The sequence below is a fragment of the Kitasatospora sp. NPDC057015 genome (genome assembly GCF_042673745.1).
Taxonomy (GTDB): Bacteria; Actinomycetota; Actinomycetes; order Streptomycetales; family Streptomycetaceae; genus Kitasatospora.
The window spans coordinates 1-113,467 of the sequence record NZ_JBHUSG010000021.1 but is presented as its reverse complement, the minus strand read 5'-3'; the positions used below and the strand labels follow the sequence as shown (position 1 = coordinate 113,467).

The 113,467-nt window shown below is 74.6% G+C and carries 97 protein-coding genes and 1 pseudogene (1 of these 98 cut by a window edge); 64 read left to right on the top strand and 34 right to left on the bottom strand.

The genetic code is table 11. From position 1 onward, the window contains the following. Positions 1 to 740: the 3' portion of a M20 family metallopeptidase gene (locus tag ACFTWP_RS21100; protein ID WP_380266156.1), read on the top strand. It extends 520 nt beyond the left edge of the window; 740 of the gene's 1,260 nt are visible here — the last part of the coding sequence; its start codon lies off the left edge, out of view; its stop codon occupies positions 738 to 740. Positions 741 to 864: 124 nt separating this feature from the next. Here ACFTWP_RS21100 and ACFTWP_RS21095 read toward each other — a convergent pair whose 3' ends face one another. Continuing rightward, positions 865 to 1,857 (bottom strand): aldo/keto reductase, encoded by a 993-nt coding sequence (locus tag ACFTWP_RS21095; protein WP_380266155.1) that lies wholly within the window; start codon positions 1,855 to 1,857, stop codon positions 865 to 867. Between the two features lie 149 nt (positions 1,858 to 2,006). On the opposite strand from ACFTWP_RS21095, the gene ACFTWP_RS21090 reads away from it, so the two are divergent. The 8 genes from ACFTWP_RS21090 (at position 2,007) to ACFTWP_RS21055 (ending at position 13,750) form a co-directional block, all read left to right on the top strand. Beyond that, positions 2,007 to 2,537 (top strand): group III truncated hemoglobin, encoded by a 531-nt coding sequence (locus tag ACFTWP_RS21090; protein ID WP_380266154.1) that lies wholly within the window; start codon positions 2,007 to 2,009, stop codon positions 2,535 to 2,537. 415 nt (positions 2,538 to 2,952) lie between these two features. Then, positions 2,953 to 3,990 carry an LLM class flavin-dependent oxidoreductase gene (locus ACFTWP_RS21085; RefSeq protein ID WP_380266153.1) on the top strand — a complete coding sequence of 346 codons (1,038 nt, stop codon included), beginning with the start codon at positions 2,953 to 2,955 and terminating at the stop codon, positions 3,988 to 3,990. Positions 3,991 to 4,557: 567 nt separating this feature from the next. Next, positions 4,558 to 8,361 carry a BTAD domain-containing putative transcriptional regulator gene (locus ACFTWP_RS21080; RefSeq protein ID WP_380266152.1) on the top strand — a complete coding sequence of 1,268 codons (3,804 nt, stop codon included), beginning with the start codon at positions 4,558 to 4,560 and terminating at the stop codon, positions 8,359 to 8,361. A gap of 357 nt (positions 8,362 to 8,718) precedes the next feature. After that, a complete protein-coding gene (locus ACFTWP_RS21075) occupies positions 8,719 to 10,860 on the top strand; it encodes an MMPL family transporter (RefSeq protein WP_380266151.1) in 2,142 nt (713 codons plus the stop codon). Between the two features lie 190 nt (positions 10,861 to 11,050). Next, positions 11,051 to 11,632: a TetR/AcrR family transcriptional regulator gene (locus ACFTWP_RS21070; RefSeq protein WP_380266150.1), complete on the top strand. Its 582-nt coding sequence runs from the start codon at positions 11,051 to 11,053 to the stop codon at positions 11,630 to 11,632. A 179-nt stretch (positions 11,633 to 11,811) separates the two neighbouring features. Beyond that, complete coding sequence (locus ACFTWP_RS21065) at positions 11,812 to 12,390, top strand: DUF4865 family protein (protein ID WP_380266148.1); 579 nt, start codon at positions 11,812 to 11,814, stop codon at positions 12,388 to 12,390. Between the two features lie 14 nt (positions 12,391 to 12,404). Next, a complete protein-coding gene (locus ACFTWP_RS21060; RefSeq protein WP_380266146.1) occupies positions 12,405 to 12,824 on the top strand; it encodes a carboxymuconolactone decarboxylase family protein in 420 nt (139 codons plus the stop codon). Further along, positions 12,821 to 13,750: a phosphotriesterase gene (locus ACFTWP_RS21055; protein WP_380266145.1), complete on the top strand. Its 930-nt coding sequence runs from the start codon at positions 12,821 to 12,823 to the stop codon at positions 13,748 to 13,750. The genes ACFTWP_RS21060 and ACFTWP_RS21055 overlap by 4 nt, the downstream gene beginning before the upstream one ends. A 46-nt stretch (positions 13,751 to 13,796) precedes the next feature. Here ACFTWP_RS21055 and ACFTWP_RS21050 read toward each other — a convergent pair whose 3' ends face one another. Then, positions 13,797 to 14,612 carry a nucleotidyltransferase domain-containing protein gene (locus ACFTWP_RS21050; protein WP_380266144.1) on the bottom strand — a complete coding sequence of 272 codons (816 nt, stop codon included), beginning with the start codon at positions 14,610 to 14,612 and terminating at the stop codon, positions 13,797 to 13,799. Positions 14,613 to 14,714: 102 nt separating this feature from the next. Next, positions 14,715 to 15,389 carry a TetR/AcrR family transcriptional regulator gene (locus ACFTWP_RS21045; RefSeq protein ID WP_380266143.1) on the bottom strand — a complete coding sequence of 225 codons (675 nt, stop codon included), beginning with the start codon at positions 15,387 to 15,389 and terminating at the stop codon, positions 14,715 to 14,717. Positions 15,390 to 15,562: 173 nt separating this feature from the next. Here ACFTWP_RS21045 and ACFTWP_RS21040 point away from each other — a divergent pair, with 173 nt between their 5' ends. Next, a complete protein-coding gene (locus ACFTWP_RS21040; RefSeq protein ID WP_380266142.1) occupies positions 15,563 to 16,150 on the top strand; it encodes an NADPH-dependent FMN reductase in 588 nt (195 codons plus the stop codon). A gap of 269 nt (positions 16,151 to 16,419) precedes the next feature. Here the strand turns inward: ACFTWP_RS21040 and ACFTWP_RS21035 are convergent, their stop codons facing one another. From ACFTWP_RS21035 to ACFTWP_RS21025, 3 genes are all read right to left on the bottom strand, one after another. Continuing rightward, a complete protein-coding gene (locus ACFTWP_RS21035) occupies positions 16,420 to 16,752 on the bottom strand; it encodes a hypothetical protein (protein ID WP_380266141.1) in 333 nt (110 codons plus the stop codon). Between the two features lie 94 nt (positions 16,753 to 16,846). Next, on the bottom strand, positions 16,847 to 20,233 hold the full coding sequence (locus ACFTWP_RS21030; protein ID WP_380266140.1) for a carbohydrate binding domain-containing protein: 3,387 nt from the start codon (positions 20,231 to 20,233) through the stop codon (positions 16,847 to 16,849). A gap of 347 nt (positions 20,234 to 20,580) precedes the next feature. Next, positions 20,581 to 20,976 carry a ribonuclease domain-containing protein gene (locus ACFTWP_RS21025; protein WP_380266139.1) on the bottom strand — a complete coding sequence of 132 codons (396 nt, stop codon included), beginning with the start codon at positions 20,974 to 20,976 and terminating at the stop codon, positions 20,581 to 20,583. Between the two features lie 339 nt (positions 20,977 to 21,315). Here ACFTWP_RS21025 and ACFTWP_RS21020 point away from each other — a divergent pair, with 339 nt between their 5' ends. Together ACFTWP_RS21020 and ACFTWP_RS21015 are read left to right on the top strand one after the other, a co-directional pair. Beyond that, entirely contained in the window at positions 21,316 to 22,005 is a 690-nt protein-coding gene (locus ACFTWP_RS21020; RefSeq protein ID WP_380266138.1) for an HAD family hydrolase, read from the top strand. A 19-nt stretch (positions 22,006 to 22,024) separates the two neighbouring features. Then, positions 22,025 to 22,492 carry an NUDIX hydrolase gene (locus ACFTWP_RS21015; protein WP_380266137.1) on the top strand — a complete coding sequence of 156 codons (468 nt, stop codon included), beginning with the start codon at positions 22,025 to 22,027 and terminating at the stop codon, positions 22,490 to 22,492. Positions 22,493 to 22,564: 72 nt separating this feature from the next. On the opposite strand, the gene ACFTWP_RS21010 is transcribed toward ACFTWP_RS21015, so the two are convergent. Then, the gene (locus ACFTWP_RS21010) at positions 22,565 to 23,191 is read right to left on the bottom strand and encodes a hypothetical protein (RefSeq protein WP_380266136.1); all 627 of its coding nucleotides are present in this window, start codon (positions 23,189 to 23,191) and stop codon (positions 22,565 to 22,567) included. 255 nt (positions 23,192 to 23,446) lie between these two features. Beyond that, on the bottom strand, positions 23,447 to 24,244 hold the full coding sequence (locus tag ACFTWP_RS21005) for an IclR family transcriptional regulator (RefSeq protein WP_380266135.1): 798 nt from the start codon (positions 24,242 to 24,244) through the stop codon (positions 23,447 to 23,449). A gap of 190 nt (positions 24,245 to 24,434) precedes the next feature. Here ACFTWP_RS21005 and aceB point away from each other — a divergent pair, with 190 nt between their 5' ends. Both aceB and ACFTWP_RS20995 read left to right on the top strand, forming a co-directional pair. Continuing rightward, complete coding sequence (aceB, locus tag ACFTWP_RS21000) at positions 24,435 to 26,114, top strand: malate synthase A (RefSeq protein ID WP_380266134.1); 1,680 nt, start codon at positions 24,435 to 24,437, stop codon at positions 26,112 to 26,114. A 294-nt stretch (positions 26,115 to 26,408) separates the two neighbouring features. Then, the gene (locus ACFTWP_RS20995) at positions 26,409 to 26,795 is read left to right on the top strand and encodes a gamma-glutamylcyclotransferase (RefSeq protein WP_380266133.1); all 387 of its coding nucleotides are present in this window, start codon (positions 26,409 to 26,411) and stop codon (positions 26,793 to 26,795) included. Positions 26,796 to 26,834: 39 nt separating this feature from the next. On the opposite strand, the gene ACFTWP_RS20990 is transcribed toward ACFTWP_RS20995, so the two are convergent. The 8 genes from ACFTWP_RS20990 to ACFTWP_RS20955 all read right to left on the bottom strand — a co-directional run bounded on the left by ACFTWP_RS20990 (position 26,835) and on the right by ACFTWP_RS20955 (position 34,726). After that, entirely contained in the window at positions 26,835 to 28,367 is a 1,533-nt protein-coding gene (locus ACFTWP_RS20990; protein WP_380266132.1) for a HEAT repeat domain-containing protein, read from the bottom strand. Positions 28,368 to 28,707: 340 nt separating this feature from the next. Then, positions 28,708 to 30,090 (bottom strand): 8-oxoguanine deaminase, encoded by a 1,383-nt coding sequence (locus ACFTWP_RS20985; RefSeq protein WP_380266131.1) that lies wholly within the window; start codon positions 30,088 to 30,090, stop codon positions 28,708 to 28,710. Between the two features lie 112 nt (positions 30,091 to 30,202). After that, entirely contained in the window at positions 30,203 to 31,666 is a 1,464-nt protein-coding gene (locus ACFTWP_RS20980) for a nucleobase:cation symporter-2 family protein (RefSeq protein ID WP_380266129.1), read from the bottom strand. 333 nt (positions 31,667 to 31,999) lie between these two features. Beyond that, positions 32,000 to 32,914: a factor-independent urate hydroxylase gene (pucL, locus tag ACFTWP_RS20975; RefSeq protein ID WP_380266127.1), complete on the bottom strand. Its 915-nt coding sequence runs from the start codon at positions 32,912 to 32,914 to the stop codon at positions 32,000 to 32,002. A 27-nt stretch (positions 32,915 to 32,941) separates the two neighbouring features. Beyond that, positions 32,942 to 33,277 carry a hydroxyisourate hydrolase gene (gene uraH, locus ACFTWP_RS20970; RefSeq protein ID WP_380266126.1) on the bottom strand — a complete coding sequence of 112 codons (336 nt, stop codon included), beginning with the start codon at positions 33,275 to 33,277 and terminating at the stop codon, positions 32,942 to 32,944. Between the two features lie 39 nt (positions 33,278 to 33,316). Then, positions 33,317 to 33,862 (bottom strand): 2-oxo-4-hydroxy-4-carboxy-5-ureidoimidazoline decarboxylase, encoded by a 546-nt coding sequence (gene uraD, locus ACFTWP_RS20965; protein ID WP_380266125.1) that lies wholly within the window; start codon positions 33,860 to 33,862, stop codon positions 33,317 to 33,319. A 226-nt stretch (positions 33,863 to 34,088) separates the two neighbouring features. Continuing rightward, positions 34,089 to 34,469, bottom strand: coding sequence for a helix-turn-helix domain-containing protein (locus ACFTWP_RS20960; RefSeq protein ID WP_380266124.1), 381 nt, complete (start codon positions 34,467 to 34,469; stop codon positions 34,089 to 34,091). Further along, positions 34,466 to 34,726: a thiamine-binding protein gene (locus tag ACFTWP_RS20955; RefSeq protein WP_380266178.1), complete on the bottom strand. Its 261-nt coding sequence runs from the start codon at positions 34,724 to 34,726 to the stop codon at positions 34,466 to 34,468. The genes ACFTWP_RS20960 and ACFTWP_RS20955 overlap by 4 nt, the downstream gene beginning before the upstream one ends. Before the next feature lie 239 nt (positions 34,727 to 34,965). Here ACFTWP_RS20955 and ACFTWP_RS20950 point away from each other — a divergent pair, with 239 nt between their 5' ends. The 16 genes from ACFTWP_RS20950 to ACFTWP_RS20875 all read left to right on the top strand — a co-directional run bounded on the left by ACFTWP_RS20950 (position 34,966) and on the right by ACFTWP_RS20875 (position 52,911). Then, on the top strand, positions 34,966 to 35,826 hold the full coding sequence (locus ACFTWP_RS20950; RefSeq protein ID WP_380266123.1) for a TIM barrel protein: 861 nt from the start codon (positions 34,966 to 34,968) through the stop codon (positions 35,824 to 35,826). 43 nt (positions 35,827 to 35,869) lie between these two features. Beyond that, positions 35,870 to 36,766: a 2-hydroxy-3-oxopropionate reductase gene (locus ACFTWP_RS20945; protein ID WP_380266122.1), complete on the top strand. Its 897-nt coding sequence runs from the start codon at positions 35,870 to 35,872 to the stop codon at positions 36,764 to 36,766. A 449-nt stretch (positions 36,767 to 37,215) separates the two neighbouring features. Continuing rightward, on the top strand, positions 37,216 to 38,358 hold the full coding sequence (locus tag ACFTWP_RS20940; protein ID WP_380266121.1) for a glycerate kinase: 1,143 nt from the start codon (positions 37,216 to 37,218) through the stop codon (positions 38,356 to 38,358). 198 nt (positions 38,359 to 38,556) lie between these two features. Beyond that, a complete protein-coding gene (allB, locus tag ACFTWP_RS20935; protein ID WP_380266120.1) occupies positions 38,557 to 39,927 on the top strand; it encodes an allantoinase AllB in 1,371 nt (456 codons plus the stop codon). Positions 39,928 to 39,945: 18 nt separating this feature from the next. Next, entirely contained in the window at positions 39,946 to 41,211 is a 1,266-nt protein-coding gene (gene alc, locus ACFTWP_RS20930) for an allantoicase (protein WP_380266119.1), read from the top strand. Positions 41,212 to 41,288: 77 nt separating this feature from the next. Next, positions 41,289 to 42,749: a catalase gene (locus tag ACFTWP_RS20925; protein ID WP_380266118.1), complete on the top strand. Its 1,461-nt coding sequence runs from the start codon at positions 41,289 to 41,291 to the stop codon at positions 42,747 to 42,749. Between the two features lie 172 nt (positions 42,750 to 42,921). Continuing rightward, complete coding sequence (locus ACFTWP_RS20920) at positions 42,922 to 43,971, top strand: S66 peptidase family protein (RefSeq protein WP_380266117.1); 1,050 nt, start codon at positions 42,922 to 42,924, stop codon at positions 43,969 to 43,971. 183 nt (positions 43,972 to 44,154) lie between these two features. Next, positions 44,155 to 44,934, top strand: a complete 780-nt coding sequence (locus tag ACFTWP_RS20915) for an IclR family transcriptional regulator (RefSeq protein ID WP_380266116.1) — start codon at positions 44,155 to 44,157, stop codon at positions 44,932 to 44,934. 400 nt (positions 44,935 to 45,334) lie between these two features. Continuing rightward, entirely contained in the window at positions 45,335 to 46,075 is a 741-nt protein-coding gene (locus tag ACFTWP_RS20910; protein ID WP_380266115.1) for a M12 family metallopeptidase, read from the top strand. A gap of 197 nt (positions 46,076 to 46,272) precedes the next feature. After that, complete coding sequence (locus ACFTWP_RS20905) at positions 46,273 to 47,217, top strand: threonine/serine dehydratase (RefSeq protein WP_380266114.1); 945 nt, start codon at positions 46,273 to 46,275, stop codon at positions 47,215 to 47,217. Between the two features lie 250 nt (positions 47,218 to 47,467). Further along, entirely contained in the window at positions 47,468 to 48,388 is a 921-nt protein-coding gene (locus ACFTWP_RS20900; protein ID WP_380266113.1) for a metal-dependent hydrolase, read from the top strand. Positions 48,389 to 48,420: 32 nt separating this feature from the next. Continuing rightward, positions 48,421 to 49,506: a PDR/VanB family oxidoreductase gene (locus ACFTWP_RS20895; RefSeq protein ID WP_380266112.1), complete on the top strand. Its 1,086-nt coding sequence runs from the start codon at positions 48,421 to 48,423 to the stop codon at positions 49,504 to 49,506. 97 nt (positions 49,507 to 49,603) lie between these two features. After that, complete coding sequence (locus ACFTWP_RS20890; protein ID WP_380266111.1) at positions 49,604 to 50,458, top strand: M24 family metallopeptidase; 855 nt, start codon at positions 49,604 to 49,606, stop codon at positions 50,456 to 50,458. Next, positions 50,455 to 52,176 carry an SDR family oxidoreductase gene (locus ACFTWP_RS20885; protein ID WP_380266110.1) on the top strand — a complete coding sequence of 574 codons (1,722 nt, stop codon included), beginning with the start codon at positions 50,455 to 50,457 and terminating at the stop codon, positions 52,174 to 52,176. The genes ACFTWP_RS20890 and ACFTWP_RS20885 overlap by 4 nt, the downstream gene beginning before the upstream one ends. A gap of 289 nt (positions 52,177 to 52,465) precedes the next feature. Continuing rightward, on the top strand, positions 52,466 to 52,696 hold the full coding sequence (locus tag ACFTWP_RS20880; RefSeq protein ID WP_380266109.1) for a cold-shock protein: 231 nt from the start codon (positions 52,466 to 52,468) through the stop codon (positions 52,694 to 52,696). Positions 52,697 to 52,788: 92 nt separating this feature from the next. After that, positions 52,789 to 52,911: a hypothetical protein gene (locus ACFTWP_RS20875; protein ID WP_380266108.1), complete on the top strand. Its 123-nt coding sequence runs from the start codon at positions 52,789 to 52,791 to the stop codon at positions 52,909 to 52,911. Positions 52,912 to 52,996: 85 nt separating this feature from the next. Here ACFTWP_RS20875 and ACFTWP_RS20870 read toward each other — a convergent pair whose 3' ends face one another. From ACFTWP_RS20870 to ACFTWP_RS20850, 5 genes are all read right to left on the bottom strand, one after another. Beyond that, positions 52,997 to 54,172: an XdhC family protein gene (locus ACFTWP_RS20870; RefSeq protein ID WP_380266107.1), complete on the bottom strand. Its 1,176-nt coding sequence runs from the start codon at positions 54,170 to 54,172 to the stop codon at positions 52,997 to 52,999. Between the two features lie 85 nt (positions 54,173 to 54,257). Continuing rightward, positions 54,258 to 55,748: an NCS2 family permease gene (locus ACFTWP_RS20865; protein ID WP_380266106.1), complete on the bottom strand. Its 1,491-nt coding sequence runs from the start codon at positions 55,746 to 55,748 to the stop codon at positions 54,258 to 54,260. A 327-nt stretch (positions 55,749 to 56,075) separates the two neighbouring features. Beyond that, complete coding sequence (gene pucD, locus ACFTWP_RS20860; RefSeq protein WP_380266105.1) at positions 56,076 to 58,436, bottom strand: xanthine dehydrogenase subunit D; 2,361 nt, start codon at positions 58,434 to 58,436, stop codon at positions 56,076 to 56,078. After that, positions 58,433 to 58,918, bottom strand: coding sequence for a (2Fe-2S)-binding protein (locus ACFTWP_RS20855; protein WP_380266104.1), 486 nt, complete (start codon positions 58,916 to 58,918; stop codon positions 58,433 to 58,435). Before ACFTWP_RS20855 ends, pucD begins: the two co-directional genes overlap by 4 nt. Further along, positions 58,915 to 59,805, bottom strand: coding sequence for an FAD binding domain-containing protein (locus ACFTWP_RS20850; protein ID WP_380266103.1), 891 nt, complete (start codon positions 59,803 to 59,805; stop codon positions 58,915 to 58,917). The genes ACFTWP_RS20855 and ACFTWP_RS20850 overlap by 4 nt, the downstream gene beginning before the upstream one ends. 487 nt (positions 59,806 to 60,292) lie before the next feature. On the opposite strand from ACFTWP_RS20850, the gene ACFTWP_RS20845 reads away from it, so the two are divergent. Further along, positions 60,293 to 61,885, top strand: coding sequence for a PucR family transcriptional regulator (locus tag ACFTWP_RS20845; protein ID WP_380266102.1), 1,593 nt, complete (start codon positions 60,293 to 60,295; stop codon positions 61,883 to 61,885). Between the two features lie 81 nt (positions 61,886 to 61,966). On the opposite strand, the gene ACFTWP_RS20840 is transcribed toward ACFTWP_RS20845, so the two are convergent. Continuing rightward, positions 61,967 to 63,106 carry an alpha/beta hydrolase gene (locus ACFTWP_RS20840; protein WP_380266101.1) on the bottom strand — a complete coding sequence of 380 codons (1,140 nt, stop codon included), beginning with the start codon at positions 63,104 to 63,106 and terminating at the stop codon, positions 61,967 to 61,969. A gap of 347 nt (positions 63,107 to 63,453) precedes the next feature. On the opposite strand from ACFTWP_RS20840, the gene ACFTWP_RS20835 reads away from it, so the two are divergent. The 7 genes from ACFTWP_RS20835 (at position 63,454) to ACFTWP_RS20805 (ending at position 71,477) form a co-directional block, all read left to right on the top strand. Then, on the top strand, positions 63,454 to 64,452 hold the full coding sequence (locus tag ACFTWP_RS20835; RefSeq protein WP_380266100.1) for a substrate-binding domain-containing protein: 999 nt from the start codon (positions 63,454 to 63,456) through the stop codon (positions 64,450 to 64,452). Then, positions 64,449 to 65,498 carry an ABC transporter permease gene (locus ACFTWP_RS20830; protein WP_380266099.1) on the top strand — a complete coding sequence of 350 codons (1,050 nt, stop codon included), beginning with the start codon at positions 64,449 to 64,451 and terminating at the stop codon, positions 65,496 to 65,498. The genes ACFTWP_RS20835 and ACFTWP_RS20830 overlap by 4 nt, the downstream gene beginning before the upstream one ends. Continuing rightward, positions 65,495 to 66,295 (top strand): ATP-binding cassette domain-containing protein, encoded by an 801-nt coding sequence (locus ACFTWP_RS20825; protein WP_380266098.1) that lies wholly within the window; start codon positions 65,495 to 65,497, stop codon positions 66,293 to 66,295. Before ACFTWP_RS20830 ends, ACFTWP_RS20825 begins: the two co-directional genes overlap by 4 nt. Next, positions 66,292 to 67,401 (top strand): ROK family glucokinase, encoded by a 1,110-nt coding sequence (locus ACFTWP_RS20820; RefSeq protein ID WP_380266097.1) that lies wholly within the window; start codon positions 66,292 to 66,294, stop codon positions 67,399 to 67,401. Before ACFTWP_RS20825 ends, ACFTWP_RS20820 begins: the two co-directional genes overlap by 4 nt. Positions 67,402 to 67,967: 566 nt before the next feature. Next, positions 67,968 to 69,737, top strand: a complete 1,770-nt coding sequence (gene ggt, locus ACFTWP_RS20815) for a gamma-glutamyltransferase (RefSeq protein ID WP_380266177.1) — start codon at positions 67,968 to 67,970, stop codon at positions 69,735 to 69,737. A gap of 195 nt (positions 69,738 to 69,932) precedes the next feature. After that, a complete protein-coding gene (locus ACFTWP_RS20810; protein ID WP_380266096.1) occupies positions 69,933 to 70,736 on the top strand; it encodes an exodeoxyribonuclease III in 804 nt (267 codons plus the stop codon). Between the two features lie 162 nt (positions 70,737 to 70,898). Then, positions 70,899 to 71,477 (top strand): hypothetical protein, encoded by a 579-nt coding sequence (locus ACFTWP_RS20805; protein ID WP_380266095.1) that lies wholly within the window; start codon positions 70,899 to 70,901, stop codon positions 71,475 to 71,477. Between the two features lie 86 nt (positions 71,478 to 71,563). Here the strand turns inward: ACFTWP_RS20805 and ACFTWP_RS20800 are convergent, their stop codons facing one another. Further along, positions 71,564 to 72,334 carry a lysoplasmalogenase gene (locus ACFTWP_RS20800; RefSeq protein ID WP_380266094.1) on the bottom strand — a complete coding sequence of 257 codons (771 nt, stop codon included), beginning with the start codon at positions 72,332 to 72,334 and terminating at the stop codon, positions 71,564 to 71,566. Then, on the bottom strand, positions 72,331 to 73,191 hold the full coding sequence (locus ACFTWP_RS20795) for a sterol desaturase family protein (protein WP_380266093.1): 861 nt from the start codon (positions 73,189 to 73,191) through the stop codon (positions 72,331 to 72,333). The genes ACFTWP_RS20800 and ACFTWP_RS20795 overlap by 4 nt, the downstream gene beginning before the upstream one ends. A 145-nt stretch (positions 73,192 to 73,336) precedes the next feature. Between ACFTWP_RS20795 and ACFTWP_RS20790 the strand changes: the two genes are divergently transcribed. Further along, positions 73,337 to 75,337, top strand: coding sequence for a DUF2398 family protein (locus ACFTWP_RS20790; protein WP_380266092.1), 2,001 nt, complete (start codon positions 73,337 to 73,339; stop codon positions 75,335 to 75,337). Positions 75,338 to 75,364: 27 nt separating this feature from the next. Here ACFTWP_RS20790 and ACFTWP_RS20785 read toward each other — a convergent pair whose 3' ends face one another. Continuing rightward, positions 75,365 to 75,544 carry a hypothetical protein gene (locus ACFTWP_RS20785; RefSeq protein ID WP_380266091.1) on the bottom strand — a complete coding sequence of 60 codons (180 nt, stop codon included), beginning with the start codon at positions 75,542 to 75,544 and terminating at the stop codon, positions 75,365 to 75,367. A gap of 442 nt (positions 75,545 to 75,986) precedes the next feature. On the opposite strand from ACFTWP_RS20785, the gene ACFTWP_RS20780 reads away from it, so the two are divergent. Continuing rightward, the gene (locus tag ACFTWP_RS20780) at positions 75,987 to 76,793 is read left to right on the top strand and encodes a putative protein N(5)-glutamine methyltransferase (RefSeq protein WP_380266090.1); all 807 of its coding nucleotides are present in this window, start codon (positions 75,987 to 75,989) and stop codon (positions 76,791 to 76,793) included. A gap of 110 nt (positions 76,794 to 76,903) precedes the next feature. On the opposite strand, the gene ACFTWP_RS20775 is transcribed toward ACFTWP_RS20780, so the two are convergent. Next, on the bottom strand, positions 76,904 to 77,971 hold the full coding sequence (locus tag ACFTWP_RS20775) for a DUF2690 domain-containing protein (protein ID WP_380266089.1): 1,068 nt from the start codon (positions 77,969 to 77,971) through the stop codon (positions 76,904 to 76,906). A 337-nt stretch (positions 77,972 to 78,308) separates the two neighbouring features. Here ACFTWP_RS20775 and ACFTWP_RS20770 point away from each other — a divergent pair, with 337 nt between their 5' ends. From ACFTWP_RS20770 to ACFTWP_RS20760, 3 genes are all read left to right on the top strand, one after another. Continuing rightward, entirely contained in the window at positions 78,309 to 78,725 is a 417-nt protein-coding gene (locus ACFTWP_RS20770) for a hypothetical protein (RefSeq protein WP_380266088.1), read from the top strand. Between the two features lie 174 nt (positions 78,726 to 78,899). After that, a complete protein-coding gene (locus tag ACFTWP_RS20765) occupies positions 78,900 to 79,859 on the top strand; it encodes a hypothetical protein (RefSeq protein ID WP_380266087.1) in 960 nt (319 codons plus the stop codon). Between the two features lie 244 nt (positions 79,860 to 80,103). Continuing rightward, on the top strand, positions 80,104 to 81,399 hold the full coding sequence (locus ACFTWP_RS20760; RefSeq protein ID WP_380266086.1) for a peptidoglycan-binding protein: 1,296 nt from the start codon (positions 80,104 to 80,106) through the stop codon (positions 81,397 to 81,399). Between the two features lie 164 nt (positions 81,400 to 81,563). On the opposite strand, the gene ACFTWP_RS20755 is transcribed toward ACFTWP_RS20760, so the two are convergent. Together ACFTWP_RS20755 and ACFTWP_RS20750 are read right to left on the bottom strand one after the other, a co-directional pair. After that, positions 81,564 to 82,181, bottom strand: a complete 618-nt coding sequence (locus tag ACFTWP_RS20755; RefSeq protein ID WP_380266085.1) for a TetR/AcrR family transcriptional regulator — start codon at positions 82,179 to 82,181, stop codon at positions 81,564 to 81,566. 57 nt (positions 82,182 to 82,238) lie between these two features. Further along, a complete protein-coding gene (locus ACFTWP_RS20750) occupies positions 82,239 to 83,147 on the bottom strand; it encodes an acyl-CoA thioesterase (protein WP_380266084.1) in 909 nt (302 codons plus the stop codon). A gap of 125 nt (positions 83,148 to 83,272) precedes the next feature. Here ACFTWP_RS20750 and ACFTWP_RS20745 point away from each other — a divergent pair, with 125 nt between their 5' ends. Then, complete coding sequence (locus ACFTWP_RS20745) at positions 83,273 to 84,652, top strand: SWIM zinc finger family protein (protein WP_380266082.1); 1,380 nt, start codon at positions 83,273 to 83,275, stop codon at positions 84,650 to 84,652. After that, positions 84,649 to 87,375, top strand: coding sequence for a DUF6493 family protein (locus ACFTWP_RS20740; RefSeq protein WP_380266081.1), 2,727 nt, complete (start codon positions 84,649 to 84,651; stop codon positions 87,373 to 87,375). The genes ACFTWP_RS20745 and ACFTWP_RS20740 overlap by 4 nt, the downstream gene beginning before the upstream one ends. Positions 87,376 to 87,500: 125 nt before the next feature. Here the strand turns inward: ACFTWP_RS20740 and ACFTWP_RS20735 are convergent, their stop codons facing one another. Next, positions 87,501 to 88,025 carry a hypothetical protein gene (locus ACFTWP_RS20735; RefSeq protein ID WP_380266080.1) on the bottom strand — a complete coding sequence of 175 codons (525 nt, stop codon included), beginning with the start codon at positions 88,023 to 88,025 and terminating at the stop codon, positions 87,501 to 87,503. 255 nt (positions 88,026 to 88,280) lie between these two features. On the opposite strand from ACFTWP_RS20735, the gene ACFTWP_RS20730 reads away from it, so the two are divergent. Together ACFTWP_RS20730 and ACFTWP_RS20725 are read left to right on the top strand one after the other, a co-directional pair. Then, the gene (locus ACFTWP_RS20730) at positions 88,281 to 88,847 is read left to right on the top strand and encodes a TetR/AcrR family transcriptional regulator (protein WP_380266079.1); all 567 of its coding nucleotides are present in this window, start codon (positions 88,281 to 88,283) and stop codon (positions 88,845 to 88,847) included. 100 nt (positions 88,848 to 88,947) lie between these two features. Further along, positions 88,948 to 89,304 (top strand): hypothetical protein, encoded by a 357-nt coding sequence (locus ACFTWP_RS20725; protein WP_380266078.1) that lies wholly within the window; start codon positions 88,948 to 88,950, stop codon positions 89,302 to 89,304. A 114-nt stretch (positions 89,305 to 89,418) separates the two neighbouring features. On the opposite strand, the gene ACFTWP_RS20720 is transcribed toward ACFTWP_RS20725, so the two are convergent. The 3 genes from ACFTWP_RS20720 to ACFTWP_RS20710 form a co-directional block, all read right to left on the bottom strand. Next, positions 89,419 to 90,642 (bottom strand): MBL fold metallo-hydrolase, encoded by a 1,224-nt coding sequence (locus ACFTWP_RS20720; RefSeq protein WP_380266176.1) that lies wholly within the window; start codon positions 90,640 to 90,642, stop codon positions 89,419 to 89,421. Between the two features lie 391 nt (positions 90,643 to 91,033). Next, on the bottom strand, positions 91,034 to 91,489 hold the full coding sequence (locus tag ACFTWP_RS20715) for a MaoC family dehydratase (RefSeq protein ID WP_380266175.1): 456 nt from the start codon (positions 91,487 to 91,489) through the stop codon (positions 91,034 to 91,036). A gap of 139 nt (positions 91,490 to 91,628) precedes the next feature. Next, positions 91,629 to 92,060, bottom strand: a complete 432-nt coding sequence (locus ACFTWP_RS20710) for a pyridoxamine 5'-phosphate oxidase family protein (RefSeq protein WP_380266077.1) — start codon at positions 92,058 to 92,060, stop codon at positions 91,629 to 91,631. 271 nt (positions 92,061 to 92,331) lie between these two features. Between ACFTWP_RS20710 and ACFTWP_RS20705 the strand changes: the two genes are divergently transcribed. The 13 genes from ACFTWP_RS20705 (at position 92,332) to ACFTWP_RS20645 (ending at position 106,500) form a co-directional block, all read left to right on the top strand. Further along, the gene (locus ACFTWP_RS20705) at positions 92,332 to 93,180 is read left to right on the top strand and encodes a hypothetical protein (protein WP_380266076.1); all 849 of its coding nucleotides are present in this window, start codon (positions 92,332 to 92,334) and stop codon (positions 93,178 to 93,180) included. 326 nt (positions 93,181 to 93,506) lie between these two features. Next, positions 93,507 to 93,944: a hypothetical protein gene (locus ACFTWP_RS20700; RefSeq protein WP_380266075.1), complete on the top strand. Its 438-nt coding sequence runs from the start codon at positions 93,507 to 93,509 to the stop codon at positions 93,942 to 93,944. 14 nt (positions 93,945 to 93,958) lie between these two features. Then, a complete protein-coding gene (locus ACFTWP_RS20695) occupies positions 93,959 to 94,873 on the top strand; it encodes a hypothetical protein (RefSeq protein ID WP_380266074.1) in 915 nt (304 codons plus the stop codon). A 111-nt stretch (positions 94,874 to 94,984) separates the two neighbouring features. Then, positions 94,985 to 95,764, top strand: a complete 780-nt coding sequence (locus tag ACFTWP_RS20690; RefSeq protein WP_380266073.1) for an SAF domain-containing protein — start codon at positions 94,985 to 94,987, stop codon at positions 95,762 to 95,764. Further along, on the top strand, positions 95,764 to 97,203 hold the full coding sequence (locus ACFTWP_RS20685; RefSeq protein WP_380266072.1) for a hypothetical protein: 1,440 nt from the start codon (positions 95,764 to 95,766) through the stop codon (positions 97,201 to 97,203). Before ACFTWP_RS20690 ends, ACFTWP_RS20685 begins: the two co-directional genes overlap by 1 nt. Next, positions 97,193 to 98,839, top strand: a complete 1,647-nt coding sequence (locus tag ACFTWP_RS20680; protein WP_380266071.1) for a CpaF family protein — start codon at positions 97,193 to 97,195, stop codon at positions 98,837 to 98,839. The genes ACFTWP_RS20685 and ACFTWP_RS20680 overlap by 11 nt, the downstream gene beginning before the upstream one ends. After that, a complete protein-coding gene (locus ACFTWP_RS20675) occupies positions 98,836 to 99,798 on the top strand; it encodes a type II secretion system F family protein (RefSeq protein WP_380266070.1) in 963 nt (320 codons plus the stop codon). Before ACFTWP_RS20680 ends, ACFTWP_RS20675 begins: the two co-directional genes overlap by 4 nt. Next, positions 99,795 to 100,682, top strand: a complete 888-nt coding sequence (locus ACFTWP_RS20670; RefSeq protein WP_380266069.1) for a hypothetical protein — start codon at positions 99,795 to 99,797, stop codon at positions 100,680 to 100,682. Before ACFTWP_RS20675 ends, ACFTWP_RS20670 begins: the two co-directional genes overlap by 4 nt. A gap of 73 nt (positions 100,683 to 100,755) precedes the next feature. Beyond that, positions 100,756 to 101,016: a hypothetical protein gene (locus ACFTWP_RS20665; protein WP_380266068.1), complete on the top strand. Its 261-nt coding sequence runs from the start codon at positions 100,756 to 100,758 to the stop codon at positions 101,014 to 101,016. A 53-nt stretch (positions 101,017 to 101,069) separates the two neighbouring features. Next, on the top strand, positions 101,070 to 101,450 hold the full coding sequence (locus tag ACFTWP_RS20660; RefSeq protein ID WP_380266067.1) for a TadE/TadG family type IV pilus assembly protein: 381 nt from the start codon (positions 101,070 to 101,072) through the stop codon (positions 101,448 to 101,450). An 80-nt stretch (positions 101,451 to 101,530) separates the two neighbouring features. Further along, complete coding sequence (locus ACFTWP_RS20655) at positions 101,531 to 101,926, top strand: TadE/TadG family type IV pilus assembly protein (RefSeq protein ID WP_380266066.1); 396 nt, start codon at positions 101,531 to 101,533, stop codon at positions 101,924 to 101,926. Between the two features lie 222 nt (positions 101,927 to 102,148). Then, a complete protein-coding gene (locus ACFTWP_RS20650) occupies positions 102,149 to 102,493 on the top strand; it encodes a hypothetical protein (protein ID WP_380266065.1) in 345 nt (114 codons plus the stop codon). After that, on the top strand, positions 102,493 to 106,500 hold the full coding sequence (locus ACFTWP_RS20645) for a LysM peptidoglycan-binding domain-containing protein (RefSeq protein WP_380266064.1): 4,008 nt from the start codon (positions 102,493 to 102,495) through the stop codon (positions 106,498 to 106,500). The genes ACFTWP_RS20650 and ACFTWP_RS20645 overlap by 1 nt, the downstream gene beginning before the upstream one ends. A 127-nt stretch (positions 106,501 to 106,627) precedes the next feature. Here ACFTWP_RS20645 and ACFTWP_RS20640 read toward each other — a convergent pair whose 3' ends face one another. Beyond that, positions 106,628 to 107,563 carry an SDR family oxidoreductase gene (locus tag ACFTWP_RS20640; RefSeq protein WP_380266063.1) on the bottom strand — a complete coding sequence of 312 codons (936 nt, stop codon included), beginning with the start codon at positions 107,561 to 107,563 and terminating at the stop codon, positions 106,628 to 106,630. A gap of 146 nt (positions 107,564 to 107,709) precedes the next feature. Between ACFTWP_RS20640 and ACFTWP_RS20635 the strand changes: the two genes are divergently transcribed. The 4 genes from ACFTWP_RS20635 (at position 107,710) to ACFTWP_RS20620 (ending at position 112,909) form a co-directional block, all read left to right on the top strand. Continuing rightward, complete coding sequence (locus ACFTWP_RS20635) at positions 107,710 to 108,276, top strand: TetR family transcriptional regulator (protein WP_380266062.1); 567 nt, start codon at positions 107,710 to 107,712, stop codon at positions 108,274 to 108,276. Between the two features lie 56 nt (positions 108,277 to 108,332). Further along, positions 108,333 to 108,911, top strand: a complete 579-nt coding sequence (locus ACFTWP_RS20630) for a hypothetical protein (RefSeq protein WP_380266061.1) — start codon at positions 108,333 to 108,335, stop codon at positions 108,909 to 108,911. A gap of 250 nt (positions 108,912 to 109,161) precedes the next feature. Next, positions 109,162 to 109,740: a dihydrofolate reductase family protein gene (locus ACFTWP_RS20625; RefSeq protein ID WP_380266060.1), complete on the top strand. Its 579-nt coding sequence runs from the start codon at positions 109,162 to 109,164 to the stop codon at positions 109,738 to 109,740. A gap of 247 nt (positions 109,741 to 109,987) precedes the next feature. Next, complete coding sequence (locus ACFTWP_RS20620) at positions 109,988 to 112,909, top strand: hypothetical protein (protein WP_380266059.1); 2,922 nt, start codon at positions 109,988 to 109,990, stop codon at positions 112,907 to 112,909. A 159-nt stretch (positions 112,910 to 113,068) separates the two neighbouring features. On the opposite strand, the pseudogene ACFTWP_RS20615 reads toward ACFTWP_RS20620, so the two are convergent. After that, positions 113,069 to 113,467: pseudogene (locus ACFTWP_RS20615) on the bottom strand (protease); the annotation flags it as partial.

Sequence of the window (113,467 nt, the reverse complement as noted above, 5' to 3'; positions counted from 1 at the left end):
CGGGCCGGCGGCCGGTCGCCGCCTACGCCCTGCACGTCACGACCGGCTCCCCGCTCGGCACCTTCGCCAACCTGGCCGGGCCGGCCCTGGCGGGTTCGGGCGAGCTGACCGTCACGGTGCGCGGCGCCGGCGGCCACAGCGCCTGGCCGCAGGAGGCCCGCGACCCCGTGCCCGCGCTGTGCGAGATGGTGACGGCCCTGCAGAGCGCCGTCACCCGGGGCTTCGACCCCCTCGAACCGGTGGTGCTGGGCGTCGGTGTCCTGCGGGCCGGCACCCGGGCGAACATCATCCCGGCCACCGCCGTCTTCGAGGCCACCCTGCGCGCCCTCACCGACGAGGGCCTGGCCCGGCTGCGCGAGCTGGCCGTCCGCACCTGCCGTGGCGTGGCCGCCGCGCACGGGGTGGAGGTCGACGTCGAGTACACGGAGGGCTACCCCGCCACCCGCAACGACCCGGCCGAGGCGCGGTTCGTCGCGGACACCGTGGCCGGGCTGTACGGCGGGCACCGGTTCGTCGGCGGCGAGCGACCGGCGATGGTCTCCGACGACATCGGCCGGATCCTCGCCGAGGTGCCCGGCGTGATGACCTCGCTCGGCGCCCGCCCGCCGGGCACCGCCGACCGGACCGCGGCGCCCAACCACTCCCCGCACGCCGTGTTCGACGACGCGGTGATCCCGGACGGCGCCGCCCTGTTCGCGGAGCTCGCGATACGGCGGCTCGACGCCGAGCGGGCGTCCTGAGACGCCGGCGGGGCCGAGACGGCGCCGGCGGGCCCGGCGGCACGCTCCCGACACGGGCGGAGCCCGGCGCGGCCTCGGCCCCGCCGGGCTCCGGCCGGGGGGATCCCGACCCTCTCCCGCAGGCTCAGCGACCGCTGAGCCGGTCGATCTCCGCCAGCTCCTCGACGGTCAGCGGCCCGCCGGCCAGGGCGTCGATGTTCTGGTCGAGCTGCCGGACGCTGCTCGCGCCGATGATCACCGAGACCACCCGCGGGTCGCGCAGCACCCAGGACAGCGCCAGCTGCGCCAGGCTCTGCCCGCGGCCCTCGGCGACCTTGTTCAGGGCCCGCAGCTGCTCCAGCTTCGAGCCGGTGAGCGCCTCCTCCTTCAGGAAGTGGCCGACCGACATCCGGGATCCGGCCGGCACCTCGCCACCGAGGTAACGGTCCGTCAGCAGGCCCTGGGCGAGCGGGGAGTAGGCGATCAGACTGGTCTGCGTCTCGCCGACGGCGTCCAGCACGCCGTCCTCCGGGCCGCGGTTCAGGATCGAGTAGCTCGCCTGGTTGAGCAGCACGGGCGTACCCAGCCCGCGCAGGATCGCCACCGCCTCCCGGTGCTGCTGCGCCGGGTAGTTGGAGATGCCCGCGTACAGCGCCCTGCCGGAGCGTACGGCGGTGTCCAGCGCGCCCATCGTCTCCTCGAGCGGGGTCTGCGGGTCGAAGCGGTGCGAGTAGAAGACGTCGACGTAGTCCAGGCCCATCCGGCCGAGCGACTGGTCGAGGCTGGCCAGCAGGTACTTGCGCGAGCCGCCGTCGCCGTACGGGCCCGGCCACATGTCGTAGCCCGCCTTGGAGGCGATGAACAGCTCGTCGCGGTACGGGCGGAAGTCCTGGGCGAACAGGTAGCCGAAGTTGCGCTCGGCGCTGCCGTACGGCGGGCCGTAGTTGTTGGCCAGGTCGAAGTGCGTGATCCCCCGGTCGAAGGCGCGGCGGAGCACCGCGCGCTGCACGTCGAGCGGCTGGGTGTCACCGAAGTTGTGCCACAGCCCCAGCGAGACGGCGGGCAGCTGCACGCCGCTGTGCCCGGCACGGCGGTAGGTCATCGAGGCGTAGCGGTCTTCCGCGGCGAGGTAGGTCATGACGCCATCCTGCCAGTTCGCGGGCCTGGAGTGGACGCACCCCCGGCGCCGTCCCGCAGGCCGGACGCCCCGGGGCGGGGGACCATCGGCCCTGCCGCCCTCGCCGCCGGGCCCGTACGGTGGTGGACAGTCCGCCGACAGGAGCCGCCATGACGCCGCAGCGACCCGCCGACCGTCCCGGTGCCCCCGCCGACCGTCCCGGCGCGGCCGGCCGCGCCCTCGGTGAGCGGCCCCCGCGGCCGCTTCCCGACATCGCCACCCGCGCGGACCTCGAAACCCTGCTGCGCCGCTTCTACCGGGCCGCCTTCGCGGATCCGCTGATCGGCCCGCACTTCACCGAGGTCGCCCGGCTGGACCTGGAGGAGCACCTCCCGCACATCGCCGACTTCTGGGAGAGCGCGCTGCTGCGCACCGCCTCCTACCGTCGCAACGCCTTCGCCCCGCACGCCGCGCTGCACGAGCGCCGCCCGATGACCGCCGAGCACTTCGGCCGCTGGGTGCAGCTCTGGACCGCCGCGGTGGACGGCCTGCACGCGGGCCCGGTCGCCGAGCGCGCGAAGGCCCAGGGGGAGCGGATCGCCGTCAACCTGCTGCGCCGCACCTCGGGGGGCGGCACCGACGCGCCCGACGGCGGCGCCGGCGGGTTCGTCCCGCTCTCGGCCGTCCTGCTGCGCAGCTGAGCCCCGCCGCGGCGGCGGTGTCACCGCCCCGGCCCGGCGGTGCCGGGCGCTGAAGGTCGGGTGCCCCCGGGGTGACGGCCGGCCGACGGGCCCGGCCACCGGGCGGGCGGCGAGGGGCCGACCCTTGCCCCGCCCCTGAGCGGCTGCATATGCTCCGCAGGGATCGTGTGTGTGCGGTCCGGCCACTCGCGCAAGGGCGGCGGCCGGCCGCGTCGAGGGGAGCCGTCATGGTCGAGTGCACCGCGCTCCTGTGCTGTTGTCGCCCCCGCAGCACCACGCGCTGACGCGGCCCGAACGACCGCCCGTCGCACGATCCCTCCCAGGTGCTGCTCCCGCGCGAGCGCAGCCGTGCCCCGGGCGCTCGGGCGCGGTGGCGGCCTTCCGCGCCCGTTCGACCGCCCCGAAGGAGACCGCCATGCGGTTCACCGTCTCGTCCCTCGTCTCCAACGGCCCCGACCCCGTCAGCGGCGTGCAGCGCACCCCGCACGAGAAGCTCCACAACGTGATCGACCAGGCCGTCACGGCCGAGCAGCTGGGCTACGAGGGCTACGGGGTGGGGGAGCGGCACGGCGCACCGTTCCTGTCGCCGGCCCCGCCGGTGCTGCTCGGCGCCATCGCCGCGCGGACCTCGACGATCCGGTTGTTCACCACCGTCACCGTGCTGAGCATCCTCGACCCCGTCCGGGTCGCCGAGGACTACGCGATGCTCGACCAGCTGTCCGGAGGCCGGCTGGAGCTGATCATCGGCAAGGGCAACGACCCCCGCCACTTCGGCCTGTTCGGGCTCCCCGAGGAACGCCAGTGGGACGCCCTCGCCGAGAACTACGGTCTGCTGCGCCGGCTCTGGCGGGAGGAGAAGGTCAGCTGGGAGGGCAGCACTCGGCCGGCCCTGACCGAGGTCACCACCGCGCCCAGGCCGCTGCAGTCCCCGATCCCGGTCTGGCACGGCAGCGCCACCAGCGAGCAGTCCACCGACCTGGCCGCCCGCCACGGCGATCCGCTGTTCTCGGCCAACTCCTTCCACCCGATGGCCAAGTACAAGGCGCTGGTCGACCACTACCGCGAGCGCTGGGTGCACTACGGCCGCGACCCGAAGGACGCCAGGGTGGGGACGGGATTCGGCGGGATGTTCGTCGCCAGGCGGTCCCAGGACGCGGTCGACGGCTACCGCCCGTACTGGGAGGCGATGTACAACTCGGCGGCGGGCCGGCACAACAACTCGCCGTTCGCGACCCTGGAGGACGCCCTGGAGCACGGGTCCGCGCTGGTCGGCAGCCCGCAGCAGGTGATCGAGAAGATCCACCGCTACCACCAGGCCTTCGGCAACGAGGTGGTCGGCATCGGGGTCGACGCGCTCACCGAGGACGTCCAGCACGAGCAGCTGGAACTCTTCGCCGCCGAGGTCGCCCCGGTGATCCGCAAGGAGATCCCGGACCCGCCGGCGGCCGGGTGAGCGGCCCGACGGTCCGCACGGCCCCGGCCGGGTGGGCCGCCCGACGCCCCGGGTGACCGGGGCCGCCGGCGGATCCCGGCGCTCCGCACCTCGGGCTGACGGCACGCCAGGGCGTGACGTACACCTCCTTCGAACGTGACGTACGCCTCACCCGGAGCCCGCCGGGGCGGGAGTGGCGGGGGGTGTGCGTGGGCAATCGACCTCCGGAGGGCCGAACCGCCGCCGCCGCGCGGACGGCCCCGGGCCGTGGCCGCCGGGGGGCGGCGCACGGCCCTTCGGGAGCTCGCCCGCCCGGGCCCGGCGTCCGTCCGTACACCCGGCGATCCGAGCCCCTGCCGGCGGTCGCCACGGCGGGCCGCCCGGTACGGGAGCCCGCCGCCCGGGGAGGGGGCCACGGCATCCGGCGGGCCGGGCCGAGCGTGCTCGCGGTCCACCGGGAGCGGCGGTCGCCCCGTCGCATAGGCTGCCTCCCACGATGGTGCGGCTCAGGGGGCTGTCCGGCAGGATCCGCGGGACGGACCCCGGGCCGACCGGCAGCCGGTGGGCGGACGAAGGAGCGCTGCGGGGGTGCGTGCATCGCAGGGCGAGGCGGGGGAACCCCCGGCCGCGGGGCGGGGGCGGAGCAGCGGCGGAGCCGCGGCGTCGGACGACGGCGGGCGGCTCCCGGCCGACGGCTCGGGGAGTGCGGCGCCCGGGCGGCGCGACGCCTCCGACCAGGTGCCGGTCGGTCTCCGGGTACTGGGCTCCCTGACGGCCGAGGTCGGCGGCGACCGGGTCGTGCTCGGCGGTCCGCGCCAGCGCGGGGTGCTCGCCCGACTGCTCGCCGCCCGCGGCGGGGTCGTCCCCGTCGACCGGATCATCGACGACCTCTGGCAGGGCCGCCCGCCCGCCAAGGCGGCCGCGTCCGTGCAGGCCTACGTCTCCAATCTGCGCCGGCTGCTCGAACCCCGTCGCGGCCCGCGTGAGCCCGCACGGCTGCTGGTCAGCGAGACGCCCGGGTACGCCCTCCGGCTGCCGGCCGAGGCCGTGGACGCCTGGCGGTTCGGGCTGCTGCTGGAGCAGGCCCGCGAACAGCGCCCGCCCGAGGCCGCGATCGCCCTGCTGGACGAGGCGCTGGGGCTCTGGCGGGGCGCCGCCTACGCCGAGTTCGCCGACGAACCGTGGGCGGTGGCCGAGACCGCCCGGCTGACCGGGCTGCGGCTGGCCGCCCGTGAGCAGCGGGCCGCCCTGGCCGTCCGGCTGGGCCGGCCGGACGAGGCCGCCGTCGAGGCCCGGGCCCTCACCGACGAGCACCCCCTGCGCGAGGAGGGCTGGCGCCTGCTGGCCCTCGCCCTCTGGAACACCGGCCGCCAGGCGGAGGCCCTGGACGAGCTGCGCCGGGCCAGGGCCCTGCTCGCCGAGGAGCTCGGCCTCGACCCGGGCCCGGCGCTGGCCGGGCTGGAGGCCGCGATCCTGCAGCAGCGCACCGAGCTGCTCGCCCCACCCGCCCCGCTCGCTCCAGTGCCGGTACCGGTGGCGGAGGCGTTCGGCTCCGGGCCGACGCCGGCGAGCCGGGCCGCCACGGCGATGCTCGGCGGGCCGCCCACCGTGCCCGGCGAGCGGCTCACGGCCGAGCGCCTGCCCGCCCGGCCGCCGGGCGGCCCGGTGTTCGTCGGCCGGGAGTCGGAGCTGCGGACGTTGCGCCGGGCCGCCGCCGAGGCGGCCGGCGGCCGGTCCGCGGTGGCGATCGTCACGGGTGAGGCCGGGGCCGGCAAGTCCACCCTGCTGGCCCGCCTGCACACCGAACTGACCGCCGCCGGCTGGCGGATCGCGACCGGGCGGTGCCCGGAGAGCGAGGGCGCCCCGCCGGCCTGGGCCTGGACCGAGGCCCTGCGCGAACTCGCCCGCCAGGCACCGCCGGACGGCGATCTGGCCGCCGCCCTGGCTCCGGTGCTGGACGAGGACCGGGACCGCGCGGTGGGCGGCCCGTACGCGGCCGGCCCGGCCGCGCTCGCCACGACCGTCTCCACGGCCGGCAGGGCCGCCCCCGGCCCGACCGTCGGCTCCGTCGGCCTCCCCGCCGGCCTCCTCGCCGGTCGCGTTGACGGCCCGCGGAAGCCCGGCGCCGCCGTCTTCCGCCCGCCCGCCGGCCTGCTCGCCGTCCGCACACCCGACGGCGCCCGGGCCCCCGGCGCCGCCGCCCGTACGTCCGACCGCCGGTCCGACGCGCTCGTCGGACGGTTCCGGCTGCACCGCGCCGTCGGCGACTGGCTGCGCCGGGCCGCCGCCGACCGCCCGGTGGCCATCGTGCTGGACGACCTGCACACGGCCGACCGGGAGACCCGCGACCTGCTCACCGACCTGGCCGGCGGCCCGCCCACCCCCGGACTGCTGCTGGTGCTGGCCCACCGGCCCGGTGAGGGCGAACTCACCGACGCGCTCGCGGTGCTGGCCCGCCGCTCGCCCCACCGGGTACAGCTGACCGGACTCGGCGAGGAGGACGCGGGCCGGCTGATCGAGTCCGTCTGCGCGACCGCCGTCGACCGCGAGACCGTGCACGCGCTGGCCGACCGCACCGGCGGGAATCCCTTCTACCTGCTGGAGAGCGCCCAACTGCTGGCCGGGGAAGGCGCCCTGGTCGCCGTCCAGGAGGTGCCGCAGGGCGTCAGGGACGTGCTGCGCCGCCGCTTCGACCGGCTGCCGGCGACCGCCGTCACGGCCCTGCGGCTGGCCGCCGTGGTCGGCCGGGAGGCGGACGCCGAGGTCCTGCTGCGGGCCTCGGACGCCGACGAGGACGAGCTGCTCGACGCGCTGGAGGCCGCCGTCGAGGGCGGCCTGCTGACCGAACCCCGGCCCGGCAGCGTCCGGTTCACCCACGCGCTGGTCCGGGACACCCTGTACGCCGACCTCAGCGGGCTGCGCCGGGCCCGGCTGCACGGCCGGGTCGCGGACGCCCTGCGCGAGCTGCGCCCCGACCACATCCAGGCCCTCGCCCACCACTACACCCGGGCCGCGACCGGTGCCACGGCCGGCCTCGCCGTCGACTACTGCGTCCGCGCGGCCGAGGCCGCGGAGCGCCGCTACGCGCACGAGACCTGCGCCGCCCTGCTGCGGCAGGCCCTGGACAGCTTCGACCGGCTTCCGCCGGACGGCGGGGACCGCGAGGCCCGGCGCATCGCCCTGCTCGGCGCCCTGCTGCGGGCCCAGGTGCGGATGGGCGCGGTGGCCGCCGCGATGGACACCAAGGCGACCGCGCTGCGGCTCGCCCGCGAGGCCGGCCGCTACGACCTGCTGATCGAGGCCTGGACGGCCTGGACCGAGCCCACCCCGTGGGTCACCCACCCGTACGGCAGCTTCGACCAGGCGGCCGTCGACTCGCTCACCGCCCTGCTGGACCGCTCCGGCATGCCGGCCACCACCCGCCTGCGCCTGCTCGACGCGCTCACCTACGAACTGGACTGCTCCGGCCGGCCGGAGGGCTGGGAGGCAGCCGCCGAGGCGCTGGCGATCGCGCGGGCCGAGGGCGACCCGCGCCTGCTCGCGATGGCACTGGCCGCCCAGGCCCGGGTGCACGACCACGAACTGGCCTCCGAACTGCGCGCGGCGACGGCCGCCGAACTCGCCGTCGTCGCCGCCGAGCACGACCTGCCGGCCTACCGCTGGCACGCCGAGCAGCTCGCGTCCTCGGTGGCGGCGGTCGCCGGCGACCTGCCCGCCCTGCGGACCCACATCCGGGCCGCCCGGGAGATCGCCGAGACCTACGGACTCCCCGAGCTCCTCGACGTCGGCACCGGCCAGCTCGGCATGCTCGCCCTCGCCGCCGGCCGGACGGACGAGGCGCGCCGGCTCTACGCCCTGACCACGGGCGGGCTGCGGGCCCGCGGTTCCGTGCACGCCGAGGGGTTCACCGCACTGGTGGCCGTGCTGATCGCCCTGCAGGAGGGGCGGCTGGCCGAGCAGCTCCCGCTGATCGAGCACATGCGCACCGCCTACGGGCCGCTCGCCGCCGACATGCACGCGCTGGCCCTGCTCGCCCTCGGCCGACCGGTCGAGGCCCGTGCCGCCCGCGCGGACCGGCACGTCCTCCCGCCGGACTACTTCCGCTCGCTCTTCCTCACCGTCCGGGCGATGGCGGTGATCGAGCTGGAGGAGCGGGCGGAGGCGGCCGACCTCGTCGAGGAACTGCTGCCGCTGCGTGACCTGGTGGCGGGCGCCGCCAGTACCTCCCTCGCGCTGCGGCCGGTGGCCCAGGTACTCGGTGAGCTGTGCCGACTGCTGGGCAGGGAGGCGGAGGCGGTCGGGCACTTCCGGCACGCCGCCGTGGTCGCCCGCCGCTGGGAGTCCGCGGCCTGGGCGGCGGAGGCCGAACGGGCCCTCGCCGGGTCGGCCTGACCGTCCGGCTGCCCGCGCCCTGTCCTTCGCCCGCCTCGCGCTCGCCCTTCGCCCGCCCTGCGGATCGGGCGCCGGCCCGGTGCTCCGGCCCGGTGCTTCGGCTTGGTGCTTCGGCTTGGAACGCGGCTTGGACCCCGGCTTGGAGCGCCGGCTCGCAGTGCCCACACCGGCTTGGAACCGGACCCAAGTCGACTCCAAGCCACCGGTGCCAGGATCACCCGGAGGTCACCGCCGGCACGCACCGCCGGCACCAACCGTCGCCGCGCGGCACCTCCGCGCAGTTCCGCCCCGCGGTCCTGCCCGGCGGCTCCGCTCCGCAGCACCGTTCCGAAGCCCGTACCTGCCGAAAGGCCCCTGATGTCCTCGTTCCTCGGCCGCCTCGGCGGCGCCGCGGCGGCCAGACCGTGGCGCACGCTCGTCGCCTGGCTGCTGCTGCTCACCGCCGCCTTCGCCCTCGTGTTCACCGTGGGCGGCAGCCCGCGCGACTCGTACCGGGTGCCCGGCACCCGCTCGCAGGCCGGCAGCGACCTGCTGGCCGAGCGCTTCCCCGAGATGTCCGGCGCCGGCGCCCGGGTCGTGGTGCACGACCGGAGCGGCGCCCGGGTCCCGGACACCGTGCTGGAGGAGCTGCGCGGCCGCCTCGCGGTGCTGCGCGGCACCCCGACCGTGGCCCCGCCGGTGTTCTCGCCGAGCGGCGACACCGCGCTGATCGCCCTGACCTACCGGATACCCGTCACCGACTTCAAGGGCTCCGAGGGCCTGGACGCGCTGCGCGAGGCCGCCGGGCCGGTCGAACGCGGGGGCCTGCAGGTGGAGTTCGGCGGCCAGCTGCCGGAGAACTTCTCCGCCCCCTCGGGCACGGCCGAGGCGATCGGCATCGTCGCCGCCCTGCTCATCCTGGTGCTCGCCCTCGGCACGGTGGTCTCGGCCGGCCTGCCGCTGATCGTCGCGCTCGCCGGCCTGGGCCTGGGCAGTGCGGTGATCTACCTGCTCGCCGCCGTCACCGACATCAGTGCCACCGCCCCGACGGTCGCCAGCATGGTCGGCCTCGGGGTCGGCATCGACTACGCGTTGTTGCTGGTCAGCCGCCATGTCGAGGGCCTGCGCCGGGGGCTGACCCCGCAGCGGGCCGCCGCCGAGGCGACCGCCACGGCCGGCTCCTCGGTGGTGGTGGCCGGCTCCACCGTGCTGGTGTCCCTGTTCGGTCTGAAGCTCGCCGGACTCGCCACCTACGCCTCCTTCGGCTACGCCACCTTCGCGGTGGTGGGCGCGGTGATGCTGGCCTCGTTGACCCTCGTCCCGGCGCTCTGCTCGCTGGCCGGCCCGCGCCTGCTGCGCCGGGCGGAGCGGCGCGGCGACGGCGCCCCGGCGCCCCGGCCGGCCGGTCCGACCCGTACCGAGCGGTGGGCCCGGTTGATCGGCCGCCGCCCGGTGGCCGCCGCCCTGGCCTCGCTGGTCGTGCTGCTGGCCCTGGCCGCGCCGATGCTCGCGATGCGCACCTGGCCGCAGGACGCAGGCATCCAGACGGAGTCCAACACCACCCGCAGGGCGTACGACCTGGTGTCCGCCGCCTACGGGCCGGGCGCCAACGGCCCGCTGCTGGTCACGGTCGACCTGCACAAGGTGCCTGCCGCCGAACTCCCCTCCATCGCGGACCGGTTGAAGAGTGACCCCGGGGTCGCCGGGGTGGCCCCGGCGGTGCTGAACGGATCGGCCGACGCGGCCGTGGTCTCCGTCCAGCCGCGGACCGGGCCGCAGGACACCGACACCCGGGAGCTGCTCGGCCGGATGCGCTCCGGACTCCTGCCGGACGGCGCCGAGGTGACCGGGGTGGTCGCGGTCTTCTCCGACATCTCCGACCGGCTGGCGTCCAGGCTCTGGGTGGTCGTCCCGTTCGTGGTGGCGCTGTCGCTGATCCTGCTGACGCTGCTCTTCCGGGCGCCCGTGATCGCGGTCAAGGCGGCGGCGATGAACCTGCTCTCGGTGGCCGCCGCGTACGGGGTGATGACGGCGGTCTTCCAGACCGACCAGGGAGCGCGGCTGCTGGGACTGCCGCACTCGGTGCCGGTCTCCTCCTGGGTGCCGATCCTGATGTTCACCGTGCTGTTCGGTCTGTCGATGGACTACGAGGTCTTCCTGCTCTCCCGGGTCCGCGAGGACTGGCTGGCCACCGGTGACGCACGGGGCAGCGTGGTGCGCGGGCTCTCCGCGACCGGCCGGGTGATCAGCAGCGCGGCCGCCATCATGGTGGCGGTCTTCATCGGCTTCGCGATCGACCCGGACGTCACCGTCAAGATGATGGGCGTCGGGATGGCGGCGGCCGTGCTGGTCGACGCCACGGTCGTCCGGCTGGTGCTCGTCCCGGCGACCATGACCCTGCTCGGCCGCGCCAACTGGTGGCTGCCCGGCTGGCTGGACCGCCTGCTGCCCGAGCTGCGGATCGAGCACGGCGACGGCCCGGTGCCCGCCGCCGCGGACCGCCAGCCGGTCGGCGTCTGACCCCGCGGGCCCTGCCGGGCGGCTACGGCTCCCCGGCGCGTACGACCGTCCCTCCCCGGGGCCGCCGGCATCGTCCGGCGGCCCCGCCGTCGTGTCGGTGGGCGTGTCGGCGGCGGTCTCCGCCTCGGGGTTCGCCGTCGTGTCCGCCGCCCTGTCGGGGCAAGGCGGGTGGCGTTCTGTACCTACTGGTATGTACAGTGGAGCCATGGCAACCCAGGACCGGCTGATCGAGAGCACCCAGGAACTCCTCTGGGAGCGCGGCTACGTCGGCACCAGCCCCAAGGCGATCCAGCAGCGGGCCGGCGTCGGCCAGGGCAGCATGTACCACCACTTCGCCGGCAAGCCCGACCTCGCGGCAGCCGCGCTGCGCCGCAGCGCCGAGCAGATGCGGGCGCTCGCCGAGGAGCGGCTGGCCGGCCCCGGCACCGCCTACCAGCGGATCGAGGCGTACCTGCTGCGCGAGCGCGAGGTGCTCCGCGGCTGCCGGATCGGGCGGATGGCGCAGGACCCGGAGGTGATCGCCGACCCGCAGCTCCGGGCGCCGGTCGAGGAGACCTTCGACTGGCTGCGCGGACGCATCGCCGAGGTGCTCGAAGAGGGCCTGGCGGCCGGCGAGTTCGCCCCGGGCGTCGATCCGGCCGACACCGCGGCCGCGGTGGTGGCCGTGGTCCAGGGCGGCTACGTGCTGGCCCGCGCCGCCGACAGCGTCGAGCCGTTCGGGCAGGCCGTCCGCGGCGCCCTCGGGCTGCTCGCGGCCCGGCGGCAGACCTGACCGCCGGGCCGACGCGCCCCCGACTCCTCGCGCGCCGACGCGCCCCCGACTCCTCGCGCGCCGACGCGCCCCCGACTCCTCGCGCGCCGACGCGCCGCACCCCGGTACATCCCGCACCCTCCCCCGCACGCACACCCGCACGCCCCGTGCGGCGAGAGCTCCGATCGGAGAGGCCCACCGTGTACGCGATGCAGTACGAGATCACCCTGCCCGCCGACTACGACATGGAGATCATCCGCAGGCGGGTCGCCACCAGGGGCCACCTGATGGACGACTTCCCCGGGCTCGGCCTCAAGGCCTACCTGGTCCGCGAGCGCGGCGACGAGGGCGGCTCGCCGGTGAACCAGTACGCGCCCTTCTACCTCTGGCGCACCGCCGAGGGCATGAACGCCTTCCTCTGGGGCTCCGGATTCCGGGGCATCGTCGAGGACTTCGGCCGCCCGGTGGTCCGGCACTGGGTGGGCGCCGGGTTCCGCTCCGGGCCGGCCGCCGACTCCACCCCGCTCACCGCCACCCGCCGAGCCGAGCCGCTCCCCGTAGGCGTCGACCCGGCCGAGGCGATCGAGCGGGCGCTCGCCGAACTCCCCGAGGACGAGACCCTGCACAGCGCGGCCGTCGCGGTCGACCCGGACCGCTGGGAGCTGCTGCGCACCGCCCTGTGGCGGGGGAGGGCCCCGGAGCAGCACGGCACCCGGTACCGGGTGCTGCACCTGTCCCGCCCGGGACTCCACGAACTGCCGGCCGGCCGGCACTGGTGAAAGGACCGACCCCGATGTCACCCGACGACCTCACCCCGGCCCCGCTGGAGCGCGAAGCGGGCTACCGCCTGCTGAACGAGCTGGCCGGCCCGCAGACGCAGGACCGGACCCTGCGCGGTCTGGACGAGCTCGCCCCCGGATTCCCCGACTGGATCGTCACCAGCCTCTTCGGCGGCACCTACCAGCGCCCCGGCCTGGAACTGCGGGACCGCCAGCTGCTCAACCTCGCCGCGCTGGCCGCCCTCGGCGGGGTGGAGCCCCAGCTCGCCGACCACGTGCGCAACAGCCTGCGGATCGGGCTGACGAGGGAGCAGATCATCGAGTCGATGGTCCACCTGGCGCCCTACATCGGCGTCCCGAAGGCCCTGGCCGGCCTGCGGGTGGTCGCCGCCACCCTCGCGGAGGGGGCTCCGGGCGGCGGGGCCGGGTCGTGACCGCCGTCCGCACCGTACGGGGGGACGTCGACCCGGCGGCGCTGGGTGTCTGCGACTCCCACGACCACCTCTTCCTCGCCTCCCCGCTCCTGCCGGGGCAGGAACTCGACGACCCGGCGGCGGCCGAGGCGGAGCTGCGCGCCTTCGCGGCGGCCGGCGGCCGGGCCGTGGTGCAGTGGACGCCGTACGGGATGGGCCGGGGCGCGGCGGACCTCGCCGGGCTCTCCCGGGACACCGGGGTGCACCTGGTGGCGGCCACCGGACTGCACCAGGCCCGGCACTACGAGCCCGACGTGCTGGCGGCGCTGTCCGACGTGGACGCGCTGGCCCGGCTGTTCGTCGAGGAGCTGACCAGCGGTCTGCGCGAGGCCGGCCCCCGGGGCGGGGCGCCGGTCGCGGTGCGGGCCGGGATGATCAAGGTCGCGGGCGGCTACCACGACCTGGACGAGCACGCCCGCCGGGTGATGACGGCCGCCGCCGCGGCCCACCACGCGACCGGCGCACCGATCGGTGTGCACCACGAACTCGGCACCGGGGCGCCCGAGGTGCTGGCCCTGCTCTGCGGCGAGCTCGGCGTCCCGCCCGCGCGGGTGATCCTCGGTCACCTCAACCGGTTCCCCGACCTGCGGATGCACCGGCAGCTGGCCGAGTCCGGCGCCTTCCTCGCGCTGGACGGCCCGTCCCGGGCCAACCACGCCACCGACCACCGCCTCCTCGACGTCCTGGCCGCCCTGGTCGACGCCGGTCACGCCGGCCAACTGCTGCTCGGCGGCGACACCACCACCCGGGCGGCCCGGGGCGCGCCCGGCCTGCCCCACCTGGTCGGCGGCCTCGCCGCCCGGATCACCCGGGAGTTCGGAGCCGGGCTGACCGAGCGGCTGCTGGTCACCAACCCGGCCCGCGCCTTCGCGGCCGACTGGGCCTGACGGGTCGGGCGGCCGCTTCCCCGGTCGGGGCCCGGTCGGGCGTCGGTCAGGGCCCGGCGGGCCGCGGGGCCTTCACCCCGTGGACGGCCGTGTACTCGGCGGCCAGCCAGGGCCCCAGGTCGTCGATCAGTACGGTGAGCGCGGCCCGGTCGGCGCCGGGCCGGCGGGCGAGGTCGGCGGCCAGCCGCAGCTGGCCGGCGCGCTCGGGGTAGTAGCGGCCGAACACCTCGGCGGACAGGCCGAGATCGCTGGTCCAGCCGCCCCAGCGCGGCATCACCAGCGTGAGGCCGGTCCGGACCGTGCGGCGGCCCACCGCCCGGCCGAGCGCCCTGGTCTCGGCCTCGGTAGCGGCGGCGGCCAGCCGCTCGCGCCAGCGGGGGAGGAGGCTGCCGAGATCGCCGTTGGTCTCGCGGGCGAGCAGCGAGGTAGGGCGGTAGCGCGGCAGCCGGGCGGCGAGGTCCTCGCCCAGCAGCGGGGTGCACAGGCAGGCGACGAACCAGCCGAGGTCGTGCCGTTCGAGGTCGCTCAGCAGGGTGGCGGTGTCGGAGAGCACGATCCCGGCGCCGTCGATCACGGGGTGGGCGGCGTCCAGCCCGGCCTCCAGCACCGCGGCGTCGGCCCGGTCGGCGGCGGTGGGCGGCCGGCGCAGCGCGAGCAGCAGGTCGAGGTCCGAGACGCCGGGGGTGGCGGTGCCGCGCGGGACGCTGCCGTAGAGGTAGGCGCTGTGCAGCCGCTCCGGCCCGAACAGCGCCGTGATGCGGGCCCGGGCGTCGGCGACCACCCCGGCGAAGGCGGGCGGCACCCGGTCGAGGGCGCCCTCGCGGGCGATGCAGCCGTCCTGGTCGAGTCCTGGAGCAGTCATGCCCTCACCCTGCCGGGCGCCGGCGACCGGGCGCCAACGGGTTTCCGGTGCCCCGGTACGCCCGCCGGGCGGCCCGCCGGTCGGGGGCCGGTGAGGCGCGGGTCAGCCCTTGACCGCGTAGCGGGCCAGCACCAGGTCCACGCCCGAGCTGATGATCCGGGTGAGCTCGGCCTCGTCCGTCTCGGTGTCGGTGCGGAAGGTCTGGATCAGCTGCGGCACGCCGACGGTGGCGGCGACGAACTGCTGGACGGCCAGCGCCGGGTCGGGCGTGTCGAGCTCGCCGCGTTCGTCGAGTGCGGTGAAGGCGGTGATCAGCGGCCGGTTGTACATGTCGAAGGTGACCCGGTACCAGAGCTGTCCGAGCTGCGGGAACCGGTCGATCTCGCCGATCACCAGGCGGCGCAGCGACATGATGTCGGGCCGCAGCAGGATGTGGGCCCAGTCCGTGGCGAGGTCGACCAGTGCGGTGCGCAGGTCGGGTGCGTCGGCGACGCCCGCGGCGCCGCACTCCAGGGTGGCGTACGTCTGCGGCAGTATCCCGCCGACCACGGCGAGGAAGAGCCGCTCCTTGTTGCCGAAGTGCTTGTAGACGGTGGCCTTGGAGACCCCGGAGCGGCTGGTGATCGCGTCCATCGAGGCGGCGGAGTAGCCGGCCCGCAGGAACTCCACCAGGGCGGCGTCGATGATCGCCTGTCGCTTGCGCTGCGACACCTCGACGGGGGCCGGGATGACGGGGATTCCGTACTCGTCCAGCGGGCCCGCGGGCTCGACTCCCATGGTGGTACTTCCTCTGTTCCGCGGGTGGGGGAGGGACAGACTACACGAATCGCCCCTCCGACCACACTGAACCGTACGGTTGACTGAACTGAACCGATTCGTTTAGTTTTCTCTCTGTCGAGGCCGGTTCGCTCAAGGACCAGCCGCACGCCGGTTTCTGAAGGAGCATCACCATGACCGTCTCCAAGGTCTTCGCCATCTCCGGTTCGCTCCGCGCGGGCTCGCACAACACCCTGCTGCTGCACGCGGCCCGGAAGTTCACCCCCGGCGACATGGAGATCGAGATCTTCGACGGCCTGCGCGAGATCCCGCCCTACGACCGGGACCTCGACAACCCGGAGGACCGCCCGGCCGTCGTCAACGACCTGCGCCGGCGGGTGCTGGAGGCCGACGGCCTGCTGATCGCCACCCCGGAGTACAACCACTCGGTGCCCGGCGTGCTCAAGAACGCCATCGACTGGCTCAGCACGGACTGGAGCGGCACCGAGGGCCGTCCGCTGCACCGCAAGCCCACCGCCGTCGTCGGCGCCGCTCCCGCCAACCTCGGTTCGGTGCGCGCCCAGCTGGCGCTGCGTCAGGTGTTCGCCGGCACCGAGACCGACGTCGTGGTCAAGCCGGAGGTGCTGGTCTTCCGCTCGCACGAGCGCTTCGACGCGGAGGGCAACCTCACCGACGAGACCGCGGTCGGCCTGCTGCAGGGCATCCTGACGGCCCTCCAGGACAAGATCGACGCCGACCGGGCGCGCCGCCAGGCGGCCTGACCCGTTCGGTGGTGGCGGACCCGTCCGACGGCGTGTCGCCGGCCCGGCGCACCTTCCCCGGCGCCCCGGCCACCCGTCCGGTCGGGTCCCCGCCGCCCCCCGCGCCGCCCGCTCGACGTCGTCGGCCGGGCGGCGCGGTGCGTCACCTCCGGGTGCCACCGCCGATCCGGATCCCGGTGCCGGTGCCGGTGGCGAACGCGTCCCGTCCCGGGTCGAGCACGGCGATCACGCGCCGGTGACGGCTCCGGCCCGCCCAGGCGTCGACGCCGCTACGGCGCGACCGGCGCCAGGGTGCCGGTGTGCAGCTCGCCGACCCGGCCGCCCTCGCCCTCGTACGTCCAGAAGGCCCGCACGGTCAGCGTGGCGAGGTCCATCACATGGCTGACGGTGATGCCGCTCTGCTCCGTCCAGCTGACGAAGTACTGCTCGGGGCCGACCTGCGCGACGTGCAGGGCGACGTCCTCCCACTGCCCGGCCGACTCGCCGAGCCCCTCCCAGCGCAGGCGCTTCCCGTCGGCCGAGTAGGCGTTGCGGAACTCGGCGCCGTTGTCGACCTGGAAGAGGTAGGTACGGCCGGCGAAGGCGGGCAGTGGCGCGGTCATGGCGGGGCTTGTCCTCGTCGTCTCGTGTCGGTGGGACGTGACCGGTCACCCGGGCACGCCCCACCAACCTATCCGACGGCGCCTGCCTTTCGCCCTACTTCAGGTAGGGGCCGTCCGCGCCGACCTTGCCCGGTGCGGCGTTGGCCCCGCCCAGGTCCAGCACGTACACGCGCAGGTTGCCCTTGCCGGGCGCCGCCACGCTCAGGGTGCCGTTGGTGACCGTCCGGACGTCGCCGGAGACGGCGTCCTTGTAGGTGCCGTTCGGGATCCCGGTGTACGTCGCCGCGTTGGTCACCGCGACCAGCGCGAACGAGTCGGTGCCGCTCGCCGCGTCGGTGTAGCGGCGCTTGAAGGCCATGTCACCCGACACGCCGGTGGTCGAGTACTGCCCCATCTGCAGGGCCGGCACCGCCCGGCGGATCTGGTTCAGCCGCTGGACCTGCTTGACCAGCGGCTGCGAGAGCGTGCTTGCGACCGCACCGGAGGCACCGGAGACCACCGAGAAGTCGGAGGCGGTCACGTCACCCGCGATCTTGTCGCCGTAGTAGGCGCGCCCGGTGGTGGCCAGCGGGCAGGTCGGGCCGCAGTCGATCTGCTTCCCGGCCTGGAACTCGATCTCGGAGCCGTAGTACAGCGTCGGGATCCCGCGGAAGGTCCACATCAGGGCCATGTTCTCGGCCCAGGCGTCGGTGCCGCCGGCGTACCGGGTGCTCGACTTGTTGGGGCCGAAGTCGTGGCTGTCCACGTAGACCACGTTGTACGTGGCGTCGTTGGTGGAGTCGTCCGAGTCCTTGCCGTTGTTGAAGGCGTTGGACGCGTCACCGAAGTTCATGTGCATGCGCATGTCGATGATGTTCATGCCGCTGAACTGGCTCTTGTCCGGCGTGTGGTAGCTGTTCCCGTTCAGGAACGCGTTGCTGGACGTGGGCTGGTTGGCGGTGCCCATGGTGTTCTCGTAGTTGAACTGGTCGAGCGCCGCCTGCACGTCGTCGGAGGTGTACTCCTTGCGCTCCTTCCAGGTGAAGAACTGCGCCGAGTGGTTCACCGAGCCGCGGTTCCACTTGTCGTTGACGAACGCGCCGACCTCACCGAAGACGAAGAAGTTCGCCGCCTTCGCCGCCCCGAACTTCTGGGTGACCTCGCTGTAGATGGCCGGCAGGAAGCGGCGGTTCCAGGTCACCCGGGGGATGTGCACGGCGGTGTCGATCCGGAACCCGTCCACGCCCATGTCGATGTACTTGTTGTAGGCGCCGATCAGGTACTGCTGGACGACCGGGTTCTCGGTGTTGAAGTCGGCCAGGTCCTCGTGCAACCAGCAGGAGCGCGAGTCCTCGCCCTCCCAGTTGCCGATCCAGCACTGGTGGTACAGCGCCTTCGGGAACATCCCCGACGTGGGGTTGGGCCACTGGCAGTTGTAGACCGTGTAGCCCTCGGCGCTGCGGCCCCCGGTCGGCACGCCCCAGTTGACGCAGGTGTTGCCGGCCGGCGCGGTGGTCGACCACATGTCGCCGTTGTAGTACGACTTGCCCGACACCGGGTCGACCGTCAGGCCGTCGTACTCGAAGCCCGCGTTCGGGGCGTCGTAGTACCAGCTCCACTGGGCGTCGCGGACGCCGTAGACGGTGGGCGTGAACAGGCCCTTGGCACCCCAGCGGGAGCTGTGGTTGTAGACCACGTCCTGGTAGATCTTGATGCCCTTGGCGTGCGCGGCGTTGATCAGGTCCTGGTACGAGGCGCCGGCCGACTCCAGCCGCGGGTCGACCTTGTAGAAGTCGTAGCCGTGGTACCCGTGGTAGTCGTAGTCGGAGCGGTTCAGCACCACCGGCGTGATCCACATGGCGGAGAAGCCGAGCGCCTTGATGTAGTCCAGCTTCTGGACGACGCCCTTGAAGTCGCCGCGGAACATCGGGTCGTTGTTGGCCGCGTTGCCCGACTTGACGTCCTGGCTGCCGCCCCGGTCGTTGCCGGTGTCACCGTCGTAGAAGCGGGCGGTGAGCAGGAAGTAGATCGGGTCCTTGCGCGGGTCCCCGCCGAGCGGGGTGCCGCCGGCGGCGGGCGGCGGCGCGGTGCCGGTGGTGGCGCAGCCGGGCGCGCTCGCGGCGGACAGGTTGCCCGCGGCGTCCAGCGCCTTCACGGTGTAGCAGTAGTAGGTGGTCGCCTCCAGGTTGGCCTCGGAGTACACCGTGGAGCCGGTGTTGACCACCGAGGTGCCCTTGGTCCCGCCGGTGCGGGTGATCTGGTAGCCGGTGACGGCCACGTTGTCCTTCGAGGCGTTCCAGGTCAGCACGACGGACGTGGCGGTGGCGCTCGCGGTGACCGCGGCCGGCACCTCCGGGGCGGTGGTGTCCGGCACGACGGCGGCGCACGGGTCGGTGGCGGAGCCGGTCACCGTGCGGTCCTTGACGATGCTGTTCCCGCTGCCGAGCTGGTAGTTGACGCCGTTGTTGTTGTCCCAGACGCCGTTCCCGTTGTTGAAGGTCGCCTGCCAGGTGGTGGCGGTGCCCAGGCTGACGGTCTTCCTGACCCAGCCGGTGCAGGCGGCGTCCATCCCGATGCCGGGCGCGGTGGTCCAGGTGCCGCCGGTGGGCGCCCAGTGCAGGTTGACCGTGCTCCAGCCGACGCTGGTGGTGGAGTACCAGACGGTGGCCGCGGTGCCGGTGGGGGGCGTGGTGGTGGTCGCGGTCGGGCTGGCCGTCGCCGAGGCGGACGCGCTCGCGGAGGCGCTGGCGGAGGCCGAGGCGGACGGTGAGGGGGTGGGATCGGTCGTGCCGCACGGGTCGCTGTGGGCGACCGCGCCGGCCTTGACCGTCACCGAGCCGGTGCCCAGCTGGTAGTTGGCGCCGCCGTTGCTGTCCCAGGTGCCGGAGCCGTTGTTGAAGGTCGCCTGCCAGCTGGTGGCGGTGCCCAGGGCGACGGTCAGCTTCACCCAGCCGGTGCAGGCCGCGGTCATCCGGGTGCCGGGGGCGGTCGTCCAACTGCCGCCCGCGGGCGCCCAGTGCAGGTAGTAGGCCGACCAGTTGGTGGTCGTGGTGGAGTAGAAGACGGTGGCCGAGGTGGGGGTGGCGGTGGCGCAGGGGTCGGTGGTGCTCACCGCGCCGCCGGTCACCGCGCTGATTCCGCTGCCCAGCGCGTAGTTGGCGCCGTTGTGGTTGTCCCAGCTGCCGGCGCCGTTGTTGAAGGTGGCGGCGAGAGCGGTGGCGGTGCCCAGGTCGACGGTCTTCTTGAACCAGCCGTCGCAGGCGGCGTCCATCGGGACGCCGGGCGCGGTGGTCCAGCTGCCGCCGGTGGGGGCGTAGTGCAGGTCGACGGTGGACCAGGCGGCGGTGGGCTTGTAGTAGACCGTGGCGGTGGTGGCCGCGTGCGCGCTGAGGGCGGGGATGAGAGTGGCGAGCAGGCCGGCGAGCACGGCCACGACGGCGGCCAGTGGCCGGCGGTGTCGATGGCGTCCGCTGCGTCGGGGCGCATGGCGAATGAGGTCCACGGCGGGACTCCTCGGGGCGGGCCGCCGGATGGGGCGGCCGGTCGGGTGGGGGAGGAGCGCGCGGCCGAGGGCAGCGTGAAGCGGCTGCAAGATCTTGCAGGCGCTGCGCCGTCCGGGCTCTGCACCGTGGGCCCTGGGGGTGGGGAGGGCATGGGGTGCCGCGATCCTGTCTTGCGCAAAGCTCTGCAAGATGTTTCAGGAGCGTACTCGTCTGTAAATCGGACGTAAAGAGGTCCGGAGCTTCCTGCTCCGGCGGCCACGACAGAGCCGCCCGCACCCGGGGAGCGGGTGCGGGCGGCTCTGTGGCGGAGCTGTCGGCGGTGCGGGCGGATCCGGCTGGAGGTGGGTCAGCAGCCGAAGTTGACCTTGCGGAAGGTCACGTAGTGATCGGCCGTGTAGTAGTCCTCGTGGTAGACCTTGCCGGTGACGATCCGCCGCGCGCCTCTGGTCGAGGAGCCCGGCGTGATCACGGTGTACTCGTGGTAGTAGCCGGTGGTCTGCGAGGGCAGCACGCCCTCCCGGTTCTGGAACACGATGCCGTCCTGCGAGTACGGGAACGGCCCGCCCTTGGCGATCAGGTTCAGGGTGTCCTTGGCCTGGCTCGGCAGGGCCGTGAGGCAGACGCTGCCGCTGACGGTGGCGTGGGCCTCGGCGGCGAACACGGCGGTGGGGGCCAGCGTGAGCAGGCCGACGGCGGCGACGGAGGCGGCGCGGGTCTTCAACGCGCGTAGAGTGTTTCGCATGGCAGCAGTGTGAAGCCCGCCGCGGCGTCCGCGGAAGGTGCTGCGGGCCCCTGTGACGACTCTTCATGTACGCGTAACTGGCAGGGAACCCGAGCGACTTGCGCAGTCAGCCGCCCTGTCGGACGTACACCCGCCGCACACCCGGGGCACACCCGGAGCACACCCCGGGCGGGCACGCCCCTCGGCCGGATGGAGGCGGGGAGCCGACGGGAGGGCGGCTGCCCGGGGGTCGGCGGGGCGCCTGCCGGGGGTCGGCGGGCCGCCGGATAACCACCTGCGGTCCGCGCGGCCCGCGGGTTAGCGTGGCGGCACCCCGTACAGGAATCCCGGAGGCCGGAGTTGAGGCGCAACCAGGTGCTCGTGTTCGACGCCGACGACACGTTGTGGGAGAACAACGTGGTCTTCGAGCGGGTGATCGCCGACTTCCTCGACTGGCTCGACCATCCGGTGCTCGGACCCGCCGAACTGCGGGCCGTGCTCGACGAGATCCAGACGGCCAACGCCGTCACCCACGGTTACGGAAGCCGGATGCTGGTCCGCAGTCTGCGGGACTGCGTCGAGCGGCTGCGCGGCCGACCCGCCACCGCGGCCGAGAACGCCGGAATCGACTCCCTGGCGGCCGTGCTGATTGACTTTCAGGTGGAGCCCGTCCCCGGCGCGGTCGAGACCCTGGAGCGGCTCGCCGGTCGCCACAGGCTGCTGCTGCTCACCAAGGGTCAGGTCGAGGAGCAGCAGCGGAAGATCGACTCCTCGGGGCTCGCGCCGTACTTCCGCGCGCTGGAGATCGTCCCCGAGAAGGACGAGGCCACCTACCGGCGGTTCGTCGCCTCGCACGGCATCGACCCGGCCGACGGCTGGATGATCGGCAACTCCCCGAAGTCGGACATCCTGCCCGCCCGCCGGGCCGGACTGAACGCCGTCTTCATCCCCAACGACCACACCTGGGTGCTGGAGCACACCGAGCTGGACCCGTCCGACGCCGGCGTGCTCCGGCTGCGCGCCCTCCCCGAGCTCCTCGACCACTTCTGAGCCCCGAAGGAGCGACCGAATGACCGACCCCTCGTCCACCCGCCCCGCCGCGGCGCCCGGGCCCGCGCCCGCCGTCTCCTGCGTCTTCGTCTGCCACGACGGCGCGGGCCGGATCCTGCTGGCCAGGCGGGGTGCCGGGGCCCGGGACGAACCCGGCACCTGGGACACCGGCGCCGGTGCGCTGGAGTACGGCGAGTCCTTCGAGTCGGCGGTGGCACGCGAAGTCCGGGAGGAGTACAGCGCGCCGGCGCTCTCGATCGAGACGATCGGCGTGCGCAACATCCTGCGCGGCGATCCGGTCTCGCACTGGGTCGCGGTGGTCTTCGCCGTCGAGGTCGACCCGGCGCGGGTGGCGATCGGCGAGCCGCACAAGTTCGACGAACTCGGCTGGTTCACAGCGGACGCGCCGCCCTCTCCGCAGCACTCCCAGCTCGCGCCGACCCTCGCGCTGTACCGCGACCGCCGGGACCGTCCGGGCTCCGACTGATCCGGCTCCGACCGTCCCGGCCGTGACCGCCCCGGCCGCGACAGTCCCGGCCGCGACAGTCCCGCCCGTGCGTCACTCGGGGAGGACCGTGACCTCGAACGGCTGACGGTTGTCCGAGGGGTCGGGGTCGTCCGGACCGACCACCACCACCCGGCCCCCGGTCAGGGTGCCGGGTGCCGGGGCGTCCGGCGAGACCCGGACGGGCACCACGGCCGTGGCGCTGCGCAGCGAGGAGAGCCCGGACGGGAAGACGCAGCGCACCCGGCGGCCGTCCTCGGAGACCTGGCAGGACTCGGGGAAGAACGGGCCCTCGGCCCGGGCGCCGGCCGGCAGGACGACCAGCACGGTGAAGCCGGAGGCCGTCCGGTCCGGCCCGCCGTTGGTCACGAAGGCGTGCACCGTCGTGCTGCCGCCCGGGTGGACGGCCTCCGGGTCGGCCCGTACGACGTGGAGGTCGGACACCGCCCGGCCGGCCCCCGCCGTTGCCGCGGTACCGCCGTTCGGCGCAGGCTCCGTGGCGGCTTCGTCCGAGGCGGCATCGTCCGGCACGGTCCGGTTCGTCGTGGCCCCGACGGTCGTGGCCCGGTTGCTCGCCGGGGTGCCGGCGCCGGCGGCGGCGAGACCCGTGGCCGACGGTGCGCCGGTGCCCGCGCCGAGCGCCAGCGCCGCGCAGCCCGCCACCAGGAGTCTGCCTACCAAGCCTCGGGACAACGCCCTCACCCGCCTTGCCTCACCGGCCCGTCACCGCGCGCGCCGCCTCGGCACAAGAGTGAACCGCCGGGCCGCGGCGGAGCGGGAAACACTCCGGTGCTGCTCGAACGAGTGAACGCCGACGCGCTGGGGCGGGGGAGGCCGACGGTCGACCCCCGTCGGGTGCCGGTCCTCGTGCCGACGGGTCGACCCACCGACCGATCGACGAACCGGCGGTTGACGGGTCGACGGATCGACGGATCGTCAGGGCGCCAGGACCTGGCCGAGTCTGGTCGCGATGTGTCGCATCACCGGTACCAGGGAGGCGCTGCCGGCCTGCTCCTCCAGTGCCCGGATGCGCGCCTCGGGGCCGGACACCGACAGCGCGGTGGGCGTCGGGGCGCCGGGCACGGCCACCGCGATGCAGCGGACGCCGATCTCCTGCTCCTGGTCGTCCACCACGTAGCCGCGCTCGCGCGCCTCGGCCAGGTGGTCCAGCAGCAGCTGGGGGTCGGTGAGCGTGTACGAGGTGTGTGCGGGAAGGGGGTTGGGACCGAGGATGGCCCGGGCCTCGTCCTCCGGCAGCTGGGCGAGCAGGGCCTTGCCGACGCCGGTGCAGTGCGGCTGGACCCGGCGGCCGACCTCGGTGAACATCCGCATCGAGCGCCGCGACTGGACCTGCCCGACGTAGACCACCTCCCCGCCCTCCAGGACGGCGAGGTTGGCGGTCTCGCCGGTGGCCTCCATCAGCTCGGCCAGGTACGGGCGGGCCCAGCTGCCGAGCAGGCGGCCCGCCGTCTCGCCCAGCCGGATCAGCCGCGGACCGAGGGTGTACCGGCGGGCGGTGTCCTGGCGGACATATCCCTGCTGGACGAGGGTACGTACCAGGCGGTGGATGGTCGGCATGGGCAGGCCCGAGGAGGCGGAGAGCTCGCTGAGCGTCGCGACTCCGCCCGCGTCCGCCAGTGCCTCCAGCAGCTGGAAGGCGCGCTCGACGGACTGCACGCCGCCGCTCGCGCGGTCGCTGCCTGTCGTCGATGCTGTGTCGGGGGTCGCGACCACCGGCGTTCCCTTCGCTGTCGGGGGAGGAGTAGAGTCCCAGCGATCACCTCAACAAACCGTTGAAATTCTGTATCGCGGAAACTAGTCTCCACCTTACAGAATCAAACCCGCTACCACGCGGGTTCGGATCAAGGAAGTTCCCACCGGAGCTCCCTTTGCCAGGCTCAACCGTCCAAGGAGTGTCCTGCCCATGGCTACAGATCAGGGACCCTCCCCCAGCCTTCGGCTGGGGGTGCCCCCTGGCGCTCTCTCCGCCGCTCCGGTCGTCACCGTCGCCGGTCCGCGCGTCCCCCGCGCCGAGGAGGTGCTCACCCCGGAGGCGGTCGCCTTCGTGGTCGGCCTCCACCGCGCCTTCGAAGGTCGCCGCCAGGAACTCCTGACCCGACGGAAGAGCCGCCGGGCCGAGATCGCCGAGGCCGGCACCCTCGACTTCCTCCCCGGGACCGCGGAGGTCCGCGCCGGCGACTGGAAGGTCGCCGAGGCGCCCCGCGCCCTGCAGGACCGCCGGGTCGAGATCACCGGCCCCACCGACCGCAAGATGGTCATCAACGCCCTCAACTCCGGCGCCCGGGTCTGGCTCGCCGACTTCGAGGACGCCACCTCGCCGACCTGGGAGAACGTGGTCAGCGGGCAGGTCAACCTGATCGACGCCTTCGAGGGCCGGATCGACTTCAGCACCGAGGCCGGCAAGTCGTACACCCTGAAGCCCGCCGCCGAGCTCGCCACCGTCGTGGTCCGCCCCCGCGGCTGGCACCTCGACGAGAACCACCTGCTGGTCGACGGCACCCCGGTGGCCGGCGCCTTCCTCGACTTCGGCCTGTACTTCTTCCACAACGCGGCGCGGCTGATCGCCCGCGGCGCCGAGGACCCGAACTCCGGCCCGTACTTCTACCTGCCGAAGACCGAGAGCCACCTGGAGGCCCGCCTCTGGAACGACGTGTTCACCCACGCCCAGGCGGCCCTCGGCATCCCGCACGGCACCGTCCGCGCCACCGTGCTGATCGAGACGATCACCGCCGCGTTCGAGATGGACGAGATCCTCTACGAGCTGCGCGACCACGCGGCCGGTCTCAACGCGGGCCGCTGGGACTACCTGTTCTCGATCGTCAAGAACTTCCGCGACGCCGGTGAGCACTACATCCTGCCGGACCGCAACAGCGTCGGGATGACCTCGCCCTTCATGGCCGCCTACGCCCGCCTGCTGGTGCAGACCTGCCACCGGCGCGGCGCGCACGCCATCGGCGGCATGGCCGCCTTCATCCCGTCCCGCCGCGACCCGGCGGTCAACGCCGCCGCGCTGGAGAAGGTCAAGGCCGACAAGGACCGCGAGGCCGGCAACGGGTTCGACGGCTCGTGGGTCGCCCACCCGGACCTCGTCCCGGTCGCCCGCGCCTCCTTCGACGCGGTGCTCGGCGAGCGTCCGCACCAGAAGGACAACCCCGGGTCGCCCGAGGCCGTCACCCCGGCCGAGCTGCTCGACATCGCCGGCGCCGGCGGCACCTGCACCCGTGCCGGCCTGCACAACGCCGTCCAGGTCGGGGTCCGCTACATCGAGGCGTGGCTGCGCGGCCTCGGCGCCGTCGCCATCTTCAACATGATGGAGGACGCCGCCACCGCCGAGATCTCCCGCTCGCAGATCTGGCAGTGGATCAACAACGGCGTGGTGCTCTCCGACACCGGCGAGAAGGCCACCGCCGAGCTGGTCCGCCGGCTCGTGGCCGAGGAGCTCGCCGCGCTCCGCGCCGAGCTGGGCGACGAGGCCTACGCCGGCGGGCGCTGGAAGGAGGCGGCCAGGCTCTTCGAGCAGGTCTCCCTCGCCGAGGAGTTCGCGGACTTCCTCACGCTGCCCGCGCTTCCCCTGCTGGGCTGAGTCCGGCCCGCCCCGGTCCGCCCGGGCCCGTACGGGGTGTCCCGTCCCGCGGGCCCCGTCCGACCGGGGTGAGCCCAATCTAGCCAGCCGCCGGACGGCTGCCGCCTGCCAGGTTGTAGCACTGGCGGCGGGCTTTGCTCCGTTCCGTACGGCGCGCCGGCGCACCGCGCCGGCGCGTCCCGTTCCGCCCAACCGAGACCGGCGGCCCGGCCGGGGGACCTGGGGAGGTCCACCCCGGCCGGGCCGCCCGGCATGTCCGGCCGCGCCGCCCGGCGCGGCCAGGAGGAGGCCACGATGGCCCGCATCTTCTTCAACGGCCAGGCGATGGTCGGGGGTCCGTTCCACGCCTCGGTGGCGGACGCCCTGATCGGTCCGGTCCGCACCGCGCCCGGCTACCGCTTCTTCTCCATCGGCGACGTCTGCCCCGGGCTGCTGCCGGCCCCCGGCGCCGTCACCGCCGTCGAGGGCGAGCTGTACGACGTCCCGCTCGAACACCTCAGGGACGTCATCCTCCCCGGCGAGCCCGCCGAGCTGGAGCTCGGCGTCATCGAACTGGCCGACGGCAGCGCCTGCCTGTCCATGCTGCTGGCCCGCGGCGAACTGGAGAAGGGCGTCCACCGGGAGATCACCGAGTACGGCGGGTGGCGCGCCTACCTCGCCACGCTGGGCCGCACCGCCTGATCCCCGGTACCGGGCCCGCCCCGCCCGGGCCACGGGCGGTCAGTCGCCGCTCGCGGCTCCGGCCAGCCGGGCCCGCAGCCGGCCCAGTACGTCCCCCGGCAGGGCCCCGGGTGACCGCTCCAGCAGGACGAGCAGCCCGGCGAGGTCCCCGGGCGCCACCTCCGGCGGCGGCGTCCCACCGGTCCGCCACGGCTCGGGTGCCACCCGGCGGGCCAGCGTCAGAGCGTCGGCCCTGCCCCGGTGGGCCAGCCGCGGATGGTCGTCGCCGGCCGCCTCCAGGGCGGCGCGCAGGGCCGTGGCCGGGGCACGCCTCCTCAGCATCCCGTAGGCGGCCAGTCGGACGTCCGGGCGTCCGGGGTCGGCGAACAACTCCCCGAGCAGGCCCTCCGGCAGTGTGCCGGCGCTCGGCAGCAGGGCGGCGGCAGCCTCCCGGACGACCGCCGTCGAGCCGTCCCGCAGCAGCGGCACCAGTTCGGCCACCGGTACGGAGCCCAGCAGGCGCAGCGCCCGGACCGCGCGGGCCCTGACCTGTGGCGCGGGGTGCCCGAGCAGGGCGGTGAGGGCGGCCGCGTCCGCCGGGCCGCCGATCTCGGCGAGCCCGTCGACGGCGGCGGGCGGGGGCGATCCGGAGGCCACCGCCGCGCGGTAGTGGGCCCGCGCGTCACCGCCGGTACGGCGGACGGCCTCCCGGGCCAGCGCCCGTACCAGTGGTGACGGGTCGTCCAGGTGCTCCGCGCCCTGGAGGGGCAGCCCCGCCCGCATCAGCCCGGTGAGCGCGGCTGCCCTGACCTCCCCGTACGGGCTCTGTGCCAGGCGGTGCAGGATCTCGTGCTGTTCGGTCCAGACCGCCTCCCGTGCGACCGCCTCCGCGGCACGGGCCCGTAGGTCCCGGTCGTGATCGAGTTCGACGAGCCGGAGCAGGTCACGGGTGCGCAGCCGGTGGCCGACGGCCTCCAGGGCGAAGCGCCGCACCTCGGGGTGGTGGTGCCGGGCCAGCAACCGCTCCGCTCCTTCGCCGAGCTCGTCCGCGGCCAGGGCGGCCCGCACCTGGGCGAGTGCGAAGGAACCGCGACGGCGTCCCGCGGCCAGGAGGGCCGTTCGAACGGTCTGCGGCGTGACGCAGGACGGTCGGTCGTGCAGCAGCAGGGCCAGGCCGGCCCGGGCCCGGTCGCGGACCTGGGGCACCCAGTCGCCGGTGCGCAGCACCAGGAACGGCATGAGCCCGGGCAGCGGCTGCGCGAGCACCTGTCGGACGGCCGCCTCACGGACCCGCCCGTCCGGGTGCGAGCCGAGCAGTGCCAGGGTGACCGGTTCGGCTTCGGCGACGGGTGGGTGGTCGTGCCCGGTCCAGTGCTCCTGCCGGAGGTAGGAGTCCAGCCGGAGCACCACGGCAGGGCGCTCGGTGAGCAGTTCCAGCGCCGTGCCGGCCCCTTCGGCTCTCGCCGCGGCCTCCAGTGCCCCGATCAGCTCCGCGAAGGAGCGGGTGCCGGGCCGGCTCGCGCGTTCGAGGCTCTCCCGCAGCCGGAACCGGGCGCTGGTGGTCGGTCGCTTTCGGCGGAGCTTCCATCTCATCCGGTCATCCTGTCGCTGCCGTCCTCCGTGCGACCAGTGGTTTTCCCCGCACCGAGGTCGCCGTCGCCACCGGGCGCACCGGTCCGACCGGTGAGCCGTGGGAGGAGGACCTCGCGGCCCTGCTGCCGGATCCGTCGGCCGCTTCGACCGACCGGCCGCCCGGCAGCGCCGCCCGCTCCCGGGCACGCCGCAGCCCCGGACCCTCGCCGTGGGTCCGGGGCTGCGTTCCGTGCGCCCGCTGGGGGCTCACGGAGTCCGGGTCACGCACCGTCCCTGGGCGGACCCGGAATCTGCGGGGTGCGGCCGCCGGGCGGGGCGGCCACACCGGGGGAGGGGCCGGTCAGCCCCGGGCGGCGAGCTCCTTGGCCGCGCGGGCGCAGGCCTGGGCGATCCGGTCCTCGTTGACGGTGGTCAGGAGGCCCTTCTCGACCACGGCGTTGCCGTTGACGAGCAGCAGGGCGAGCGGCGGGAGGGCGCCCAGGGTCAGGGCGGCGACCGGGTCGGCGATCGAGGAGTGCATGATGCCGTCGATCTTCCACAGCGCCAGGTCGGCGAGCTTGCCGACCTCGATCGAGCCGATCTCGGCCTGCCGGCCGAGCACCCGGGCGCCGCCCATCGTGCCCAGCCGCAGCGAGCTGCGGGCGGTCAGCGCGTCCGGGCGGCCGTGCAGACGGTTGATCAGCAGCGCGTTGCGCAGCTCGGTGCCGAGCTCGCCGGACTCGTTGGAGGCGGTGCCGTCCACGCCGAGGCCGACCGGGACGCCGGCCTTCAGCATGTCCGGGACGCGGGCGATGCCGGCCGCCAGGCGGGCGTTGGAGGACGGGCAGTGGGCGACGCCGGTGCCGGTCTCGGCGAACTTGGCGATGTCCGAGTCGTTCATGTGGACGCAGTGCGCCATCCAGACGTCCTCGCCCAGCCAGCCGGTCGACTCGAAGTAGTCGGTCGGGCCCATGCCGAACAGCTCCTTGCAGAACTGCTCCTCCTCGGCCGTCTCCGAGCCGTGGGTGTGCAGGCGCACGCCCTTGCGGCGGGCCAGCAGGGCCGCCTCGCGCATCAGTTCGGTGGAGACCGAGAACGGCGAACAGGGCGCGATGGCGATCTGCAGCATCGAGTCGAAGGAGGCGTCGTGGTAGGTGTCCACGGCGGCCTCGGAGGCGATCAGGATGTCCTCGGTCTTCTCGACCGCGTGGTCCGGCGGCAGGCCGCCGTCCTTCTTGCTGCGGTCCATCGAGCCGCGCAGCGCGGTGAAGCGCATGCCGAGCTCCTGGACGGCCTCGATCTCGGCGCCGAGGATGTCGCCGCCGTCCTTCGGGAACACGTAGTGGTGGTCCGAGGCGGTGGTGCAGCCGGACTTGAGCAGCGCGGCGGCCGAGCCCTGGGCGGCGGCGTGCACCAGCTTGTCGTCGATCCGGGCCCAGGTCGGGTAGAGCGCGACCAGCCAGTCGAACAGGATGTTGTCCTGGGCCAGGCCGCGGGTGATCCACTGGTAGAAGTGGTGGTGGGTGTTGACCAGGCCCGGCGTGATCAGGTGGCCCTCGCCGTTGACCCGGCGCACCACGTTGTCCAGCCACTGCGGGGCGGGGCCGTCACCGACCGACTCGATCCTGTTGCCGAGGACGACCACGTGGCCGCGGGCGTACTCGGTGTCGTTGGCGTCGACCGTGGCGATGGCGACGTTCTCGATGACGATCCGCTGGTCGGCGGGCGGGGGCTGGACTGCCATGGTGGACTCCAATGGGGGGAGGGTCTGAGGTGTCGCCCGCCGGTGCCCCGGAGGGGCGGCGGGCGACGGGCGGGCGGTACGCGCCGTGGCGGTTGTACCGCCCGTCCGCCGGTCAGGACGGTGTCGCCGTCGGCACCGTCGCGCCGGGCGTGTCGCCGGCGGTCGACCGGCGGTCCGTTCCGACGTGGTGGAAGAGCAGGTTGAGCAGGACGGCCATCACGCAGCCGGCCGAGATCCCCGAGTGCATCAGGGTGCGGACGGCCTCCGGGAAGGCGTCGTAGAACGTGGGGGCTGCGATCGGGATGATGCCGACCCCGAGTGAGACCGACACCAGGATGGTGTTCGCGCCGGACTCCATCCCGGCCTCCGCGAGGGTGCGGATGCCGCTCGCCGCGACGGTGCCGAAGAGCACGATCCCGGCGCCGCCGAGGACGGGTTGCGGGACGAGGGAGACCAGTGATCCGAGCACCGGGAAGAGACCCAGCAGGATCAGGATCCCGCCGCCGGCCGCGACCACGAAGCGACTGCGGATCTTGGTCAGCGCCACCAGCCCGATGTTCTGGGCGAAGGCACTGGCGGCGAAGCCGTTGAAGACCGGGCTGATGGCGGTGGCCAGGCCGTCCGCCCGCAGGCCCGCGGCCAGGGTCTGCTCGTCGGCCTCGCGGTCGACGATCTTCCCGAGGGCGAGCATGTCCGCGGTGGACTCGGTCATCGAGACGACCATCACGATGCAGAGCGAGATGATCGCCGCCGCGTCGAACACGGGGGCGCCGAAGTGGAACGGGGAGGGCAGCGCGAAGACCTTCGCGTCGCCGACCGCGTCGAAGTCGGCCAGGCCCAGCGGGAAGGCGAGCAGGGTGCCGATCGCCAGTCCGATGAGCAGGGAGAGCTGCTGCCAGAAGCCGCGCAGCAGCCGGTTGCAGAGCACCACCGCGACGAGGGTGAACGCGGCGAGGCCGATGGCCCGCATCGAGCCGAAGCCGGGGGCCCCCGGTGCGCCGCCGCGGGCCCAGTTGACCGCCACCGGGAGCAGTGAGACCCCGATGAGGGTGATCACGGTGCCCTGCACCACCGGTGGGAAGAACCTGATCAGTTTGCAGAAGTACGGCGCCGCGAGGAAGCACAGGAGCCCCGCGACGATCACCGCGCCGAAGATCACCGGGAGGGCGTCCTTCGGGCCGTGTTCCTTGGCTATCGCGATCATGGGTGCGACGCCGGCGAACGAGACGCCGTTCACGAACGGCATCCGGGCGCCGATCTTCCAGAACCCCAGGGTCTGGAGCAGGGTGGCCAGGCCCGCGGTGAACAGGCTGGCCGAGATCAGCAGGGCGAGCTCGGCGGGGGACAGCCCCACGCCGGCGCCGACGATGAGCGGGGGCGCGACCACGCCCGCGTACATCGCGGCGACGTGCTGGAGTCCGGTGGAGAGGAGTCTCACCGGGGGCAGCAGCTCGTCCACGGGGTGGACCGCCGGGCCGGTCGGCGTGCCGGACCGGGTGTGCGGCACGCCGTCCGGACCGGTGGGTCCGTCCGGGGTGGAACCGCCGTCTTTGGTGCTGTGGTCAGGGAATGCCATGTCGAGCCCCTCTTGTGCCCATGGCTCCCGGCGCGCCCGTGGCGCTGGAGACTGGCTGAACTCGCCTGGGCCGAGGGTGGGGACGGCGGTGCAGGAGTCCCTCGGCCGGTCTCTCCAGATCCCCGGGCCGGCCGCCGCGAGGCGAGCACGATCTCCGGTTGGTGGGGGTGGAGAAACAGCTGGTGCGGTTGAGCGGGGTGCTGCGGTGACATGCGGTGCCGCGGTGGCGGCCGGTGCCGTGCTCGGCCGTCCGGCGCCGCCCGGCCGGGCGGGCCGGAGGGTGCAGCGGTGCTGGACGGGGTTCACGGCGCCGGTCACCTGGTGCGGGGAGGGTCAGGCGACCGGGATGACCGGGACGACGCCCTCGCGGTGCACGGTGCCCTCGATCAGGCCGTACATGCGGTCCGCGGCGTAGTACACCTCGTTGTCGTTCTTGAGGCCGAAGGGCTCCAGGTCGACGAGGAAGTGGTGCTTGTTGGGGAGCTCCAGGCGTACTTCGTCCACCTCCGAGCGGTTGTTGAGGACCCGGGTGCCCATCGAGTGCAGGGTCTGCTGCAGCGAGTAGGAGTAGGTCTCCGCGAAGGCCTCCAGCAGGTGGCGCCGCACGTGGGTGTACGAGCGGTTCCAGTTCGGCTGGGCCTCGTCGTCCCTGCCGGTGAAGCCGTACTTCCAGCGGGCCGTCACCTGGGTGGCGAGGATCCGGTCGTACGCCTCCTGCAGGGTGGTGTACTTGTCCTTGATGTAGCCCCAGAACTCCGAGTTGGTGGAGTTCATGACCACCAGGTCCTTGAGGCCCGAGATCACCTGGACGGACTCGCCGTCGTAGACGATCTCGGAGGTGCGGGTCTCACCGCCGTTGCGGACGAAGGAGTGGCCTACCTCCTCCGAGCCGATGAAGCGGGCCGAGTTGTCCGGGGTCTTGATCCGGTCCCAGGTGTACTCCTCGATCCGGATCCGGGCGCGGTGGATCGGCTCGTTGTTGTCCACGAAGTGCTTCGCCAGCGTGATGCCGAACTGCTCCGCCGACTCGATCCCGTACTCCTTCGCGAACGCGAAGACGGTGTTCTTGGTGGTGTCGGTGGGCAGGCAGTTGGCGTTGGAGCCGGTGAGGTGGACGTCGTCGAGGTCGCCGGAGAGGGCGACCGAGACGTTGAGGTCCTTGATCTCGTGACGGGTGCTGTCACGGTAGACGCGGACGATGCGGTTCTCCGCCTTGCCGTACTGGTTCTGACCGAGCACGTGGGCCATGACGTGGCTCCCAATCAATCAAGCGGTCTAGCTTCCGCGGTAGACCGAGTATCCGAACGGGTTGAGCAGCAGCGGCACGTGGTAGTGGTGCTGCGCGGGCGCGACCGTGAAGACGATCGAGACCTCGGGGAAGAACGGCGCCTCGTCCGACGTCGCCGCGTAGTAGGCGGCGGTGTCGAAGAGGAGCCGGACGACCGAGCCCGCCTCCACGGCCGGCAGGTCCTTGGCCCGGCCGTCGGAGTCCGTGGCGGAGGTGCCGAGCACCTTCCAGCCACCCTCGGTGTGCAGTGCGAGCTCGACCGGGACACCCTCGGCCGGGCGGCCGAGGCTGGTGTCGAGCACGTGCGTGGAGATGCCAGTCATGGGTGAAGTGACCTTACTGATGGCAGGGTTGACATGCGGTCAGACGGCAGGGTCGTCCAACAGTCGGTTGATGCGGATGTCGTTGATCTTGCGCAGCTCGCCCCGGACGATCTCCGCCTCGGTGGCGGCGTCGTTGGGGAAGCGCTCGCGGAGGGAGGCGAGCATGGTGGCCGCGGTGCGGCCGGTCGCGCAGATCAGGAAGACGTGGCCGAACTTCGCCTCGTAGGCGGCGTTGGCCTCGTGCAGGTCGTCCAGGAGAGCGGTGTCCACGCCCTGGATGCCGGCCTGCTCGCGCTCGGAGGTGGCGTCGCCCGCCTTGGGCTTGCCGATCCGGGCGTGCCCGGCCATCGCGTCGGCGAGGTCCGGGGCCGTCAGCTCGGCCATCGCCGCCGCGTTGGCGGCGAGCAGGGCCTCGACGTCGGACCAGGGCCTCGCCGCCGCGACGGCGGCGGCCCATCGGGGGCTGGAGCAGATCTCCAGCAGGGTCTTCTCCAGCTCGGCGGCCGGGGCCGTCGCGAGCGCCAGGAGGGCGCCGGCGGCGTCGGTCGACGCGGGAGAGTGGGACGCTGGGGGGTGGTTGGCCACGGGTGGACCTCCTCAGGAGTGGTGCCACCCGCAAAAACTAGGTCCACCACCCCCGGGCGTCAACACTTTGTTGAACGGTTGGTGGTTACGTTTTGAACCTCGCCCGGTTACCGGCCCGTTTCGTGTGCGATTCGCCAAATGCGCCGGGAGTGCCCCGGGGGACAAACTGGGCCAACCGGCGGGACTCGACTGGTCAGCCGGGGTCCGACCCGGCTCGGAGGTTCGCTCAGCCGGACTTCGAGCCGTCCTGGCGGTTGAGGTAGTTGTACACCGTGAAGCGGCTCACGCCGAGCGCGGCGGCAACCGTCTCCACCCCGTGTCGGACGGTGAAGGCGCCGCGTTCCTCCAGCAGGGCGACGACCCGCTGCTTCTCCCAGCGGTCCAGCTCGTCCAGCGGGCGGCCGTCGAACTGGCGGGTCATCTCGGCCAGCAGGCGGTCCAGCGCGCTGCTCAGGTGGGGCAGTCGCACGGCGATCGCCGGCACGCCCTCCCACTCCAGGAGGACGTCGTCGGACTTGGCCTCGTCGACCGGGACCGGCGTCGCGCCGACCGCGTCGAGCAGCGGCTTTATCGCTGCGGCGAGCGGGTGTTCCGGAGCGTTGCTCACTGCGTACCCACTCCTTCCGGGGTCTTGTCGTCGTCGAGGACGCTCACCTGGACCGAGATCCGGGTGGCGCCGGCATCCAGGGTCTCCTGGAGCAGCTTGGTGACCGCGGCGAGCACCTGTCCGGCCTCACCCTCGGCGCCGGTGCCGAAGGGGCCGACGGCGACGGCCAGGCCGGCCTCGTCGACCACCCTGCGGGCCGCCACGGCGTGCTCGGGGAACGTGTCCAGCTCGAACGGTTCTGTCGTGAACTCCACCATCAATCGCACCTGCTCACTGTAGCGAGCGGTGCGGCGAAGGGGAGTGGCTGGTCGATCGAACAGTCGCGGGCCCGCCGGGCGGGGCGCTCCGGTCCACTTCAACAAATTGTTGCGGCGGCCTTGACACTCGCTCGCCGCGACGGACATGCTTCCACCAAGCAAAATCCCTCTTCCGGATCGTGGAAGAAGGGGTCCGCTCCCGGTCGAAGGCCGGGGGAGGATTCGGAAGAGAGTGAAAGGTGAATGACGTGACTGCCGCCTCCGAGCACGCGTTCCTGAACGGACGCGCCACGGTCAACCTGTCGATCCTGTTCGGCGAGCTTCCGCTGCTGGAGCGCCCGGCCGCCGCCGCTGCCGCCGGCTTCACCGCCGCCGAGCTGTGGTGGCCCTTCGGCGAGGAGCACACCCCCGCCGAGGCCGAGCTGGACGCGCTCCGCAAGGCCTTCACCGACGCGGGCGTGCAGCTCACCGGCCTCAACTTCCTGGACGACCTCACCAAGGGCGCCCGCGGCACCGTCTCCGTCCCGGCCGAGAAGGAGCGCTTCCGCGAGAACATCGCGGTCGCCGTCTCGCTCGCCGAGTCGCTCGGCACCAAGGCGCTGAACGCCCTCTACGGCAACCGGGTCGAGGGCGTCGACCCGGCCGAGCAGGACGAGCTCGCGCTGGAGAACCTGGTGCTCGCGGCCCGGGCCGCCCACGGCATCGGCGCGATCCTGCTGATCGAGGCCCTCAACAAGCCCGAGTCGCCGGACTACCCGCTGGTCACCGCGGCCGCCGCGGTCGAGATCGTCGACAAGGTGAACGCCGCCACCGGCCTCGGCAACGCCAGGTTCCTCGCGGACTTCTACCACCTGGCCAAGAACGGCGAGGACTTCGCCGCCGTCATCGACGCGTACGCCGACCGCTTCGGCCACGTGCAGATCGCCGACAACCCGGGCCGCAACGAGCCCGGCACCGGCGACCTCGACTTCGAGGACCTCTTCGCCCGCCTCGCCGCCGCCGGCTACACCGGCCGCGTCGGCCTGGAGTACCGCCCCTCGACCGGCGTCAGCGCCGAGAGCTTCGAGTGGCTGCCCCGCGAGCTGCGCGCCGCGAACTAAGCCCTCCTCCTCCCACCCTCCCACGTACGAAGGAACGCGACGCATGAGCGCCTCCCGCAAGATCGCCTTCATCGGCCTCGGCATCATGGGCAGCCCGATGGCCGCCAACCTGGTCAAGGCCGGCCACACCGTCACCGGCTACAACCTCCAGCAGCCCGCGATCGACGCCCTGGTGGCGGCCGGCGGCAAGGGCGCGGGCTCGATCGCCGAGGCCGTGGCCGACGCCGAGGTCGTCATCACGATGGTCCCCGCCGACCCGCACGTCCTGCAGGTCATCCTCGGTGAGGGCGGTGTGCTGGAGAACGTCAAGGCCGGCACCCTGGTGATCGACATGTCCAGCATCACGCCGCAGACCTCCATCAAGGTCGCGGCCGCCGCCAAGGAGAAGGGCGTCCGGACGCTGGACGCCCCGGTCTCCGGCGGCGAGGCCGGCGCCGTCGAGGCGGTGCTCTCGATCATGGTCGGTGGCGACGACGCCGCGGACTTCGCCGAGGCCAAGCCGATCTTCGACGCGCTCGGCACCACCGTCGTCCACGTCGGCCCGGCCGGCGCCGGCCAGACCGTGAAGGCCGCCAACCAGCTCATCGTGGCGGTCAACATCCAGGTCCTGGCCGAGGCCGTGGTCTTCCTGGAGAACGCCGGCGTCGACCTCGCCGCGGCGCTCGACGTCCTCGGCGGCGGGCTGGCCGGCTCGACCGTGCTGAACCGCAAGAAGGCCAACATGCTGAACCGCGAGTTCGCCCCGGGCTTCCGCATCGACCTGCACCACAAGGACATGGGCATCGTCACCGACGCCGCCCGCGCCGTCGGCGCCTCCCTGCCGGTCGGCGCGGTCGTCGCCCAGCTGGTCGCCTCCGCCCGCGCCAACGGCGACGGCTCGCTCGACCACTCCGCGCTGCTGCGCGGCGTCGAGCGCCTCTCCGGCCGCACGGTGGCCTGAACCGCGGCGATCCGCGGCTGAGCCCCGCGCTCGGCAGCAGTACCCCGGCCCGGGGGTGCGAACCCCCGGGCCCCACAGACTCCTCCTGGTGGCGTGTACCTATCCGGTCGTGCCCGCGCCACCAGGAGGCCAGGCCCGATCGGCAGGTGGGCCGGGGCTCATCCGCCCCCTGCCGATCGTTCCAAGCCGGTGGCGCGCCTCCCAGTCGGGGGCACTTCGGTCGTGCCGTGCGCGCCGCCCGGCCCCCTCCCCCGCCGAGGGGAGCCCCACTCGTACGTCGGAAGCGGGACGAGCGGGAGATCGGCGGGGAGGGGGTCGCACCCCGGCCGTGCCCGACACGGCCATGGCCCCGGAAACACGCAAGGCACCGAACCACCAGACGGGCGCAGACTCGGATCATCCGGTCCGCCCGCGGATCAGCAGCCCGACCCGGAAGTGAGGCCCACGCCATGCCCGCCACCCCCACCCAGGGCCATGTCGTCGTCGCCCCCGACAAGTTCAAGGGCACGCTGGAGGGCGCCGAGGTCGCCGCCCGCATCGCGGCCGGCATCCGGCGCGGCGCCCCCGGCGTCGAGGTCCGCGAGCTGCCCGTCGCCGACGGCGGCGAGGGCACCCTGGCCGCCGCGCTGGCGGCCGGCTTCACCCGGGTCCCCGCCAAGGTGGCCGGCCCGACCGGCCTGCCGGTGGACGCCGCCATCGCCGTCAAGGGCGACACCGCCGTGGTCGAGCTGGCCCAGTCCTCCGGGCTGGCCCGGCTCCCCGGCGGCCGGACGGCGCCGCTCGCCGCCGGCTCCTACGGGGTCGGCCAGCTGATCGGGCGGGCCGTCTCGCTCGGTGCCAGGCGGATCGTGCTGGGCCTCGGCGGCAGCGCCTGCACCGACGGCGGCGCCGGCATGGTCCAGGCGCTCGGTGTGGGCCTGTACGACATCGGGGGCGGTGAGCTGCCGCCCGGCGGCGCCGCCCTGCGCAGGCTGGCCCGGCTGGATCTCGGCCCGCTCGCGGACTGCCTGGCGGGCGTGGAGGTCGTGGTCGCCTGCGACGTCGACAACCCGCTGCTGGGAGCCCGCGGCGCGACCGCCGTCTACGGCCCGCAGAAGGGTGCCGACGGCGACGACCTGCGGATCCTGGAGGAGGGTCTGACCCGCTTCGCCGACGTCGTCGGCGAGGCGACCGGACGGGACTTCCGCGACGCCCCCGGCGCCGGGGCCGCAGGCGGGGTCGGTTTCGCCGCCCTCGCCCTGCTCGGCGCCACCATGCGGCCCGGCATCGAGCTGATGCTCGAACTGCTGGGCTTCGACGAGGCCGTGCGTGGGGCACGCCTCGTCGTGACGGGTGAGGGATGCCTGGACGCGCAGACGCTCCATGGCAAGGCCCCCGCCGGCGTTGCCGCGGCGGCCACTCGGGCGGGGGTTCGGGTGGCCGCTGTGGCAGGGCGTCTGGAGCTGGCGGAGAACGAGTGGCGGGCGGCGGGTTTCGTCGCGGCGTACGCGCTCACCGATCTGGCCGAGCAGCCCGGCGACAGCATGACCAGGGCGGCGGAGCTGTCCGAGGTCGCGGGCGAGCGGCTGGCCGGTGCGTTGCTGGCCGGTTGATTCCCGGTTTCCTCGTGGTTTCCTACATTGACGTTTTGTTGAAGGCGGGCCTAGGCTCCGAGCAATCGCCGCCAGCGGTGTGATGAGCAGACTTCAACTGCCGCCCCCACGGCCCCGGCCCGCCCTCAGCGACCCCTTCACCCCCTCGTTCACCACAGCTCCCGCTTCGCCCAGAAGACGGCCCACCCGGAGGTCCCGATGCCCCTCAGCGAGACGCCGTACTCCGCCGCCGCCGTGGTGATCCGCTCCCGCCGTGCCGTCCTGCCGGACGGCGAACGTCCCGCCGACGTCCTGGTCCGGGACGGCCGGATCGAGCAGATCGCCGCCCACGGCTCCCTGCTGGTCGGCGACCAGCACCTCACCGACCTCGGCGACACCGCCCTGCTCCCCGGCCTGGTCGACACCCACGTCCACGTCAACGAGCCCGGCCGCACCGAGTGGGAGGGCTTCGCCACCGCCACCCGGGCCGCCGCCGCCGGCGGGGTCACCACCGTCATCGACATGCCGCTCAACTCGATCCCGCCGACCACCACGGTCGACGGCCTGGACGCCAAGCGGAAGACCGCCGAGGGCCAGGCCTGGGTCGACCTCGGGTTCTGGGGCGGCGCGATCCCCGGCAACACCGCCGACCTGGAGCCGCTGCACCGCGCCGGCGTCTTCGGCTTCAAGAGCTTCCTGGCCCCCTCCGGCGTGGACGAGTTCCCGCACGTCGAGCAGGCCGACCTGGAGAGCGCGCTCACCGAGCAGGCCAGGATCGGCGCACTGGCGATCATCCACGCCGAGGACCCGGCCGTCCTGGCGGCCGCCCCGCAGCAGCCCGGCGTGCACTACCGCGACTTCCTCGCCTCGCGCCCCGACGACGCGGAGACCACCGCCGTCGCCCGCCTGCTCGACACCGCCCGCCGCACCGGCGCCCGGGTCCACATCCTGCACGTCTCCTCCGCCGCCGTCCTGCCGCTGCTGCGCCAGGCCCGCGCGGACGGCGTCCGGGTGACCGCCGAGACCTGCCCGCACTACCTCACCCTCGCGGCCGAGCAGGTACCGGACGGCGACACCGCCTTCAAGTGCTGTCCGCCGATCCGCGACGAGTCCAACCGGGACGCGCTCTGGGCGGCCCTGGCGGCCGGCGAGTTCATCGCCGTCGTCTCGGACCACTCGCCGTCCACCCCGGACCTCAAGCTGCTCGCGGAGTACGGCGGCAGCGGCGACTTCGCCGCCGCCTGGGGCGGCATCGCCTCCCTCCAGCTCGGCCTGCCGGCCGTCTGGACCGAAGCCCGCCGGCGCGGCCACAGCCTCTCGGACGTGGTCCGCTGGATGGCCTCCGGCCCGGCCTCGCTGGTCGGCCTCACCGGCACCAAGGGCGCCATCGCCGTCGGGAACGACGCCGACCTGGTCGCCTTCGACCCGGACGGCGAGTTCGCCGTGCAGGCCGCCGCCCTGCACCACCGCAACCCCGTGACCCCGTACGCGGGCCGGACGCTGACCGGCGCCGTCCGCACCACCTGGCTCCGCGGCCGGGTGGTGGACGTGGCCGCCGCTCCGTTCGGCCGTCAGATCACCCGTTCCTGAACCCTGGAGACTCAACCGATGAGCATCGACCGGACCCCGAGCGCTCCGTTCACCGAGCTGGTCAACCTGGCCTCCCGGCTGCTCGGCGCCGGCGTGGTCGCCACCAACGAGGACACCTTCGCCGACGCGGAGAACCTGCTGGTCGCCAAGCCCGCCGAGTTCCGCGCGCACACCTTCGGCCACAAGGGCCAGATCATGGACGGCTGGGAGAGCAAGCGCCGGCGCGGCGTCAGCGCCGAGCAGCCGCACCCCACCGACGAGGACCACGACTGGGCGGTCGTGCGGCTCGGCGCCGGCGGCGTGATCCGCGGCGTCGTCGTGGACACCGCGCACTTCACCGGCAACTACCCCGAGACCGCCTCCGTCCAGGCCGCGTCGATCCCGGGCCACCCGTCGGTCGAGGAGCTCGACGGCGCCGAGTGGACCGACCTCGTCCCGCGGACCGCGCTCCGGGGCGACACCGCCCACGAGTTCGAGGTCTCGGACGGCACCCGCTACACCCACGTACGCCTCAACATCTGGCCCGACGGCGGCGTGGCCCGCCTGCGGGTGCACGGCGAGGTGCTCGCCGACCCGCGCGAGCTGGACGGCCTCACCTTCGACCTCGCCGCCCAGGAGCACGGCGGCGTCGCCGAGGCCGCCTCGGACCGCTACTTCTCCTCCCCGCACAACCTGAACGCTCCCGGTCGCGCCTCCGTCATGGGCGAGGGCTGGGAGACCCGGCGTCGGCGCGACAAGGCCAACGACTGGGTGCAGATCGCCCTGGCCGGGGGCGGCGAGGTCCTGGCAGCCGAGGTGGACACCACCCACTTCGTCGCCAACGCCCCCGGCTGGGCCGACCTGGTGGGCTACGACGCCTCGAACGGCGGCGACCCGTCCACCGACGCCGGAGGCTGGTTCGAGATCCTGCCGCGGACCCGGCTGCAGCCCGACACCCGGCACCGGTTCCGGCCGGCCGCGGGCCGCCCCGTCACGCACGTACGGATCAACGTCTACCCGGACGGCGGCCTGGCCCGGCTGCGCCTGACCGGGAGGCTCACCGAGGCCGGCCGCGCCGCCCTCGCGCTGCGCTGGTTCAACGCACTTCCGGCCGGCGAGGCCCGTACGGCCCTCGTCGAGGCCGGTTTCGAGGCGGAGGAGGCCGCCGCGCTGGCCGCCGCCCGCCCGCTCGCGGACGCCGCCGCGACCACCGCCGCCGTGTCCGCGCTGCGGCCGGCCGACGGCCCCGACGGCGAGCAGTCCTCGCGCCGCCGTTCGGCGATCTGGCGGCTGCTCGGCGTCTGACCCGCGCCGGCCCACCGCCCGACCGACCGTCTCCTCCTTCTCCACGCAACGCCTTTAACGACCTGAAGGACCCTCTCATGTCCAAGATCCTGACCACGGAGTCCGGCGCCCCGGTCGCCGACAACCAGAACTCGGCCTCGGCCGGCGAGTACGGCCCGCTGCTCATCCAGGACCAGCAGCTCCTGGAGAAGCTCGCCCGGTTCAACCGCGAGCGCATCCCGGAGCGCGTCGTGCACGCCCGCGGCTCCGGCGCGTACGGCTACTTCGAGGTCACCGACGAGGTCTCGCGGTTCACCCGCGCCGACTTCCTCGCCGAGATCGGCAAGCGCACCGAGGTGTTCCTGCGCTTCTCGACCGTGGCCGGCAACCTGGGCTCCTCCGACGCGGTGCGCGACCCGCGCGGCTTCGCGCTGAAGTTCTACACCGCCGAGGGCAACTACGACCTGGTCGGCAACAACACCCCGGTGTTCTTCATCAAGGACCCGATCAAGTTCCCCGACTTCATCCACTCGCAGAAGCGCGACCCGTTCACCGGCGTGCAGGAGGCGGACAACGTCTGGGACTTCTGGGCCCACTCGCCGGCCTCGACCCACCAGATCACCTGGCTCTTCGGCGACCGCGGCATCCCCGCCTCGTACCGCCACATGAACGGCTACGGCTCGCACACCTACCAGTGGGTCAACGAGTCCGGCGAGGCCTTCTGGGTGAAGTACCACTTCAAGACCAACCAGGGCATCCGCTCGCTGGACGGCGACCAGTCCGCCGAGGTGCTCGGCTCGGACGCCGACAGCCACCAGCGCGACCTGCACCAGGCCATCGAGCGCGGCGTGTTCCCGTCCTGGACGCTGTACGTCCAGCTGATGCCGGTGGCCGAGGCGGCCGACTACCGCTTCAACCCCTTCGACCTCACCAAGGTGTGGCCGCACGCGGACTACCCGCTGCAGAAGGTCGGCCGCCTGGTTCTCAACCGGAACCCGGAGAACGTCTTCGCCGACGTCGAGCAGTCCGCCTTCTCACCGAACAACTTCGTCCCCGGCATCGGTCCCTCCCCGGACAAGATGCTCCAGGGCCGCCTGTTCGCCTACGCCGACGCCCAGCGCTACCGTCTCGGCGTCAACCACACCCTGCTCGCCGTGAACGCCCCCAAGGCGACCGAGGCGAACAACTACGGCCGGGACGGCCTCGCGGCCGTCAACGCGTCGGGCCGCGGGAAGAACTACGAGCCCAACTCGTACGACGGCCCGGCCCAGACCGACGACGCGCTGGCCGCACCGGTCGCGCTGAACGGCCACACCGGCACCTACACCACGCCGGCCCACACCAAGGACGACGACTTCTTCCAGGCCGGCGAGCTCTACCGGCTGATGTCGGCCGGCGAGAAGACCCGCCTGATCGACAACATCGCGGGCTTCCTGGCACAGGTCACCCGCGACGACGTCGTCGAGAAGAACCTCGCCCACTTCCACGCGGCCGACGAGGAGTACGGCGCCCGCCTGGAGGCCGCCGTCGCCAAGCTCCGCGCCGGCGACGAGGGCTGACCCCGGCCCCACCGACCAACCCTCCCAGGCCACCCGGGCCCACACCCGGGTGACCGGGGAAAGGCCTCTCCTCCCCGGGCAGTGGAGGAGAGGCCTTTGCCCTGCCCGCAGGCGCCCGGGAGCCGGCGAAAACCGATCGAACGCCGCTCACCTGCACGGATATCCTCGACCGATGACGACGACAGCACCCGGCTACCCCGCCAAACCCCGGCCCGGTGACCGGGTCGCGGTGATCTCGCCCTCCTCCGGCCTGCCCGGGATCCTGCCGCTGCCCCACGAGTTGGGCCTGCGCCGGCTGCGCGAGGAGTTCGGACTCGTCCCCGTGGAGTACCCGGCCACCCGGAAGATGGGCGCCACCGCGCGGGAGCGGGCCGCCGACATCCACGCGGCCTTCGCCGACCCGGACATCAGGGCGGTGATCGCCAGCATCGGCGGCGACGACCAGATCACCGTGCTCCCGCACCTCGACGACGAGTTGATCCGGGCGAACCCCAAGCCGTTCTTCGGGTACAGCGACAACACCAACCTGCTGAGCCACCTCTGGAACCTCGGCATCGTCGGCTACCACGGCGGCTGCGTGATGGTCGAGTTCGGCCGGCCCGGCGCGATGGCCGGCCCGACCGCCGACTCGCTGCGGGCCGCGCTGTTCACCTCCGGGCCGTACGAGCTGCGCCCGGCCGGGACGTGGACCGACCGGGGCGGCCGCTGGGAGGACCCGCGCACCTTCGACGCGGAGCCCGAAGCGACCCCCGGCGAGGGCTGGTTCTGGCACCGGGCGGACAAGGTGGTGGAGGGCGTCAGCTGGGGCGGCAACCTGGAGGTCCTCGGCTGGCTGCTGATGGCCGACCGCGGCATCCGGGCACCCGAGGCCTACGCGGGCTGCGTGCTCTTCCTGGAGACCTCGGAGGAGCAGCCGAACGCCGAGGAGGTGTACCGGATCCTGCGCAACACGGGGGAGCGGGGCCTGCTGCGGCAGTTCCCGGCGCTGCTGATGGGCCGGGCGAAGGCCTGGTCCCACCGGCAGCCGCTGGACGAGGCGGCGGGGGCGGCCTACCGCGACGCGCAGCGGCGGGCGGTGCTCAGGGCGCTGGCCGAGTACGCGCCGGACACCATGGCCGTGTTCGACGTCGATCTCGGGCACACCGACCCGCAGTTGGTGATCCCGTACGGCGGGACGGTCCGGGTCGACGGCCCGGCGGGGCGGATCACCGTGACCTACTGATCCGGTGGCCCGGGGTCCGCTCGTGGCCCCGGTGGGGTGCCTGCGCCGTCATGTGGCATATGCCACACAAGTTGTCCGTATCACCTGCGCGAATATCTGCCGACCGGCGGATACCTGCGCTCCCCGGTGGATAGGCTGGAGGGGTCGCGGCCGGTCCGCGCGGGGACATCGGAAGGGGACGTCATGCCGACACCAGCCCGGGGTCGTCAGGCCACGCTGGACCAGGGTGGCCCTGGCCCGTTCGGATCCCTGCAACACGCCCTCAGACTGCTGGAGGCGGTCGACCGGCACCCCGGTGGCGTCACCACCACCGGGCTCGCCCGCGAGACCTCGCTGCCGCCGGCGGAGGTCCGCCGGCTGACGGAGTTCCTGGAGACCGAGGGCTACCTGCAGTACCAGGAGGAGGCGTGGGTGCTCGGCGGCACCTTCGCGCTGCTCGGCCAGTACAACCGCGAGCAGCTGGTGCGGGTCCGCCTGAACCACAAACTCGCCGAACTGCGGGACGAGTTGGGCGCGGCCGTCTACTTCAGCCGCTACCACGACGGAGAGCTGTCGGTCGAGGCGGTCTCCGCCGCCGACCACGCCCCCGCGGTCCAGGAGTGGGTGGACTTCCGGGCCACCGCGCACGCCAGCGCGATCGGCAAGTGCCTGCTCAGCCAGCTGGACCACGACTCCCGCCGCGACCACCTGGCGCGCCACCCGGTGGCCCGCCTGACCTCGCGGACCGTCGTCGACGCCGACCAGCTGATGCACCGGCTGGAGCGCCAGCCGGCCACCGTGCCCGTCCTGGACATCCAGGAGTACGCGCTCGGCACGGTCTGCGCGGCCGTCCCGATCACCGCGGGGAGCACGGTCGGCTGCCTGGCGACCTCGATGCCGGTCGACAACGTCCACCGCCTCAAGGCCGCCGCCGAACTGCTCGCCCACCGCGCCGCTCCGCTGATGCTGGCGATGGCCGTCTGAGCGTCACCCGGCCGTCCGGGCCCCTCCGGTAGGGCCGGCCGGACCGGCCCGGGCCGGGGCCCGGGCCGGACACGTCGTCCGCCCGGGCCCCGGCGCTTCCGCCGGCCCCGCGCGCTGTCCAGCGGCCCACCCGCTGCCGGTCCGCTCCCGCGCGCTGTCCAGCGGCCCACCCGCTGCCGGTCCGCTCCCGCGCGCTCCGCTCGTGCGCCGGTTCGCGCCCGCTCGCGCCCCGGGGCCACGCGCCGACCGTCGTCCTCCGCTCGGGCCCAGGCCGCCCGGCGGCCGTCACTCCGGCGTGTGAAGTCCCGTGCGTTCGCCGCGCGGGCGGCCGCCGGGTGGCTAGGGTCGCGCTGACACGTCATCACCGACGGTCGGGGGAGGGCGGAGTGGAGGAGCAGCCATGAGAGCGACCAGCCCGGCCGGCCGCGCGGCGATCCTCGCGCTGCTCGTCGGGTTCAGCGCCGCCTGGTCGGTGGCGGCGCCGCTGGCACCCGGGGCGGCCGCGGTGGCCAAGGGCTGCGCGGTGGGGCCGACCGGTGGCGGCGCCCGGTCCGCGGGGGCCCGGCCGGAGGTGAGCGCCGGCCTGTGGCCGGGCGGCGTCGTCCCGTACCGGATCGACCCGGCGGCGAAGTCGCTCGGCAAGGTGCTGCACCGGGCGATGCACGAGATCGAGAGCAACTCCTGCGTCCGCTTCGTCCGGGCCGAGCAGCAGCGGGACTGGATCCACTTCGTCCGGGGCGAGGGCTGCTACTCCTACGTGGGGGTGATCGGCGGCCGGCAGAACTTCTCCCTCGGCGAGGGCTGCGACTGGCACGGGACGGTCCTGCACGAGCTGATGCACGCCCTCGGGTTCTTCCACGAGCACATGCGCGGCGACCGGGACCGCTACCTGGTGCTCCACCTGGAGAACGTCGAGCCCTCGCTGGTCGCGCAGTTCGGCAAGGTGGCGACGGAGAACGAGGCCACCCTGGGCCCCTTCGACTACGACTCGATCATGATCTACGGCTCCAAGTCCTTCAGCAGCCACGGCCGGCCGACCATGTCCCGGCCGGACGGTGGGCCGCTCGTCGACCCCTATGCGAGGGCCGGGCTGAGCAGGGGGGACATCGGCAAGCTCCACCGGCGCTACCCGCCGGCCTGACCTGGGCCGCCGCCGCGCGGCCGGGCCGCCGCCCGTCACGGGCCGCCGCCGCGCGGGGGCGGCGGCCGGCCCGCCGCGCCGGCGGCCGAGAATGGTGTCCGGGTGGGCCGAGCAGTCGACGGCCCGACCCGACCGGCCCGTCGGCCCGATCGGCGGGCCGGGTGCCCGACCGTCCGGCCCGACCCCTGGAGCATCCCTTGTCCCATCCCACGTACGCGGACGTCGAGGCGGCCGCCGGGCGGATCGCGGGCATCACCCGCACCGCCCCGGTGGTGTCCGCCGGCCCGGCCAGCCCCGGTGGCGGCGAGGTGTTCCTCGCCCTCGACTTCGTGCAGCACAGCGGCAGCTTCAAGGACCGCGGCGCCGCGAACTTCGTCGCCGCCCACCGTGCGGACGGCAGCCTGCCCGCGGCCGGGGTGGTGATCGCCTCGGGCGGCAACGCCGGGCTGGCCTGCGCCTGGGCGGCCAGGGCCCAGGGCGTGCGGGCCACGGTGTTCCTGCCCGCGACGGCGCCGGCCGTCAAGATCCGCAAGCTGCGGGCGCTGGAGGCGGACGTCCGGCTGGTGGGCAGCGAGTACGCGGAGGCGCTGGAGGCCTCCCGCCGGTTCGCCGCCGAGACGGGCGCACTGGCCTCGCACGCCTACGACGACCCGTACATCGCGGCGGGGGCTGGCACCCTGCTGCCCGAGATCCTGGCCGCGGTGCCCGGTCTGGACACGGTGGTGGTGGCGGTGGGCGGCGGCGGACTGTTCACCGGTCTGGCCGTCGCGGCGGCGCGGCACGGGGTGCGGGTGGTCGCGGTCGAGCCGGCCACCTGCCGTGCGCTGAACGCCGCCATCGAGGCGGGCGCGCCGGTGGACGTGCCGGTGGACTCCGTCGCGGCGGACTCGCTCGGCGCCCGCCGGGTCTCGGAGATGGCCCTGCACTGGGCCCGGCAGGTCCGGGCCAGCTCCGTGCTGGTGGCGGACAGCGCCATCACCGAGGCGCGCCAGGGCCTCTGGGACGGCCACCGCCTGGCCGTCGAGCACGGCGGGGCCACCGCGCTGGCCGCCCTGCGCAGCGGGGTGTACCGCCCGGAGCCGGGGGAGCGGGTCGCCGTGGTCCTCTGCGGGGCGAACACCGACCCGGCCTCGCTGGCCTAGGGTCCGCCCGGCGGAGCCGGCGGACGGGCCCCGGTTCCTCGGGTTCGATCCCGCTCGGCGGAGCCGGCGCGCCGTCGTGCCGCTCCGCCGGGTTTGAGCCCGGCCCCGCCCTCGAAGGATCAGGGCGGCGGCACGTCGTTCTTATTAGACTCGATGTCGATAAGAGTGGTCGAAACCCTTGTCGCCCGCTCTACCCGCGAGTAAGTTGCCCAGAGTCGAGCCGCCACCCGCAGGTCAGGAGGGCCCTTCCATGCCCCGCGCCACCTCCACCACCCCGGCCGCCCGCCGGGCCGCCCCGCCCACCGTCCACGAGAACCTCGTCCTCGAACCCCGGGACGTCCGCTTCGACTGGTCCGAGCTGCCGCTGCACTGGATCCCCGACGAGCCGATGGCCACCCACACCATCAACGTGCTGCACCTGCTGCTGCCCGAGGGCGAACGCTGGTTCGTCAAGGTGTTCAAGGAGGCGCTGCCGCTGATCACCGACGAGCAGCTGCGCGAGGAGGTGCTCGGCTTCATCGGCCAGGAGTCCATCCACGCCGAGGCCCACCAGGAGGTGCTGGACCACCTGCTGGCCCAGGGCCTCGACCCGCGCCCGTACGTCCGCCAGATCGGCTGGCTCTTCCAGCGGGTCCTCGGCGAGCGCAGCGGGCTGAACCCCCGTCAGCGGCGCGAGAACGTCATCGAGCGGGTGGCCTTCGTCGCCGCCATCGAGCACTTCACCGCCTTCCTGGGCGACTGGGCGCTCAACTCCCCGGGCCTGGACCGCGCCAAGGCCGACCCGACGATGCTCGACCTGCTGCGCTGGCACGGCGCCGAGGAGGTCGAGCACCGCAGCGTGGCGTACGACCTGATGGTCCACCTCGACCCGGGCTACCTGCGCCGGGTCCGCGGCATGGCGGTCTCCGGGCCGCTGCTCGTCCACCTCTGGGTGCGCGGCGTACGGTTCCTGCTCGCCGCCGACCCGACCCTGGAGGGCCGGATCCGCCCGACCTGGCGCGAGGCCCGGCAGATCGCGAACCGCGGCATGCTGCCCGACCCCCTCAAGTCGCTGCGCTCCGGCCTGCGGTACCTCAGGCGCGGCTACCACCCCACCCAGGAGGGCTCCTCCAGCCAGGCGCTCAGCTACCTGGCCGGCTCCCCGGCCGCCCGCGCCGCCGCCCACCACTGACCCGCAGCCAGCAGCCAGGAGAGCCGACCCGGATGGACCTCAGCACCCCGCCCCCGGACCTGTACGGGCGCCCGCGCGCCGACCGCTTCATGCAGCGCGTCACCGCCTTCGGCGACCGGTACACCCCCGCCCTGGGCAGCCCGCTGCTGCGCCGCAACCCGCGCCGCCCGCCGACCCGCCCCACCCCGCCGCTGCGCCTCGCCGTCACCGGCCACCGGACGGTCGCCGACGGCGTCGTCGAACTGCGGCTCGGCGAGCCGGGCGGCGACGAACTGCCGCCCTGGCAGCCCGGCGCGCACCTGCGGCTGCTGCTGCCCTCCGGCCGCGAGCGGCACTACTCGCTCTGCGGGGACCCGGCCGACCGCACGGTCTACCGGATCGCCGTGCGCAGGATCCCCGGCGGTGGCGGCGGTTCGGCCGAGATCCACGACGACCTCGGCCCCGGCACCCGCCTGACGGTGCGCCGGCCCCGCAACGGCTTCGCGTTCTGCGCCGAGCCGAGCGTGCTGCTGCTGGCCGGCGGCATCGGCGTCACCCCGCTGCTGCCGATGGCCCGGGAGGCGCAGCGCCTCGGCCTGGACTGGCGACTGGTGCACACCGGTCGCAGCGTCGCCGCGATGCCCTTCACGGACGAGCTGCTCGCCCTCGACCCGAGCCGGGTGGAGATCCTCGACGACGAGCGCCACGGCGTGCCCACCGGCGCCGGACTGCTCGCCCGGGCCCGTCCGGGCGCCGCCGTGTACTGCTGCGGACCGGCGCCGATGCTGGCCGCCGTGCAGGACGCACTGGAGGCGTCGCCCGCCCGCGCCCTGCACTTCGAACGCTTCGGCGCGGCCCCCGTGACGGACGGCCGGCCCTTCACCCTCCGGCTCGGCGCGGACGGCCCGCCGCTGGACGTCCCGGCCGACCGCTCGGCGCTGGACGTCGCGCTGGAGGCCCGCCCCGACCTGCCGTACTCCTGCCACCAGGGCTTCTGCGGCACCTGCCGGGTCCGGGTGCTGTCCGGCACCCCCGAGCACCGCGACCGCCGCCTCACCGCCGAGGAGCGCGCCGCCGGCGCCCTGCTGCCGTGCGTCTCGCGCGCGGCCGAGGGCGAGACCCTCGTCCTGGACGTGTAGCGCACCCCGGGGCCGCGCCGCCCACCGCGCGGCCCACCACGCGGCCCCGGGGCAGTCCGCGCCGCCCAAGGCCCCCGACGGCCCCGAAGGAGCCCGTATGGCCACCGCCCCCCTGCCCGCCTTCCCCTTCACCGAGGCCGACCTCGGCCGGTTCCGGGAGACCCAGCAACTCGCCTACCACTGCGCCGAACAGGTCGCCGCCTGGATCGAACCCGGCGTCACCGAGCGCCAGGCCACCGCCGAGCTGCGCCGCTGCCTGGTCGCCGCCGGCGTCGAGGACTTCTTCCACGTCCCGTTCGCCTGGTTCGGCGACCGCACCGCCTTCCGGCACTTCCACACCCCGCTGCAGTTCTTCGCCGGCGGCCGCAAGCTCCAGGAGGGCATGCCGTACGTGCTGGACTGCGCGCCCGTGGTCGACGGCTACACCGCCGACATCGGCTACGGCGGCCGGGTCGGCGAGAACCCGCTCTGGGACCGCCTCGCCGCCGACCTGCGGGTCTACCGCGAGCTGATCCTGCGCGAGGTGAAGGCCCGCAAACCGCTGGACGAGGTCTACGCGGCCGTGGACGCGCAGATCGCCGCGCACGGCTACGACAACCGCCACCGGGTCTACCCGGGCCGGGTGATCGGCCACCAGGTCACCCGGACCACCGCCCGCGGACCGGCCGGCGTGAACCTGTTCGGCTTCGGGGTGCGTACACTCCAGACGCTCGGCCGCGAGCTGATCAGCGAACGCATGCACGGCCGCTCCCCGCTCTGGGCGGACGGCCGGGCCTCCCGGCACGCGCCCACGCCGGGCCTGTGGGCGGTGGAGCCGCACATCGGGTTCCGCGACGTCGGCATCAAGTTCGAGGAGCTGCTGGTGGTCACCGAGGACGACGCGTACTGGCTCGACGACGACCTGCCGCACGTGCGGCGCTGGAGCACCACTGCCGAGGAGGCCTCCCGATGACCCCCCGCCGCCGCACCGTGCACTCCGCCGACGGACTGCCGCTCGCCGTCTTCGAGCAGGGCGACCCGGCCGCGCCGACCGTCCTGATGGTGCACGGCTACCCCGACACCCACGCCGTCTGGGACGACGTCGCCGCGGACCTCGCCGCCGACCACCACGTGGTGCGCTACGACGTCCGCGGCGCGGGAGCCTCCGGGGTGCCGGCCGGCCGGGACGGCTACCGCCTGGCCCGCCTCGCCGCCGACCTGTTCGCGGTCGCCGACGCGGTCAGCCCCGACCGCCCGGTGCACGTGCTCGCCCACGACTGGGGCTCGCTGCAGTCCTGGGAGGCCGTCACCGAGCCCGGCGCCGAGCGGCGGATCGCCTCGTACACCACGCTGTCCGGCCCGTGCCTGGACCACATGGGCTTCTGGCTGCGCGCCCGGTTCCGCCGGCCCACCCCGAGGCACCTGCGGCAGCTGCTCTCGCAGGGCCTGCACTCCTGGTACATCACCGCGTTCCACCTGCCGGTGCTCGCCCCCGCCACCTGGCGGTTCGGGCTGGCCCGGGCGTGGCCGCGGGTGCTGCGCGACCTGGAGGGCGTCACCCCGCGCCCCGGCCACCCGCAGCCGACGCTGCGCCAGGACGCCGTGCGCGGGATCGAGTTGTACCGGGCCAACATGCGCCCCACCCTGCGCGAGCCCCGCGAGCGGCCCACCGAGGTCCCCGTCCAGCTGGTCACCCTGACCCGGGACCGCTACGTCGGGGTCGCGCTCTCGGAGGGCCTGGAACGCTGGGTGCCGAACCTGACCAGGCGCTCGCTGAACGCCTCGCACTGGTCCGCACTGCTGGAGAAGGGGTCCGTCGTGGCCGGTCTGGTCCGTGAGTTCACCGCCCGCACCGGGGCCGGGCAGAAGGCCGGGCCGCCCGAGGACGGCCGGCTCGTCGTCGTCACCGGCGCCGGCAGCGGCATCGGGCGGGCCACCGCGCTGGCCTTCGCCGAGCAGGGCTCCCGGGTGGTGGTCTGCGACCTGGACCTCGAAGCCGCCACCCGCACCGCCGAACTCGCCTCGCTGATCGGCCCGCCCGCCCACGCCTACCGGGTGGACGTCAGCGACGGCGCCGCCGTCGACGCCTTCGCCAAGCAGGTGGCCGCCGACCACGGGGTGCCGGACGTGCTGGTCAACAACGCCGGGATCGGCCACTCCGGCACCTTCCTGCAGACCACCGAGCAGGAGTGGCAGCGCGTCCTGGACGTCAACCTGTGGGGCGTCATCCACGGCTGCCGCGCCTTCGGCACCCTGATGACCGAGCGCGGCGAGGGCGGCCACATCGTCAACCTCGCCTCGGCCGCCGCCTACCTGCCGTCCAAGCTGCTGGCCGCGTACGCCACCAGCAAGGCCGCGGTGCTGATGCTCTCGGACTGCCTGCGCGCCGAACTCGCCCCGGCCGGCATCGGCGTCAGCGCGATCTGCCCCGGCATCGTGAACACCAACATCACCCGCACCACCACCTTCTCCGGCGTCACCGCCGACCAGCAGGCCGCCAAGCAGCAGCGCGCCTCCAGGCTCTACGCCCGCCGCGGCTTCCCGCCCGAGAAGGTCGCGGCCGAGATCGTCCGGGCCGTGCGCACCGGCAAGCCGGTCGTCCCGGTCACCTTCGAGGCCAAGGCCGCCCGCCTGCTCGGCCGCCTCTCACCCGGGCTGCTGCGGCTGGCGGCCCGGCTGAACGTGGGCTGATCGGTCGGGCCGGGAGCCGGGCAGTGGCGGGATACGGGTCCTGGACCGGCCGGCCGAGGGCGGGCTGCCCGCCCTCACTGGACCGGTCGACGGTTCGCCGGCGTCGCGGTGCTGCACTACGACGGCGACTACGACATGATCACGGCCGCCACGGGGCAGCCCGCCGATGGGCCGTGCCCGCGGGTACGGCCGACTGAGATCGCCGGCCCGGCGCGTGTCAGGGCGGGCTCGCCGGCCGGTCGTCTGTTACTCCTGATGGGCACTGTCAGCACGCCCGAAGGAGACCCCCATGGCCACCGGCACCGTGACGTCGTACGAGGCGGGCCACGCCTACGGCCTGATCACCCCCGACGACGGGGGGCCGGACGTGACCGTCTACTACGACTCCGTCATCCGTGAGCTCGCCGACGAGCCGGGTGTCGACCAGCACGGCCGGGTGCTGACGGTCGGCCAGCGGGTGAGCTACGAGGCGGCGCAGGAGGAGGGCCGGACCGTCGCCGAGCGGGTCCGGCTGCTCTGAGCCTGCGGCGGCCCCGGGGCCGGTACTGGCCCGCCCGGGGACTGATCGCGCACATCACCGGGCCCAGCCCGACCGGGTGGTTCGTCACGGACGTGTGGGAGTCCCAGGAGGCGTTCGAGCGGTTCGGCGAGGTGCTGATGCCGATCCTGCGGGCGGTCGGCTACCCGCAGTTCCCGGCGCTGGTGCTGCCCGCCCACAACGTCGTCCTGTCCTGAGGCACCCGGGCACGCCGCCGGCCCGGACCCGCGGTGGGCGGATCCGGGCCGGTGGCGTGCCCGGCGGGCGGTTCAGGCGGGCGGTTCAGGCCGCGTGCGAGCGGGCCTTCTCCTCCTGCGCGCGGGCCAGGTCGTGGTGGATCGGGCCGTCGCCGGCCGAGAGCGGCAGGCAGCTGCCGCCGCGGCGGTGGGCGACGATCTCGGCGGCGACCGAGACGGCGGTCTCCTCGGGGGTGCGGGCACCGAGGTCCAGGCCGATCGGCGAGCGCAGCCGCGCGATCTCGGCGTCGGTCAGGCCGACCTCGCGCAGCCGGGCGTTGCGGTCGCGGTGGGTGCGGCGCGAGCCCATCGCGCCGACGAAGCCGACCGGCAGCCGCAGCGCGCGCTCCAGCAGCGGGATGTCGAACTTGGCGTCGTGGGTGAGCACGCACAGCACGGTGCGGCCGTCGATCCGGTCGAGCTGGGAGTCCAGGTATCGGTGTGGCCAGTCCACCACGACCTCGTCCGCGTCGGGGAAGCGGCGGGCGGTGGCGAAGACCGGGCGGGCGTCGCAGACGGTGACGTGGTAGCCCAGGAACTTGCCGATCCGCACCACGGCGGCGGCGAAGTCGATGGCCCCGAAGACCAGCATCCGGGGCGCGGGGACGTACGACTCGACGAAGAAGGTGACGGTGCCCAGCTCCTCCTCGTCGCAGGGGCGCCCGTCCAGGCCGAGGACGACCTTGCCGGTTCGGCCCGCGTCCAGCATGGCCCGGGCCTCGGCGACCGCCGCGCGCTCCAGGGCGCCGGTGGTGGTGGGGGCGGGGGAGAGCGCGCCGTGGTGGCTGTCGGCGGTGACCGTGACGGTGGCGCCGACCAGCGCGGCCGGCCCCTCGATCACCCGGGCGAGGGCGACCGGGGTGCCGGAGGCGATGTAGGTGATCCCCGCGTCGAGGGCGGCGTCGGCGCCGGGGGTGATCGGCTGGACGAAGACGTCCAGGACGCCGCCGCAGGTCAGGCCGACCGCGAAGGCGTCCTCGTCGCTGTACCCGAAACGCTCCAGCACCGGCCGCCCGCTGGTGACGGCCTCCTGGCAGAGCTCGTACACGGCGCCCTCGACGCATCCGCCGGACACGCTGCCGACGGCCTCGCCGTCCGCGTCGACGGCCAGCGCGGCCCCCGGGTCGCGCGGTGCGCTGCCGGAGACGCCGACGACCGTGGCCACGGCGAAGGTGCGCCCGGACGCGTGCCAGGCCTGCAGCTGCTCGGCGATGTCTTGCATGTCGGGGGCTCCTTACGCGATGCGGAGGGGGCGTGTGGGTGAGCCGCCGGGCGGGAACCGTGGTCCCCGCCCGGCGGCGGTGGCGCTAGTGGACGCCGAGCAGTTCCTTGACCGGACCGAGCGCGAAGTAGACCACGAAGACGGCGGTCAGGATCCACATCAGCGGGCCGGGCTCGCGCCACTTGCCGGTGCCGGTCTTGATGGCGACGTAGGAGATGACGCCCGCGGCGACACCGGCGGTGATGTTGTACGTGAACGGCATCAGGACGCAGGTGAGGAAGGCCGGGATGGCGACCTCGCGGTCCGACCAGTCGATGTGCCTGGCCTGGCTCATCATCATCGAGCCGATGACGACCAGCGCGGCGGAGGCGACCTCGACCGGCACGATGCCGGCGATCGGGGAGAAGAAGAGCATCAGGGCGAAGAAGCTGCCGGTGACCAGCGAGGCGAGGCCGGTCCGGGCGCCGTCGCCGACACCGGTGGCGGACTCGACGAACACCGTCTGACCGCCCGCACCGGCCACGCCGCCGACCGCGCCGCCGGCGCCGTCGATGAACAGGGCCTTGGACAGGCCGGGCATCCGGCCCTGGCGGTCGGCGAGTCCGGCCTCGGTGCCGACGCCGATGATGGTGGCCATCGCGTCGAAGAAGCCGGCCAGCACGAGGGTGAAGACCGCGACCGAGGCGCTGATCGCGCCCATGCCCTGGCCGCCGAAGGCGCCGAACAGGTCGATGTCGCCGAAGAGGCCGAAGTTCGGTGCGGCGACCGGGCTGCCGGGCCACTCGGGGACGGAGCTGCTCCAGGTGTGCTCCGGGAGGTTCACCGTCGCGTTGACGATGAAGGCCACCACGGTGCCGCCGGCGATGCCGAGCAGGATCGCGCCGCGCACGTTGCGGGCCAGCAGGATGAAGATCGCGACCAGGGTGACCGAGAAGATCAGGACGGGCCAGCCGGCCAGTTCACCGGCCGGGCCGAGCGAGACGGGCGGGCCGTACGGGTCCGGGCCGTGGTGGATGAAGCCGGACTTCACCAGGCCGATCAGCGCGACGAAGAGGCCGATGCCGATGGTGATCGCGTGCTTGAGCGGCAGCGGGATGCCGTTCATGATCTTCTCGCGGAGGCCGGAGACGACCAGCAGCACGATCATCAGGCCGTAGATCACGCAGAGGCCGAAGGCCTGCGGCCAGGTGGTGTGCGGCGCGACGATGGTGGACAGCGCGCCGGAGACCGAGAGGCCGGCGGCGAGGGCCAGCGGGACGTTGCCGACCACGCCCATCAGGATGGTGGTGACGGCGGCGGCCAGCGCGGTGGCGGTGGTCAGCTGCGCGTGGTCCAGGTGCATGCCGTTCTTGTCGGCACCGCCGAGCAGGATCGGGTTCAGCAGCAGGATGTAGGCCATCGCCATGAAGGTGGTGAGACCGCCGCGGAGCTCGTTCCCGAAGGTCGAGCCCCGGGCCGATATCTTGAAGTAGGCGTCCATGGCGTTCTTCGGCTGGGCTGCCGGGGGCGGCGTGGTGGCGTCGCTCTCGGCGGGTCTTGCTTCAGTGGTACCTGGCTCCGTCGGGATCCGGGTCATGTCCACTCCCAAGGTTCATAGGGGGTTGGGGTGGGCGAGCCGACCTGGTGACCAGTCAGAGCTGGTGCAGGGGGACTGTTCGACTCACTGTGCGCACTCTGTGGCAGTGCCTGCGGTGCGTTGGTGCCCCGGCCGGAGGCCGGGGAGGTGGTGCGCACCGCTGCAGAACCCCGGCGTGGGAGAGGCAGCGGGAGAATGCGTTCGCTTTGCTTCGGGTGGTGCATGGCGTTGCTCTTCGGTGCCGGCCGGCGCCGTGGGGTGCCGGGTGGTGCTGCCCCGGGGCGGCGGGGAAGACGGTCGCCGCCCCGGGGAGGTTTCGGTCCGGGGCTAGAGCGTCCCGGTGATGTGCTCGGGCCGGACGGGGATCCGGTTGAGCGCCTTGCCGGTCGCCTGGCGGATCGCCGCGACGATGGACGGCGTGGCCGATACGGTCGGGGCCTCGCCGACGCCCCGCAGCCCGTACGGGGCGTGGGGGTCGGGGAGCTCCAGGACGTCGACCGGGATCGGCGGGGTGTCCAGGATGGTGGGGATCAGGTAGTCGGTGAAGGACGCGTTGCGCACCTTCCCGTCCTTGACGATGATCTCCTCCATCACGGCCAGGCCCAGGGCCTGGGTGCAGCCGCCCTGGATCTGCCCGACCACGGACAGCGGGTTGAGCGCCTTGCCGACGTCCTGGGCGGCGGTCAGCTCGACGACCTTGACCAGGCCCAGCTCGACGTCCACGTCGACCACCGCGCGGTTGGCGCAGAAGGTGTACTGGACGTGGCCGAAGCCCTGCCCGGTCACCTTGTCGAAGGGGACGGTCGGGCGGTGGTGGTGCTCGCGGGTGAGGTCGATCGCCTCGTCCCCGAGCAGGTCCACCATCGAGATCAGCGTGCCGCCCGACTCGGAGACCACCTTGCCGCCGACCAGCGTGATGTCGGTCCGGGTCCAGCCGTAGCGCCGGCGGCCCTTCTCGATCAGCGCGGCCTTCACGGCCTCGGCCGCGTACTTCACCGCGCCGCCGGTCATGTAGGTCTGCCGCGAGGCGGAGGTGGAGCCGGCCGAGCCGACCTCGGTGTTCGCCGGGTGGATGGTGACCTGCTCGACGCCGAGCTCGGTGCGGGCGATCTGGGCGTGCACGGTGACGCCGCCCTGGCCGACCTCGGCCATCGCGGTGTGCACCATGGCGACCGGCTCGCCGCCGATGACCTCCAGGCGGACCCGGGCGGTGGAGTAGTCGTCGAAGCCCTCGGAGAAGCCGACGTTCTTGATGCCGACCGAGTAGCCGATGCCGCGGACGATGCCCTCGCCGTGCGAGGTGTTGGACAGCGCGCCGGGCACGGTGCGGATGTCCAGGTTCTCCAGGTCGAGCGGCGGCGGCAGCGGCATGTCCTTGACCCGCTGGAGCAGCTCGGCGACCGGGGCCGGCGAGTCGATCTGCTGGCCGGTGGGCATGTAGTCGCCCTCGGACATGGCGTTCAGCTGGCGCAGCTCCACCGGGTCCATGCCCAGCTCGGCGGCGAGCCGGTCCATCTGGGTCTCGTACCCGAAGGCGGCCTGCACCGCGCCGAAGCCGCGCATCGCACCGCAGCTCGGGTTGTTGCTGTAGAGCGCGATGGCGTGCATCTTGACGTTCGGGATCACGTACGGGCCGTGGCCGAGCGAGGCGGCGTTGCCGACCACCGCAGGGGAGGCCGAGGCGTACGCGCCGCCGTCCAGCACGATCCGGCAGTCGGCGTAGACCAGCTTGCCGTCACGGGTCGCGCCGTGCTCGTAGTGCATCCTCGCCGGGTGGCGGTGCACGTGGCCGAAGAAGGACTCGTCGCGGGCGTAGACGATCTTGACGGGCTTGCCGGTGCGCTGCGCCAGCAGCGAGGCGTGGATCTGCATCGAGAGGTCCTCGCGGCCGCCGAAGGCGCCGCCGACGCCCGCCAGGGTGAGGCGGACCTTCTCCTCCGGCAGGCCCAGCACGGGGGCCATCTGCTGGCGGTCCACGTGCAGCCACTGGGTGGCCACGTAGAGGTCGATGCCGCCGTCCTCGGCGGGTACGGCCAGGCCGGACTCGGGGCCGAGGAAGGCCTGGTCCTGCATGCCGACCTCGTAGTCACCGCTGACGACGACGTCGGCCATCGCCCGGACCTCGTCGGTCACGCCGAGGCCCGAGACCAGCCGCTGCTCGTGGCAGATGTTGTCGTAGCCGTGCGACTTGAACTCGTGCGGCTCGTGCACGTAGCCGTAGGTCTGCGGGTCGAGGCACATCTCCTCGGTGGTGATCGGGGTGAGCACCTCGTACTCGACCTTGATCTTCTTCACCGCGCGGCGGGCCGTCTCCGGGTGGTCGGCCGCTACCAGCGCGATCGCCTCACCGTGGTAGCGCACCTTGTCGATGGCCAGCGCCGGCTGGTCCTGGATCTCCAGGCCGTAGAACTTGGTGCCCGGGATGTCCTCGTGGGTCAGCACGGCGTACACGCCGGGGACCTTCAGCGCCTCGGAGACGTCCACCGAGAGGATGTTCGCGCGGGGGTGCGGCGAGCGCAGCGCCATGCCCCAGAGCATGTCCTCGTGCCACATGTCGGACGAGTAGGCGAACTCGCCCTTGACCTTGAGGGTGCCGTCCGGGCGCAGCGGCGAGCCGCCGATGCCGTCCTTGGAGGCCTGCCGGATGTCCTGCAGGTTCTTCTGACCCTGGATGGTGCGGGTGCTCATTCGGAAGCCGCCTTCGCGCACGTGCGGGCGGAAGCGAGCCGCACCGCGTCCATGATCTTCTCGTAGCCGGTGCAGCGGCACAGGTTGCCCGAGAGGGCCTCGCGGATGTCGTTGTCGCTCGGCTGGGCGTCCTGCGCCAGCAGGGCGTCGGTCTGCACCAGCAGACCGGGGGTGCAGAAACCGCACTGCACGGCGCCGGCGTCGATGAACGCCTGCTGGACCAGGCCCAGCTCGCCGCTCTCGTCGGCCAGGCCCTCGACGGTGCGGACCTCGCGGCCCTGCACCTGCCCGGCCGCGACCAGACACGAACAGACCGGGGTGCCGTCCAGGTAGACCGTGCAGGAGCCGCACTCGCCCTGCTCGCAGGCGTTCTTGGAGCCGGGCAGGCCGACCCGCTCGCGCAGCACGTAGAGGAGGCTCTCGCCCTCCCAGACGTCGTCCGCCTCCACGGGCTTGCCGTTGGCGGTGAAAGTGACCCTCATGCCGCGCTCCTGATCTGCTTGCTGTAGTCGTTCCACGTCCAGGTGAGGGTGCGCCGTGCCATCACGGCCAGCGAGTGCCGGCGGTAGTCGGCGGTACCGCGGACGTCGTCGATCGGGGAGGCCGCGGCCTTCACCAGCTCGCCGAACCGCTGGGTCACCTCGGCGCCCAGCAGGTCGCCCGACTCCCACAGGCCGCGCTCGGCGAGCACGCCCTGCAGGTACTCCTCGGCCTCCACGGCGCGCCGCGGCGTGGGGGCGGCCGAGCCGATCCCGGTGCCGACGGTGCCGTTCTTCGGGTGGAGGGCGAAGCCGAAGGCGCAGACCGCGATGACCATCGCGTTGCGGGTGCCGATCTTCGAGAACTGCTGCGGGCCGTCCGCCACCGGGATGTGGACGCGGCGGATCAGCTCGTCCTGCTCCATGGAGTTCCGCTTCACGCCGACGTAGAAGTCGTCGATCGCGATCAGCCGGGTGCCCCGGGCGTGCGAGGCGACCTCGACGAAGACGTCCCGGCCGGCCGCCAGCAGCGCGGGGTGCGCGTCCCCGGCGGGGGACGCCCCGCCGAGGTTGCCGCCGACACCGCCGCGGTTGCGGATCTGCGGCGAGCCGACGGTGTGGGACGCCAGCGCGAGGCCGGGGAGCGGCCCCGACAGCTCGTTGATGATCCGGGTGTACGGCACCGAGGCACCGAGCCTGACCACGTCTCCCGTGATCTCCCATTCGGTGAGCTCGGTGATGCGGTTGAGGTCGAGAATCGCGGATGGCCGGTGCACGTCGAAGTTCATCTCGACCATGACGTCCGTACCGCCCGAGATGGGCAGCGCGGTCGGGTACTCAGCCTTCGCCGCGAGTGCCTCGTCCCAGGTAGCGGGCCGAAGGAACTCCATGCGGGTGTCTCCTCAAGTCGTTGCCAGCTCGAACAACTGGGCACTGTGCCCGAGATCCCGCGGGAACCCGCCCAGTCGGACGCGTCCACCCGGGTCTCGAAACCCCTGGTGTGTCGGACCTTGCTACCGTCTCGTTGCCGAAGCGTTGAGTCCTGGTCACCGGGGTGTGTCCGGCGGCGTGTGGCCAGTGAACCGCCGACGGACCACCCGAAGGCAGTCACCGATGGCATGAAGCCCTTGCCGTACTGCCGCCCGGCATCCTGTACGTTCCTCTAAGGCGGACAATCGCCCAGTCCAGCGCGCGCACGGCCGCCATCTACGACCGTAATCCGGCCGTGATTGCGAAGCTACGGGCCCGTGACCCGGGCGCCTGTTGATACGTAACACCGAGCACTGATGTTCGGGCACACTGTGAGCCCCGCAGGCGTGTCCGCCAGTTGCGCCCCACCCTGAACAAGCCACCCACCCCAGCCGAAGGAGTCTGCGGATGCGTGTCCGTGACCTGCTCGCCCCCGGAGCCCCCAGACTGCGGCTGCTCGCCGGTGAGGACGAGCTCGACCGCCAGGTCAGCGGCGTCATGACCACGGACCTGCACGACCCCGGCCGCTACCTGCACGGCGGCGAACTGGTGCTCACCGGCATGCTCTGGCGCACCGCCCCCGAGGACTCCGAGCGCTTCGTGCGCACCCTCGCCGCGGGCGGCGCCGTCGCCCTGGCGGCCGGCGAGGCCGAGGTCGGCCCGGTGCCCGAGGACCTGGTCGACGCCTGTCGCCGGCACCGGATGCCGCTGCTCGCCGTGCCCGACGACATCGCCTTCGGCACCGTCACCGAGTTCATCGGCCGGCAGGTCTCCGCCGACCGCGCGGCCGACCTCTCCGCCCTGGTCGACCGGCACCGGCTGCTGGTCTCGGCGGCCGGCGGCGGGGGGCTGGACGCCGTCCTGGACCTGCTCGGCGGCGACCTCGACCTGGACTGCTGGGTGCTCACCCCGACCGGCGCGGTGATCGCCGGCCCCGCCGACCGGCTCCCCGCCGAGGACCGCGACCAACTGGTCCGCACCCATCTGGGTGCCCAGAGACAGCGCCGGCGGCCCCCGCACCGGGCCCGGATCGCCTCCGGCTCGTACTCGCTGATCCCCGCGCCCGCGACGCCCGGCGCCGAGGCACCGCTCGCCGACTGGATGCTCGCGGTGGCCGGCGACGTCACCGAGTGGACCGCCAAGCGCCAGCAGCTCGCCGAGAACCTGGCCCGGCTGGTCGCCGCCGAGCGCACCCGCCGCGACGAGGGCCGCCGGCTGCGCCGCCGTCTCGCCGACGAGGTGCTGACCCTGCTCCAGCGCGACGCCGACCCCTCCGAGATCAGCCGCACCCTGTACGCCTCCTCGGCGATGGCGGCCCGCTACGAGGGCCGCGAGCCCAAGCCGCAGGCCGCCGAGGGATCCTGGCTGGTGGTCAGCGCCGAAGGGACGGGGCTGCCCGACGGCGCGGTGCGGTCGATCCTGGAGGAAGCTCTCACCGAGACCTCGGACCGGGCGCTGGTGGCGGGCGGCGGCACCGGCGCGGTGGTCGTCCTGCCCGCCCCGGACGCCGGCGTCCCGGCCGAGGCGCTGCGCGAGCTGCTCGCCCCGCTGGAGGCCGGCCTCGGCTCCGAGGGCCGGATCACCCTCGGCGTCTCCGCCCCCGCCCAGGAGGCCGGCGGCCTGCGCGGCGCCCTGGAGGAGGCCCGGCACGCCCGCCGGATCGCCGCCGCCCGGGTCGGCCGGGTCTGCGTGGCCGGCCCGGAGGAGCTGGCCTCGCACGTCCTGCTGCTGGCCGCCGTCCCGGACGAGGTCCGCCGGGCGTTCCGCAGCCGCCTGCTCGACAAGGTGATCGCGTACGACATCGAGCACCAGGCCGACCTGGTCCGCACTCTGGAGGCCTTCCTGCGGTCGGACGGCTCCTGGACCCGCTGCGCCGCCCAGCTGCACGTGCACGTGAACACCCTGCGGTACCGGATCGGCCGGATCGAGGAGCTGACCGGCCGTGACCTGTCCCGGTTGGAGGACCGCGTCGACTTCTACCTGGCGCTGGAGCTGGCCTGACCGGCCGTCGGGGCCCGCGGACGCCGAAGGCCCCCCGCACGGACGAGGGGCCTTCGGCCTGCGGCAGGGCGCCGGGACGGCTCAGGGCTGGACCGGGATGACGCTGGTCAGCCACTCGAAGACACTCGGGACCATGGGCTTCCAGACGTCACTGGCGTGCGGCCCGGTGGTCTCCACCGGCTGCACCGTGGTCGGCGCCTTGGCGACGTCCCGCAGGGCGACCGCGTCCTCGTAGCCGTCGCCCTTGTTGCCGCTCAGGTAGAGCGCGACCCGGGGCGGCTGCGCGGCGTTCCTGAGGATGTTGACCGGGTTGTTGGCGTCCCGCAGCTTCGGGTCCTGCGCGGTCAGCGACTCCTTCTCGGCGCCGGGGTCGTTGTAGCCGGAGAGGCTGACACCGGCCCGGTAGCGGTTCGGGTGCGCGACGGCGAGCTTGGTGGCGCAGTGCGCGCCGGCGGAGTAGCCGGCCACCGCCCAGCGGTCGGCGGACGGGTCGACCCGGAAGTTGTCCATGACCATCTGCGGGACGTCCCGGGCCAGCCAGGTCTCGGCGTTGGCCTTGCCCGGCACGTCGGCGCAGCCCGCGTCGACCCGGTTGCCCAGCAGCAGGGTGCGCGGCGAGACCAGGATGAACGGGGTTACCTTGCCCTGCTCCATCAGCGGCTTGAGCTGCTCGGAGACCTTGAGCGTGCCGTACCAGGTGCTGGAGGAGCCGGGCCAGCCGGGGATCAGCTCGACCACCGGGAACTTCCGGTCCTTGAACGCGGGGTCGTGGTACTGCGGGGGCAGCCAGACCAGCACCTCGCCGTCGATGCCGGAGAGCTGGCCCTTCAGGTCGGTGCGCTGCACGTCACCGGGCACCTTGGGGTCGTCCACGTTCTTGAAGGACTGGACCACCTTGGCGGGGGGCTTGGCGGCGTCCTGCCCCGGGGCGCGGCCGTCGGCGCCCGGGAGGTCGGCCGGCGGCACCTTGGGCACCGCGCGGACGTGGTGGCCGGTGCCCAGCAGGTCGTCCCAGTTGCCGTAGATCAGGTTCGCGTTGTTGACCATCACGAAGACCATCGTCACGGCCGTGAACTGACAGAGCAGCAGCATCGCCAGTCTGGACAGGATCCGCAGCGGCCGGGGGCCGCGCACCTTCCCCCACAGCAGCATCGCGGCGGCGATGGAGAGCGGCACGAGGACGATCGTGCAGAGGAGGAACGGTGTGCCTGTCAGTTGCATCGAGTTCTCGTATCCGGGTAGCAAGCCGCCCGGGCCCCGCTTGCCCGGTGCGCTCTCCAATGGGATGGGACGGCGTGGAACAGAAGATCGGTTGCCGGCGAATCTGTGGAAAACCTGAGAGGAACATCACATTTTCCTGATGATTCGCGCTCAGCCCGGACACAGTCTGCCATCCGCGCGGGTGTGGTCACCCGATTCGCCCAGGGATCTCCGAGAAACGCCCCCTAGCAGGCACGATACCGTTCGGGCGGGACGGGACCGGGCGAGGCGGTCCCGCCGTTCGGACACCCGGCGTCCCAGACTGGTGGACCAGGCGGGCCCGGCCGGCAAGCAGGAGAGACATCCCGATGACCCGAATCCCCCTCCGCCCGATCTGCGCGGCGCTCCTGCTGGCGACGGTCCTTGCGGGCTGCAGCAGCACCGGCGGCAGACGGGCCGAGCAGGCCCGCGAGCGGGCCGCGACGGCCGGCGGCGCGGTGGACACCCCCCGCTGGAAGATCGCCATGGTCACCCACGCGGGGGCCGGCGACGCGTTCTGGGACACCGTGCGCAAGGGCGCCGAGCAGGCCGCGGCCAAGGACAACATCACCCTGCTGTACTCCAACGACGCGCAGACCCAGAACCAGGTCCAGCTGGTCCAGGCCGCCATCGACCAGGGCGTCGACGGCCTGCTGGTCACGCTCGCCAAGGGCGACGCGCTCGGCCCGGTGCTGGCCAAGGCCAAGGCGGCGGGCATCCCGGTGATCAGCATCAACTCCGGCCAGGAGTTCTCCGCCCGGTTCGGCGCCCTCACCCACATCGGCCAGGACGAGACGGTCGCCGGCCAGGCGGCCGGCGCCGCCCTGGACGCCCGGGGCCGCCGGAACGTGCTCTGCGTCATCCACGAGCAGGGCAACGTGGGCCAGGAGCAGCGCTGCTCCGGCGCCCGGTCGAAGTTCGGCGGACAGTTCCAGACCCTCTACGTGGACGGCGTCAACATGCCCGACGCCCGGGCGGCCGTCTCCGCCAAGCTCCAGGCCGACCCGGGCCTGGACACCGTGCTGACCCTCAGCGCCCCGGTCGCGGCCACCGCGCTGCAGGCCGTCCAGGACGCCCGGCGCCCGGTCGAGCTGGACACCTTCGACCTGGGCACCCAGGTGGTGGCCGGCCTGCAGGCCGGCACCGTCGGCTTCGCCGTCGACCAGCAGCCGTACCTGCAGGGCTACGAGGGCGTCGACCTGCTCTGGCTCCACCGCTACAACCTCGACGTGCTCGGCGGCGGCGGGCCGGTCCTGACCGGCCCGCAGGTGCTCACCAAGGACGACGCCGCCGCGCTCGCCCGGTACGTCGCGAGGGGCACCCGATGAGCGGCCCGGCGCCCGCGCCCGTGGACGTGCTGGCCGCCGAGCGGCCACCGGCCTTCCGCCGGCTGCTGAAGCGGCCCGAGATCGGCGCGCTGATCGCGGCGGCGGCGGTCTTCCTGGTCTTCTCCGCCGTCGCCGACAGCTTCCTGCGGACCTCCTCGGTCGGCACCGTGCTGTACGCCGCCTCCACCATCGGGATCATGGCGGTGCCGGTCTCGCTGCTGATGATCGGCGGCGAGTTCGACCTGTCGGCCGGTGTCCTGGTGACCACCGCCGCGCTGACCTCCTCGATGGTCTCCTACCAGCTCACCGCGGTGACCTGGGTGGGCGTGCTGGTCTCGCTGCTGGTCGTGCTGGCCGTCAGCGCCTTCAACGGCTGGATGCTGAGCCGCACCCGGCTGCCCAGCTTCATCGTCACCCTCGGCACGTTCCTGATGCTCACCGGCGCCAACCTCGGCGTCACCAAGCTCGTCACCGGGACGGTCACCACCAGGCCGATCTCCGACATGGAGGGCTTCGCGTCCTGCCGGTGGCTGTTCGCCTCCGAGACCACCGTCGGCGGACTGACCGTCAAGGCCACCGTCTGGTGGTGGCTGGGCCTGCTGCTGATCGGGAGCTGGGTGCTGCTGCGCACCGCCTTCGGGAACTGGATCTTCGCGGTGGGCGGCGACGCGGCCGCCGCCCGCGCGGTCGGGGTGCCGGTGGCCAGGACCAAGACCGTGCTCTACCTGGGCGTGGGCTTCTGCGCCTGGGTGCTCGGCCAGCACCTGCTGTTCTCCTTCGACACCGTGCAGTCCGGCGAGGGGGTCGGCAACGAGCTGATCTACATCGTGGCGGCCGTGATCGGCGGCTGCCTGATCACCGGCGGGTACGGCTCGGTGGCCGGCTCCGCGCTCGGCGCGCTGATCTTCGGCATGACGAGCAAGGGCATCGTGTACGCCGAGTGGAACCCCGACTGGTTCAAGTTCTTCCTGGGCGCGATGCTGCTGCTGGCCGCCCTGCTCAACTCCTGGGTGCGCCGCCGGGTGGAACGGGGGACGGGCCGATGACCGGCCGCGAACTGCTGGCGCTGACCGCCGTGGGCAAGACCTACGGCTCGGTCCGCGCCCTCCGGGACGTCTCGCTGACCCTGGGCGAGGGCGAGATCAGCTGCGTGCTCGGCGACAACGGCGCCGGCAAGTCCACCCTGATCAAGATCATCGCCGGGCTGCACCGGCACGACGAGGGCAGCTACACCATCGCGGGCGAGGAGGTCCGCCTCGGCTCCCCGCGGGAGGCCCTGGACCGCGGCATCGCCACCGTCTACCAGGACCTCGCGGTCGTCCCGCTGATGCCGGTGTGGCGCAACTTCTTCCTCGGCTCGGAGCTCGGCCGCGGCCCGGGCCGGCTGCGCCTGGACACCGCCGCGATGCGGGCCACCACCCGCGAGGCGCTGCTGCGGATGGGCATCGACCTGCACGACGTCGACCAGCCGATCGGCACCCTCTCCGGCGGCCAGCGCCAGTGCGTCGCGATCGCCCGGGCGGTCCACTTCGGCGCCAAGGTGCTGATCCTGGACGAGCCGACGGCCGCGCTGGGCGTCAAGCAGTCCGGGGTGGTGCTGAAATACGTGACGGCGGCCCGGGACGCCGGCCTCGGCGTGGTGCTGATCACGCACAACCCGCACCACGCGTATCTGGTCGGCGACCACTTCACCCTGCTCAAACGCGGCAGGATGGCCGGCAGCCACCCGCGCGCGGAGATCAGCCTCGAACAGCTCACCACCGAGATGGCGGGCGGCTCCGACCTCGCCGAGCTCAGCCACGAGCTGGCCCGCACCGACCCGAAGGAGCGTCCGCCGCAGTGACCAGCCCCAACGCCCCCACCAGGCAGCCGGTCCTGCCCACCCTGCTGGGCCTCGGCCCGCGCGCGGAGCGCCGCCGCCGGGCCCTGCCACCGGGCCTCCTGCGACTGCCCACCATCGGCATCGACATCGGCGGCACCAAGGTGGTCGCCGGCGTGGTCGACGGCGAGGGCAGGGTGCTGGAGAAGCTGCGCACCGACACCCCGGACAAGAGCAAGAGCGCCAAGGTGGTCGAGGACGTCATCGTCGACCTGGTGCTGCGCCTCGCCGACCGGCACGACGTGCACGCGGTCGGCATCGGCGCGGCCGGCTGGGTCGACGCGGAGCGCTCCCGGGTGCTCTTCGCCCCGCACCTCAACTGGCGCAACGAGCCGCTGCAGCAGGCGCTCAGCGAGCGGCTGCGGTTCCCGGTGATCGTCGAGAACGACGCCAACGCGGCCGCCTGGGCCGAGTGGCGGTTCGGCGCCGGGCGCGGCGAGGACCACATGGTGATGCTGACGCTGGGCACCGGCATCGGCGGCGCCGTCGTCCGGGACGGCTACGTGGACCGGGGCAAGTACGGGCTGGCCGGCGAGTTCGGCCACATGCAGGTGGTGCCCGGCGGGCACCGCTGCCCGTGCGGCAACCGCGGCTGCTGGGAGCAGTACTCCTCGGGCAACGCGCTGGTGCGCGACGCCCGCGAGCTGGTCACCGAGGAGTCCCCGGTGGTGGAGCCGCTGCTCGCGCGGGCCGGCGGCACCATGGCGGGCATCACCGGTCCGCTCGTCACCGAGGCGGCCCGGGCGGGCGATCCGGTGGCCACCGAGCTGCTGTACGAGGTCGGCACCTGGCTGGGCGTCGGCATCGCCAACCTGGCCGCCGCCCTGGACCCGGGACGCTTCGTCATCGGCGGCGGCGTCTCGGAGGCGGGGGACCTGCTGCTGGGGCCGGCGCGGGAGGCCTTCAAGCGCACCCTGACCGGCCGGGGGTTCCGGCCGGAGGCCTTCATCGTGCACGCGGACCTGGGGAACGAGGCCGGTCTGGTGGGCGCGGCGGACCTGGCGCGGCAGGTGGCCCGCCGGTTCCGTACCATCAAGCGCCACCGGGTGGAGCGCGGCGTGGCCTCCTGAGGCCGTCCGCCGCATCGGGTGCGTCGGGCGTCAGCCGCCGTACGCGGCCTGCGGGTGGTGCGGGTGGTGCGGGTGGTGCGGGTGGTGCGGGTGGTGCGGGTGGGCCCGGCGGCCCGGCAGCCCTGGCGGCGGCCGGGCCGGGGCCGGCTCATCTGTCGGGGCGCCGCATCCCGGGCGTCGGCCCGGCCGTCCGGTGGGACGGGCGGGTGCCCGGGGGCATGCTCGGTCGTGCGCAGGGTCTTCTGGTCGTCATGGCGAGACGTCCCTTCTTCTGTTGGTGACATGACAATGACTACCAGGCGTGCCGCCACACATGCAATGAGTGATGGGCGTGACCTCGGCGACTGGCCGAGAACGAGCGCCCGGTTTCGGCCAGCCCCGAGCGGCCCGGAACCACCCCGGCGGCAGTCCCGCTGCTCGGGGCGGGCACCGGCCCCGGTCGGGGAGGTCCGCGCCGGGGAGCCGGGCCCGGGGCGGGCCGAGGCCCTGTTGTCCGGTGCACCTCGACTGTGAAAGAACGGACCTGACGTCGTCTCAGGAGGTCCACCGTGAGAGCCCTGGCCCGCATCGCCCCGCCGCTCCTGCTCGCCACCGCACTCGTCTGTGCCACCGTGGCGCCGGCTCAGGCGGACGCCCCGCCGGCCAAGGCGCCCGAGGCCGTCGGCCGCGGCGGAGCGGTGGCCAGCGTGGACGCGGACGCCACCGCGGCCGGCATCGAGGTGCTCCGCGGCGGCGGCAACGCCGTGGACGCGGCGGTGGCCACCGCCGCCGCACTGGGCGTCACCGAGCCCTACTCGGCGGGCATCGGCGGCGGCGGGTACTTCGTCTACTACGACGCCGCCACCGGCCGGGTCTCCACCCTGGACGGCCGTGAGACGGCCTCCCGGACGGCCGACGAGTCGCTGTTCCTGGAGGGCGGCAAGCCGCTGGCCTTCGCCGACGCCGTCACCAGCGGCCTCTCCGTCGGAGTCCCCGGCACCTCCGCGACCTGGGAGCGGGCCCTGCAGCTCTGGGGGAGCCGCCCGCTCGGCGAGGTGCTGGAGCCGGCCGAACGGATCGCCGAGCGGGGCTTCACCGTCGACCAGACCTTCCGGGACCAGACGGCCGGCAACGAGGCCCGGTTCCGGGACTTCCCCGAGAGCAGCCGGCTGTTCCTGCCCGGCGGCGCCCTGCCCGAGGTCGGCTCCACGCTGCGCAACCCGGACCTCGCCGCCACCTACCGCCAGCTCGGCCGGGACGGCACCAAGGCCCTCTACCAGGGCCCGATCGGCGCCGACATCGTCCGTACCCTCCAGCAGCCGCCGGTCGACCCGGCCTCCGGGCGGGTGGCCCGCCCGGGGCGGGTGGACGCCGCCGACCTCGCGGCCTACCAGGTCGCCCGCCAGCAGCCCACCCACGTCGCCTACCGCGACTACGACGTGTACGGCATCGCGCCGTCCAGCTCCGGCGGCACCACCACCGGCGAGGCGCTCGGCATCCTGGAGGACACCGACCTGGCCTCGGCGGACGCCGTGCAGTACTACCACCACTACCTGGAGGCGAGCCGGATCGCCTTCGCCGACCGCAACCGCTGGGTCGGCGACCCGCGCTTCTCCGACGTCCCCACCACGGAACTGCTCTCGCCGCGCTTCGCCACGGCGAGGGCCTGCCTGATCGACCCGGACCACGCGCTGACCAGCCCGCTCGCCCCCGGCGACCCGCGGCACCCGGCCGACTGCGGCAGCACCGGCCCGGCGGTGACCGAGACCTACGAGGGGCCCAGCACCACCCACCTGACCGTCGCGGACCGCTGGGGCAACGTGGTCGCGTACACCCTGACCATCGAGCAGACCGGCGGCAGCGGCATCGCCGTGCCCGGGCGCGGCTTCCTGCTGAACAACGAGCTGACCGACTTCTCCTTCGCGCCCAACACCCCCGGCGTGCCGGACCCGAACCTGCCCGGCCCCGGCAAGCGGCCGCGCTCCTCCATCTCGCCGACCATCGTGCTGCGGGACGGCGAGGCCGTCCTCGGGGTGGGCTCGCCCGGCGGCGCCACCATCATCACCACCGTGCTGCAGGTGCTGCTCGGCCGCCTGGACCGCGGTCTGAGCCTGGAGCAGGCGATCGCCGCGCCCCGGGCCAGCCAGCGCAACGGCGCCGCCACCCAGGCCGAGCCGGCCTTCCTGGCCCTGCCCGAGCGGGCCCGGCTGGAGGCCCTCGGGCAGGTCTTCGCGGCCACCCCCGAGATCGGCGCGGCCACCGGGGTGGAGCGACTGCCGGACGGGCGGTGGGCCGCGGCGGCCGAGCCGGTGCGGCGCGGCGGCGGGTCGGCGGCGGTGGTCCGGCCGTCCCGCTAGGGCCTGCCCGGCAAGATCCGCCGGACCGGCCCCGGGCCCGGGGGCGAACGCGCGGGCCCGGGCGGCCGGGCGCCGGGCTGCGGTCCGTTGTCGGTGGCTGGCGGTAGATTCGGGGTGGGCGTCCGCAGCGGCGCCCGCCCCGCCCGGGCCCCGCGCCCGGGCCTCTGTCCGCCCCACCCGGGAAGGCCGCCCGCCGTGACCGTCCGCATCGCCACCTGGAACATCAACTCCGTCACCGCACGGCTGCCCAAGCTGCTGGAGTGGCTGGAGAGCGCCAAGCCCGATGTGCTCTGCCTGCAGGAGCTGAAGTGCTCCACCGAGGCCTTCCCGCACGAGGCGGTCAAGGAGCTCGGCTACGACACGGCCGCCCACGGCACCGGCCGCTGGAACGGCGTCGCGATCCTCTCCCGGATCGGCCTGGACGAGGTCGTGCGGGGCCTGCCGGAGCAGCCCGGCTACCTGGCCGACGACGCCCTGCTCGCCGACGTGGAGCCCCGGGCGATCGCCGCCACCTGCGGCCCGGTGCGGGTCTGGTCGGTCTACGTGCCCAACGGCCGCGAGGTCGACCACGCGCACTACCGCTACAAGCTCGACTGGCTGGAGACGCTGCGTCGGGCGGTCATCGAGGACGCGGCCGGCTCCCGCCCGTTCGCCGTCCTCGGGGACTTCAACATCGCCCCCACCGACGAGGACGTCTACGACGTGGCGGCCTTCGCCGGGCTGACCCACGTCACCCCGCCGGAGCGCGCCAGCCTCGGCAACCTGCGCGAGGCGGGCCTGCACGACGTCGTACCGCGCGCGCTGAAGTACGACCGCCCCTACACCTACTGGGACTACCGCCAGCTGGCCTTCCCCAAGAACCGCGGCATGCGGATCGACCTGACCTACGGCAACAAGCCGTTCGCGGACGCCGTGACGGACAGTTACGTCGACCGCGAGGCGCGCAAGGGCAAGGGCACCTCCGACCACGCGCCGGTCGTGGTGGACCTCGACCTCTGAGGCCGACCAGCAGGTCACGGAGGGTGCGGCGGCCCCCGAACGGTCCCGTGCGGTGGCCGCCGCCGGGCCCGCTGCCTACCGTGTGGGGTGACTGGGTGTAGTTGTCCGTTCACGTGGACACAGGAGTCCCCGACTGCGCCCGAGAATCCTGGAGGTTCCGGTATGCGCCCCACGCGTACGGCCGCCGCAGCTCTGACAGGTGCCACCCTGATGCTCGCCCTCGCGGCCCCGGCGGCGCTGGCCAAGGACGCCGACCGCGCATCGGTCAGCCCGTCCCAGGCGGCGCCCGGTCAGAGCGTCACCGTCACCGTGTCCTGCGAGAAGAGCACCACCAAGACCATCACCGCCGAGTCCGCGGCCTTCGAGGGCGGCCCGGTCACCCTCACGCTCGGGTCCGACGGGCGGCACACCGGCTCGGCCAAGCTGGCGAACAAGCCCGGCGGTGACGCCAAGGTCGACGGGAAGTGCCCGGACGGCGCCACCTTCTCCACCACGGTCACGGTCACCACGGTGACCAGCACCACGCCGACGCACGCGGCCAGCGAGGCGGTGACCGACTGGCTCACCTCCGAGGGCGGCCACGGCGGGCTGGTCGAGGAGCCGCACGGCTCGGTGAACACCGGACTGGGCGGCTCGGTGGGCAGCAACCCGGCCGAGCTGGCCGGCGGGGCGGCCCTGGTGGCGGGCGGGGTGGGCGGCTTCCTGCTGCTGCGCCGCCGCTCCGGGTCCGGGTCCGCCTGAGGCGGTCGCCGGCGCCCCGCTCGCCCGCGTGCCCGCGTCCCCGGACCGACCCGGTCCGGGGACGCGGTCGTGCGTCGGGCCGCGCGTCAGGCCGTGGCCGGCCGCGGCTGCTGCCCCGCGAGCGGCTCGCGTCCCGGCTCGCCCGCGCCGTCCGACCGGTCGCCCCGGTCCGGCGCGTCGTCGTCCTGCCGGTGGGCCGCGAGCGTCCCGCTGGCCAGCAGGTACTGCGCCGCGATGTAGGTCGCCATGATCCAGAACTCGTGGCCGGGCAGCTCCCGCCACTTGGCCAGCTGGGTGGCGATCAGGGTGTCGGAGAGCAGGAACAAGGCTCCGCCGAGGCCGGTCCGCCAGCCCAGCCGGGCCGAGGTGACGGCGGTGGAGGTGAGCAGCAGGCTGTAGACGGCCACCGGGATCCGCAGGTCGCCGAGGCCCGGCCAGAGGCTGGTGACCATGACCGCCCAGGCCGTCGCGTAGGCCGCCGCGACCAGGGCCGTCCGGCGGCGGTCGTCCAGCGCGCCGCGCCGTACGAACATCGTGACGTAGCAGACGTGCGCCGCCGCGAACGAGCCCATGCCGGCCAGGAACGCGGTGTCGCCGCCGACCTGCAGCAGGATGTCGCCCCCGGCGCTCAGCAGCAGGGCCGGCGCCAGCAGTCGGGGTGCGCGCTCGGCGCCGGCCAGGGTGTGCGCGGCCAGCAGCGGCATCAGGGCCGGCTTGGTGGCGTGCTGCAGCCCCGGGCTGTCGGTGAGGATGGCGCCCAGGTGGGCGGCCGAGGTGGCGGCGAAGCCGGTGAGCAGGCCCCGGGCGGCGCGCAGGCGCCCGCCGAGGGCGGCGCGGGTGGTGCTGCTGAGGCTCATGCGGCGTTGCCCTCCGGGCGGTCGGGGCGCATCGGCTGCCAGCCGGGGCCCTTGGTGAGGTGGCGCAGGCGGTCCCGCCAGTTGTCGGCGGCGGCCAGGTCGCGGGCGATCGAGGCGTACTCGTGGGTGGCGACCCGCAGGGGGTTGAAGGTGTCCAGATTCTTCGTCAGCCCGTAGACGGGCCGGGCGGTCTCGGCCGTGAACGAACCGAACAGCCGGTCGAAGACGATCAGGATGCCGCCGAAGTTGCGGTCCAGGTACCCGCCCTGCGAGGCGTGGTGCACCCGGTGGTGGGACGGCGTGTTGAAGACGAACTCCACCGGGCGCGGCAGCCGGTCGATCCGCTCGGTGTGGATCCAGAACTGGTACACCAGGTTGGCCGAGGAGCAGAACGCGAGGGCGGCGGGGTGCACGCCGGCCAGGATCATCGGGACGTAGAAGACCCAGGTGGTGGCGCTGGTCCAGGGCTGGCGCAGCGCCGTGGAGAGGTTGTAGTGCTTGCTGGAGTGGTGCACCACGTGGCAGGCCCACAGGATCCGGATCACGTGGTGGCCGCGGTGCGACCAGTAGTAGAAGAAGTCCTGTGCCAGCAGCATCAGCGGCACCGTCCACCACAGGACGGGCACCCGAAGCGGCGTCAGCTCGTACAGCGCCGCGTAGATCGCCACGATCGGGATCTTCCACAGCGCGTCGAAGACCAGGCTGCCGATGCCCATGGTGAGGCTGGTCGCGGTGTCCCGCGGACTGTAGCCCTGTTCGTCGTCGTCCGGGTGGAACCGGTACGAGACGATCTCCAGGACGGTGAGCAGCACGAAGGCGGGTATCGACCACAGCACCACGTTGGGCAGGTTCGGCATGTCCGGCACGATAGGCGACGCCGGGCGCCCTGCGGAAGAGGTTGTTACCGGTGCGTAGCCCCCGGGGGCGGTGCTCGGCCAATTCGCCGGGCAACCCGGTTGCTGCCACCGGGGGTCCTGCCCACCGACTAATCTGGTCCACGACATGGAGCAGCAGGAGTACGCGACCGGCACCGTACGGGTGCCCGGTGGCACGTCGGACGGGCGCGCGGGCGGGGCGGGGCGGAGCACCACCGACGCCGGCGCAGCCATGCGCGGCAACCGCCCTGACGGCGTACCCGGCGGGCCGGCCGGCGAGGAGTACGGCGCCCGGTCGGCGGTCGCCGCCGAGGGCCCCGACGGCACCCCCGACCCCGGGCTGCTGCGCCTGGCCGGCTGGTTCGCCCGGGCCTCCGACGAGGCCGCCCACGACCTGTTCACCGCCGCCTTCGGCCTCTACGCCGCCCGCCACTTCGGGGCCCGCCCCGGCCGGGCCGCGCTCGGCCCGGCCACCGGAGCCGCCGGCCACGCCACCGGTACCCGGGGCGCCGACGCGGGCGAGGCCGTCAGCTGGTGGCACGGCCCGAGCGCGCACCCCGCCGCCGCCCTGCTCGTCCGCGAGAGCCGGCCGCTGCCCGGGCTGCGCCGGGCCCGCCGCGGTGCCGAGGCCGCGCCGGTGGCCGAGATCGCGGCCGGGCCGGCCCGGGGCGCGGGCGGCCGGCGGGGCCGGCACCGCAGGCCCGAGCCCGCCCCGGCCCCCGTCGGGCCGCAGGAGCGCTCGGCCGCCGCCGAGCGCCGGATCGCCGCCCGGCTGCTGCTCGCCCACCCGCTGATCACCGCGGCCGGCCCGCACGGCGAGGGCTTCCCGTTGATCCACCGTCACCGCGACTGGCTGGCGGAACGTTTCGACACCCTGCTCGGCTACCGGCTGGTGGTCGGCCCCCGGCACGCCCGTCTCGGCAAGGCCGGGCTCGGCCCGGGCGGTGCCCGCCGCCTGGAGCACCCCGGCAGCGGCACGCCGTTCACCCCCGGTGAGTACACCCAGCTCGCGGTCGCCCTGGCCGTCCTGGTCGACGCCCCCGAGCGGCTGCCGCTCGGGCGGCTGGTCGCGGCCGTCCGGGCTGCCTCGCCGGTGCCGGCCGCGGGCCTCGGGCCCGGTCCGGCCGCCGAGCTCGGCGGCGCGCTGCGCGTCCTGACCGACTGGCAGGTGCTCAGCGCCAGCGGCAGCGGGCTCGACACCCTCGACCCCACCACCGAACTGACCGTCGACCGGGAGCTGGCCCGCGCCCTGCCGGCCGGGCCGCCCGCGCTCGCCGCCGACGCCGGGGACCTCGTCCGCCGGGCCGCCGAGGCGGACCCGGGCACCCGGGCACGGCGCCGGCTGGCCGAAACCCCCGTCGTCCTGCTCGACGACCTCGCGGCGCCCGAGCGGGCCTGGCTGGCCGAGCACCGGCACACCGTGGCCGAGACCTTCGCCGACTTCCTCGGCCTGGAGGCCGAGCTGCGGACCGAGGGCATCGCCCTGCTCGACCCCGCCGACGAACTCACCGACCTCGCCTTCTCCGGCACCGGCACCCTCGCCCGGGCCGCCCTGCTCCTGGTCGAACGCCTGGTGGAGGAGCTGCGACCGCTGCCCGGCGAGCCCACGGCGCCGGCGGTGCCGATACCCGACGCCCTGATCGACGGGGCGCTGGGGGACATCGCGGACGAGTTCGGCCAGCGCGCCGGCTGGCGCCGCGACTACCTGGAGGACCGGACGGCGCTGCGCCGCGACGCCCTCGACCTGCTGGCCCGGATGGGCCTGATCGCGCCGACCCCGCGCGGCACCTACCCGCCGGGCTGGCTGCTGCGCGCCCCCGCGGCCCGCTACGCCCCCGAGGCCGAGCTGCTGCCCGCCCCCGGCACCGGCCGGCACTCCCGCCGGGCGCACGGCGAGGGCGCCGTGCCGGCGGAGGGGGACGGTGCCGGCGAGGGCGGGGGGCATCCTCGTCCGGGCGGTCGGGAGCACGCGGTCGGCGCGGAGCCGGCGGCCGGTCCGTCGCGTCGGGAGGACCAGCCGGGCGGCGCGGCCGGGGGAACGGATCGGCCGTACCCGGCCGAGCGGGCGGACACCGTCGTCCCGCCGCCCCGCGGTCGCGCCGGACGGCAGCAGGGACTGCCCGCCTGACCGGGCCCGTTCGTTCGCCGGCCGGGGTCAGCGGGCGGCGGTGGCCGCCGCGACGGACCCGTGCTGGACGGTCTCGACGGTGGCGCCGACCCCCAGGGTGCCGAGCGCCATCGACGCGGCGACCGCCGCGCAGGCGAGGAAGCGGCGGTGGCGCTTGGGCAGCGGGAAGCGCTGGTCCTGGGAGGCGGACGGAGGCTGGGCGTTCATGTCAGAAAGCATTCCAGCGGAGCGTTAAACCATGACTACAGGCGGATGAAGTCTGGACGGGGGACGGACGACGGTGTAGGGCGGTCACCCGGAGGGCGGGCGTCCGGCCCGGTCGTGGCCGGCGAGGGACGCCCGTTGTGGGCGGGTCGAGGGGCCGGCGGACCCGGTGGACCCGGCGGACCGGTGGCCCCGGTGGACCGTACCGCCGGGGGAGAGCCCGCCTGCCGGGATGGCCGAGTACGGCCTGCCGCCACCGGCGATCGGGTACTGTGGCGGCAGCCGGGTGCGACCCCGGCGCGTGCTCCGATCCGCGGAGCGAACGGACCGAGGAGGTGGGACCCATTACCGCTGTGTCAGGTCGGGTGCTCCCTCTACGCGACCGCGCGGTCCGCCCGACATAGGTGACCGCGGGAGCGCCCTACGGCGTCCCGAAAGGTTTCTGATGTCGCTTACCCCCTCGCTTCCCCCCTCGTTTCCGCCCTTCTCCGCCCTCGTCACCCGGCTCCGCGCCGCCGGTTGCGTCTTCGCCGAGGACGAGGCCCAGCTGCTCGCCGCCGCCGCGGCCACCCCGGCCGAACTCACCGTCATGGTGGAGCGCCGGGCCGCCGGACTCCCGCTCGAACACGTCATCGGCTGGGCCGAGTTCTGCGGCCTGCGGATCGCCGTGGACAGCGGTGTGTTCGTCCCCCGCCGCCGCACCGAGTTCCTGGTCGAACGGGCCGTCGCGCTCACCGGGCCGGGCGCCGTCGTGGTCGACCTGTGCTGCGGATCCGGCGCCCTGGGCGCCGCCCTGGCCGCCGCCGTCGGCGGCGTCGACCTGCACGCCGCCGACATCGACCCCGCCGCCGTGCGCTGCGCCCGGCGGAACATCGCGGCGGCCGGCGGGCGGGCCTATCGGGGCGACCTCTTCGACCCGCTGCCGACCGCCCTGCGCGGGCGCGTCGACGTCCTGCTCGCCAACGTGCCGTACGTGCCCACCGGGGAGGTGGAGCTGCTGCCCGCCGAGGCCCGCCTGCACGAGGCCCGGGTGGCGCTCGACGGCGGCGCCGACGGCCTCGACGTGCTGCGCAGGGTGACGGCCGGGGCCACGCACTGGCTCGCACCGGGCGGCCACCTGCTGTTCGAGACGAGCGAGCGTCAGGTGCCCGGGGCGCTGCGCACGGTGGAGGACGCCGGACTGGTGCCGGAGGTGGCCGAGTGCGAGGAGCGCTACGCCGTGGTGCTGACCGGGACCAGGCCGCTCGGGTAGGCCGCGGTCCGGCGGGTCGGGCCCGGCAGCCGGCCGTCCGATTGCTGCCGGGCGGCCCGACCTGACCTGATCCGAACCGACCCGGCTCGGTCGCCGGGGCCGTCGGACCGTCAGCCCGTCGGGACGTCCGACGGCGCCGCCGGTGGGTTCGCCGGCGGGGGAGTGCTGCCCCCGGACGGGGTGGTGGTGTCCGTCGGGGCCGGCCAGGGCTGGTGGGCCGGGTCGTTGTAGACGCCGGTGCAGCCGCGGCCGGCCGGCTGGACCCCGCAGACCTGCAGGGTGGTGTCCGAGCTGCTGGCGTCGACCATCGCCGAGTAGTTGTCGTACCCCCAGTGGATCTCCGCGGTCTGCTGTTGGCCGCTGTTGGTGGTGATGGTCGCCGTGTCCTTCGGCGCCCCCTGCTTGATGCCCGCCCATGCGGCCAGACATCGCTGGCTGTAGCGGAGGTAGATGATCCGTTCACCGACGTTGGCGGTCAGCAGGGTCCGGGCGTCGACGGCGCAGCCGCTGCCCTGCGGGTCCTTGCCGACGCAGCCGACCCCCTGGCAGGGCGGCGCCACGCCCGGTGCCGAGTGGCCGTTGGTGGCCGTCGGGGTTGGGCCGTGCCCGGCCGACGTCTGCCACGGCGGCGTCTTCCACAGCAGGGCGGTGAGGGCGAGAGCGGCCGTGGCGAGGGCGGCGACCAAGGCGATCCGCAGCCGGCGGCGGCTACCGCGTTCGGTCCGCCGGGCCGCCGTCCCGGGGCTGTCCGCCTCGCCGATGGGCTTCGGTGGCTTCGGGAGGTCGACCGCTCCGGCCGCCGCGGTCTCCCGAGCCGCCGTGGCCTCGGCCGGAGCTCTCGTCGGGTCCTGCGCCGCCGGGTCCTGCGCCGCCGGTGCAGCGACGGTCTCCCCCTCGGCCGGCTCGGCCGGGACCGCGCCCGCGGGCTCCGGCGGCGCGGAGGTGGGCTCGTCGGCGAGGGCATTCTCGAACAGCGCGGTGAGTGCCGCGGAATCCGCTCCGGAGGCCTTCAGGAGACTGTCCAGCGCCTGCCGGGTTATCAGCCGTTTTCCGTTGAGCCAGCGCTCCCAGGAGGCCTTGCTGAAATGCGTCCGCCGGGCCGTCTCGGCGAGTGACCAGCCCTGTGTGTCCTTGATGTCCCTGAGGTGCTCGACGAGCAAACGCGTCGATTCGGACATCTCGTCGGGAAGCGGTCGCCATGTGGAATTCATGGGGAATGGCACACTCCAGTCGAAATCGGAAAGCGGATTCTGACACTCCGTCAAAACTGTTGCCCACCTGCATAGTCCGTCCGTCTCAGGATCGGCGGGCCTGCGTCTCAACATACAGATCAGAGGCTTGAGACGTTCCGCGAAGTCTCAAAGAACCCGATCCCCCTCGATCTCCGCTTCACCGCCGGGCCAGAGTTGTCGCTGTCGGGCAGGGAACGGTCCGGCAAATGGCACCGGAGTCTTCGTGCCTTTCCGACAAAGGCGGACGACTCCGAATTGCGAACCGAAAGGCATGGCAATGAACATGAAGAAGGCAGCCGCCGTTCTGGCTGCGGCGACCCTCGGGACGGTGCTTCTCGGCACCGCCACTCCGGCCCTCGCGAGCAGCGGAGGCTGCGTCTCCGGTGACGCCTGCGTCTACTACAGCCCGGGCCTGTCCGGTGCGAAGTTCGGCAAGGGCGAGTACGGCAACTACGACGGCGTGTTCGGCGGGGGCGGCGCCGGCAACGGCCAGGCCGTGATGAACAACGCGGCCTCGGTCCGGAACATGGACTCGAACTTCAACCTCCGGGTCCACTACCGCGAGTACAGCGTCCGCAACTCCGGCCCCAACCAGTTCATCCCGCACGACAGCTGGGCGAACCTGGGCGCGGTGCCGTGGAACGGCGGCTCGGTGAACATGCGCAACAACAACCACTCCCAGAGCTGGGAAGCCCGCTGACCGGGTGACGACCGGTGCCGCGCCGTCCGCGCCGACCGCGGGCGGCGCGGCACCCCGGCCCTGCCACGACCCGGCCCTGCCGCACTCCGGCCCCGCCCTGCCGCACTCCGGCCCCGTCACGACCCGTCGCGGTCGCCGCTCGACCCGCCGAGCCGGCGCTCAAGGAGCTTCGCCATGACGTCCCCCCGCCGTGCCCGCTGGGCGCCGGCCCTGTCGCTGATCACCATCGCCCTCGTGACCTCCGGGTGCGCCACGGGCCCCGCCGCCCCGCAGGCCCGCCCGTTCGCGACCCTGGCCCCGATGGATCCCCCTCCGGTCGGTGAGGTTCCCCGGCTGACCCGGGTGGACGACCGGCGGCTGCCGGTCGAGTCCTACCTGCTCACGGGGGAGCAGTTCCGCACCTACGACGCGGCGCAGGACGTGCTGACCGCCCGTTGCGTGCGGGGGTTCGGGCTGGAGTACGCCCGGCCGCCCGGCTCGGGGGCGGCGCCCGAGACGCAGACCACCCACCGCTACGACCCGGTGGATCCGGCGGACGTCGCCGCCAACGGCTACCACTCGCCCGACCCGGCCGCCGGTCGCAAGCCGGCCGGTGCCCCCACGGTCGATCCGGACGTCCGCACCGTCCTCGGCAACGGTCTCGCGCCGGACGGCAGGACCGCCCCGGGCCTCGCCACCGAGTTCCACGGCAAGGCGCTTCCGGCGGGCGGCTGCATCGCCGACGCACAGCGGCAGTTGATCGCGAAGGGCGGAACGGGGCGGGACGCCGACGTCGCGGTGGCGCTCAACTTCGAGGGCTTCGAGCGTTCGAAGGCCGATCCCCGGGTCCTGGCGGCCTTCCAGGCCTGGTCGGCCTGCATGAAGGAACGGGGCTACGACTACCCCACCCCCGGCGACGCCCTGAAGGACGCGCGCTGGGGAGCCACCCCCACGGCGACCGCCGAGGAGATCGCCACCGCCACCGCCGACGTGGACTGCAAGGCCAGGGCCAACGTGGTCGGCGTCTGGTTCACGGTCGAGGCGGCCTACGAGGACGAGTTGATCCGCCGTCACCAGGAGGAGCTGACGACGGTCAAGGTCGGCAACGAGGCCATGACGGCACTGGCCCGTTCCGTCCTCGCCGCCGGCGGCTGACCCGGCACCCCACCTGAGCCGGCACCCCACCCCACCCCACCCCACCCGAGCCGGCCCGGGGCGCGGCCGCCCGTCCCCGTCCGGCCCGCTCCCGCACCATCCCTCCCGCACCATCCCTCCCGCACCATCCCTCCCGCACCATCCCTCCCGCACCGCCAGGTCGCGGCGCCGCCGACCGGCGCGCCGCGCCGGATCCGTGCGTCCCGTCCCGGGCCCGCCCGGGAGAGAAGGAAGTGTGATCCCCGTGTCCACAGCGATCCTCCGTCCGCCCACCCGGGCGTCCGGCGCACGCCTCACCTCGGCGGCGCTCGCGCTGGCCGTGCTCATGTTCGGACTGCTGCTCGGCCCCGGCGCGGGCCACGCCCACGCGGTGGACGTGCGGCTGCTCCAGCGTGACCTGGCGGGGCTCAGCTACGCCCCGCTCAGCGGTGTCGACGGCGTCTACGGCCCGCAGACCACCGACTCCGTGCGGCACTTCCAGCGCGACAACGGCCTGGCCGTCGACGGCGACGCCGGCATGAACACGATGGCCGCGCTGACCGCGAAGGTGAAGCTCGTCCAGGCCAAGGCGGGCACCTCCGCCGACGGCGACTACGGGCCGGGCACCGTCAGCGCGGTCAGGACCTATCAGAGCGCCCACCACCTGGGCGTGGACGGCATCGCCGGCCCGCTCACCATGGGCGCGATGAACATCGACCGGATCACCTCCAGCGGCACCGGCACCAGCGGCGACACCCGGCTGCTCCAGCGCAACCTGGTCGGCCTCGGCTACCTCGGCGCCGGCGGCGTGGACGGCGTCTACGGCCCGGGCACCAAGAACGCGGTGCTCTCGTTCCAGAGCGACAACGACCTGTCGGTCGACGGCATCGCCGGCCCCCTGACCAACGCGGCGCTGACCGCGAAGGTGAAGCAGGTCCAGGCCAAGGCGAGCACGGCCGCCGACGGCGACTACGGCCCGGCCACCTCCGGCGCCGTGCGGACCTACCAGAGCGCCCACGGCCTGGAGGTGGACGGCGTCGCCGGCCCGCAGACCATGGCGTCGATGGGCATCTCCCGCGAGCTCGGCGGCGGCAGCCCGGGCGGCGAGAGCGGCGGCACCCCCACCGTTCCCCCGCTGGACGGCAGCGTCCGCGACAAGATCGTCCAGGCGGCCCGCTCCCAGCTCGGCGTGCACGAGTGGGGCAACAACTGCAACCCGTACGGTCCGTGCGAGGCCTGGTGCGCCCTGTTCGCCAGCTGGGCCTGGCGGCAGGCCGGCGTCAACTTCAGCACCGCCTTCAGCGGGGACTTCTACTACTACGGCCGCAACCACGGCACGCTGCACAGCGGTCTGAGCAACCCGCAGCCCGGTGACGCGATCGTGTTCGGCAGCGGTCCGCAGAACACCAGCACCAGCGTGCACGTGGGCATCATCGAGAAGGCCAACGCGGACGGCACCGTCGACACCATCGAGGGCAACTCCAGCGACCAGGTGATCCGGCACCACTTCTCCCCGGCGGCCCGGGGCGCGTACGCCGTCGTCTCCCCCGCGGGAGCCTGATCGGCCTCGGTGCCACCCCGGTTCCGGACGCGGCCCCCGCGTCCGGAACCGGGGTCTCCGCGCGTGCCCGTCCCCGCCGGTGGCCTCCCTGGGCGGGTCCGGCGCGGCCTACCGCCGGTGGCCGGAGCGCCCGCCGCCGGCGCGGGTTCCGGGAGCCCGGGAGTTCACCGGGTGTCGTACGGGGCGAGCACCAGCCGCACCACGTCCTCCAGCCGGCGGCGGGCGTCGCCGAGGGTGGTCCGGCCCGTCACCCAGGCCGTCAGCTCGCCCTGCCAGGCATGGCCGACGATCTGTCGGACGAGGTCGCTGGCGGCGGTCGGCACCTCCGCCATCACCGCCTGCAGGGCCGCGTTGTCGGCCCGGGCCATGCCCTGCAGCGCCTCGCTGGCGAACGGATCGGTGGAGGACGCGACGGCGACCCGGAGTCTGGCCAACTGCGGCTGGCGCTGGTAGGCCCGCATGCCGTGCCGGACGAAGCGCACCACCCGGTCGGTCGTGCCCGGCCCGCCGCGCGGCCCCCGCAGTTCCGCCACCAGGTCGGCCAGCAGCAGCCGGTGCCACTCGGCGATCGCGGCGGCCAGCAGGTGGTCCTTGGAGGAGAAGTAGCGGTACGCCGTACCCAGGGCGACTCCGGACCGCTCGCAGACCTGCTTCATCTGCAGCCGCTCGACGCCGATCTCGTTCACCAGGGCCAGCGCAGCGGCGATCAGACTCTCGCGGCGTTCGAGTTGACGTGGAGACATCGCCTCCACCGGCCGTGGTGACAGGTCAACCTTGGTCACCCGCACCATCATACGGGCCGGGGCGTTACCGGAGTATGACGCGTGGAGACCCCGGTGTCACCGCAGGCCGCGGCGGTCGCGCACCAGCGCCTCCTGGACGGCGGAGGCGACCAGCAGCCCCTCCCGGTTGTAGAACTCCCCGTGCGCCAGGCCCCGTCCGTCCGAGGACGAGGGGCTGCGCTGGGCGAACAGCAGCCACTCGTCGGCGCGCACCGGGCGGTGGAACCACATCGCGTGGTCCAGCGAGGCGATGATCACCTCGGGTGGTTCGCTGCGCTGGAAGCGGTGCGGCTGGAGGTGCAGGGTGGCCGTCGAGGCGAGCGTGAGGTCCGACAGGTAGGTGAGCGCGCAGACCTGGAGCAGCTGGTCGTCCGCGGGGAGCGGGGTGCCGGCCCGCAGCCACACGAACTGCTGTGGCACGCCGGGGATTTCGGGCGGCAGGCCGGGGGCGTCCGGCGGGATGAAGCGCATCTGCAGGGTGCGGAAGCCGGCGGCCCGGGCATAGTCCTCCGGGTCCGACTGCTCCCAGAACAGGAACGGGTCCGGCAGTTCCTCGGGCCCGGGCACCGGCGGCATGGTGCGCTGGCGGCTCGGGGTCTCCTCGGGATGCTTGAAGGACGCCGAGAGGGTGAAGATCACCTCGCCGCGCTGCAGCGCCGACACCCGGCGGGTGGCGTAGGACAGCCCGTCGCGGACCCGGTCCACCTCGTAGGTGATCGGGTTGGTCGGGTCGCCCGGCCGAAGGAAGTAACCGTGCAGGGAGTGCACCGCCCGCTCGGGCCCGATGGTGCGTCCGGCGGCCGTCAGCGCCTGCGCGGCGACCTGGCCGCCGAAGGCGCGCATCGGCGCACCCGCATGGCACCGGCCACGGAACAGGTTCTTGTCCAGCTCTTCGATCCGCAGCAGCTCGGCGAACGGTCCGATGCCGCCGGGCGCCTGCGTCTGCTGCTCATGTGGGTCGCTCACCTGTTCATAGTGGCAGATGCGGGGCGGCCGGCGATGTGACGTGGGTTACCCGGGCCGGCGCCCGGCGCCACTGCAACACGTTCTACTCCGACGCTCTGTCAGAGCCTGCGCCTAGCGTTCCGGCCATGACGCAAGCCGTACAGGCGTATGCCTACCTCCGCCACTCCGCCGTTCGCGAGGACCCCGCCGGCCGGCGCCTCGCCCTGGAGACCTCCGGCGGTGCCACCCCGGCGGGGGAGGCCGCCCACCCCCGCTTCTTCGACGGCTTCCTCACCGCCCCGGCGCCCGCCGCCGCCGCGCTGCTGGCCGTCGCCGACGTGGCCGCCGCCCGCTACCACCGCCCGCAGCTGCGCGCCTCGCTCGACCCGGTCGTCACGGCCAACGGTGACCGGCTGCGCTTCGAGTCCTTCTCCGGCTGCGGCGGCGTCTACGCCCGGCTGGACGTGCTCGCCGACGGCCTGGACGGCGACGAGATCGGCCACGGCACCACCAACGTCGACGTCAACATCCCGCTGCGGGAGGCACTCGGCCGGATCGGCGCGGCCGAACCGCTGCACCTGGCCGTCGGGCCGGACGCCCTGGAGGTCACCACCTTCGAGGGGCCCGTCGTCGAGCGCAAGGTCCCGCTGCCGGACCGCTGGCTGCGCGGCTTCGCCGAGACCCAGGTCGTCGCCGCCGGCTTCGACCTGCGCGCCGAACTCCCGGCCGCCGAGGCGGTGGCGTTCCTGCGCGCCCTGCCCCGCGCCGCCGGCGGCGCACGCTCCGGCCCCCCGCGCTGGGTGGTGCCGGCCGGGCGGACGCTGCGCCCCACCAGCCGCCCGGTGCCCGGCGCCGTCTGCCTGCCCGGCCCCGAGCGACTGGTCGCCCTGCAGCGGGTGCTGCGCCACGCGCGGGCCCTGCGGGTCTACGGCCCGGCCGGCGTGCGGGACGCCTCCGCCGCCGCCTGGGAGGTGGTGCTGCCCGGCATGCGCCTCACCCTGACGCTCTCGCCGGACGCCTCCCGCGGCTTCTCCGGCGAGGGCGCCGTGCTCGGCGCGCTGGCCGACGGTGACGAGCGGGACACCGACCGGATCGCCGAACTGCTCGCCTGGGAGCCGCGGATCGAGCCGGCCGACCTGGCCGAGCAGTCCGGCCTGCCGGTCGCCCGGGTGCGGGCCGCGCTGACCCGGCTCGGCACCGCCGGACAGATCGGCTACGACACCGCCGAGGCCGCGTACTTCCACCGGCAGCTGCCCTACGACTCGGGTCGCGCCGAGGCGCACAACCCCCGGCTGCGCGCCGCCCGGGCGCTCGCCGCGGCCGGCGCCGTCCGGCTGGAGCCGGGCGGGACGCTCGCCACCGTGACGGTCGACGACCACCTCCAGCGGGTCCGGACGGACGAGAGGGGACGGGCGAGTTGCACCTGCCTCTGGTGGGCCAGGTACCGGGGTGGGCGCGGGCCCTGCAAGCACGTGCTGGCCGTCGGCCTGGCCCGCGCGGCGGCGGCGACCGGGGCCGTCCGGTGAACCGGGGCGAGGAGTTGCGGCTCAAGGTGGCCCTGCGGGACACCCGCACCGCCGGCGAGAAGGTGCTGGACGCCTGCCGCGGGGGCAAGCCCTCGCTGCTCCCCGGGCTGCTGGCCGGCATGACTCCGGTCGAGCGCCGGGCCTGCCTGCCCGAGCTGAAGGAACTGCGCCGGCAGGTGCGCGCGGACTGGTCCACCGGGAGCCGGCCCGTCCGGGAGGCCCTGCAGGCGGCCGGCGCCGGTTGCCACACCTCGCCGGTGGCGGCCGCCACCTGGATCGGCTCGGGCGACCTGGCCGGCTGGACCGGCCTGGACACACCCGCGGTGGTCACGGTGATCGGGCAGCAGCCGGCCGACTGGCAGGCCACCGTGGTCGCCAGGCTCGCCGCCCGCCGGCCGGCGGCCTGGGGCTGGAACGACTACCCGGTGATCGAGCGGCTGGTCCGCACCTCCGGCTGCCCGGTACCGACCTCGGACACCTTCGTCGAGGGCTGGCTGCGCGACCGCACCTGGGGCGCGAGGGGAAACCGGCGCCGGGGATCCCTGCTCGACCTGCTGCGCGCGGACGACCTGCTGCCCGTCCTGCTGCCGCGGCTCTTCGAGATCGCCGACGTGGGCGACCTCGCCGTGCAGCCGAACCGGGCCCCCGAGGACGGCTGGCCGGGGGCGCTGGCCGCCCTCGCCCGGGACGGAGCGCTCGACCGGGCCGATCTGATCGCACGCTGCACCGCCCGACTGCTGCGCGGCGGGAAGCCGGCCGACCAGCGGGCCTTCCTGGCCGTGCTGGAGGCCCTCGCCCCGAGCCCCGAGGAGCACGCCGTCCACGCCCGCAGCCACCTGGCGATGCTGGCGGGGCTGTCCTCGGTGGCCGGCCACGCCCAGCGGGTGCTGGCCGACCTGGACGAGCGGGGGCTGGTGGAGCCCGAGCTGCTCGGCGAGGCCTCCGAGGCGGTGCTCTTCCGGACCGAGAAGAAGCTGGTCCGGGCCCAACTGGGCTGGCTGGACCGGGCGGCGCGGCGGGATCCGGCCCGCTCCGGTCCGGTGGTGCTGGCGGCGGCCGGCGCCTTCGGGCAGTCCGACACCGCGCTCCAGGAGCGCGCGCTGAACATCGTCGCCCGGCATCTCCCGGCGGCCGGCCCGGCCGTCCTGCCGGAACTGCGCGAGGCCGCCGGAGCCCTCAACCCCGTCCATCACGCGAGGGCGGCCGGGCTGCTGGGCGCGGACCTCGCGGCGCCGGAGGCCGCCCCGGCCGACCTGCTGCCGCCCGCTCCGCGACCGCAGCCGCTGGGCGCGCCGCTCGCCACCCCGGCCGAGGTGGCCGAGGAGCTCTCCGCGGTACTGGCCGGCGGGGCCGACGTGGCGGCCTTCGAGCGCACCCTGGACGGCCTGGTCCGCCACGCCCACCGGGACCGCGAGGCGCTGGTCGAGGCCCTGCAGCCGGTGCTGCGGGTGCACCCGTGGTCGGGCGTGGGGCGGTGGAGCGACTGCGGCCCGCAGGACGTGCTGTTCGTCGCCGCGGCCGTCGCCGGCCTCGTCCCCCCGCATCGGCTCTGGGACGGGCTCGGCGTCCGGGGCAGCCGCTCCCCGTTGCGCTCGCACACCGGCAACACCGCCTTCGGACGCTGGTTCGCGGTCCGGCTGGAGGAGGCCGCCTGGCAGGTGACGGCGACCCGGCCGCCGCTGCTGCTCGCGGTGCCGACGGAGGTGAGCGGGGCGCTGGACGCCGCCGAACTGGTGGCCCGGCTGACCGAGTACGAGGCCGCGGGCGTTGCACCGGGGTCGGCCGACCTCTCCTGCGCCCTGCTTCGGGTGGCCCCCACCGAGGACCGGGCGGTGCTGGCCGCGGCCGGCCGGCTGGTCTCCCCGGCCGGGCGGTGGGCGGCCGCCTGGCTGCGCGACGGCGGGCTGGCGGATCAGCCGTCCGAGCGGGTCCGCTTCGCGCCGGGCGGGGGCGGCGAGCCGGTGTTCCGCTTCCTCGACCGCTGGTGGGAGCGGTTGGTCCGGATCGAGGTCGCCCAGCCCGGGCCGAGGGTGCCCGTGGGCCCGGCCGGCGAGCAGCTGGTGGCGGAGTGCCTGGAGCTGCTCGCCGCGACCGGGCCGGGCGTGCAGCGGGCCAGGACCCAGGCCGAGTGGAACTGGGTGCCGACCCCGCACTGGCTCGCCGCGCTCCCGCACCACCGGGAGGAGCTGGCCGCCCGCCTGCTGGACGGCTTCGCCGGCGCCGCGGACCGGGACGAGCGGGGCGCCCCGCAGCTGCTGCCCCACCTCGCCGAGGCCGGCGGCCCGGCCGGGGTCGCGGTGCACCTGGCGCTAGGGTACGGGCTGGCGGCGCGTCATGAGGAGGACCGCACGGCGGCCGTGGACGCGCTGCTCGTGCTGGCCGCCCGCGGGGACCTGGACGGCGGGCTGCTGGGCACCGAGCTGGCGGCGCTGGCCGCCGTCGGCGCGGTCAAGCCGAGCCGGCTGGCGCCGGCCCTGGCGGCGGCGGCCGGAACCGGGGCGTACGGGACGGTCTGGACGGTGCTGGCCGGTGCGCTGCCGGGGCTGCTGACGGGGGAGCCCGCGCGGGGGCTCGGCGAGCTGCTGACGCTGGCGGCGGACTGTGCGCGCCGGGCGGGCGCCCGCGGCGCCGTCGCCGAGGTCACCGCGGTGGCCGGACGGGGCGGGTCGAGCAGGCTGGTCCGGGAGGCGCGGGCGCTGCGGGAGGTGCTGGGGGAGGGGTGAGGCCGGCCCGCCGAGGCCGAGCGGTCGGGGGTGCCGAGCCGCCGGAGTGCCGGGCCGCCGGGGTGCCGGGCCGCTGGGGTGCCGGGCCGCTGGGGTGCCGGGGTGCGCCTGCCGGCGGACCGGAGTCAGCAGCCGGGGCGGATCGGCGCGGACGCCGTCAGGGCGAGCGCGGCGGTCCGCAGTTGGGCCGCCCAGGTCCGCCGGTCGACTCCCAGCGTGTAGTCGAGGCAGCAGTCGCACTGGGGGATCAGCAGCACGAACGCCCGCTCCTCGGCGGTTTCGACCTCCGTCTCCCACCAGTCGTCCGTCGCCAGGTCGGTGGGGGCGATCTCGCCGTCGACGAGTCTCGCCGCCAGTCGGCTCAGGGCGTGGCGCCGTGCCAGAGCCGGATCGGGCGGCTCGATGCCGGACTCGGCGAGGGCCTGCCGGAAGGCCTCCCGGACGTCGTGGGGGTCCGCGGTGCGCGGCAGGCCGGCGAGCTCGCACAGCGTCGGGGTGTCCAGGCCGGCCGCGAGGGCCTCGGCGGCGATCATCGGCAGGTCCTCCGGGCCGATCTCGTTCGCCAGGTAACGGCACGCCGCCTCGCCGAGAGCGGTGGGGCCGCTCCGGGTCGGGGCGTCCGGCTCCGGTGTCGCTGCTGCTGCTCCCATGCTTCCCACGATGCCAGCACCGCTCCCGGGGCGGTCGCACGGGGGGCGGTCCGCCCGACGCCCACCCGAGCGTCGCGCCGTCGGCGGGGCCGGTGCCCGAGGACGACACGTGTCGGCGGGGCCGCTCCCGGGTGCCCGTCCGGGTGACCGTTCGGGTGTCCGTTCGGCTGCCGGGCGAGCAGCACCCGGACGGTCGGGACGATTTGAGAACGGTCGTTCTTGACTGATCGTTCCTTAACTCCTAGGGTCGTCGTCATGGGAAGACCACGCGCTTTCGACGAGGACGAGGCCGTCCGGACCGCGGCCGGGCTGTTCGCCGCCAGGGGGTACGAGGGCACCTCGGTGGACGACCTGGTCACCGGGCTCGGTGTCCACCGGGGGAGCCTCTACAAGGTGTTCGGCAGCAAACGCGGCCTCTACCTGACGGCCCTGCGCCGCCATCTCGACCAGGAGGTCCTGCCGCTGGCCCGGGCCGTCGCCGCCGCCCCCGACCTGGCCGGCGCGCTGACCCTGGCCGTCGCCGCCTTCGACGGCGGCCCGGCGGCCGGGTTCCTGCTGCTGGCCGCCGCCGAACGGGCCCCGGCCGACCCGGAGGTCGCCGCCCTGGTCGACGAGGGGCTCACCACCCTGGACGAGGCCTTCGACCGGGTGTTCGCGGCGACCGGAGCGCCGTCCCCCGAGGACGGCGGCGGCCTCGCCCACGTCCTCGGCGCCGCCGTCCTCGGGCTGCGCCTGCGGGCCCGGGCCGCCGGCTCCCCGCCGCCCGCCGGAGCCGTGCTCGACCTCGCCGCCCGGCTCACCGCCGCCGGCCCACGGCGCTGAGCACCCACCGGGCAGCACCCACCTGGCAGTACCGGCCGGCGGCGGATCCGCCCGGCCAAAGACGCAGTACCAGACCCGAGCAGCAGAAGAGGAGCGTTCGATGGCCCGTGTCAGCATCACCGACGGGAACCTGGTGGTCGAGGTGGAGGGGAGCCACCGGCTCTGGGCGCTGAAGAGCCGGATCGAGATCCCGCTCGGCAACGTCCGGGGCGCCACCTTCGACCCCGGGATCGTCCACGGCTTCAAGGGCTTCAAACTGCTGGGCACGCAGGTGCCCGGAGTGATCACCGCCGGGACCTTCCGCTCCGACGGCGACCGGATCTTCTGGGACGTCCGGAACCCGGCCGGCGCCATCGTGATCGAACTCGCCGACGAGACCTACACCCGCCTGATCATCGAGGTGGCCGACCCGCGCGCGGCCGTGGACCTGATCGAACAGGCCAGGCGGCCGGTCTGAGCGCCGGCCGGGCCGGCTGCCGCGAGTCGGTCCCGCCGCGCCCCGCACCGCGGACGCCCGGATCCCCCGCCCGGGCCGGGCGGGGGATCCGGGCGTCGCCGGCGGGTCGGATGATCAGACGGTGACCCCGTCGCCCTCCGCCGCGGCCACCTGGGGGCCGGCCCCGGTGTCCCGGCCGGCCGATCCGGCCGGTGCGGCCCGGCCGGCCTCGGCGGAGGCGGAGTCGGCGGCGAGCGAGTCGGGGACGAGCAGGTCGGCGCCGTCCGGCAGCGAGGCGACCGCCCGCCACCAGAGCTGCAGCGCCGGCGGCGCGGCCGGTTCGAAGGGCTCGCCGGGGCGCGGTACCGCCACCGTCGCCGCCAGCTCCCGGGCGGCCGCGATGCTGCGCTCCGGCGGCTCCTCCCACGGGTGGGGCGCCAGGTTGAAGGTGCACCAGTGGATCGGCAGCATCACCTCGCCGCCGAGGTCCAGGTGGGCCCGGACCCCCTCCTCGGGCGTCATGTGCACCTCGGGCCAGTACTCGCTGTACGCGCCGACCTGCATCATCGTCGCGTCGAACGGCCCGAGCCGCCGGCCGATCTCGGCGAAGCCGGGGAAGTAGCCGGTGTCGCCGCTGTGGAAGACCCGGTGCTCGGGGCCGGCCACCGCCCAGGAGGCCCAGAGGAAGAGCGGGCTGTTCCGCGGCCCCCGGCCGCAGTAGTGCCGTGCGGGGGTGGCGGTCAGCCGGAGCCCGGCGACCTCGGCCGTCTCCCACCAGTCCAGCTCGGCGATCTTCCCGGCCGGCACCCCCCAGTGCTCCAGGTGCGCGCCGAGTCCGAGCGGTACGGCGAAGGTCGCACCGGTGCCGATCAGGGCCTGGATCGTCGCCATGTCCAGGTGGTCGTAGTGGTCGTGCGAGACCACCACGACGTCCACCGGACCGATCTCGTCCAGCGGGATCGGTACGGGGTGCAGCCGCTTGGGCCCGGTCCAGCCGAAGGGGGAACAGCGCTCGCCCCACACCGGGTCGAACAGCACCCGCCGGCCGTCCAGCTCGGCGAGCACCGTCGAGTGGCCCAGCCAGGTCAGCCGCAGGCCGGACGCCGCCGGCTCGGCCAGCTCCGCCGGCAGCGGCCGGTGCAGCGGCACCGGGGCGACGGGCACCCGGCGGCCCCGACTCAGCTGCGCCCGGGTGACCTCCAGTGGCGACCTCTCGTACACCAGGCGGCGGGTCGGCACCGGATTGCGGAAGGCGCCGTCCACGAACTGTGGCGACCGGTGGATCCGGGCCAGGCGCTCACCGCGCGGGTCGGCACCGAAGGCGGCGGTCCGGATCTGCTGCCAGGCTGTGCGCGGCAGTCCCTGGAGTCCGGAGGGGGAGGAGAACTGCGAGGTCAGACCGGTGATGCGGGAGTACCACGGGAGGGGGCTGGGCACGGTACCTCCAAGGACGGGAGCATCCGGGCCGCACCGGCGGGTTTGCCGTCGTACGGCCGTCGTACGAGCGACTACTGCCCAGCTGCTGCGGTTCGAATACCGGCATGCCGAGGGCCGTACGACAGCGAGGCAGGAGCCATTGCGGTATGACGACCATCTCGTCGGACCATACCGGCCGTCGGCGGGCCCGACCCGGTGGAACGGTGTGCGGCACGCCGTTCGGCGTACCACGCGCCGTCCCGCCGGGCGGCCTGCCGCCCGGCGTCTTCGGTGGCCCCCGACGCGACGCCTCGCGGCCCCGGAACCCCCGGCGTCAGAGGTAGAAGCGGGTGATCGTCTCCGCGACGCAGTGCGGCTTGGCGCTCGCCTCGCTCACGATGGTGAACCGCACCACCGCCTGCACCCCGCCCGGCACCTCGGTGGCGGAGACCAGCTCGGCCGTCGCCCGGACCGCGGTGCCCACCGGGACGGGCGCGGGGAAGCGCACCTTCTCGGAGCCGTAGTTCAGCGCCATCCGGACCCCTTCCACGCCGTAGCACTCCTTGGCCAGCACGGGGATGAGCGACAGCGTCAGGTAGCCGTGCGCGATGGTCGAGCCGAACGGGCTCTCCTTGGCGCGGGCCGGGTCGACGTGGATCCACTGGTGGTCGCCGGTGGCCTCCGCGAACAGGTCGATCCTGGCCTGGTCGACGGTGTGCCACTCGCTGGTGCCGAGCTCGGTGCCGACGGCCGCGGTGAGGTCGGCGAGGGAGGCGAAGATCGTCAAGATGCGCTCCAGGGGGCGGGATGCTCCGGGGTGGGGGCGGCGCCGGGGTGCGCGGCGCGCGCGGGCCGCCGGTGCCACCGCAGAGTATGCCTACTCGCCGGTCACATGTCAGGAGTGCTCCGGCGGCGGGCCCCGGCGCGCGTCAGGTGTTCTGCACCGCCCGGCCCGAGGGCAGCAGCCGCCGGCCGCTCACCAGCTCCGGGCAGATGGTCACGAACATCGGCTCGGCCTCCCGCACCCACGGCCGGGGGCCGGTGCGCCGCAGCCGCTCGTGCAGGGCCGGATCGGTCACCACCTGGGCCCGGCCGTGCACCATCACGCTCCAGCCCGTCCGGGTCGCCTCGTCCAGGTGGTCCGCCTGGAAGGCGGCGACGGTGTCGTCCAGCGCCCGGCTGACGTCCGCGCCCCGCCGCATGGCCAGCACCAGGCGGCCGTCCGCCGCGACCTCGAAGGCCACCGGCAGTACGGCCGGCAGCGCGTGCGCGGTGTACACCACCCGTCCCACGGGCACGGTGCCCAGCAGGTGGAGGCATTCCTCCTCGCTCAGCGACTCCGTCCGGCTCTCACAGTCCATGGGTTGAATCGTCCCGCTCCCGGTGCGCCCGCCATAGGGCCCATGGTCCCGGACCACGGTCCCTTCTCCGTGCGGGGAGGGGCACGGGGGAGCGCGGGGGCGTGGCGGGGCGCCGGGACGGGCCCGGCAGGGCGCGCGGCGGACCGGATCGCGCAGGCGGTCCGCCCGGCGGCGTCCGCGGCGGTAGCTTGGCGGCGGTACGGGACGGAGCCGTGCACGGTGCGGCGCAGCGGTCCCTGAATAGGGCGGGACCGGCGAGGAGGGGGCGCGGATGCTCAGCGGAGTCGAGCTGGTCGTGATCGGGGCGGACGGCGGGCCGGAGCGCAGCTACGGCGGCTCGGCGCTGGCGGCGCAGGGGGCGCGGCTGCTGGCGGACGTGCTGCCCGGGATGTGCTTCGACGCGGGTACGGCCGGTTGCCGGGTCACCCTGGTGGAGCCGGAGGCGGACGCCAACCGGATGCTCACCGCGCTGCGGGGGGCGGCGCAGCGCGGCGGGCGGTGGCTGGTGGTCTGCCTGGTCGGCCAGCTGGTCGCCGACCCGAAGGGCCGCCGGCTCGCGCTGGTGACGGCCGGGAGCACGCCGGACAACGCCTACCGCCGGGGCCTGGCCTGGGACTGGGTGGTCAGCGCGATGGTGCACGGCGGCCAGGAGGAGACCCTGTTGCTGGTCGACGCGGTCGTCGACCGGGACACCTGGGCGGCGCTCGAACGCGGGGGCGGCGAGGACGGGGCGGGGGAGCTGCTCAGCTACTCCCGGGTGCCGCTCTGGGGCCGGGTCTCGCGCTACTCGCCCGGCAGACGCGGCCGGGGCGCCGTCCTGCCCGGAGGTGAGGGCTCGTTCAGCCGATCGCTGGTCGGGGTACTGGAGCACGGGGTGCCCGGAGCGCCCGCCGCCGTCGGTCCGCTGGACCTCCAGCCGGCCGTCGAGGCACGGCTGGAGTGGGGCGATCCGGCGACGGCGACGGGTGGGGCCCGGTTGCTCGTACCGCCGCAGGGGGGAAGGCTGTTGATGCGCAATCGGGCGGCGGTGCGGGGCGCATTGGCCGGATTGTCGCTTTCCGAAGAACTGTTGGCCGTTCTGTGGCGCGAAAATGCCCCGACGGATCCGCCTTCCGCGTAAGGTCAGGGGGCCCGAGGTGTTGCCGTGTCGGGTCGGTTTGGCGAAGAATCGACGGTCTGGACGGCAGACGCAGCGGGGACAGCGGATTTCTTCTGGCGGCCAGTGACCACGGACGGGGTCGGTCGCGATGAGGTGGGGCGATGCGGCAGCGCGGAAATGTGTTGCGCCCTGGGGTGGTTGGGGTCGTGGGGGCGGTATTGGTGATGCTGTTGAGCTCCTGTGGGAGCAGCGGTGGCGCCGGTTCTGCTGATCGGCTCGGAACTTCTGCGCCCAGTGTTGCGCCAGTGACTCCGGTAACACCTTCGGGTGGTTCCGGCACGGACGGGGTGGCGCCGACCGACGGGCCGGAAGGGGCCGTCGGACGTGCCGCACTGAGGACGTATCAGGACTGGTGGGCGGCCCAGACGGAGGCTTTCGGCCGATCCGATTCCGACGGTTCCCAGGTGCAGGCCTACTCCACCGGTAAGGCCCTCAGTGAAGTACTGGCCAACCTTCACCAGTTGCACGAGGCGAAGCTGGTGATGATCGGAAGTCCACGCAATTCCCCGGTGGTGAAGGCCATTGACGTGAAGGCGGATCCGCAGACCGCGGTCCTGGAGGACTGCCTCGATGTGACCGGATGGCATCAGGCCGATGCCGCCACCCGGGCGACAAAGGATCCGCAGAAGCGTCTGACCCGCTACGTCGCGACCGTTTCCCTGCGCAAGTCCGGAGCACGATGGCTGATCGTGCAGTTCGAACGCGAGGTGGACCGAACATGCTGAAGTCGATTGGGCGAATGGCGATTCGGGCGGTGCTTCTGGCCGGCCTCCTGCTCGCACCGGCGGGTCCGGCGTGGGCGGAGGGTCCCGACGGCGATGTGCACCAGTGCCAGGTCACCAGCATCTGCACCGACGTGCACGAACCGGGGACCACGCCCACCCCGGGAACGGGCGGCACCCACCCGCCCGGCGGCACCGGGGGCGTCCAGACCTGCACCTGGAACGGCCAGCAGTGGCCCTGCTGGGACGACGACCTGGGGTGGTTCGACGCCTCCAACGGCTGCTACTACCACCGCTCCAGTCCGCAGCCGCCCGCGGGCAGCAAGGAGTGGGCCGGGCACGACACGGCGGACGGCGCGGTCTACGAGGTCAACTGCCGCCAGACCGCCGGCGGACTGCTGCCGCAGGACCCGGTCTTCCTCGCCCAGGCCCCCGGCGGGCCGCCGCCGGACAACCCCGCCGCCCTGGCCAAGGACGCCCGCGACCAGATCGACTTCAACCCCCCGCAGCCGCACATCGCACCGGGCGACAAGGCGTTGGTCGGCCTGCCGGTGTGGCTCTGGTACGACTGGAGCGGCGCCGCCAAGGCCCCCAAGCCCGTGACGGTGAAGGGCAACTACATCTCCGTCACCGCCACGCCCTCGGTCAGCAAGGTGATCTGGGACCTCGGTGACGGGCAGACCGTCGAGTGCAAGGGCCCGGGCACGCCGTACCCGCCCGGTGCCACCGGCCCGTCCCCCGACTGCGGCCACACCTTCACGGCCAGCTCCGCCCACGACTCCAGCGGCTCCTTCGCGGTGACCGTCACGGTCGAGTGGCGGACCGACTCGGTCATCGTCGGAGCCGGCACGAAGGTGGGCCAGCCGATCTTCCTGGCGACCACCAGCGCGCCGTTCGCGCTGAAGGTCGGCGAGGTCCAGGTGCTGAACTGACCCTCGGCGCAGCCCGTCCCGACGTCCGTACGAGCACCAACCCGCACGAGAGGCCGAAGCCCGGTGGAGAACCGAACCTATCCGACGCCGGGCACCGGCACGTCCACACTCGTGCCGGAACCCGCCCGCAGCGCGCCGGTCACCCCGCCCCGCACCCTGCGGGCCCGGCGGCGCCGGCCGGCGGTGCTGGCGATGGCGGTGGCCCTGATCGCGGCCGGCGGACTCGGCGGCGCGGTGCTCTACACCAGCAGCGGGCAGCGGATCGCCGTGCTGGCACTGGCCCATGACGTCCCGTACGGGCAGGTGCTGACGGCCAACGACCTGGTGGTGGCCAGGATCGCCAGCGACCCGGCGCTGAAGCCGCTGTCCGCCGCCGACCGGGCGCGGGTGGTCGGCATGCGGGCCGCCGCCGACCTCAAGCAGGGCGCCCTGCTGGTCAAGGCCGACATCGCGCAGGGCCTGACGGTGCAGCCGGGCGAGCTGGTCGTCGGCATCGCGGCCAAGCGCACCCAGTTGCCCGCGACGAAGCTGCAGCCGGGTGTCGCGGTGATCGTCGTCTCCACCCCCGAGAACCCCGCGGGGCAGGGCGGTGGCACGGTCAGGACGCCGGAGTCGGTGGCGGCGGTGGTCACGGCGGTCGGCAAGACCGACACCGACGGCAGCCAGGTGATCGACGTCGCGGTGCCGGCCGCCGAGGGCGTGCGACTGGCGGCCTGGGTGGCGAGCGCCAAGTTCCAGGTGGTGCTGGCCCCGCGCGGCGAGGCGCCGGCGCCGGCACCCGCGCCCTCCGGAACCGCCGCGTCCGGTGCGACGCCGGCCGCGCCCGCGTCGGGCGGCACGTCGCCGGGCGCCGTCCCGTCCGGCAGCGCGTCGCCGAGGGGTGGTGCCTGATGGCGGTGATCGCGGTCGTCGGCGGCCCCGGGGCGCCCGGCGCCACCACGGCGGCCCTCGCCCTGCTGCTCGCCTGGCCCCTGGAGCCCGGGCGCAAGATCCTGCTGGTCGAGTGCGACCCGGACGGCGGAGCCGTCCTGGCGGGCGCACTGGAGGGCCGGGTGGAGGCCGTCTACGGGCTGCGCAACCTGGCCGTCGCCGACCGCCGCGGACTGCTCGCCCAGACCCTCTGGGAGCAGCTGATCGACCTCTCCCCGGAGGGCACCACCGAGCGCCTGCTGCTGCCCGGCCTCACCGACCCCACCCAGGCGCCCGGCCTCGCGTACACCTGGGAGCCGCTGGTGGAGATGCTGCGCGGGCTCGAACCGCAGGGCTACGACGTCATCCTGGACCTCGGGCGCTCCGGCGCCACCGGGCCCAGTGCCGTGCTGGCCCGCCGCGCCGACGTGGTGGTGGCGACCCTGCGGACCACCCTGCGCGGTCTCAGCGGCGCGCGGCCCAGGCTGGCCGCCCTGCGCGAGGACCTCGCCTCGGCCGGTACCGGCGCGGACGCGCTCGGGCTGCTGCTGATCGCCGAGGGCCCGTACTCGGCCTCCGAGGTCTCCCGGGAGTTCGGCCTGCCCACCCTCGGACTGCTGCCGCACGCGCCGCGCACCGCCCGGGTGCTGTCGGACGGCGGGGACAGCTCGGACCGGCGCTTCGTGCGCTCCGAGCTGATGCGGACCGCCCGCTCGGCCGCCGACCAGATCCAGCTGCTGGTCCGCAGCCGCCGGCGACGGCTGGCGCCCGAGGCGCAGCAGGCGCAGCCCGCCGCCCTCCCGCTCGCCGCGGGCCAGCCGCCGGCGGCCGGCCGACCGGTGGCCCCGTACCCGCAGCAGGCCCGGGCGGCGCAGGTGCCGCCCGGGCCGGGCAGCGGTGCGCCCGCCCCGGCGGAGCACCAGCCCCGCGGGGGCCGGCAGTCCGCGGCGGCCGGCCATCCGCTGGCCTACCCGCAGCAGGCCGGCCCGGCGTACGGGCACGCGCCGCTGGCCGGACTGGCTCCGCAGCCGGCCGCGCCCGCGCCGTTCCCCGGCCAGCAGCCCCCGGGGTACCCCGGGCAGGCGCAGGCCGAGCAGGCCGCGCCGCCCCGGCACGCCGAACCGCGGCAGGCCGGACTCCAGCAGGGCTACGCCCCGCAGGCGTACCCGCCGCAGGCCAACCCCGGGCAGCCGTACCCGCCGCAGGCGTACGCCGCGCAGCCGTCCCGTCCCCAGCCCGCGCCGCCGGGTGCCTGGTCGCAGCCGTCCGTCGCGCAGCCGTCCGTCGTGCAGCCGCACGCCGTGCACCAGGCCGGCGTCCAGCCGCCCGACGGCCGGCCCGACGAGCGGACCGAACCCGTCCGTCCGGCCGCCCCCGAGGCGCCGCAGATCACCTACGGGCAGGTGCTCCGTGCGCGGTAGCCCCCTGAACCAGCGGCCCGCCGGCGACCCCGCCGCCCTTCCGTGGACGGCCCCGCTGCCGACCCCGCAGCCGGCTCAGGCCGGCCCGACCGCCCCCGGCCAGGTCCACGACGCACACGTCCACGCCGGTCCGGTCCACGTCGCCCCCGTGGTGCCCGGCCCCGTCCCGTTCGGCGGCCAGCAGGCTGCCGCCACGCCCACCGCCCTACCCCCGGCACTGCCCTCGCTCGACCGGCGGGGGTCGGCCACCCGCCCGGCCGTCGACCCGCAGGTCGCGCGCGAGCTCAAGCGCCAGGTGGCCGCCGAACTGCACCAGCAGCTCGCCCGGTTGTCCGCCACCTCGGGCACCGAGGCGGACCGGGCCACCCGCCGCCAGCGCGGCCGGGCGCTGATCGAGGAGGCCGTCGCCCGCTGGTCGGACGCCTACGCGCAGACCCACGGCATCCCGCCCACCAGGGAGCAGGACCGGGCCCTCTCCGAGGCCGTGTTCGACCTGCTGTTCCGCGCCGGGCGGCTCCAGCCCTACCTGGACGACCCGGAGATCGAGAACATCCTGATCAACGGCTGCGACGACGTCTGGATCTCCCGGGTGCACCAACCGCTGCGCCAGGTGCCGCCGGTGGCCGACACCGACGCCGAACTCATCGAACTGCTGCAGGACCTGGCCCGCCAGCACGGCGGCGGCGAGCGCAGCCTCTCCACCGCCAGCCCGACCCTGGCGCTGCGGCTGGAGGGCGGCATGCGCCTGCAGGCGATGACCGAGGTCACCCCCCGCCCGTACGTCGCGATCCGCCGCCACCGGGTGGCCTCCGCGACCCTCACCGACCTGATCCAGCTCGGCACCGTCGACCACACCCTGGCGGCCTTCCTGGCCGCCGCGATCCGGGCCCGGAAGAACGTGATGATCACCGGCACCCAGGGCGTCGGCAAGACCAGCCTGCTGCGCGCGATGGCCGCCGAGATCCCGCCCGACGAGCGGATCGGCACCCTGGAGTCGGAGTTCGAACTCTGGCTGCACACCCTCGGCCACCTGCGCCAGGTCGTCCCGATGGAGGCCCGGGAGGGCAACGGCGAGCGGGTCGAGGGCCGGATGGCGGGCGAGCTGACGATCGGCGAGCTGATCCCCGCGGCGCTCCGGATGACCCTCTCCCGGATCATCGTCGGCGAGGTGCGCTCCGGCGAGGTCGTCCCGATGCTGCGGGTGATGACCAACGGCGAGGGCGGCTCGATGTGCACCCTGCACGCCCGCGGCCCCCACATGGTGGTCGACCGGATCGCCGAACTCTGCCTGGAGTACGGCGCCCACATGACCGACAGCCTGGCCTACCGCCTGACCGCCAACGCGATCGACCTCATCGTGCACGTCACCATGGTCGACGAGACCGCGGTCGGCGGCCGGCGCCACCGGTTCGTCTCGCACGTCCTGGAGGTCGCCGGCCTCGGCGAGCACGGCCGCCCGGCGCTGAACACCGTGTTCGGTCCGCGCCCCGAGCAGGGCGAGCCGCGGGCCGTCCCGCACACCCCGCCGAACTGCCTGGACGACCTGCGACGGGCCGGGTTCGACGCCTCCCTCCTGCAGTCCGGGTACGGGACGTGGGCCGCGCCGCTGGCCCTGCGGATCGGCGGCGTCCGATGATGCTGCTCCTCGTCCTCTGCGGGCTGCTGGTGACCGGCGGCCTCGTCCTGCTGGTGGTCGGGCTCCGCGGTGCCGAGCCCACCGAGGAGCCCGCCGCGGCCCCGCAGCCGGGCCGCCTGCACGCCTTCTGGTACGGCGGGCCCGGTGTCGCCTCGCCCCGGGTGGCCCGGCTGCGCCGGATCCAGCTCCCGCTGCTGCTGGCCGGAGCGCCGCTCGGCTGGCTGTTCACCGGCATCCCGCTGACGGCCCTGCTGGTGCCGCTCGCCGTGTTCGGGCTGCCGTGGTTCTTCGACACCACCCGCTCGGACACCCACCGGGTCGAGCAGCTGGAGGCGCTGGCCGAGTGGACCCAGCGGATCGCGGACGTCCTGCTGCTCGGCGTGGGCCTGAACCAGGCCATCGTCACCAGCCGCCGCACCGCCCCCGCCGCCCTGGAGCCCGAGATCGCCGAACTCGCCGCCCGACTGCAGTCCCGCTGGCGTCCCGAGGACGCCCTGCGGGCCTTCGCCGACAGCATCGCGGACGCCACCGCGGACAAGGTGCTCGGCGCACTGCTGCTGCGCTCCGGCGACAGCGGCCCCGGCCTCGCGCGGGCCCTGGCCGACCTCGCCGAGTCGGTCCGCGAGGAGGTCCGCCAGCGCCGGGCCATCGAGGCGGACCGCGCCAAGCACCGCACCACCATCCGCTGGCTGGTCGGCATCATCCTGCTGGTCGTCGTGGTCGGCTCGTTCAACACCGGGTACACCGCGCCGTACAGCACCTTCCTCGGGCAGGTCGTGCTCGGCGTGCTCGCGGCGCTGTTCGTCGCCGTGATCGCCTGGATGCGCGCGCTGGCGGCGCACCCGCCGCTGCCGCGGATCCTGGAGCCCGACCGGCGCAGCAAGGCCGGCCGGCTCGGCACCGACCGCGAACCCCAGGAGTCCGACACCGTCGACGCCCTGACCGGGGAGGACCGATGATCTCGCCCTGGCCGATCCTGGCCGGCGCCGTCGCGGCCGGCGGCGTCGCCCTGCTCGTCTCCGAACTGCGGCCCGCCGCACCGGATCTCGGCCAGGCCCTGGACCGGCTGCACCGCGCCCCCAGCGGTGGACTCACCGAGGAGCCGCAGGAGCGCCCGCGCTGGTACGACCGGGTCGGCGCCGGCGCCGTCGGCCTGCCCGGCCTGCGCATCCCGCACCGCGAACTGGCGCTGATCGGCCGCACCCCGGCCCGGTTCACGGCGCACAAGCTGCTGTTCGCCCTCATCGGGCTGATGCTGCCGGCCTACCTGGCCGCGCTGGCCGCCCTGACGAACACCGGATTCCCGATCGCGGTGCCCTTCGTGGTCGGCCCGCTGCTCGCCGGGCTGTTCTGGTTCGTCCCGGACGGCATCGTGCACGGCGAGGCCAAGGAGGCCAGGACCGAGTACCTGCACGGCATCGCCACCTACCTCGAACTCGTCGCGCTGGAGCGCGCCGCGGACTGCGGGCCCGCGGAGGCGCTGCGCCGTGCCGCCGCGGTCGGCCGGGGCATCGTCTTCCGCCGCATCCGCGACGCGCTGGAGCGGGCCGCCACCGACCGGCTCCCGCCCTGGGACGGCCTGGACGCGCTCTCCGCCGAGCTCGGCCTCACCCCGCTGCAGGACGTCGCCGACATCATGCGGATCTCCGGCACCGACGGCGCGGCCGTGTACGACACCCTGCGGGCCCGCGCCAAGAGCCTGCGCGGCGAGCTCCTCGCCGAGGACCTCGCCCGGGCCAACACCGACAGCGAGCGGATGGTCGCCCCCGGGTCGGCCCTGACGCTGCTGATGACCGCCCTGATCGTCTTCCCCGCGCTCTACCAGATGCTCAACGCGGCCTAGGGCTCGTTGCCCCGGCCACCGGCCCGAGCCCCCGCTCGGGCACCACGTCCCCCGATCACGAACTGGAGTCCCGATGACCGTTCGACTGCGACAGCTGGCCACCGCGCTGCTCCTGCCGCTCCTACTCCCCCTCCAACTCGCCTCGACGCTCCTGCACTTCCGGGCCGGCCGGCTACGGGCGGCCCGCGCCGCCGGTGACCGCGGCGCCATCAGCATCGAACTCGCGCTGGCCGTCATCGCCCTGATGCTGATCGCCGGCGGCGTGATCTTCGCCATCAAGTCCCTGGCCACCGACGTCACTTCGAAGATCCCCACGACGGACCCGGTGAAGTGATCCGCAGCCCGCGCCGCCCGCCGTCCGCCCCACCACAGCGCGACCGGGGAGCGATGAGCCTCAGTCTGGCCGTCGTCTTCCCGGTCGTGCTGGCCCTCGTCATGCTCGTCGTGCAGGGGTCCATGTGGTGGTACGCCCGTCAGGTCGCGCTGGTCGCGGCCCGCGAGGGCGTGGACGCCGGGCGGTTGCAGGGCCGCGTCGACACCGGTGTGAAGAACGCCGCCGCGGTGCGGCAGGCGGAGGACTTCCTCTCCCGGGAGGGCAGCGTCCTCGACGGCTACTCGGTGAGCACGGCCGGGAGTTCGGACCAGCTGATCCAGGTCACGGTGAAGGTGACGCCGCACTTCCTGCTCCCCGGCCTGCCCACCCCCGAGTTCACCCAGCACGCCTCGGCACCACGTGAGCGCTTCGTCCCGCAGGCCGGTGGCTCGTGAGGCCGCCGGTGCGGTGGCCGGCCCCGCGCCGGCCGCGGCCGGACCGGGCGGGCCGCCGCCGCGGCCGGGACGAGGGCAGCGTGGCCATCGAGGCGGCCATCCTGGCCCCGGCGCTGGTCGTCTTCATCCTGCTGGCGGTCGCGGCGGGACGGATCCAGACGGCCGGCGGCACGGTGGAGGCGGCGGCGCGCGCGGGGGCGCGCACCGCCTCGATCAGCCGCGAGCCGGCCCGGGCCGACGCGGACGCCAGGGCCGCCGCGGACGCCGTGCTGCGCCAGGACGGCGTCTCCTGCCAGCGGCTCGACATCGCCGTGGGCAGGGGAGAGTTGGAGACGCCGGCCGGTCGGCTCGTCACCGTGACGGTCTCGGTGAGCTGCGAGGTCGGCCTCGGCGACCTGGTGGTGCCGGGCCTGCCGGGCTCGAAGGCCCTGAAGGCCGAGTTCGTCTCGGTCGTCGACCGCTACCGAGGACAGTAGACAGAAGTGTGTACCGCACGTGGGGGTGGGGAAGCGATGCTCCGCAGACCGGAGAGACCGAGCAGGCCGGGGAGACCGGGTGGACGGGCAGGCGAGACCGCGGCGGCGGGTGAGCGGCGTACGGGGCGCCGGCTCGGCCGACGCGGGAGGGGGCCGGACGCCGGCGCCATCTCGCTGTTCGTCGCCGTCGTCGCCACCGGGTTCGTCAGTGTCATCGGCGTCGTGGTCGACGCGGGGGGACGGCTGCGCGCCGTCGAACGGACCGACGCCTGCGCGCAGGAGGCCGCCCGGGTGGCCGGCCAACAGCTCGACGAGGCCGGCGTCCTGGCGGGCGAGGGGTTCAAGGTCCGCCAGGAGTACGTCACCAGGGCCGCCAACGCCTACCTGGGCACCTGCGGTCTGGTCGGCAGCGCCGAGGTCACCGAAGGTGGAACCACGGTGGTGGTCACCGTGAACACCACCTACGAGCCCGCCCTCCTCGACGTGGTACCGAACGGCGGCTGGGGGATCACGGGCAGGGGCAGCGCCCTCCTCGTCCACGGAGTCAAGGAAGCGGAGAACGGCTGATGGCCGCGCCACGTGCCAGGAACCACGCCCGCAACGACCGCCAGGCCCCGCCCGGCCGCCGGCCGGTGCCCGGGCCACCGCGCCGTCGCCGCGGCGGCGCGGGCGCGGTGTTCGGCGCCCTCGCGGCGCTGCTCACGCTGCTCGTCCTGCTGGCGGGCGTGCCCGCCCTGCTCCTGTACGGCACCGCAGCCGTCGCCGGGATGGGCGACCTCGCGCCCGGCGGCCTCGGCCAGGCGCTCACCAGCCCGGACGACGGCCGGCTGTTCCTCTGGGCGCTGGTGGCGATCGGCTGGCTGGCCTGGGCCTGCTTCGCCCTCTCCGTCCTGCTGGAGATCCCGGCCCAGCTGCGCGGACGGATCGCGCGCCGGATCCCGGCCTTCGGCTGGAGCCAGCGGATCGCCGCCGGCCTGGTGGGTTCGGTCATCGCGCTGCTGCCGGTGGCCGGATCGGCCTTCGCCGCCACCCCCGACCGTACGCAAGCCGCCGTCTCGGCACCGCAGTTGGCAGCCGGACCGCAGTACGCGGCGCTGCCGGCCGGAGCGCCCGCGCCGGCCCTGGCCCCGGCCGCGGAGCAGCAGCCCGGCTACACCGTGCGCGACAGCCGGCCCGCCGACAGCCTGTGGTCCATCGCGGAACGCCAGCTCGGCTCCGGGTCACGCTGGACGGAGATCGCCAAGCTCAACGACGGCCGGGTGATGGACGATTCCGGCATCCGCTTCGACGCGGACCGCCCGATCCAGCCCGGCTGGAAGCTGCTGATGCCCGCCGACGCCAAGCCGGACACGACCCCGGCCGCCACTCCGGCCCCGCCCGCCCCGGCCGGCCCCGTCGCCGAGAGCGGGCCGACCGCCGGGCGGCACGCGAAGGTCACCGTCGCCGAGGGAGACACCCTGTCGGCCATCGCCGAGAGGGAGTTGGGCAGTGCCGAGGCCTGGCCCCAGCTCTACGAGGCGAACAAGGGCGTCCAGGCGCCGGACGGGGAGCGGCTGACCGACCCGGACGAGGTGGTGCCGGGCATGGTCCTGGCGGTACCGGGAGTGCCCGATCCGGCCCCGGCGCCCGCCCCGGCGGAGGCGCCGGCGCCCCAGTCCGCTCCCGCGCCGGAGCCGCCCGCGCCCGCCTCCCCGGCACCCGCGGCCTCCGCCCCCGCCACCGAGGCACCCGCCTCCCCGGCGCCCGCGAGCCCCGCCGCCGGGGCCCCGTCGGCGCCGACCACCCCCGCCCCCGCGCAGGCACCACCGGCCGGCGCGGACGCCGGGCAGGCGGACGCGAAGAAGGCGGACGGCCCCAGCGACGACTACACCGTGGCGCTCGCCGCCTCGACGGTCAGCGTCCTGCTCGCCGCGATCATGGTCGGCACGGTGGCCCGCCGCCGGGGCGGGCAGCAGCGCGCCCGCAAGCCCCGCCACCGCGTCGCCCTGCCCGCACCCCCCGCCGCCGCCTTCGAGGCGGAACTGCGGGCGCGCCAGGACGCCTCGGGGCTGGACGTGCTCAACCGGGCCCTGCGCACCATGGCCCGCAACACCGTCCGCTCCGGCAAGCGGCTGCCCGCCCTGGTCGCGGCCCGGGTCACGCCCGGGCGGACCGTCGAGCTCCACCTGTCCGGCCCCGCCACCCCGATCGCGCCCTTCCGGGCCGCCCACGCGGCCAACGTCTGGTGGTGCCCGGAGGACGCCGGCGACCTGCTCTCGCCCGGCCAGGCCGCCAAGACCGCCGCGCCCTACCCGGCGCTGGTCACCCTCGGCACCTCCCCGGACGGATCGGTGGTGCTGGCGGACCTGGAGACCGTCCGCCTGCTGCACCTCTCGGGCCACCCCGACGACGCCCGCGACGTGCTGCGCACCCTCGCCCTGGAGCTCGCCCACAGCCCGCTCGCGGACCGCCTCCACCTCCATCTCGTCGATCTCGCCGAGGAGTTGCCGATCTCCGGCCCGTCCGCCGAGCGGGTGCACCGCCACCCCACGCTGGAGGCGGCGCTCGCCGCGCTCGGCCCGCGGACGGCCAAGGCGCGCGCGACCCTGGTCGCGGCCGACGCCGCCAGCCCCAGGGACGCCCGCAGCCGGGGCGCCGCCGACGAGTCCTGGATCCCCGAGATCGTGCTCTGTGCCCAGCAGCCGGGCGGCGAAGTCCCCGCCGAGCTGGGCCGGTTGCTGGACGCCCGCCCGCGCACCTGCGTGGCGGTGATCACCCGGGCCCCGGAACGCGGCACCGGCCCGGTCGCCCGCTGGACCCTGCCGAGCACCGGCCAGACGACGCTGCCCGGGCTGCACCTGGGTCTGGAACTCCAGCGCCTGACCGGCCGGCAGTACGAGAACGTCGCGGAACTCCTGCGCTCCTCCTGCGACGAGACCCAGCACCCCGCCCCCGCCTGGACCATCGACGGCCCCGGCATCGACCTCGAACCGACCGAACTGCCCGCCCCCGTACCCGTCCTGGTGGCCGTCGGCGCCGGGTCCGGCTCCGGGGACGCCGAGGCCGGGCCGCGCCTGCTCGCCCGGGTGATCGGTACCGGCGCCAGCCCGTTCGCCGGCACCGACCCGGCCGCGCCGCTGGGCGCGGGCCCGGCCGGGCCCGCCGCACCGCCCGCCGGCCCCGGGCAGGCCTTCCTCGCCGCCACCTCGACCGGACCGTTCCCGTCGGGCCAGGGCGGTCGCGCCGGAATCAACGGCCGGGGCCGCCAGGCGAGCAGTACCGGCACCCCGGCCGGCGGCACCCCGCTCAACGCCGCTCCGCCCGCCGGCGCTCCGCACACCACTGGTCCGGCCGCCACTGGTCCGGCCGGCATCGCTCCGGCTGGCACTGCGCCGGCCGGCACTGCGCCGGCCAACGGAACACCGGCCAACGGAACGCCGGTGCCCACCCAGGGCGTCGGCCCGGTACCGCCGCCGGTCGGCCCCCGCTTCGAGAAGACCCCGCCGGTGCAGCCGGTGCACCCCGTGCAGCAGGGCCCGTCCGGGGCCGTCCCACCGGCTCCCGTGCCACCCGGACCGGCGTCCGAGGCGGCCGCGCCCGCAGCCGTGGCCGTCCCCGTCGTGGAGCCGGCGCCCACCCACGACCAGGTGCCGGCTCCCGCCGCCTCCGAGCCGCACACCCCGGCCCGCCCGGCCCCGGCGGACCGGCCGGCGGCCGGCCACGCCGTGCCCGTGCCCGACGCCGCCCCGGTGGCCCGCACCGCCGCCGTCCGCAGCGACGCCGACGACCTGCTCGCCATCCTGCGCTCCCCGGAGGCCCACGCGACCCGCACCGCCCCCCGGATCCGGCTGCTCGGCCCGGCTGACGTGCTGGGCGCCGCGGGCCCGGCCGAGCCGGCGGCACTGCTTCGGCTCACCGAGCTGGCCGCCTACCTGGCGCTGCGGCCCGGGGCCGAACACACCGCCCTGGACCACGACCTGCACCCCGGTGCGGCCCACCTCGATCCGCACCCGGCGGGCTCGCACGGAGACCACCCGGCCACCCCGCTGCCCGCCAAACTCGCCGATCTGGCGGCCTGGTTCGGCAGTTCCCCGGACGGCCGGGCGTTCCTGCGCACGGACACCGAGGAGGGCTACGCCTTCGCCCCGACCGTCACCTGCGACTGGGACGAGTTCCGCAGCCTGTACCGCCGCGGCATGCGCAGCACCAGCGCCACCGCCGACGCGGCGCTGGCGCACGCCCTCGCCCTGGTGCGGGGCGCCCCGTTCGCGGAGGCGCCGCCCGCCGCGTTCGGCTGGGCGGAGGCGGAACGGCAGGACATGATCGCGGCGATCGTCGACACCGCGCACGAACTGGCCGCCCGCCGCCTCCAGTACGGCGACCACCGCAGCGCCGAGGCGGCCGTCTTCCGCGGCCTGGCGGTCGCACCGGACGTCGAACTCCTGCACCGCGACCTGTTCTACGCGTACGCCTCCGCCGGCGCCCGCGACCAGCTGGTCCGCGCCGTCAACCGCCTGGACGCGCTGAGTCGCCGTACCGGTCGGGAGCTCGACGCCGACACGGTGGCGCTGCTCCGCGACCTGCTCTCCGGCTGACCGCCCGGTCGCTCGCCCGCCGCCGGGTCCCACTCCGGGGCCGGCGGCGGGCGGAGGCCGAGCAGGTCGGGCCGGCCGGGGTCGACCGGTGCGGCCGGACAGGTCCTAGGCCGGGTGGCGCCGGTGATCACGCGGATGCGGCGGTGAAGTAGCCGCCCTTCTCCAGGTCGTCGATCAGCCCGGGGCCGGTCGGCTGCCAGCCCAGCAGCTCGCGGGTGTGCGCGCTGGAGGCGGGGCCGTCCATCCCGAGGAAGGGCGCCAGCCAGCCGAAGTGCCCGGCCGCCGAGTCGGGGGAGACGGAGGCCACGGGCAGGTCGAGGTGGCGCCCGATCACCTCGGCGACGGTCCGGATCGGCACGCCCTCGTCGGCGACCGCGTGCACGGTGGAGCCGGCCGGCGCGCCCTGCAGCGCCAGGCGGAACAGGCGGGCGGCGTCCGACCGGTGGACGGCGGGCCAGCGGTTGGCGCCGTCGCCGATGTAGCCGGAGACGCCCTTCTCGCGGGCGACGGCCACCACGGTGGCGAGGAAGCCGTGGTCGCCGTCGCCGTGCACGGTCGGGGGCAGCCGTACGACGCAGGAGCGGATCCCGCGGCCGGCGAGGGCGACCGTCGCCTGCGCGTTGGCGAGCCGCCTGGCCGGGCCGCCGCTCCGGTGGGCGCCGTCCGGGTCGCCGGCCCGGCCGTCCTGCTCGGTGGCGAGCCGACCCGGCGCCAGTCCGAGCGTCCCCGAGGCGACGAGCAGCGGTCGGTCGGAGCCGGCGAGCGCCTCCCCGAAGGCGTCGATGGCCCGGCGGTCCGCCTCGGCGGCGTTCTCGAAGCCGCCGCTGAACGCGAGGTCGTGCTTGAAGGCCAGGTGGATCACGCCGTCGGACTCGGCGGCGGCACCGCGCAGGACGTCGAGATCGTCGAGCGTGCCGCGGCGCACCTCGGCGCCGGCCCGGGTGAGGGCGGTGGCCGCGGCGTCGGAGCGGGCGAGCCCGATGACCTGGTGGCCGGCCCCGATGAGTTCGGGGACGACGGCGGAGCCGATCCAGCCGGACGCGCCGGTGATGAACACACGCATGAGGGAAACCTCCGGGTCGGTCGACCGTCCACGGCACGGGCCCCGGGAGTGCCGGGAGCGCCGGGAGCCGCGGGCGAGTCGATGTCAGTCACTGTCATCGACCGTAGCACTGATGTCAGGCACTGTCATCACGTAGGATGCGCGGTATGAGTCGATGGGAGCCCAACGCGCGCGGGCGGCTTGAGCAGGCGGCGCTGGACCTCTACCGCGAGCGCGGCTTCGAGCAGACCACCGCCGCGCAGATCGCCGAACGCGCCGGGCTCACCGAGCGGACGTTCTTCCGGCACTACGCCGACAAGCGCGAGGTGCTCTTCGGGGGTTCGCAGCTGCTGGAGGGGCTCTTCGTGGACACCCTCGCCGGCACCCCGGACACGGTCGCGCCGATCGACGCGATCGCCTCGACGCTGGAGGCCGTCGCCGCCTTCTTCGTCGAGCGCCACGAGTACGCCCGGCAGCGCCAGGCCGTCATCACGGCCAACGCGGAGCTGCGCGAGCGCGAGTTGATCAAGCTCGCCTCGCTCTCCGCGGCGCTCGCCGACACGCTGCGCCGGCGCGGGGTCGGGGAGCCGGCGGCGAGCCTCACCGCGGAGGCCGGCATCGCCGTCTTCAAGGTCGGCTTCGAACGCTGGGTTGCCGACGACGGGGGCCGCGGTCTCGCGGAGTTCCTGCGGGAGTCGCTCGACGAACTCCGAACGGTGGCCGCGGGCAGGTGACCCCCGGACCCGACGGCGGTCCGGGCGGCCCGGCGGGCGCTGGCGAGGCCCCGCCGGTGACCGACACCACCACCACCGCCCGCACCGTCACGGACGTGCTGCAACCCCGGAACGTCCTGCTCGTCGGGATGCTCGGCCTCGGCCTGGCCGCCGCCGGTGACTGGACCGGGCTCCCCTGGGGGCTGCTCGGCGCGCTCTGCGCGGGGATCGTGCCCGCCGCCTACATCGAGCGCGAGCGCCGGCGCGGCACCTGGGGCGACCGGCACGTGGTCGACCGCACGCAGCGGGCGCCGATCTTCCTGGTCATCCTCGGCTCCATCGGGGCCGGATCCGCGGTGATGCTCCTGGGCGGTGCGCCGCGGGGCGTGCTGGTCGCGATGCTGGCGCTCTGGGCGATGACGGTCGTGCTGCTGGCGGTGAACCGCGTCTGGAAGATCAGCGTCGACTCCGCGGTGGCGTCGGCCGTGGTGGGGCTGCTGGCGGTGGTGCACTCGCCGTGCTGGCTCGCCGGGTACGCGCTGGTCGCCGCCGTGTGCTGGACGAGGGTCGCGCTGGCGTACCACTCGGTGGCCCAGACGGTGGCCGGCGCGGCCCTGGGCGCCGGGGCCGCCGCCGCGGCGCTCGCCCTGCTCTGACGCCGCGTCGGCCCGTCGGCCCGGCGGCGGGCGGTGGATGCGGCGCCGCCGCCGGGCGCCCGGACCGCCGTCGGCGCCGCCGCGCGTGTCGTACCCGCGCGGTCCACGACCCGCCGGGCGTCCGGGCGTATCGTCTCGGCCGTGAGCCGGCGGCGGTCGCGGGCGCTGGGGCCGGCCCCGCCAGGGCCGCTGACCAACTGACGATCCCAGACGGCCCGTGACGATCCCTGACGACTCGGCGAGGACGGCGATGCGAAAGATCATCTTGTTCATGTCCGTCTCCCTCGACGGCTTCGTCGAGGGGCCGGACCGTGAGATCGACTGGCACCGTGTCGACGACGACCTGCACACCCACTTCAACGAGGAACTCCGGACGATGGGCGGCTTCCTCGACGGGCGGGTCACCTACGAACTGATGGCGGAGTTCTGGCCGACCGCCGACGCGGACCCGTCGATCAGCGGCCCGATGGCGGAGTTCGCCGGTATCTGGCGGGACATGCCGAAGTACGTGTTCTCCCGGACGCTGAAACGGGCCGACTGGAACACCACCATCGTGCGGGAGGTCGACGCCGAGGAGATCGCCGCCCTCAAGTCCCGGCCGGGTGGTGACCTCGCGCTCGGCGGCGCCGACCTGACTGCCGAGTTCATGCGGCAGGACCTGGTCGACGAGTACCGGATCTACGTACACCCGGTCCTGATCGGCAGGGGCAGGCCACTGTTCCGGGACGCGGACCGCCTGGTCGACCTCCGGCTCGCCGGGACCAGGACCTTCGGCAACGGCGTCGTGCTCCTCCGGTACCTGCGGGCGGGGGACGATCCGGCGCAGTGACCCGGGGCGCCGCCCGGTGTACCGACGACCCGGTGTACCGACGACCCGCGTACGGACACCGTCGCGCGGCCGGCCGGGCCCCGCCGCCGGCGGGCGCCACCGCACCCGGCCTGCGCCATCGCCGACCCGGCCTGGATCGGGCGAGCCCGGACGCCGTAGGGTGGCGCAACGGGAGTGGTGGATGACCGGCACCACGGTGTGGACGGGCTGACGCCGCGACAGCGGCGGGGCGGGGTGGTGACCAGCGGTGGCGGACGCAACAGTGATGCCCGGCGACCCGGACGGCTCGGGGGCCAACGGCCTCTGGGGCGACGGGCCGTCGTCGGTCGAGGAGACCGCACGGATGCCGTTGTTCCCGGAGGACGAGGTGCCGACCGTCCGGCACATCACCTCGCGCCCGCAGGCCAACGGCCCGGCGGACGGGCCGTTCGACCGGCCCGCCACCGGCCGGGCCAACCCCTTCGACGTACCGGGACCGTTCGACGCGCCGGGGCCCTTCGACGCACCGGGACCGTTCGACGCGCCCGCCCGGACCGTCCCGCAGGGCCTGTTCGACCCTGCGGGGGAGGCGGTGACGGCCCCCCAGCCCCGGCCGACCCACCACCAGCCCGCGCAGGCCCCGCCGCCTCCGTCCGCGCCGCCCGCCCCACCGTCCACCGGCTGGACGGTGACCATGCCGATGATCAACCCCGCGTCGGCACCCGGCCCGGTGGGCGCGCCCGCACCCGGGCAGGCACCCGGGGTCGGTCCCGTCCCGGGCGGTCCGGTGCCCGTCGGCGCCGTACCCGGCCACCCCGGGCCGGCGCCCGGGCCGGTGTCCGGCCCCGCACTCTGGTCGACCGGCCAGCAGCCGCACCCTGCGCCGCACCAGTCAGCGCACCCTGCGCCGCAGCCCGCACCCGCCGGCCTCGGGGCCGCGCCGCGCGGGCGCCTCCTCGTCGTGGAGGGCGGCTACGGGACGTCAGGGCGACGCGGCTGGGGGCGCGGTGGGGCGAACCAGGCGCCCGTCCTGTCGGCGATGCTCGCGGCCGTGTCGCCGCAGATGCTCCTCGCGGCGGACGCCGTGGACGCCGTGCACCTGCCCGGGGCCAACGATCCGCAGACCGTCCTCGCCCACCTCAGGGCGGCCTCCAGGCACCCCGGCCCCCTCCTGGTCCATCTCGGCGGCCACCTGGTGGCCGACAGGCGCGGAGGCCAGCTGTACCTGACGCTGCGTGACTCCAAGCCCGGCACGGTACGCCAGGACGGTCTCTCCTGGCAGGCCGTGGCGGCCGAACTCCAGCACCGCCCGGCGGACTGGCAGACGCTGGTGATCGCGGACCTGAGCGCGGACCAGCAGGCCTGGCCGCAGGTGCAGACCCAGATCTCACCGCTCACCGACGGCATCCCGCTCTGGGCCGTCGTCAGCCCCGACCCGGAGCAGATCGGCACCTTCACCCGCGCCCTGATCGAGGCCCTGCACGGCGGGCGGCCCGGCGCCGAGGCGGTGCTGGCACCCGAGCAGCTGCGCCAGCAGGTGTACTCGGTGCTGCGCCCGGACGTCGTGATCCTCAGCTCGCACGCCCCGGACCGGCCGGTGTTCCGCAACACCGCGCGCCGGGCGGAGCAGGGCCCCGCGGACGCGGTGGCCTACGACGGCCCGCGCCCGGCGGCCGTCCAGCCGCGCCCGGCGTCCCGGCGGGAGGCGCCCCTGCCCTCGCCGTCGGCCGCGGCGCCCGCCCCGCAGGCGGTGGCGTCCTCGCCCGCGACGCTGCCTGAGCCGGGAGTCAGGCCGACGCCGCGCGTACGCCTCGACAAGACCCTCCCCGAGCAGGTGGGGGTGGGCGCGGACCGGCCGCGGGTACTGCTCGACAAGCCGCGCACCCTGCACGACCACGACCACGACCCCGACAACGGCCACGGCCCGGACCTCGCCCGCGGGACGGTTCCCGCTCCGGCCCCGGCGCCGGACCTGTCCGCGGCGGCCGGCCCGGCGGTCAGCCTCAGCAAGCAGGCGGGCGCCGCACCCGCGGCGGCCGGCGGCGCCCGCCCGGTGACGCTCCGCAAGGAGGGCGCCTGGACCCCCGCCGACGCCGTCGGGACCGCGGCCGACGCCCCGACGCCCGCGGCCGAGCTCCTGACGTCCGCCGCCGCGACACCGCCCGCCGTCACGACACCGCCCGCCGCCGCGACACCGCCCGCCGTCACGACACCGACGGACGACGCCGTACCGGTGGCGCGCGTCGTATCGGTGGAGGAGGCCCCGCCGGCCGAGGACGCCCCGCCGTTGACCGGGGACGTTCCCGCCCAGGCCGGTCCGGCAGATGACGTGCCGTCGGAGAGCTCGCCGTCAGAGGATGTGCCATCGGGGAGCGTGCCGTCGGAGGACGCCGTCGCCGGTGAGGCGCCGCCCACCCCCGCCGCCCGGCCGGTCACCCTGGCGAAGCGCGGCCCCGGCGCCGCCCTGCTGGAGGAACTGGAGGCCGAGGCCGAGCGCCGGCCCGCGGCGGCCGCCCTGTGGGAGGGCGCGGGCGACACGACCGGCTGGTCGGAGCAGCGCACGGGCACGTTCGAGCCTGCGGCGACTCCCGAGCGTCCCGCCGTACCCGAGGCTGCGCCGGCCCCCGAGGCTGTGCTCGTCCCCGAGGTCGTGCCCGCGGCCGAGCCCGCCCCCGAGGCTGTGCCCGTGCCCGCGCCCGCGCCTGATGCGGAGTCCGCCGCCGTACCGGCGGGCGGGGAGCACCCTGCGCCGCTCGCCGACTACCGAGAGGCGATCGGGCGGATCGTCCGCAGCGCGGACGCCGGCGAACACGCGGTGGCCGCCGAACTGGCGCTGGCACTCGAACAGGAGGCGGTGACCGCGTACGGGGCGACGGCCGCGCCCGTCCTCCAGGTGCGGCAGGTGCGGGCGCACGTGTCCCGGCTGGCGGGGCGGGCCGGCGAGGCCGCCGACCTCTACCGCGAGGTGGCGCTGGTGCTGCTGCGGTCCGAGGGGGCCGACCACCCCGAGACGCAGCAGGCCGCGACCAACGCCGAGGCGTGCTGGCGGGCGATCCAGGACCGCGCCGAGGCACTCCGGGTCGCACCCGAGATCATCGAGCTCCGCGCCTACCTGCCAGGGCCGAACGGTCGCAAGCTCCGGGCCGCCGAGCGCTACCTGGCCCAGCTGGCAGCCACCCCGGCGGGCTGAACCCGGCACCGCCCCTGGGTACGACGACGGCCCGGCCGGACGGCGTGACGCCACCCGGCCGGGCCACCCGGTCGTACGGGCCCACGGATCCACGGACTTCCGGACTTCCGGACTTCCGGACCTACGGTCGTTCGGACCTACGGTCCTCCCCGCCCGGGGTCAGCGCCCCGCGAGGGCGTGCACGAAGCGCGCCGCGTCGATGCTGCCGAGTCCGGAGGCCAGGTCGTAGCCCTTGGCGGCCTGGTAGCCGGTGACGGTGTCCCAGGAGTTGTCGCCGGCCGTCACGTCGACGATGCCGCTGAACTGCTGGGGCGCCAGGGCCAGTCCGTAGAGCCGGGGGTTGATCTGGCCCAACCGGTGCCCGGCCAGCTGGGCGGCCAGGGCGACCACGCCGGAGAAGATCGGGGTGGCCTCGCTGGTGCCGCCGGTGAGGTGCCAGCCGACCCGGGTCGGGTCGTAGGACTCGTAGGTCCAGGCCGCGCCGTCGACGGCGGCGCTCATGCTGATGTCGGGCGTGCCCCGGTGGTCGCCGGTCACCCTGGCCACGCCGGTCTGGTA

Excerpts from the sequence above, each read along its gene's own strand:
- ACFTWP_RS21035 (WP_380266141.1), bottom strand. The coding sequence starts at position 16,752 with ATGACCGCGCCACTGCCCGCCTTCGCCGGCCGTACCTACCTCTTCCAG.
- ACFTWP_RS20775 (WP_380266089.1), bottom strand. The coding sequence starts at position 77,971 with ATGTCCGAATCGACGCGTTTGCTCGTCGAGCACCTCAGGGACATCAAG.
- ACFTWP_RS20835 (WP_380266100.1), top strand. The coding sequence starts at position 63,454 with ATGACCCGAATCCCCCTCCGCCCGATCTGCGCGGCGCTCCTGCTGGCG.
- ACFTWP_RS21085 (WP_380266153.1), top strand. The coding sequence starts at position 2,953 with ATGCGGTTCACCGTCTCGTCCCTCGTCTCCAACGGCCCCGACCCCGTC.
- aceB (WP_380266134.1), top strand. The coding sequence starts at position 24,435 with ATGGCTACAGATCAGGGACCCTCCCCCAGCCTTCGGCTGGGGGTGCCC.
- alc (WP_380266119.1), top strand. The coding sequence starts at position 39,946 with ATGAGCATCGACCGGACCCCGAGCGCTCCGTTCACCGAGCTGGTCAAC.
- ACFTWP_RS21070 (WP_380266150.1), top strand. The coding sequence starts at position 11,051 with ATGTACAGTGGAGCCATGGCAACCCAGGACCGGCTGATCGAGAGCACC.
- allB (WP_380266120.1), top strand. The coding sequence starts at position 38,557 with ATGCCCCTCAGCGAGACGCCGTACTCCGCCGCCGCCGTGGTGATCCGC.
- ACFTWP_RS20825 (WP_380266098.1), top strand. The coding sequence starts at position 65,495 with ATGACCGGCCGCGAACTGCTGGCGCTGACCGCCGTGGGCAAGACCTAC.
- ACFTWP_RS20765 (WP_380266087.1), top strand. The coding sequence starts at position 78,900 with ATGACGTCCCCCCGCCGTGCCCGCTGGGCGCCGGCCCTGTCGCTGATC.
- ACFTWP_RS21050 (WP_380266144.1), bottom strand. The coding sequence starts at position 14,612 with ATGACTGCTCCAGGACTCGACCAGGACGGCTGCATCGCCCGCGAGGGC.
- ACFTWP_RS21060 (WP_380266146.1), top strand. The coding sequence starts at position 12,405 with ATGTCACCCGACGACCTCACCCCGGCCCCGCTGGAGCGCGAAGCGGGC.
- ACFTWP_RS20730 (WP_380266079.1), top strand. The coding sequence starts at position 88,281 with ATGGGAAGACCACGCGCTTTCGACGAGGACGAGGCCGTCCGGACCGCG.
- ACFTWP_RS20915 (WP_380266116.1), top strand. The coding sequence starts at position 44,155 with ATGCCGACACCAGCCCGGGGTCGTCAGGCCACGCTGGACCAGGGTGGC.
- ACFTWP_RS20870 (WP_380266107.1), bottom strand. The coding sequence starts at position 54,172 with ATGCAAGACATCGCCGAGCAGCTGCAGGCCTGGCACGCGTCCGGGCGC.
- ACFTWP_RS20800 (WP_380266094.1), bottom strand. The coding sequence starts at position 72,334 with ATGAGCCTCAGCAGCACCACCCGCGCCGCCCTCGGCGGGCGCCTGCGC.
- ACFTWP_RS20685 (WP_380266072.1), top strand. The coding sequence starts at position 95,764 with ATGGCGGTGATCGCGGTCGTCGGCGGCCCCGGGGCGCCCGGCGCCACC.
- ACFTWP_RS21045 (WP_380266143.1), bottom strand. The coding sequence starts at position 15,389 with ATGGGAGTCGAGCCCGCGGGCCCGCTGGACGAGTACGGAATCCCCGTC.
- ACFTWP_RS20725 (WP_380266078.1), top strand. The coding sequence starts at position 88,948 with ATGGCCCGTGTCAGCATCACCGACGGGAACCTGGTGGTCGAGGTGGAG.
- ACFTWP_RS20865 (WP_380266106.1), bottom strand. The coding sequence starts at position 55,748 with ATGACCCGGATCCCGACGGAGCCAGGTACCACTGAAGCAAGACCCGCC.
- ACFTWP_RS20840 (WP_380266101.1), bottom strand. The coding sequence starts at position 63,106 with ATGCAACTGACAGGCACACCGTTCCTCCTCTGCACGATCGTCCTCGTG.
- ACFTWP_RS20880 (WP_380266109.1), top strand. The coding sequence starts at position 52,466 with ATGGCCACCGGCACCGTGACGTCGTACGAGGCGGGCCACGCCTACGGC.
- ACFTWP_RS20635 (WP_380266062.1), top strand. The coding sequence starts at position 107,710 with ATGAGTCGATGGGAGCCCAACGCGCGCGGGCGGCTTGAGCAGGCGGCG.
- ACFTWP_RS20675 (WP_380266070.1), top strand. The coding sequence starts at position 98,836 with ATGATGCTGCTCCTCGTCCTCTGCGGGCTGCTGGTGACCGGCGGCCTC.
- ACFTWP_RS20845 (WP_380266102.1), top strand. The coding sequence starts at position 60,293 with ATGCGTGTCCGTGACCTGCTCGCCCCCGGAGCCCCCAGACTGCGGCTG.
- ACFTWP_RS21090 (WP_380266154.1), top strand. The coding sequence starts at position 2,007 with ATGACGCCGCAGCGACCCGCCGACCGTCCCGGTGCCCCCGCCGACCGT.
- ACFTWP_RS20710 (WP_380266077.1), bottom strand. The coding sequence starts at position 92,060 with ATGGACTGTGAGAGCCGGACGGAGTCGCTGAGCGAGGAGGAATGCCTC.
- ACFTWP_RS20670 (WP_380266069.1), top strand. The coding sequence starts at position 99,795 with ATGATCTCGCCCTGGCCGATCCTGGCCGGCGCCGTCGCGGCCGGCGGC.
- ACFTWP_RS20985 (WP_380266131.1), bottom strand. The coding sequence starts at position 30,090 with ATGGCAGTCCAGCCCCCGCCCGCCGACCAGCGGATCGTCATCGAGAAC.
- ACFTWP_RS20735 (WP_380266080.1), bottom strand. The coding sequence starts at position 88,025 with ATGGGAGCAGCAGCAGCGACACCGGAGCCGGACGCCCCGACCCGGAGC.
- ACFTWP_RS20695 (WP_380266074.1), top strand. The coding sequence starts at position 93,959 with ATGGCGATTCGGGCGGTGCTTCTGGCCGGCCTCCTGCTCGCACCGGCG.
- ACFTWP_RS20920 (WP_380266117.1), top strand. The coding sequence starts at position 42,922 with ATGACGACGACAGCACCCGGCTACCCCGCCAAACCCCGGCCCGGTGAC.
- ACFTWP_RS21015 (WP_380266137.1), top strand. The coding sequence starts at position 22,025 with ATGACCGACCCCTCGTCCACCCGCCCCGCCGCGGCGCCCGGGCCCGCG.
- ACFTWP_RS20895 (WP_380266112.1), top strand. The coding sequence starts at position 48,421 with ATGGACCTCAGCACCCCGCCCCCGGACCTGTACGGGCGCCCGCGCGCC.
- ACFTWP_RS20785 (WP_380266091.1), bottom strand. The coding sequence starts at position 75,544 with ATGAACGCCCAGCCTCCGTCCGCCTCCCAGGACCAGCGCTTCCCGCTG.
- ACFTWP_RS20990 (WP_380266132.1), bottom strand. The coding sequence starts at position 28,367 with ATGAGATGGAAGCTCCGCCGAAAGCGACCGACCACCAGCGCCCGGTTC.
- pucL (WP_380266127.1), bottom strand. The coding sequence starts at position 32,914 with ATGGCCCACGTGCTCGGTCAGAACCAGTACGGCAAGGCGGAGAACCGC.
- ACFTWP_RS20790 (WP_380266092.1), top strand. The coding sequence starts at position 73,337 with ATGGAGCAGCAGGAGTACGCGACCGGCACCGTACGGGTGCCCGGTGGC.
- ACFTWP_RS20625 (WP_380266060.1), top strand. The coding sequence starts at position 109,162 with ATGCGAAAGATCATCTTGTTCATGTCCGTCTCCCTCGACGGCTTCGTC.
- ACFTWP_RS20705 (WP_380266076.1), top strand. The coding sequence starts at position 92,332 with ATGCTCAGCGGAGTCGAGCTGGTCGTGATCGGGGCGGACGGCGGGCCG.
- ACFTWP_RS20980 (WP_380266129.1), bottom strand. The coding sequence starts at position 31,666 with ATGGCATTCCCTGACCACAGCACCAAAGACGGCGGTTCCACCCCGGAC.
- ACFTWP_RS21095 (WP_380266155.1), bottom strand. The coding sequence starts at position 1,857 with ATGACCTACCTCGCCGCGGAAGACCGCTACGCCTCGATGACCTACCGC.
- ACFTWP_RS20645 (WP_380266064.1), top strand. The coding sequence starts at position 102,493 with ATGGCCGCGCCACGTGCCAGGAACCACGCCCGCAACGACCGCCAGGCC.
- ACFTWP_RS20855 (WP_380266104.1), bottom strand. The coding sequence starts at position 58,918 with ATGAGGGTCACTTTCACCGCCAACGGCAAGCCCGTGGAGGCGGACGAC.
- ACFTWP_RS21075 (WP_380266151.1), top strand. The coding sequence starts at position 8,719 with ATGTCCTCGTTCCTCGGCCGCCTCGGCGGCGCCGCGGCGGCCAGACCG.
- ACFTWP_RS20805 (WP_380266095.1), top strand. The coding sequence starts at position 70,899 with ATGCGCCCCACGCGTACGGCCGCCGCAGCTCTGACAGGTGCCACCCTG.
- ACFTWP_RS20945 (WP_380266122.1), top strand. The coding sequence starts at position 35,870 with ATGAGCGCCTCCCGCAAGATCGCCTTCATCGGCCTCGGCATCATGGGC.
- ACFTWP_RS20925 (WP_380266118.1), top strand. The coding sequence starts at position 41,289 with ATGTCCAAGATCCTGACCACGGAGTCCGGCGCCCCGGTCGCCGACAAC.
- ACFTWP_RS20770 (WP_380266088.1), top strand. The coding sequence starts at position 78,309 with ATGAAGAAGGCAGCCGCCGTTCTGGCTGCGGCGACCCTCGGGACGGTG.
- ACFTWP_RS20850 (WP_380266103.1), bottom strand. The coding sequence starts at position 59,805 with ATGGAGTTCCTTCGGCCCGCTACCTGGGACGAGGCACTCGCGGCGAAG.
- ACFTWP_RS20885 (WP_380266110.1), top strand. The coding sequence starts at position 50,455 with ATGACCCCCCGCCGCCGCACCGTGCACTCCGCCGACGGACTGCCGCTC.
- ACFTWP_RS20745 (WP_380266082.1), top strand. The coding sequence starts at position 83,273 with ATGACGCAAGCCGTACAGGCGTATGCCTACCTCCGCCACTCCGCCGTT.
- ACFTWP_RS20795 (WP_380266093.1), bottom strand. The coding sequence starts at position 73,191 with ATGCCGAACCTGCCCAACGTGGTGCTGTGGTCGATACCCGCCTTCGTG.
- ACFTWP_RS20955 (WP_380266178.1), bottom strand. The coding sequence starts at position 34,726 with ATGGTGGAGTTCACGACAGAACCGTTCGAGCTGGACACGTTCCCCGAG.
- ACFTWP_RS20995 (WP_380266133.1), top strand. The coding sequence starts at position 26,409 with ATGGCCCGCATCTTCTTCAACGGCCAGGCGATGGTCGGGGGTCCGTTC.
- uraH (WP_380266126.1), bottom strand. The coding sequence starts at position 33,277 with ATGACTGGCATCTCCACGCACGTGCTCGACACCAGCCTCGGCCGCCCG.
- ACFTWP_RS20890 (WP_380266111.1), top strand. The coding sequence starts at position 49,604 with ATGGCCACCGCCCCCCTGCCCGCCTTCCCCTTCACCGAGGCCGACCTC.
- ACFTWP_RS20665 (WP_380266068.1), top strand. The coding sequence starts at position 100,756 with ATGACCGTTCGACTGCGACAGCTGGCCACCGCGCTGCTCCTGCCGCTC.
- ACFTWP_RS20780 (WP_380266090.1), top strand. The coding sequence starts at position 75,987 with ATGTCGCTTACCCCCTCGCTTCCCCCCTCGTTTCCGCCCTTCTCCGCC.
- ACFTWP_RS21025 (WP_380266139.1), bottom strand. The coding sequence starts at position 20,976 with ATGCGAAACACTCTACGCGCGTTGAAGACCCGCGCCGCCTCCGTCGCC.
- ACFTWP_RS20640 (WP_380266063.1), bottom strand. The coding sequence starts at position 107,563 with ATGCGTGTGTTCATCACCGGCGCGTCCGGCTGGATCGGCTCCGCCGTC.
- pucD (WP_380266105.1), bottom strand. The coding sequence starts at position 58,436 with ATGAGCACCCGCACCATCCAGGGTCAGAAGAACCTGCAGGACATCCGG.
- ACFTWP_RS20830 (WP_380266099.1), top strand. The coding sequence starts at position 64,449 with ATGAGCGGCCCGGCGCCCGCGCCCGTGGACGTGCTGGCCGCCGAGCGG.
- ACFTWP_RS20910 (WP_380266115.1), top strand. The coding sequence starts at position 45,335 with ATGAGAGCGACCAGCCCGGCCGGCCGCGCGGCGATCCTCGCGCTGCTC.
- ACFTWP_RS20660 (WP_380266067.1), top strand. The coding sequence starts at position 101,070 with ATGAGCCTCAGTCTGGCCGTCGTCTTCCCGGTCGTGCTGGCCCTCGTC.
- ACFTWP_RS20900 (WP_380266113.1), top strand. The coding sequence starts at position 47,468 with ATGCCCCGCGCCACCTCCACCACCCCGGCCGCCCGCCGGGCCGCCCCG.
- ACFTWP_RS20940 (WP_380266121.1), top strand. The coding sequence starts at position 37,216 with ATGCCCGCCACCCCCACCCAGGGCCATGTCGTCGTCGCCCCCGACAAG.
- ACFTWP_RS21040 (WP_380266142.1), top strand. The coding sequence starts at position 15,563 with ATGACCGTCTCCAAGGTCTTCGCCATCTCCGGTTCGCTCCGCGCGGGC.